This is a genomic window from Microbispora sp. GKU 823 (assembly GCF_002027145.1).
GTDB classification, from domain to species: domain Bacteria; phylum Actinomycetota; class Actinomycetes; order Streptosporangiales; family Streptosporangiaceae; genus Microbispora; species Microbispora siamensis.
The window spans coordinates 1-81,310 of the sequence record NZ_MWJN01000037.1 but is presented as its reverse complement, the minus strand read 5'-3'; the positions used below and the strand labels follow the sequence as shown (position 1 = coordinate 81,310).

75 protein-coding genes and 8 pseudogenes are annotated in these 81,310 nt (G+C 72.2%); 54 read left to right on the top strand and 29 right to left on the bottom strand.

All coding sequences use genetic code 11. The features are described 5' to 3' along the window. A partial coding sequence (locus tag B1L11_RS20760) for an RNA-guided endonuclease TnpB family protein (RefSeq protein ID WP_143737424.1) occupies positions 1 to 939 on the bottom strand: 939 nt, incomplete at its 3' end. A gap of 3 nt (positions 940 to 942) precedes the next feature. On the opposite strand from B1L11_RS20760, the pseudogene B1L11_RS55020 reads away from it, so the two are divergent. Both B1L11_RS55020 and B1L11_RS51510 read left to right on the top strand, forming a co-directional pair. After that, positions 943 to 1,059 (top strand): annotated as a pseudogene (locus B1L11_RS55020) (hypothetical protein); the annotation flags it as partial. A gap of 80 nt (positions 1,060 to 1,139) precedes the next feature. Then, complete coding sequence (locus B1L11_RS51510; protein WP_256862749.1) at positions 1,140 to 1,637, top strand: CdaR family transcriptional regulator; 498 nt, start codon at positions 1,140 to 1,142, stop codon at positions 1,635 to 1,637. Position 1,638: 1 nt separating this feature from the next. Here the strand turns inward: B1L11_RS51510 and B1L11_RS20745 are convergent, their stop codons facing one another. Continuing rightward, positions 1,639 to 2,043, bottom strand: a complete 405-nt coding sequence (locus tag B1L11_RS20745) for a hypothetical protein (RefSeq protein ID WP_143737420.1) — start codon at positions 2,041 to 2,043, stop codon at positions 1,639 to 1,641. A gap of 167 nt (positions 2,044 to 2,210) precedes the next feature. Between B1L11_RS20745 and purN the strand changes: the two genes are divergently transcribed. The 4 genes from purN to B1L11_RS20730 all read left to right on the top strand — a co-directional run bounded on the left by purN (position 2,211) and on the right by B1L11_RS20730 (position 5,582). Further along, positions 2,211 to 2,867, top strand: coding sequence for a phosphoribosylglycinamide formyltransferase (gene purN / locus B1L11_RS20740; protein ID WP_079316007.1), 657 nt, complete (start codon positions 2,211 to 2,213; stop codon positions 2,865 to 2,867). Continuing rightward, positions 2,864 to 4,405: a bifunctional phosphoribosylaminoimidazolecarboxamide formyltransferase/IMP cyclohydrolase gene (gene purH / locus B1L11_RS20735; RefSeq protein ID WP_079316006.1), complete on the top strand. Its 1,542-nt coding sequence runs from the start codon at positions 2,864 to 2,866 to the stop codon at positions 4,403 to 4,405. The genes purN and purH overlap by 4 nt, the downstream gene beginning before the upstream one ends. A 125-nt stretch (positions 4,406 to 4,530) precedes the next feature. After that, the gene (locus B1L11_RS46995) at positions 4,531 to 4,698 is read left to right on the top strand and encodes a hypothetical protein (RefSeq protein WP_179155248.1); all 168 of its coding nucleotides are present in this window, start codon (positions 4,531 to 4,533) and stop codon (positions 4,696 to 4,698) included. Positions 4,699 to 4,736: 38 nt separating this feature from the next. After that, positions 4,737 to 5,582 carry a bifunctional methylenetetrahydrofolate dehydrogenase/methenyltetrahydrofolate cyclohydrolase gene (locus B1L11_RS20730; RefSeq protein WP_079316005.1) on the top strand — a complete coding sequence of 282 codons (846 nt, stop codon included), beginning with the start codon at positions 4,737 to 4,739 and terminating at the stop codon, positions 5,580 to 5,582. 66 nt (positions 5,583 to 5,648) lie between these two features. On the opposite strand, the gene B1L11_RS20725 is transcribed toward B1L11_RS20730, so the two are convergent. Continuing rightward, the gene (locus B1L11_RS20725; protein WP_218671225.1) at positions 5,649 to 6,905 is read right to left on the bottom strand and encodes an alpha/beta hydrolase family protein; all 1,257 of its coding nucleotides are present in this window, start codon (positions 6,903 to 6,905) and stop codon (positions 5,649 to 5,651) included. 45 nt (positions 6,906 to 6,950) lie between these two features. Here B1L11_RS20725 and B1L11_RS20720 point away from each other — a divergent pair. Further along, positions 6,951 to 8,684 (top strand): annotated as a pseudogene (locus tag B1L11_RS20720) (phosphatidylglycerol lysyltransferase domain-containing protein); the annotation flags it as partial. Positions 8,685 to 8,786: 102 nt separating this feature from the next. Here the strand turns inward: B1L11_RS20720 and B1L11_RS51505 are convergent. From B1L11_RS51505 to B1L11_RS48460, 3 genes are read right to left on the bottom strand one after another with little or no spacing between them, the layout of a single operon-like run. Next, positions 8,787 to 9,461 carry a response regulator gene (locus B1L11_RS51505; protein WP_079316019.1) on the bottom strand — a complete coding sequence of 225 codons (675 nt, stop codon included), beginning with the start codon at positions 9,459 to 9,461 and terminating at the stop codon, positions 8,787 to 8,789. Further along, positions 9,458 to 10,840, bottom strand: a complete 1,383-nt coding sequence (locus B1L11_RS20710) for a sensor histidine kinase (RefSeq protein WP_218671223.1) — start codon at positions 10,838 to 10,840, stop codon at positions 9,458 to 9,460. Before B1L11_RS20710 ends, B1L11_RS51505 begins: the two co-directional genes overlap by 4 nt. Beyond that, positions 10,762 to 11,115, bottom strand: coding sequence for a hypothetical protein (locus B1L11_RS48460; RefSeq protein WP_218671222.1), 354 nt, complete (start codon positions 11,113 to 11,115; stop codon positions 10,762 to 10,764). The genes B1L11_RS20710 and B1L11_RS48460 overlap by 79 nt, the downstream gene beginning before the upstream one ends. Positions 11,116 to 11,318: 203 nt before the next feature. On the opposite strand from B1L11_RS48460, the gene B1L11_RS20705 reads away from it, so the two are divergent. The 3 genes from B1L11_RS20705 to B1L11_RS20695 are packed head-to-tail and all read left to right on the top strand — an operon-like array spanning position 11,319 to position 14,011. After that, positions 11,319 to 12,095: an ABC transporter ATP-binding protein gene (locus tag B1L11_RS20705; RefSeq protein WP_218671221.1), complete on the top strand. Its 777-nt coding sequence runs from the start codon at positions 11,319 to 11,321 to the stop codon at positions 12,093 to 12,095. Beyond that, complete coding sequence (locus tag B1L11_RS20700; RefSeq protein WP_079316002.1) at positions 12,085 to 12,957, top strand: ABC transporter permease; 873 nt, start codon at positions 12,085 to 12,087, stop codon at positions 12,955 to 12,957. Before B1L11_RS20705 ends, B1L11_RS20700 begins: the two co-directional genes overlap by 11 nt. 13 nt (positions 12,958 to 12,970) lie before the next feature. Then, positions 12,971 to 14,011, top strand: coding sequence for an ABC transporter substrate-binding protein (locus B1L11_RS20695; RefSeq protein ID WP_079316001.1), 1,041 nt, complete (start codon positions 12,971 to 12,973; stop codon positions 14,009 to 14,011). A 26-nt stretch (positions 14,012 to 14,037) separates the two neighbouring features. On the opposite strand, the gene B1L11_RS20690 is transcribed toward B1L11_RS20695, so the two are convergent. Next, the gene (locus B1L11_RS20690; RefSeq protein WP_079316000.1) at positions 14,038 to 14,649 is read right to left on the bottom strand and encodes a hypothetical protein; all 612 of its coding nucleotides are present in this window, start codon (positions 14,647 to 14,649) and stop codon (positions 14,038 to 14,040) included. A gap of 205 nt (positions 14,650 to 14,854) precedes the next feature. Continuing rightward, positions 14,855 to 15,517, bottom strand: coding sequence for an FHA domain-containing protein (locus B1L11_RS20685; RefSeq protein WP_079315999.1), 663 nt, complete (start codon positions 15,515 to 15,517; stop codon positions 14,855 to 14,857). 181 nt (positions 15,518 to 15,698) lie between these two features. Between B1L11_RS20685 and B1L11_RS20680 the strand changes: the two genes are divergently transcribed. From B1L11_RS20680 to B1L11_RS20665, 4 genes are all read left to right on the top strand, one after another. Continuing rightward, entirely contained in the window at positions 15,699 to 16,820 is a 1,122-nt protein-coding gene (locus tag B1L11_RS20680) for a citrate/2-methylcitrate synthase (RefSeq protein ID WP_079315998.1), read from the top strand. Positions 16,821 to 16,866: 46 nt separating this feature from the next. Next, positions 16,867 to 17,151 carry a DUF3017 domain-containing protein gene (locus B1L11_RS20675; protein ID WP_079315997.1) on the top strand — a complete coding sequence of 95 codons (285 nt, stop codon included), beginning with the start codon at positions 16,867 to 16,869 and terminating at the stop codon, positions 17,149 to 17,151. Positions 17,152 to 17,258: 107 nt separating this feature from the next. Beyond that, positions 17,259 to 18,476, top strand: coding sequence for an NADP-dependent isocitrate dehydrogenase (locus B1L11_RS20670; protein ID WP_030508449.1), 1,218 nt, complete (start codon positions 17,259 to 17,261; stop codon positions 18,474 to 18,476). 178 nt (positions 18,477 to 18,654) lie between these two features. Beyond that, entirely contained in the window at positions 18,655 to 20,865 is a 2,211-nt protein-coding gene (locus tag B1L11_RS20665; RefSeq protein WP_143737419.1) for a serine/threonine-protein kinase, read from the top strand. Between the two features lie 27 nt (positions 20,866 to 20,892). On the opposite strand, the gene B1L11_RS20660 is transcribed toward B1L11_RS20665, so the two are convergent. Next, positions 20,893 to 21,429 carry a PadR family transcriptional regulator gene (locus tag B1L11_RS20660; protein ID WP_079315995.1) on the bottom strand — a complete coding sequence of 179 codons (537 nt, stop codon included), beginning with the start codon at positions 21,427 to 21,429 and terminating at the stop codon, positions 20,893 to 20,895. Between the two features lie 56 nt (positions 21,430 to 21,485). Between B1L11_RS20660 and B1L11_RS51500 the strand changes: the two genes are divergently transcribed. The 4 genes from B1L11_RS51500 to B1L11_RS20645 all read left to right on the top strand — a co-directional run bounded on the left by B1L11_RS51500 (position 21,486) and on the right by B1L11_RS20645 (position 23,906). Continuing rightward, positions 21,486 to 21,626: a hypothetical protein gene (locus tag B1L11_RS51500; protein WP_256862748.1), complete on the top strand. Its 141-nt coding sequence runs from the start codon at positions 21,486 to 21,488 to the stop codon at positions 21,624 to 21,626. Next, the gene (locus tag B1L11_RS20655; protein ID WP_256862747.1) at positions 21,623 to 22,117 is read left to right on the top strand and encodes an MFS transporter; all 495 of its coding nucleotides are present in this window, start codon (positions 21,623 to 21,625) and stop codon (positions 22,115 to 22,117) included. The genes B1L11_RS51500 and B1L11_RS20655 overlap by 4 nt, the downstream gene beginning before the upstream one ends. 68 nt (positions 22,118 to 22,185) lie before the next feature. Further along, positions 22,186 to 22,923 carry an MFS transporter gene (locus B1L11_RS20650; protein WP_256862746.1) on the top strand — a complete coding sequence of 246 codons (738 nt, stop codon included), beginning with the start codon at positions 22,186 to 22,188 and terminating at the stop codon, positions 22,921 to 22,923. 218 nt (positions 22,924 to 23,141) lie between these two features. Continuing rightward, on the top strand, positions 23,142 to 23,906 hold the full coding sequence (locus B1L11_RS20645; RefSeq protein WP_179155247.1) for a CARDB domain-containing protein: 765 nt from the start codon (positions 23,142 to 23,144) through the stop codon (positions 23,904 to 23,906). Positions 23,907 to 23,955: 49 nt separating this feature from the next. Here B1L11_RS20645 and galE read toward each other — a convergent pair whose 3' ends face one another. Then, positions 23,956 to 24,909, bottom strand: coding sequence for a UDP-glucose 4-epimerase GalE (gene galE, locus B1L11_RS20640; RefSeq protein WP_079315991.1), 954 nt, complete (start codon positions 24,907 to 24,909; stop codon positions 23,956 to 23,958). A gap of 163 nt (positions 24,910 to 25,072) precedes the next feature. On the opposite strand from galE, the gene B1L11_RS20635 reads away from it, so the two are divergent. The 6 genes from B1L11_RS20635 (at position 25,073) to soxR (ending at position 30,748) form a co-directional block, all read left to right on the top strand. After that, complete coding sequence (locus B1L11_RS20635; RefSeq protein WP_143737418.1) at positions 25,073 to 26,395, top strand: hemolysin family protein; 1,323 nt, start codon at positions 25,073 to 25,075, stop codon at positions 26,393 to 26,395. A gap of 135 nt (positions 26,396 to 26,530) precedes the next feature. Continuing rightward, positions 26,531 to 27,544, top strand: a complete 1,014-nt coding sequence (gene trpS, locus B1L11_RS20630; protein WP_079315989.1) for a tryptophan--tRNA ligase — start codon at positions 26,531 to 26,533, stop codon at positions 27,542 to 27,544. Between the two features lie 81 nt (positions 27,545 to 27,625). Next, a complete protein-coding gene (locus B1L11_RS20625) occupies positions 27,626 to 28,588 on the top strand; it encodes a YihY/virulence factor BrkB family protein (protein WP_256862745.1) in 963 nt (320 codons plus the stop codon). Positions 28,589 to 28,728: 140 nt separating this feature from the next. Then, positions 28,729 to 29,382 carry an MFS transporter gene (locus B1L11_RS20620; protein ID WP_079315988.1) on the top strand — a complete coding sequence of 218 codons (654 nt, stop codon included), beginning with the start codon at positions 28,729 to 28,731 and terminating at the stop codon, positions 29,380 to 29,382. Next, positions 29,379 to 30,227: an MFS transporter gene (locus B1L11_RS20615; RefSeq protein ID WP_079315987.1), complete on the top strand. Its 849-nt coding sequence runs from the start codon at positions 29,379 to 29,381 to the stop codon at positions 30,225 to 30,227. The genes B1L11_RS20620 and B1L11_RS20615 overlap by 4 nt, the downstream gene beginning before the upstream one ends. A 29-nt stretch (positions 30,228 to 30,256) precedes the next feature. Continuing rightward, a complete protein-coding gene (gene soxR / locus B1L11_RS20610) occupies positions 30,257 to 30,748 on the top strand; it encodes a redox-sensitive transcriptional activator SoxR (protein WP_079315986.1) in 492 nt (163 codons plus the stop codon). Between the two features lie 5 nt (positions 30,749 to 30,753). On the opposite strand, the gene B1L11_RS45425 is transcribed toward soxR, so the two are convergent. Both B1L11_RS45425 and B1L11_RS51495 read right to left on the bottom strand, forming a co-directional pair. Continuing rightward, positions 30,754 to 30,852 (bottom strand): MYXO-CTERM sorting domain-containing protein, encoded by a 99-nt coding sequence (locus B1L11_RS45425; RefSeq protein WP_143737417.1) that lies wholly within the window; start codon positions 30,850 to 30,852, stop codon positions 30,754 to 30,756. 277 nt (positions 30,853 to 31,129) lie between these two features. Beyond that, positions 31,130 to 31,744, bottom strand: a pseudogene (locus tag B1L11_RS51495) (D-alanyl-D-alanine carboxypeptidase family protein); the annotation flags it as partial. Here B1L11_RS51495 and B1L11_RS51490 point away from each other — a divergent pair. From B1L11_RS51490 to B1L11_RS20550, 13 genes and pseudogenes are all read left to right on the top strand, one after another. Next, entirely contained in the window at positions 31,731 to 32,036 is a 306-nt protein-coding gene (locus B1L11_RS51490; RefSeq protein WP_256862744.1) for a hypothetical protein, read from the top strand. The pseudogene B1L11_RS51495 and the gene B1L11_RS51490 sit on opposite strands and share 14 nt — an antisense overlap. A gap of 77 nt (positions 32,037 to 32,113) precedes the next feature. Beyond that, positions 32,114 to 32,314 carry an SCO4848 family membrane protein gene (locus B1L11_RS20600; protein WP_079316017.1) on the top strand — a complete coding sequence of 67 codons (201 nt, stop codon included), beginning with the start codon at positions 32,114 to 32,116 and terminating at the stop codon, positions 32,312 to 32,314. 66 nt (positions 32,315 to 32,380) lie between these two features. Further along, positions 32,381 to 33,553 (top strand): glutamate--cysteine ligase, encoded by a 1,173-nt coding sequence (locus B1L11_RS20595; protein WP_079315985.1) that lies wholly within the window; start codon positions 32,381 to 32,383, stop codon positions 33,551 to 33,553. A gap of 239 nt (positions 33,554 to 33,792) precedes the next feature. Continuing rightward, positions 33,793 to 35,034, top strand: coding sequence for an amidohydrolase (locus B1L11_RS20590; protein WP_179155246.1), 1,242 nt, complete (start codon positions 33,793 to 33,795; stop codon positions 35,032 to 35,034). 41 nt (positions 35,035 to 35,075) lie between these two features. Beyond that, positions 35,076 to 36,527 carry a serine/threonine-protein kinase gene (locus B1L11_RS20585; protein WP_079315984.1) on the top strand — a complete coding sequence of 484 codons (1,452 nt, stop codon included), beginning with the start codon at positions 35,076 to 35,078 and terminating at the stop codon, positions 36,525 to 36,527. Between the two features lie 87 nt (positions 36,528 to 36,614). Beyond that, positions 36,615 to 37,643, top strand: a complete 1,029-nt coding sequence (locus B1L11_RS20580; RefSeq protein ID WP_218671220.1) for a BMP family protein — start codon at positions 36,615 to 36,617, stop codon at positions 37,641 to 37,643. 168 nt (positions 37,644 to 37,811) lie between these two features. Continuing rightward, a complete protein-coding gene (locus tag B1L11_RS20575; protein WP_218671219.1) occupies positions 37,812 to 38,879 on the top strand; it encodes a BMP family protein in 1,068 nt (355 codons plus the stop codon). 101 nt (positions 38,880 to 38,980) lie between these two features. Then, a complete protein-coding gene (locus tag B1L11_RS20570; RefSeq protein WP_079315983.1) occupies positions 38,981 to 40,519 on the top strand; it encodes an ABC transporter ATP-binding protein in 1,539 nt (512 codons plus the stop codon). Continuing rightward, positions 40,516 to 41,535, top strand: a complete 1,020-nt coding sequence (locus B1L11_RS20565; RefSeq protein ID WP_256862743.1) for an ABC transporter permease — start codon at positions 40,516 to 40,518, stop codon at positions 41,533 to 41,535. Before B1L11_RS20570 ends, B1L11_RS20565 begins: the two co-directional genes overlap by 4 nt. Continuing rightward, positions 41,508 to 41,645 (top strand): hypothetical protein, encoded by a 138-nt coding sequence (locus B1L11_RS51485; protein WP_256862742.1) that lies wholly within the window; start codon positions 41,508 to 41,510, stop codon positions 41,643 to 41,645. The genes B1L11_RS20565 and B1L11_RS51485 overlap by 28 nt, the downstream gene beginning before the upstream one ends. A 28-nt stretch (positions 41,646 to 41,673) precedes the next feature. Further along, positions 41,674 to 42,945 (top strand): ABC transporter permease, encoded by a 1,272-nt coding sequence (locus B1L11_RS20560; RefSeq protein WP_079315982.1) that lies wholly within the window; start codon positions 41,674 to 41,676, stop codon positions 42,943 to 42,945. Further along, positions 42,942 to 43,329, top strand: a pseudogene (locus B1L11_RS20555) (cytidine deaminase). Before B1L11_RS20560 ends, B1L11_RS20555 begins: the two are co-directional and overlap by 4 nt. 9 nt (positions 43,330 to 43,338) lie before the next feature. Next, positions 43,339 to 44,624 (top strand): annotated as a pseudogene (locus B1L11_RS20550) (thymidine phosphorylase). A 62-nt stretch (positions 44,625 to 44,686) separates the two neighbouring features. Here B1L11_RS20550 and B1L11_RS20545 read toward each other — a convergent pair. The 4 genes and pseudogenes from B1L11_RS20545 to B1L11_RS20535 all read right to left on the bottom strand — a co-directional run bounded on the left by B1L11_RS20545 (position 44,687) and on the right by B1L11_RS20535 (position 46,927). After that, a complete protein-coding gene (locus B1L11_RS20545) occupies positions 44,687 to 45,319 on the bottom strand; it encodes a LysE family transporter (RefSeq protein WP_079315981.1) in 633 nt (210 codons plus the stop codon). A 51-nt stretch (positions 45,320 to 45,370) separates the two neighbouring features. Then, the gene (locus tag B1L11_RS51480; RefSeq protein ID WP_256862752.1) at positions 45,371 to 45,643 is read right to left on the bottom strand and encodes a cupin domain-containing protein; all 273 of its coding nucleotides are present in this window, start codon (positions 45,641 to 45,643) and stop codon (positions 45,371 to 45,373) included. 68 nt (positions 45,644 to 45,711) lie between these two features. Next, positions 45,712 to 45,915, bottom strand: a pseudogene (locus B1L11_RS51475) (helix-turn-helix domain-containing protein); the annotation flags it as partial. A gap of 187 nt (positions 45,916 to 46,102) precedes the next feature. Then, complete coding sequence (locus B1L11_RS20535; protein ID WP_218671217.1) at positions 46,103 to 46,927, bottom strand: transcriptional regulator; 825 nt, start codon at positions 46,925 to 46,927, stop codon at positions 46,103 to 46,105. Positions 46,928 to 46,985: 58 nt separating this feature from the next. On the opposite strand from B1L11_RS20535, the gene B1L11_RS20530 reads away from it, so the two are divergent. Together B1L11_RS20530 and B1L11_RS20525 are read left to right on the top strand one after the other, a co-directional pair. Then, positions 46,986 to 48,188, top strand: a complete 1,203-nt coding sequence (locus B1L11_RS20530) for a hypothetical protein (protein ID WP_079316013.1) — start codon at positions 46,986 to 46,988, stop codon at positions 48,186 to 48,188. A 73-nt stretch (positions 48,189 to 48,261) separates the two neighbouring features. Then, a complete protein-coding gene (locus B1L11_RS20525) occupies positions 48,262 to 49,080 on the top strand; it encodes a VOC family protein (RefSeq protein ID WP_079315980.1) in 819 nt (272 codons plus the stop codon). A gap of 10 nt (positions 49,081 to 49,090) precedes the next feature. Here the strand turns inward: B1L11_RS20525 and B1L11_RS20520 are convergent, their stop codons facing one another. Both B1L11_RS20520 and B1L11_RS20515 read right to left on the bottom strand, forming a co-directional pair. Then, positions 49,091 to 50,290 (bottom strand): sensor histidine kinase, encoded by a 1,200-nt coding sequence (locus tag B1L11_RS20520; protein ID WP_256862741.1) that lies wholly within the window; start codon positions 50,288 to 50,290, stop codon positions 49,091 to 49,093. 225 nt (positions 50,291 to 50,515) lie between these two features. After that, entirely contained in the window at positions 50,516 to 50,974 is a 459-nt protein-coding gene (locus B1L11_RS20515; protein WP_079315978.1) for a MarR family winged helix-turn-helix transcriptional regulator, read from the bottom strand. Between the two features lie 102 nt (positions 50,975 to 51,076). Between B1L11_RS20515 and B1L11_RS51470 the strand changes: the two genes are divergently transcribed. After that, positions 51,077 to 51,331, top strand: a complete 255-nt coding sequence (locus tag B1L11_RS51470; protein WP_256862740.1) for an MFS transporter — start codon at positions 51,077 to 51,079, stop codon at positions 51,329 to 51,331. Continuing rightward, entirely contained in the window at positions 51,238 to 52,494 is a 1,257-nt protein-coding gene (locus tag B1L11_RS20510) for an MFS transporter (protein ID WP_256862739.1), read from the top strand. The genes B1L11_RS51470 and B1L11_RS20510 overlap by 94 nt, the downstream gene beginning before the upstream one ends. Positions 52,495 to 52,597: 103 nt before the next feature. Here B1L11_RS20510 and B1L11_RS20505 read toward each other — a convergent pair whose 3' ends face one another. Both B1L11_RS20505 and B1L11_RS20500 read right to left on the bottom strand, forming a co-directional pair. After that, positions 52,598 to 53,434, bottom strand: coding sequence for a hypothetical protein (locus tag B1L11_RS20505; protein WP_079315977.1), 837 nt, complete (start codon positions 53,432 to 53,434; stop codon positions 52,598 to 52,600). A 46-nt stretch (positions 53,435 to 53,480) separates the two neighbouring features. Next, a complete protein-coding gene (locus B1L11_RS20500; protein WP_079315976.1) occupies positions 53,481 to 54,830 on the bottom strand; it encodes a hypothetical protein in 1,350 nt (449 codons plus the stop codon). Between the two features lie 157 nt (positions 54,831 to 54,987). Here B1L11_RS20500 and B1L11_RS20495 point away from each other — a divergent pair, with 157 nt between their 5' ends. From B1L11_RS20495 to B1L11_RS20480, 5 genes are all read left to right on the top strand, one after another. After that, complete coding sequence (locus B1L11_RS20495; RefSeq protein ID WP_079315975.1) at positions 54,988 to 55,341, top strand: AraC family ligand binding domain-containing protein; 354 nt, start codon at positions 54,988 to 54,990, stop codon at positions 55,339 to 55,341. 51 nt (positions 55,342 to 55,392) lie between these two features. Further along, the gene (locus tag B1L11_RS20490) at positions 55,393 to 56,481 is read left to right on the top strand and encodes an adenosine deaminase (protein ID WP_079315974.1); all 1,089 of its coding nucleotides are present in this window, start codon (positions 55,393 to 55,395) and stop codon (positions 56,479 to 56,481) included. Beyond that, positions 56,478 to 56,942 (top strand): PH domain-containing protein, encoded by a 465-nt coding sequence (locus tag B1L11_RS20485; protein WP_079315973.1) that lies wholly within the window; start codon positions 56,478 to 56,480, stop codon positions 56,940 to 56,942. The genes B1L11_RS20490 and B1L11_RS20485 overlap by 4 nt, the downstream gene beginning before the upstream one ends. After that, entirely contained in the window at positions 56,918 to 57,058 is a 141-nt protein-coding gene (locus B1L11_RS46990; RefSeq protein ID WP_179155245.1) for a hypothetical protein, read from the top strand. The genes B1L11_RS20485 and B1L11_RS46990 overlap by 25 nt, the downstream gene beginning before the upstream one ends. A gap of 66 nt (positions 57,059 to 57,124) precedes the next feature. Further along, complete coding sequence (locus tag B1L11_RS20480) at positions 57,125 to 59,302, top strand: histidine kinase (RefSeq protein ID WP_218671216.1); 2,178 nt, start codon at positions 57,125 to 57,127, stop codon at positions 59,300 to 59,302. 12 nt (positions 59,303 to 59,314) lie between these two features. On the opposite strand, the gene B1L11_RS20475 is transcribed toward B1L11_RS20480, so the two are convergent. After that, on the bottom strand, positions 59,315 to 59,923 hold the full coding sequence (locus B1L11_RS20475) for a DNA-binding response regulator (RefSeq protein ID WP_204051687.1): 609 nt from the start codon (positions 59,921 to 59,923) through the stop codon (positions 59,315 to 59,317). Between the two features lie 98 nt (positions 59,924 to 60,021). Here B1L11_RS20475 and B1L11_RS20470 point away from each other — a divergent pair, with 98 nt between their 5' ends. From B1L11_RS20470 to B1L11_RS20460, 4 genes are read left to right on the top strand one after another with little or no spacing between them, the layout of a single operon-like run. Further along, positions 60,022 to 60,756, top strand: coding sequence for an ABC transporter ATP-binding protein (locus B1L11_RS20470; RefSeq protein ID WP_079315971.1), 735 nt, complete (start codon positions 60,022 to 60,024; stop codon positions 60,754 to 60,756). Then, positions 60,753 to 61,946, top strand: coding sequence for an ABC transporter permease (locus B1L11_RS51465; RefSeq protein WP_256862738.1), 1,194 nt, complete (start codon positions 60,753 to 60,755; stop codon positions 61,944 to 61,946). Before B1L11_RS20470 ends, B1L11_RS51465 begins: the two co-directional genes overlap by 4 nt. After that, positions 61,877 to 63,139, top strand: a complete 1,263-nt coding sequence (locus tag B1L11_RS54085) for an FtsX-like permease family protein (RefSeq protein ID WP_306291684.1) — start codon at positions 61,877 to 61,879, stop codon at positions 63,137 to 63,139. Before B1L11_RS51465 ends, B1L11_RS54085 begins: the two co-directional genes overlap by 70 nt. A 42-nt stretch (positions 63,140 to 63,181) precedes the next feature. Continuing rightward, a complete protein-coding gene (locus B1L11_RS20460; protein ID WP_079315970.1) occupies positions 63,182 to 64,636 on the top strand; it encodes an alpha/beta hydrolase in 1,455 nt (484 codons plus the stop codon). Between the two features lie 5 nt (positions 64,637 to 64,641). Here B1L11_RS20460 and B1L11_RS20455 read toward each other — a convergent pair whose 3' ends face one another. From B1L11_RS20455 to B1L11_RS20445, 3 genes and pseudogenes are all read right to left on the bottom strand, one after another. After that, positions 64,642 to 66,276: a phospho-sugar mutase gene (locus tag B1L11_RS20455; RefSeq protein ID WP_079315969.1), complete on the bottom strand. Its 1,635-nt coding sequence runs from the start codon at positions 66,274 to 66,276 to the stop codon at positions 64,642 to 64,644. Positions 66,277 to 66,284: 8 nt separating this feature from the next. Further along, positions 66,285 to 67,105 (bottom strand): annotated as a pseudogene (locus tag B1L11_RS20450) (purine-nucleoside phosphorylase). A 29-nt stretch (positions 67,106 to 67,134) separates the two neighbouring features. Continuing rightward, on the bottom strand, positions 67,135 to 67,587 hold the full coding sequence (locus tag B1L11_RS20445) for a gamma-glutamylcyclotransferase (RefSeq protein WP_079315968.1): 453 nt from the start codon (positions 67,585 to 67,587) through the stop codon (positions 67,135 to 67,137). A gap of 140 nt (positions 67,588 to 67,727) precedes the next feature. On the opposite strand from B1L11_RS20445, the gene B1L11_RS20440 reads away from it, so the two are divergent. Continuing rightward, on the top strand, positions 67,728 to 69,119 hold the full coding sequence (locus B1L11_RS20440) for an NAD(P)H-quinone dehydrogenase (protein ID WP_079316011.1): 1,392 nt from the start codon (positions 67,728 to 67,730) through the stop codon (positions 69,117 to 69,119). Between the two features lie 10 nt (positions 69,120 to 69,129). On the opposite strand, the gene B1L11_RS20435 is transcribed toward B1L11_RS20440, so the two are convergent. Further along, a complete protein-coding gene (locus B1L11_RS20435; protein ID WP_079315967.1) occupies positions 69,130 to 70,290 on the bottom strand; it encodes an MFS transporter in 1,161 nt (386 codons plus the stop codon). Positions 70,291 to 70,335: 45 nt separating this feature from the next. Between B1L11_RS20435 and B1L11_RS20430 the strand changes: the two genes are divergently transcribed. Then, on the top strand, positions 70,336 to 71,364 hold the full coding sequence (locus B1L11_RS20430; RefSeq protein WP_079315966.1) for an ROK family transcriptional regulator: 1,029 nt from the start codon (positions 70,336 to 70,338) through the stop codon (positions 71,362 to 71,364). An 11-nt stretch (positions 71,365 to 71,375) separates the two neighbouring features. Here the strand turns inward: B1L11_RS20430 and B1L11_RS20425 are convergent, their stop codons facing one another. The 4 genes and pseudogenes from B1L11_RS20425 to B1L11_RS20400 all read right to left on the bottom strand — a co-directional run bounded on the left by B1L11_RS20425 (position 71,376) and on the right by B1L11_RS20400 (position 78,153). Beyond that, on the bottom strand, positions 71,376 to 72,638 hold the full coding sequence (locus B1L11_RS20425) for a pentapeptide repeat-containing protein (RefSeq protein WP_079315965.1): 1,263 nt from the start codon (positions 72,636 to 72,638) through the stop codon (positions 71,376 to 71,378). 163 nt (positions 72,639 to 72,801) lie between these two features. Further along, a complete protein-coding gene (locus B1L11_RS51455; protein ID WP_256862750.1) occupies positions 72,802 to 74,199 on the bottom strand; it encodes a hypothetical protein in 1,398 nt (465 codons plus the stop codon). 1,504 nt (positions 74,200 to 75,703) lie between these two features. After that, positions 75,704 to 76,030 carry a hypothetical protein gene (locus B1L11_RS48450; RefSeq protein ID WP_143737414.1) on the bottom strand — a complete coding sequence of 109 codons (327 nt, stop codon included), beginning with the start codon at positions 76,028 to 76,030 and terminating at the stop codon, positions 75,704 to 75,706. A gap of 342 nt (positions 76,031 to 76,372) precedes the next feature. After that, positions 76,373 to 78,153: pseudogene (locus B1L11_RS20400) on the bottom strand (biotin carboxylase N-terminal domain-containing protein). A gap of 199 nt (positions 78,154 to 78,352) precedes the next feature. Between B1L11_RS20400 and mycP the strand changes: the two are divergent. Together mycP and B1L11_RS54080 are read left to right on the top strand one after the other, a co-directional pair. Next, positions 78,353 to 79,507, top strand: coding sequence for a type VII secretion-associated serine protease mycosin (gene mycP, locus B1L11_RS20395; protein ID WP_079315960.1), 1,155 nt, complete (start codon positions 78,353 to 78,355; stop codon positions 79,505 to 79,507). Positions 79,508 to 79,623: 116 nt separating this feature from the next. Further along, on the top strand, positions 79,624 to 81,310 hold a 1,687-nt coding region (locus B1L11_RS54080), incomplete at its 3' end, for a serine/threonine-protein kinase (RefSeq protein ID WP_079315959.1).

Below are 81,310 nucleotides of genomic sequence, written 5' to 3'. Positions count from 1 at the left end.
CCGCCCGTGCATGCGGGCCTTGTATTCCAGCATGGTCAGGAACTGCGACCAGCCCGCGTCGTGCACGCTCTTGGCCAGCCGGGTGCGTGCCAGTCCCGCCACGGCCAGGTCTTCCACGTAGATCGCTTGGTTGTCGCGAATCAGTTTCGTGGATTGCTGGTGGTGGAACTCGCGGCGCGCGTCGGCGACCTTCGCGTGCCGGCGGGCAACCTGCTGCCGGGCTTTGGCCCGATTGTTCGACCCCGTGGCTTTGCGGGACAGCGCCCGCTGGAGCCGCTTGAGCTTCTTTTCGGCCCGGCGCAGGAAACGCGGGGAGTCGATCTTCCGCCCGTTCGACAGGACCGCGAACGCCGACAGCCCAAGATCGATCCCGGCCTCGGGCTCGACCTGCGGAAGAGGCTGCTCGGCGACCTCGACCACGAACGAGGCGAAGTATCGGCCGGCCGCGTCCTTGACCACCGTCACGCTGGACGGCTCGGCGGGCAGGGCGCGCGACCAGCGAACCGGCACCTCGCCGATCTTCGGTAACCGGAGTTTCCCGCCGGTGGTGATGGCAAACCGGGCGTTGCGGGTGAAGCGGATTGCCTGCCGGTTGTCCCTCTTGGACCGGAACCGGGGCGGGGCCACCTTCGGCCCCTTCCGCTTGCCACTGATCGAGTCGAAGAAGTTGCGGTACGCGGTGTTCAGGTCCGCCAGCGCCTGCTGCAACACCACAGCCGACACCTCGCCCAGCCAGGCCCGCTCCGGGGTCTTCTTCGCCTCGGTGATGACCCGCGTGGACAACTCGCCGTCCGAAACGTACGGCAGGCCGTTTCCGCGGGCTTCCTGCCTGATGCGCAGCGCGTCGTTGAACACCACCCGCGCGCACCCGAACGCCCGAGCCAGCGCGATCTGCTGGCCCGGCGTCGGGGACAGGCGGTAGTTGTACCGGAGCTGCACGCCATGATCCTCGCATTGGTCTATGGCCGAATATGGGACATCAGAACCGGCAGGCATTGCGTTTTCGTCCTGCACGCCCACTTGGTTTTCCTGACCAAGTTCCGGCATCCGGTGTTCACTGGGGCACACCTGGAGCGCATGGAGCAGATCATGCGGGACGTCTGCACCGACTGGTCAGCTCGGAGTCGTCGCTGGTCACCGTGCTGCTGCCGGAGGACGAGCTGGGCCGGCGGACCGCGCGGGTGTCCGACGCGGTCGAACGGGAGGGCGTTCCGGCGCGGTGTGGCATCGGCAGCCCGCAGCCGCCGGTCTCCGGCCTGCTCAGCCGGCGGCAGGCCGAGCAGGCGCTCGCGGTCGCCGTGGCCGACGCCCGTCCCGTGGTCGAGTTCGCCGGGCTGCCGACCCAGCGACTGATCCTTCAGCACCTCGACCCGGCCGCGCGCGCGGCGCTCACCTCGCCGCTCCTGCCGCTGCTGGACAACGATGCCACCCTGGTCCTGCTCCGCTCGCTGCGGGTCTTCCTGAGCGAGAACAGCAGCTGGGAGGCGGCGTCCTCGCAGCTCGGCATCCACCGCCACACGCTGCGCCAGCGCATGGCGCGGGTGGAGGAGCTGACCGGCCTGTCCGTCTCCGTCACCGAGGACCGCGTCATCGCCTGGCTCGCGCTCCAGGCGCTCCAGCTCGGCGACGCTCAGTAGGTCAGGCGGGGGCCGGGACGCCGGTCGGCCAGGCCACGCCCATCTTGCGCTCGAACGCCCGCATCAGCTGGTCGGAGCACTCCTGCTGGGCCGCCACCGTGCCCGCGCCCTTGCGGCACTCGTTGTACGCGTTGAGCTCGTCCGAGAAGTAGAGCTGGAATCCCGTGGTCACGATCCCCAGGACGAACGCGAGCGACGAGAGCACGACGGCCCCGGTCGCCATCCCGATCCCGCGCCGTTCGCGGTTGAGCAGGCGCAGGTCGCGGATCGCGATGACGATCGCGAAAATCGACAGCGCCAGCCCGGCGGCCGGGAACAACAGCGTGAAGACCAGCGCCATGATGGCGAGCACGAGAGCCCTGCGCCCTCCGGTGGCAGGGGTCGGCGTCTGTAGGGGTGTTGTCACGGTCTCCTCGCCTCGCGTTCCGCATAGCCCGTCGTCAGTCGTGATGGCCGGCGCCCGATACGCTTTAGCTGCGTCGAGGGACGGCCCTCCACGCTCGACCACTCTCTAAGGAACCATCTCCCGGCAATCACCTGCAAAACGAAGGCAGCTCACGAAGGAGTTCCGCCCTGTCCTTCCGGCTCGTCGTCCTCGTCTCGGGATCGGGGACCAACCTGCAAGCACTGCTGGACGCGGCGGCAGACGACGCGTTCGGCGCGACCGTCGCCGCCGTCGGGGCCGACCGCACCGGCATCGAGGGCCTGGCCCGGGCCGAGCGCGCCGGCGTCCCCACGTTCGTCGAGAGGGTGGGCGACCACCCCACCCGGGAGGAGTGGGACGAGAGGCTGGCCGGGCGCATCGCCGAGCACAAGCCCGACCTGGTGGTCTCCGCCGGGTTCATGAAGATCCTCGGCCCCCGGGTGCTGGGCGCGTTTCCCGTCGTCAACACCCATCCGGCGCTGCTGCCCGCCTTCCCCGGCGCGCACGCCGTGCGCGACGCCCTCGCCTACGGCGTCCGCGTCACCGGCTGCACGGTCCACCTCGTGGACGCCGGCGTGGACACGGGCCCGGTGATCGCCCAGGAGGCGGTGCCCGTACGGGAGGGGGACGACGAGGAGTCGCTGCACGAGCGCATCAAGACCGTCGAGCGACGCCTCCTCGTCGAGACGGTGGGCCGCATGGCCCGCGAGGGCTGGACCCTGACCGGGCGGACCGTGCGCCTGGGGACGGGACGAGTCGCAGGACAGGCCGCAGAAGGCCCGACACCAGGAAGGAACACGAAGTGACCCGCATCGCCATCCGCCGTGCGCTGATCACCGTTTACGACAAGACGGGTCTCGAAGACCTGGCGCGGGGGCTCGAGGCCGCGGGCGTGGAGATCGTGTCGACCGGTGGCACCGCCGCCGCGATCGCCTCCTACGGCGTGCCGGTCACCAAGGTGGAGTCGCTCACCGGATTCCCCGAGTGCCTGGACGGACGGGTCAAGACCCTCCACCCGCGGGTCCACGCCGGGCTGCTCGCCGACGGCGCCAACCCCTCCCATGTCAAGCAGCTGGAGGAGCTGGAGATCGAGCCGTTCCAGCTCGCGGTGGTGAACCTGTATCCGTTCGCCGCCACGGTTGCCTCCGGCGCCTCCGACGCCGAGTGCGTCGAGCAGATCGACATCGGCGGCCCCGCGATGATCCGCGCCGCCGCCAAGAACCACGGCACGGTGGCCGTGGTCGTCGACCCCGCGGCGTACGGCGAGGTGCTCGCCGCGGTCGCCGAGGGCGGCTTCACGCTGACCGAGCGCAGGAGGCTGGCCGCCACGGCGTACGCGCACACCGCCGCCTACGACGTCGCGGTCGCGTCCTGGTTCGCCAACGTGTACGCCCCCGAGGGCGACTGGCCGTCCTTCATGGGCGCGGCGTGGAAGCGCAAGGCCGCCCTGCGGTACGGCGAGAACCCGCACCAGGGAGCCGCTCTCTACACCGGAAGCAAGGACGGCCTGGCCAACGCCGAGCAGCTCCACGGCAAGGAGATGTCCTACAACAACTACGTGGACGCCGACGCCGCCTGGCGGGCCGCCTGGGACTTCGCCGAGCCGTGCGTGGCGATCATTAAGCACGCCAACCCCTGCGGCATCGCCGTCGGCGCCGACGTGGTCGAGGCGCACCGCAAGGCGCACGAGTGCGACCCGGTGTCCGCGTACGGCGGAGTGATCGCGGTCAACCGCGAGGTGACCCGCGAGCTGGCCGAGCAGATCGCGCCGATCTTCACGGAGGTCGTGGTCGCCCCGTCGTTCGCGGCGGACGCGCTCGAGGTGCTCAGGGAGAAGAAGAACATCCGCCTGCTCGCCTGCCCGCAGGGGCCGTCGAACGCCGCGGAGTTCCGCCGCATCGACGGCGGCCTGCTCGTGCAGACGGTGGACCGCGTGGACGCGCCCGGCGACGACCCGTCCACCTGGGAGCTCAAGGCCGGCGAGGCGGCCTCGCCCGAGGTGCTGGCCGACCTGGCCTTCGCGTGGCGGGCCTGCCGTTCGGTGAAGTCGAACGCGATCCTGCTCGCCTCCGGCGGCGCGACAGTCGGCGTCGGCATGGGCCAGGTCAACCGGGTCGACTCGGCCCGGCTGGCGGTCTCCCGGGCCGGCGAGCGCGCGGCCGGATCGGTCGGCGCCTCCGACGCGTACTTCCCGTTCCCCGACGGCCTGCAGGTGCTGGCGGAGGCCGGGGTGAAGGCGATCGTCGAGCCGGGCGGCTCGATCCGCGACGAGCTGGTCATCGAGGCCGCCAAGGAGGCGGGCATCACGCTCTACTTCACCGGCACCCGGCACTTCTTCCACTGATCGAGAAGGCCGACGTACCGGCACGGAGGGGCGCCTGTTGGGATGGATGGGGGGAAAACGGCACGATCACCCCTGTGGGGCGGTTAGCCTGAAGCGCCCACCCCATCCTCCCCCGGAGTCCCTCCATGCCCCTTGATACGATCATGAGCTCCTTCGCGACGATGAACGGCGTGTGGAACAGCCCCATCGCGTTGCTGCCCATCGCCGCGCTGGCCGCCTACTTCGGCTGGCGGATCGTGGAGTTCATCCCCTTCACCCGGCGGATCATCGAGCGTCGCGAGGGGGGACAGTAGAGCATCCGGCAGGACCACCCGGAAGGACAGGAAGAGCCATGACCGCGCGGCTTCTGGACGGCAAGGCGACCGCCGCCAAGATCAAGAGTGAGCTGGCGGAGCGGGTGAAGGCCCTGGCGGCCCGGGGCATCACCCCCGGCCTGGGCACGATCCTCGTCGGCGACGACCCGGGCAGCCAGATCTACGTCTCGGGCAAGCACCGCGACTGCGCGGAGGTCGGCATCACCTCCATCCGCAAGGACCTTCCGGAAAGCGCCACCCAGGCGGACGTGGAGGCCGCGGTCGACGAACTCAACGCCGACCCGGCCTGCACGGGCTACATCGTCCAGTTGCCGCTGCCGCGCCACCTGGACACCCAGGCGCTCATCGAGCGCATGGACCCGGCCAAGGACGCCGACGGCCTCCACCCGGTCAACCTGGGCAGGCTCGTCCACATGGTCGACGCCCCGCTCCCGTGCACCCCGCGCGGCATCGTGGTCCTCCTCCAGGAGTACGGCGTGCCGCTCAAGGGCGCCGAGGTCGTCGTGGTCGGCCGGGGCATCACCGTGGGCCGTCCGCTGGGCCTGCTGCTCACCCGCCGCGCGGAGAACGCCACCGTCACGCTCTGCCACACCGGCACCCAGGACCTGGCGTCCCACGTGCGCCGGGCGGACGTCGTGGTCGCCGCGGCCGGGGTGCCCCACCTCGTGACCGCCGACATGGTCAAGCCCGGCGCGGCCGTGCTCGACGTGGGCGTCTCCCGCGTCGACGGGAAGCTCACCGGCGACGTGGCCCCCGACGTACGCGAGGTCGCGGGCTTCGTCGCCCCCAACCCCGGTGGAGTGGGGCCGATGACCCGGGCCATGCTGCTGGCCAACGTCGTCGAGGCCGCCGAGCGGCGCTGACCCACCGTTCTCACTCGGCCGCCGGCCGGGAACAGGCGGGGCGCCGTCACGTCCGTCCCCGCCGGCCTACTTCTTCTTCTTCTTCTTCGCGACATTGTGCGTGGGAGCGTGATGGCCGGGGTGAGGCCGCCGGGCGGGGTGCAGGGGCGCTTCGCGGGCGAGGCGGCCGGGACCCTGGGCGCTCGCGGGCGGGGACGGTGGCTGCGCGGGCGCGTGCAGTTGCTGGGCGAGCCAGGGCAGGGCCTGCGGAAGCTCCCTGTTCCAGGTGGCGAAGTTGTGGCCCCCGCTCGGCAGGATCAGCGAGGACGCCCGCATGGGCGGCTTCACGGCCGCCAGGAACTGCTCGGTCGCCTGGTAGTTCGACTCGCCCTGACGGCTGCTGGTCACCAGCACCGACACCGGAGGGGCCGGCAGGTTGGCCAGCCGCCACATCAGGTCGTTCTCGTCCTGGAGCCGCCGGTTTCCGCCGAACAGGTCGCCCGTCGTCATGTCCATGAGGGCGTGGAAGTACCCGGACAGGGACACCGCGGCCGAGAACGCCTCGGGGTGCCGCATGGTCAGCTTGAGCGCGCAGTAGCCCCCGGTCGATCCGCCGAGAATGCCCCAGTTCGCGGCTTCGGTGCCGACCCGGAACGCCGCGGCCATCGCGTGCGGGACGTCCGAGGTGAAGTACGTCTCGACCTGCGGGCCGCCCGGCACGTCCACGCACTCGGTGTCCCTGGGCGGTGCGACGGTGGGGCGCATGAGGACCAGGACGGTCGGGCCGATCTCGCGGGCGAGGATCGATGTCGCCGTGAGCGTGGGCAGGTCGAGCCGGGTGACCAGGTTCTCCGCGTCGCCCGGATAGCCGGTCAGCCCGAGGATCACGGGGAAGCGCCGCCCGGCGTACTTCTTGTCGAAATACTGCGGCGGCAGGTACACGTACGCCGGTGAGCTCAGCCCGGTCCTGGCCCCGGTGATCGTCACCTGCTCCAGACGCCCCGCGGGCACGCCGGCCTTCGGCTTGGTGACCTCGACCGGCCTGCTGCCGAGCACCCGGACGAGGCCCGCTCCGCCGGCCGCCGTGCCCGCCATACCGGCCGTACCCGCCGTGATCGGCGGCGCGGCGGCCGCGTTCGTGCCCAGCAGGTCTCCCCACGAGCCGAAGAACCCGAAGTACGCGTTGATCACGACGGCCACCGCGAGCAGCAGCAGGGTCTGGTCCGCGACCAGCACGCCCACCCGTGCGGCGATCGAGCGCCAGGACGGCCCGCTCAGCCGGGGCCACAGCCAGACCGTCGCGACCAGTCCGCCGAGGGCGAGCACGACGAACAGGACCTGCACTTTTGTCGCTGTCAGTTCCAACCCCGGCCTCTTCCTGCGTCCCCCGTGGCGTCGGCCCATGTAAAAGTACTCGACAGACGTAAGGCCGGGGTTAAGGATGGGAATCTTGGCCCCCGAAGTGGATTTCACCATTTAAGGTCTGCTTCCGTGAGCCGTCGGACAGACACCTCCCGGAGGGGAATAGCGCGTCCATGGATACCGGCAGCGGCAGCGTATTCCGCCCTGTTGATCGGAATTCTGGACATCGTCAAAGGCGTGTTCCCGCGTTTCCGGGAAAGCCGGATCAGCGAGATCGCGAGCGTCCTGCCGGGTAGCGTCACCTCGCTCGCCCTGTCGGCGTCGCTGGTGGTGGGAATCCTGCTGATCATGCTGGCCCACGCTCTCAGGAGGCGCAAGGTCCGGGCCTGGCGTGCGGTCGTGGTGCTGCTGCCGGTGGGCACCGCGCTGGAGGGGCTGCGCTGGCGGCACCCGATCGCCGCGTCGGTGTCGCTGCTCCTGTTCGTGGTGCTGCTGGTCAACAAGCGGGAGTTCTACGCCCTGTCCGACCCGCGCTCGCGCTGGCGGGCGCTGTGGAACCTGCTGGCGCTCGGCGCGTTCGACGTGGTGCTCGGCTGGATCATCGTCGACTCGCACCCGAGGACCGTCGTCGGCGACCCGGGCTTCGGCGACCGGATGCAGCACGTCCTGCTCGGCCTGGTCGGCCTGGACGGCCCGGTGGAGTACACCTCCGACCGCGTCGCCGACCTGGTGTCCTTCTCGCTCGCCGGGCTCGGCGTGCTCACCGCCGTGACCACGATCTACCTCGCCCTGCGGCCGGAACGACCGGCCGCCGCGCTCACCGAGGACGACGAGGAGCGCCTGCGCGGGTTGCTCGACCGGTACGGCCGGCAGGACTCGCTCGGATACTTCGCGCTCCGGCGGGACAAGAGCGTGATCTTCTCGCCCAGCGGCAAGGCCGCCGTGGCCTACCGTGTCGTGGCCGGGGTGATGCTGGCCAGCGGGGACCCGATCGGCGACCCCGAGGCGTGGCCCGGCGCGATCAGGCGCTTCCTGGAGGAGGCCAGGCGGCACGCGTGGGTCCCGGCCGTCATCGGGTGCAGCGAGACCGCCGGCGAGGTGTGGACCAGGGAGGGCGACCTGGACGCCCTGGAGATCGGCGACGAGGCCGTCGTCGAGGTGGCCGGGTTCACGCTGGAGGGCCGGGCCATGCGCAACGTGCGCCAGATGGTCAAGCGGGTGGAGCGGCTCGGCTACTCCTGCCAGGTGCGGCGGGCCGGTGACCTCAGCGAGGCGGAGCGCGAGCGCATCCGCACCGCGGCCGATCACTGGCGCGGCACCGAGACCGAGCGCGGTTTCTCCATGGCGCTCGGCCGGTTCGGGGACCCCGCCGACGCCGACTGCCTCGTGGTGACGGCGCACCGGGCGGCGGCGCCGCAGGGTGACGACCAGTCGGGCGGGGACATCCGGGCCGTCCTGCACTTCGTGCCCTGGGGGCGCGACGGCATCTCGCTCGACCTCATGCGCCGGGACCGGGAGGCCGATCCGGGGCTGAACGAACTGCTGATCGTCCGGGCGCTGCAGGCCGCGCCGGACTTCGGCGTGACCAGGGTGTCGCTGAACTTCGCGATGTTCCGCTCCGCGCTGGCGCGGGGGGAGCGGCTGGGCGCGGGGCCCGTGCTGCGGGCCTGGCGCGGCATCCTCGTCTTCCTGTCCCGCTGGTTCCAGATCGAGTCCTTGTACCGCTTCAACGCCAAGTTCAGGCCGTTGTGGGAGCCGCGGTTCCTGGTCTACCCGAACACCCGCGACCTGCCGCGCATCGGCGTCTCCGCGCTCCAGGCGGAGGCGTTCCTCACGCTGCCGAGCCCGTCGGACTGGGGCAGGCTACTGCGCCGGCGGCTCAGGAAGCCGGTAAAGGTGTTCGGGCCGGCCGGTGGTTCCGTACCTGAGCCCGACGGTCAGCCGTCCGTCGGCGGCGAGGTCGGACAGGTAACGCTGGGCGGTGGCCCGGGACAGCCCGAGCCGGGCGGCGAGGTCCGCTGAGGTCACCGGTCCTCCGGCGGCGCGCAGGGCGTCGATGACGAGCTGCGCGGTGTGGCTCGACCGGCCCTTCCTGACCGCGGCGTCGACCCGGTCGCCCTCGTGCAGCATCCGGACCGCGCGGTCGATCTCGGCCTGGCTCAGCGACGCTGCGCCGCCCAGCCGCCGGTGGAACCGCTCGTACGCGCGGAGCCGCTCGGCGAGGTCGCCCTCGGTGAAGGGCTTCACCAGGTAGTTGACCACCCCACGGCCCAGCGCCTCGCGGACGACCCCCGCCTCGGCGGCGGCGGTCAGCATGATCACGTGCCCGCCGAGGTCCGGGACGATCGAGGTGCCGGGCGCGTCCGGAAGGTACTGGTCGAGCAGCACGAGGTGGGGTCGCAGCCGCCCGGCGAGCGCGACGGCCTCGGCGGCGGTGTGGGCGATGCCCGCCACCTCGAACCCCGGCACCCGCCCGACATAGCGCGCGTGGAGGTTGGCGACGCGGAAGTCGTCGTCGACGACGAGAACCCGGATCACGGCGCCCCCACGCACCCGGTGGACGGGGCTCCGGACAGGTGACGCGCGGGCTCGACCGCGCCGGGGATCCGCGCGACGAAGACCGCCCCGCAGTCGGCGCCGGAAGGCCTGGTCAGGGCGAGGTCGCCGCCGTGCCTGCGGGCGACGCGCCGGGCGAGCGCGAGTCCGACGCCGTGCGGGCGGGCGTCGTCGGCGCTGGTGGTGAAGTCCTGGTCGAACAGCCGGTCGCAGGCCTGTGGCGGGACGCCGTCCCCGCTGTCGACGACGACGAGGTGCAGGATGCCGGCTTCGGCCAGCAGCGACACCTCGACCCAGGCGGGCCTGCGGGCGCCGGAGCGCGCCGCGCTGATCGCGTTGTCCACCAGGTTGCCCAGGACCGTGACCATGTCGAGCGGGCAGGTGAGCGGACCGGGCAGGAACGAGTCCTGGCTGAGCCGCAAGTCGACCGCGCACTCGGAGGCCACCGCCGTCTTCGCGGCCAGCAGCCCGCGGACGTACGGGTCGCGCAGCCGCCCGCCGTCGCCGTACTCCGTCGCGAGGGGATCGTCGGCGAGCTCGCGGAGGTAGGCCGCGGCCTCGTCGCGGTGCCCCAGGCTGAGCAGGCCGGACAACGTGTGCAGCCGGTTGGTGTACTCGTGGGCCTGCGCGCGCAGCGCGTCCGACAGCGCGCGCACCACGTCGAGCTCGCGGGTCATCTCGTCCAGGTCGGTGCGGTCCCGCAGCGTGACCACGTGGCCGAGGTCGTGCTGCCCGCGCCGCACCGGCCCGGCCGTGGCGACCAGCATCCTGTCCTCGGTGGCGAGGAGCACCCCGCGGACGGTGCGGCGCTCGGCCAGGAGCGTGCGTACGCCGGCCGGCAGGCCCGCGTCGCCGACCGCGGTGCCCGGATCCGGCATGCCGCCGAGGAGCCGCGCGGCGGCGTCGTTGCAGATCGTGATCCGCCCGGCCGCGTCCACCGCCAGCACGCCCTCGTCGATGCCGTGCAGTACGGCTTCGCGCTCCCGCAGCAGGTCGGCGAGATCGGAGGGCTCCAGCCCCAGCGTCTGCCGCTTGAGGCGGCGCGCGAGGCCGGCGGAGGCGGCCAGGCCGAGCAGCAGCGCGAGACCGGTGAACCCGGCCGCGCCCCGCAGCAGGTCGCCGACCCTCCTGGACACCTCGCCGGCCGCGATCCCCACGCTGACCTGGCCGGCCACCCGTCCGGCGCCGTCCAGCACGGGCACCTTGCCGCGCGCCGACAGGCCGAGCGTGCCGCGCTCGAAGGTGACGACGTCCCGGCCGGCGAGCGCCTCCGGCTCGGTGCTCACCCGGTGCCCGATCCTCGCGGGGTCCGGGTGGGAGTACCTGATGCCCTGGTCGTCGGCCACCACCACGAACAGCACTCCGGTGCGGCGGCGTACCTCCTCGCCCGCCGCTGCACCTGCGGGCCGGGGGAGTGGGCGGCCACCGCGCGTATCACGACGTCGTCGGCGGCGACGGCGCGCGCCACGGCGAGCGCGCGCTGCTCGTACTGGCGCTCGAGCTCCGCGTGCAGCAGGTACGCCACCAGCGCGAAGCCGAGACCGATGATCAGCAGGAGGACCGCGACCTGCACGAGCAGCGCTTGGGTCGCGAAACGGGGGTGCGGACGCGGCCTAGGAGGGTCGGCCCAGGGCATGCCCAGCACGATACCCGCCGGGTCTCGTCACACAAGGGTGAGCAGAAAGCGCAGAACGCGAAGTATGCGCATTACCCGAACAAGTGGCACAAGCCTGGTCGGCCTCTTCACCCCGGCCTACGGTCCCGGAGAGCTTTCGCATAACGGTTTCCTGAAGGGGTGAACTCGTGGCCGAATCACCACCCGCGATCGAGTTGCGGGGCGTGACGAAACGTTTCCGTTCTCGCGACGGCGCGGCCCACACCGCGACCCGCGACATGTCCTTCACCGTACGCCAAGGGGAGTTCGTCAGCGTGGTCGGGCCGACGGGATGCGGCAAGTCCACCAGCCTGTCGATGATCTCCGGGCTGGCCCAGGCCGGCGAGGGCGAGGTCCTGGTCCACGGCCGCCCGGTGACCGGGATACCCGACCGGCTCGGGTACATGTTCCAGCAGGACGCCGTGCTCCCGTGGCGTACGGTCCTCGACAACGTCGCCGCGGGCCCGCGGTACCGGGGCGCGCCCAAGCGGGCCGCGCGTGAGCAGGCCGCGGACTGGGTCGCGCGGGTCGGGCTCGCGGGCTTCGAGCGGTACTACCCGCACCAGCTCTCCGGGGGCATGCGCAAGCGGGTCGCGCTCGCCCAGACGCTGATCAACGAGCCGTCGATCCTGCTGATGGACGAGCCGTTCGGCGCGCTCGACGTGCAGACCCGGGAGCACATGCAGGACCTGCTGCTCGAACTGTGGTCCGGCACCGGCGCGGCGGTCGTCTTCGTCACCCACGACCTGACCGAGGCCATCGCCCTCGCCGACACCGTGGTCGTCATGACGGCGGCGCCCGCGACGGTCAAGGACGTCGTCCGCGTCGACCTCGCCCGGCCGCGCCGGGTGGAGGAGATCCGGCTGGAGGACGCCTTCCTCGACGTCTACCGGCGGGTCTGGGACTCGCTGCGCGAAGAGGTCGAGATCACCCGGGCGAGAGGAGCCCGCCGTGCCGCCTGAGACCGTGGCCGCCGCCCCGCCCCCGGTCGAGGACGCGCAGGCGTCCGCCCCCGCCCGCCGCCGCCGGTTCCCGGCGCCGAAGATCACGGTCACCCGGGTCCTGCTCGTGGTGCTGTGGCTGGGCAGCTGGGAGGCCGCCACGGCCGGCTGGCTCGACCCGTTCTACTACTCCCGGCCCAGCGCGATCTGGGGCCGGCTCGTCGACTGGTTCACCAAGGGAACGGCGTTCGGTTCGATCTGGGAGCAGATCGGGGTCACGCTGGAGGAGGCCGTCCTCGGATTCGCGGCCGGATCGCTCGCCGGGATCGTGCTGGGCGTCCTCCTCGGCCGGGGCCGGTTCATCGCCGAGGTGTGCGCCCCGTTCATCAAGGCCGCGAACGCGATCCCGCGCATCGTCCTCGCCTCGCTGTTCGTGATCTGGTTCGGCCTGGGCATGTCGTCCAAGGTCGCCACGGCCGTCGTGCTGGTGTTCTTCGCGGTGTTCTTCAACGCCTTCCAGGGCGCCCGCGAAGTGGACAGGACGCTGGTCGACAACGCCCGCATCCTCGGCGCGAAGCCCCGGCAGATCCTCACCTCGATCGTGCTGCCGAGCGCCACGTCGTGGATCCTCGCGAGCCTGCACGTCGCCTTCGGCTTCGCGCTGATCGGAGCGATCGTCGGCGAGTACACCGGCGCGGACAAGGGCCTCGGCCTGCTGATCAACCACGCCCAGGGCACGTTCGACGCCGCGGGCATCTACGCCGGGATGATCATCATCACGGTCGTCGCCCTGCTTGCCGAGTGGCTGCTCACCCTCCTCGAACGCCGGCTGCTCGCCTGGCGCCCCCCGTCGTCCTCCGCCGCCGCCGACGCGCAGATCTGATCGGAGCCCCCCCATGAACGCGTTGCCCCGCCTCGTCACCGTCACCGCCACCGGCCTCGCACTGGCGCTCTGTCTCACCGGCTGCCGCGACTCGCGCGCCGGCGCGGGGCAGCCGGGCGGAACGCCGACCGTGAAGATCATGGTCGGCGGCATCGACAAGGTCATCTATCTGCCCGCCAAGCTCACCGAGCAGCTCGGATACTTCAAGGCCGAGGGACTCGACGTCCAACTGCTGTCGGAACCGTCCGGCGCCCAGGCCGAGAACGTCCTCGTGGCGGGCGACGTGCAGGGCGTCGTCGGGTTCTACGACCACACGATCGACCTGCAGACCAAGGGCAAGTGCATCCAGAGCGTGGTCCAGTTCGCCGATGTGCCCGGCGAGGTCGAACTGGTGGCCGCGGGCAAGGCCGGTGAGATCACCTCGCCCGCCGACTTCAAGGGCAGGCGCCTGGGCATCACCAGCCCGGGCTCCTCGACGGACTTCCTGACCCAGGCCCTGGCCGTACGGAACGGGGTGCGGGTCGAGGACTTCACCCGGGTGAAGGCCGGAGCCGGCCCCACCTTCATCTCCGCCCTGGACAACGGCGGCATAGACGGCGGCATGACCACCGACCCCACGGCGGCCCGGCTGACCACCACGGGCAAGGCCAAGGTGATCGTCGACATGCGGACGGAGGAGGGGACGAAGGCCGCCCTGGGCGGCCTCTACCCGGCCAGCTCGCTCTACATGGACTGCGCCTGGGTCAAGGCGAACAAGCCCGTCGTACGGAAGCTGGCCGGCGCCTTCGTCAAGACGCTGCGATTCATCAACGAGCACTCGGCCGAGGAGATCGCGGCGAAGATGCCCGCCGAGTACGCCGGGGACGACCCGAAGCTGTACGTCAAGGCCATCGGCGACACCAAGACCATCTTCACGAAGGACGGGGTCATGCCCGCCGACGGCGCCAGGAACGTGCTGGAGGTGCTCGGCTCCTTCTCGCCCAACGTCAAGGGCAGGAAGGACACGATCGACCTCGGCGCCACCTACACCACGGAGTTCGTCAGCGGCGGGTGAACGCCGGCTTCCCCGGCCTCCCCGGCCTATGCGCAGACGCCGGGGAGGTCGCAGAGCTTGGCGGCCATCGTCCGGGCGTCCTTGATCAGCGGGCGGAACTGGGAGACCGGAAGGCTCTTGGTCACCAGGCCGGTCCTGACGTAGACCGCCACCGCGCTCCCCTTGCGGACGATGACGGAGCGGGAGCTGTTCTCGAAGAAGAAGCCGCCGATCCGGAGGGCCTCGTCACCGGCATCGGCGCTCTTCCACCTGTACACGTGACGGTTCGGGCCCCGGCCTCCCGTGCCGCACTCGGCCAGGTCGGCGCGTACGGACTTCATCGCCGCCTTCGCCGCCTGCTCCGACGGGTAGAGCACGACCTGCTCGCTCCGGTAGACGGTCTCGGCCACGTAGGTGAACGTACGGCTCGCGCTGCGGCCGTCGCGGGCGGTCCTGCGGTCGCACGGGTTCACCTCAAGGGGCTTGCGCAGGCTGTCGGTGAGCTTCATGTGCTCCCACGGCCTGTGCGGGCCGTCCACCTTGGCCTCGTCCAGCAGGAAGCCCTTGGGGAGCGTGGCCGGAGCCGCCGCCATGGCCTGACCCGCCCCGACGACCGTCACCGCCGCGGCCGCCGCCAGAGAAACCAGAACCTTACGCATCGGTGCCCCCCTATGGAGATCGGTTGTCATCTCTTTCGACGGGGCCTTCGCGGATTTTGTTCGGCACCGAAAGGACGAGGGCCCACACAGCCGGGCGCACGAGGGCGGGCCCGCGGCCGTACGCCGGCCATGGGCCGTTCGGAACGCTCCACTGGCCGCCGGGGGTGGGACGGCTTCCGCCCCCGGCGGCGGGTGTGCCGCTGGGTCAGGACGCCCGGCGGCCCGCGCTGGTGCGTGGCTGCGGCTGCGGTTCGGGCTCGGCCGGTCCGGTCGCCCGCTGCGGCGGCACGACCGGCGTGGGCCGCACCAGGCCGAGGGCGACGACCTCGTTGGCGAGCCGGGTGCGCCGGTTGGTGCCCTCCGGGATGCGGAATTTCTGGTAAAGCCGCAGCAGATGCTGCTTGACCGCCGCCTCGGTCACCACGAGGTCGTCGGCGATCTCCCGGGCCGTCGCGGGCGCCACGAACGCCTCGTCGGACAACGCGGGACGGCACAGCGAGGTGAGGACGTCGACCTCCCGCCTGGTGAGCTCCGGCGCGGCGGCGCGGCGCAACTCGACCTCGGGGGCGAGGTCCTCCCGCGGGATCCCGCCGACCCGGGCCCGGGCGGCCCCGAAGGAGACGACGTCGCCGTCGTCCAGCACCCTCCTGGCGATCGGCCTGCCGTTCACCCGTGTGCCGTTGCGGGACAGGCCCAGGTCCACGACGTACAGGTAGGGCCCGCGACGGACGAATTCGGCGTGCAGCCGTGACACGCTCGGATCCGTCAGCCGGACGTCCACGCCTCGGCCTCGGCCGATCGTGGTGACGTCGGGGCGCAGCGGCACCACCTCGCCGCTGTCCTCGATCCGTATGAACGGCCCCTCCACGGCAGTTCCTCCCCAGGTAGCCCGCCGTTACTTTCCCTATAGCTGCGGCTTACCCACCCGTGGCGAGGGGGAATCGCCTTTGCCAGGAGCAGAATCAATCCTGGAATTGGTCTGGACCTTTGAGGGGCGGTTTACCTGCTCACGGGTAGACTTCGGGCGGAGATAAGCGGAGGAAACCCTTATGGCGGACAAGCCCACCAAAGGCCTCGCCGATGTCGTCGCCGCGTCCACAGCGCTGAGCGACATCGACGGGAAGGCCGGCCGTCTCTTCTATCGGGGATACGACATCCACGACCTGGCCGGCCACGCCACCTTCGAAGAGGTGGCCCACCTGCTCCAGCGCGGCACGCTGCCGACCCGCCGACAGCTCGCGGACTACGGCGCGGAACTGGCCGAGGGCCGCACCCTGGGCGCGCTCGTCGAGAGCAACGTCTCCGAGATCGCCGGAAAGCAGGCGCCCATGGAGGCGCTGCGCACGCTGGTCTCGCTGGCGGGGGCCGACGACCCGGACAAGGATTCCAACGCCGCCGACGCCAACCGCCGCAAGGCCGCCAGGCTCACGGCCCAGCAGCCCATCCTCGTCGCCCGCTACCACGCGGCCAGGACGGGCGCGGACATCCCGGAGCCCGATCCCGAGCTGAGCACCGCCGCGAACTTCCTGCTGCAGATCACCGGCCGCCGCCCCGAGCCGCGCGAGGTCGAGATCTTCGACACCTGCCTGGTGCTGCACGCCGACCACACGATGAACGCCTCCACCTTCGCCGCCCGCGTGTGCGCCGCGACGCTGTCCGACATGCACTCGGCGATCGTCGCCGCCATCGGCACGCTCAAGGGCCCCCTCCACGGTGGGGCGAACGAGCAGGTCATGCGTACGCTGGAAGCGCTGGACCCGCGCGGCGTCGCGCAGGCCGTACGGGACAAGCTGGCGGCGGGCGAGAAGATCATGGGATTCGGGCACCGCGTCTACAAGACCGAGGACCCCCGGGCGACCCACCTGCGGCGGATGTCGCAGGAGCTGGCCGAGGCCTCGGGCGACGACACCTACTACCGGATGTCGCGGGAGATGGAGGAGGTCGTCTTCGCGGACAAGCACCTGTACCCGAACGTGGACTTCTACGCGGCGACCGTCTACCACTACCTCGGCATCCCCACGGACCTGTTCACGCCCGTGTTCTCGGTCAGCCGGATGTCCGGATGGACCGCCCACGTGATCGAGCAGCACGCCGACAACCGGCTGATCCGGCCGGACAGCGAGTACATCGGCGAGCGCGACCAGAAGTGGGTGCCGATCGACGAGCGGTGACAGTGAGGAACGCGCCGAGAACCGCAGTGGCAGGCATGGGAGAAAAGTGAGAACGAGCGAGAGCACGGGCTTGGGGGCCGTACCTGCTGGTGGCGGCGGGTGCGGCGCCGGGCTGTGCGCGATCGGCCTGGGTGTGCCGGTGCCCGCGGGCGGTGCGATCATGGGGTGCGGCTTCCTCGCCGGATCCCTGGCCCGGATGACGGTCTCGGAACGGCGGGCGGGCGCGCTCGCGGTGCGCAGCAGACGGATGGACGCGCTCACGCTGGCGGCGTTCGGTGCGGCGCTCGTCATCGGCTCGTTGCTCATGCTGCTGCGGCTGCACGACTCGTAGGGACACGACCTCGTCGCGGACTTACCACACCCGTCCGATAGCCTCAACGGCCAGTGAGCCTCAAAAAGGACGTGCTGGCCAGTTAGTTCAGAAGGGGAACCCCACGCATGCCCAAGATCAAGGTAGCGGGCCCGGTCGTCGAGCTCGACGGCGACGAGATGACCCGGATCATCTGGCAGTTCATCAAGGACCAGCTGATCCTTCCCTACCTCGACGTCGACCTGAAGTACTACGACCTCGGCATTGAGCACCGCGACGCCACCGACGACCAGGTCACGATCGACGCCGCCAACGCCATCAAGCAGTACGGCGTGGGCGTGAAGTGCGCGACGATCACGCCGGACGAGGCCCGCGTCGAGGAGTTCGGCCTGAAGAAGATGTGGAAGTCCCCCAACGGGACGATCCGCAACATCCTCGGCGGTGTCATCTTCCGCGAGCCGATCATCATGTCGAACATCCCGCGGCTCGTGCCCGGCTGGACCAAGCCGATCGTCGTCGGCCGTCACGCCTTCGGCGACCAGTACCGCGCCACCGACCTGAAGATTCCCGGCGAGGGCACGCTGACGCTGACGTTCACGCCCAAGGACGGCAGCGAGCCGATCGAGCTCAACGTCTTCGACTTCCCCGGCTCCGGCGTCGCCCTGGCGATGTACAACCTGGACGAGTCGATCCGCGACTTCGCCCGCGCCTCCATGCGGTACGGCCTCAACCGCGGCTACCCGGTCTACCTGTCGACCAAGAACACGATCCTCAAGGCGTACGACGGCCGGTTCAAGGACATCTTCGCCGAGGTCTACGAGACCGAGTTCAAGGCCGACTTCGAGGCCGCCGGGATCACCTACGAGCACCGCCTGATCGACGACATGGTGGCCGCCTCCCTGAAGTGGGAGGGCGGGTACGTGTGGGCCTGCAAGAACTACGACGGCGACGTCCAGTCGGACACGGTGGCGCAGGGCTTCGGCTCGCTCGGCCTCATGACCAGTGTGCTCATGACCCCCGACGGCCGCACCGTCGAGGCCGAGGCGGCGCACGGCACGGTGACCCGGCACTACCGCCAGCACCAGCAGGGCAAGCCGACCTCCACCAACCCGATCGCCTCGATCTTCGCGTGGACCCGCGGCCTGCAGCACCGCGGCAAGCTCGACAACCAGCCCGAGGTCATCGACTTCGCCGAGAAGCTGGAGCAGGTCTGCGTCGAGACCGTCGAGGGCGGCCAGATGACCAAGGACCTCGCGCTCCTGGTCGGCGGCGACGCCGAGTGGCTGACCACGCAGGACTTCCTCGCGGCGCTCGACGAGAACCTCAAGAAGAAGATGGCGCTGTAACGCCGCTTCACCGGCAGGGGGCCGCCCGGAGAATTCCGGGCGGCCCCTTTCCCGTTACCCGCGGATACGAACCGCTCGCCGCTTTGTCACGGTTTCCTGACGTCACGGCGCGGTATCGGGCCGCGGAACCGTCGCGCCGGGGCCGTAAAGTTCTTGCTGGCCGGTACTTTGCCGAATCGTGGGGAACGGGATGCCGCAGATCGCGCCGTTGCAACCGGGGGATCCGACCAGGCTCGGTCCCTTCGTGCTGTCCGGCCGTCTCGGCGAGGGCGGGCAGGGCGTGGTCTACTTCGGCCAGGACCAGGCCGGCGAGCGGGCCGCGGTCAAGCTGCTGCACGTCAAGTTCTCCGGCGACGCGACCGCCAGGTCCCGCTTCGCGCGGGAGTTGCGCGCCGCCCAGCGCGTGGCGAGCTTCTGCACCGCGCGGGTCCTCGCGGCCGACCTGCAGGGCGACACGCCGTACATCGCGAGCGAGTTCATCGACGGCCGGTCGCTGCGCGACGCCGTCGAGGCGGACGGGCCGCTGACCGGCTCGGGCCTGGAGCGGCTCGCGGTCGGCACCGCCACCGCGCTCACCGCGATTCACCAGGCGGGCATCGTCCACCGCGACTTCAAGCCCGACAACGTGCTGCTGGCCGTGGACGGCCCCCGGGTGGTGGACTTCGGCATCGCCCGCATCCTCGACTCGACCGCCACGATCACCAGCCGGGCGATCGGCACGCCCGCCTACATGGCGCCCGAGCAGATCTCCGGCGGCAAGGTCGGGCCCCCGGCCGACGTGTTCTCCTGGGCCTCCACGATCGCGTACGCCGCGACCGGTGACGTCGTGTTCGGCGGGAAGTCGATCGCGGTCGTGCTCAACCGCATCCTCAACCACGACATCGACACCGGGATGCTGCCCGAGCCGCTCGGCGGGGTGGTCCGGGCGTGCCTGCGCAAGTCGCCCGACGAGCGGCCGACGGCCGACCAGATCCTGCTGCGCCTGCTGGGCCGCGCGGTGTCGGGCGACGCGTCGGCGGTCGTGCTGTCCGAGGGGGCCGCGCACGCGGCCGACCCCGACGCCACGCGCCTCGCGCGCACGGGCCCAAGCCGCCCGATCGGTCCGGGACGCACCATGGGTCCGGCTGGCACCATGGGCCCGGCTGGCAGTCCGACTGGCGCCATGGGTCCTGGCCGCACCGCGGCGACGGGCGCGGGCTCCCCTACGACGGGCGGCGCGCGGACCGGGACGGGCGGCCACGCCTGGAACGACGTGCCGACCGGGGCGTCCCCCGCGCTCCTGCGGTCCTCCGGCCCCACCGACCCAAGGTCCGGTGGCGCGTCCGGTGGCGTCCCACGCGAGGGTGCGGACCACGGCGGTCACGGCGCCGCACGGCCCGGCCTGGCGGAGCCGGCGCCGGATGGGACGGGGCCGCATGGGATGGAGCCGGCTGGGATCGGCCCGGATGGGACCGTGTCGGCCGGGATCGGCCGGGCGCGGCGCGCCGCAGGGGGCCTCGTCGGTGGGCTCGCCGCCGTGCTGGCCCTCGCGGCCGCCGGGGGCGCGGTCATCGCCGCCAAGACCGGCTTCGCGTTCGGCGGCGCGCCCCAGGACGGCGGCACCGGCCACGCCGTGCTCTCGCCGCGGCCGAGCCCGACGTACGCCTCGGTGTACGAGAAGGCGCGGCGGACCAAGCGGCTGACGATCGGTGTGCGGTGGGACGTGCCCGGGGTCGGCCTGGAGCAGGCGAGCGGGTTCAGCGGATTCGACGTGGACGTCGCGACGTCCATCGCCAGGAGCCTCGCGGTCCCCGCGAGCGGGATCACCTTCCGCAGGGTCGGCGTCAACGACCGGGTCCGCGCGCTGACCGACCGCACGGTGGACATGGTCGTGGCGACCTACTCCTACGACGACAACCGCGACGACGCGGTCACCTTCGCCGGGCCGTACTACAGGGCCCACGCCGACCTGCTGGTGCTCGCCGGTTCGCGGATCAAGAAGCTGGAGGACCTGGCCGGACGCCGGATGTGCGCGCCCGCCGGCAGCACCACCGCCCGGCTCGTCGCGGGAAAGGCGGACGTCGAGCAGGTCCCGGTGAGCGACTACGCCGAGTGCATGAAGCTGCTGACGCGAGGCGAGGTCGACGCCGTGCCGGGGGACGACCTCATCATCGCCGGCTTCGCCAACCGGGTCGCGAGCCTGAAGCTGTCGGTGCTCGGCCTGCGGCTGACCGACCAGCGCTACGCCGTCGGCCTGCCCAGGAAGGATGTGCGCACCTGCCGGGCCGTGGAGGACGCGATCGGCCGCATGTACGGCGACGGCACGATGCGTGACCTGCTGCGCAAGCACTTCGGCAATGTCGACTTCGATCCCGAACGGGACGCGCCACCCAAGCTCGCCTGCCGGTAGGCCCTGCCGCCCGTCCCCGGGCCGGGGTCAGGCCTGGCGTTCGAGCTGGGCCATGGCGTCGTTCGCCCACTCCAGCGTGGTGCGGGTCTGCCGGATGCCGAGGTCCAGTGCGAGATTGCCGAACTTGACCCCGGACGTCCCCTCCGGGACGGGGGAGGCGTGTTTGGCCGCCCAGAGGGCCTCCAGCTCGGCCTGCTTCTGTTCCATGTACGCCTTCAGCCGCTCCAGCACGTCCAGCGCTTCGCCGGGGTCGAGCAGCGGGAGCAGGAACGCCTGCAGCGCGACCTCGCTGCGCGCCGGACCCGTGGGGTCGTGCCCGACCAGCCAGGCGCGCAGCTCCGCGCGGCCCTCCGGGGTGATCGAGTAGATCTTGCGCCCACGTGCGCCCTCCGCCTCCACCGTCACCAGCCCGTCGGCGGTCATCTTCGCCAGCTCGGGATAGATCTGGCTGTGCCCCGCCTGCCAGACGTGGGCCACCGACCTCTCGAACTTCTTGGTCAGGTCGTAGCCGCTCGCCGAGCCGTAGGCCGTCAGCAGACCGAGAAGAGCGATGCGCAGGGACATGCCCCTCACTATACCTCCGGATTGACATGTCAGCTCTTACATGTCACCTTCGACACATGCGATCCAGAAACGGACTCCTCCTGTTCGCCGTGCTCGGCGGGATGTTCCTGGCGATGCTCGACCAGACGATCGTCGCACCGCGCTGCCGAGGATCACCACCGAGCTGGGCGGCGCCGGCCTCTACACCTGGGTGGTGACCGCCTACCTCCTCACCTCGACCGTCACGGTCCCGCTGTACGGCCGGCTCTCCGACGCGTACGGGCGAAAGCCGCTCCTGCTGGTCGGGGTGGTCCTGTTCCTGCTCGGCTCGATCCTGTCCGGAGCGGCGCAGAGCATGGGGCAGCTCATCGCCTTCCGCGGCCTGCAGGGACTCGGCGCGGGCGCGCTGCTGCCGCTGTCGCTGGCGCTGGTGATCGACCTGTTCCCGCCGGAGCGCAGCGGGCGGGTGCAGGGCGCCCTCGGCGGCGTGATGGCGCTGAGCTACATCGCCGGGCCGTTCCTCGGCGGCCTGTTCACCGACCACGCGAGCTGGCGCTGGGCCTTCTACGTGAACGTCCCGATCGGCGCCGTCCTCGTGGCCATCATCGTGTGGCGGCTGCCGCACCGGCCGGGGCACGGCGGGGCGCGGCCCGACTACCTGGGCATCGCCGTTTTCAGCGCCGCGATCAGCGCCCTGCTCGTCGCCTGACCGAGAAGGGGGGTCGACGGCCACACCTGGACGAGCGGGCCGGTCGCCGCCCGATCGGCGCGGCGGCCGTGCTGCTCGTGGTGTTCGTCCTCGTCGAGCGGCGGGCCGCGGAGCCGATCGTGCCGCTCCACCTGTTCGCGAACGGCACGTACTCGCTGGTCAACGTCGCGTCGTTCTTCACGGCGTTCTGCATGTACGCCGGGGTGGTCTTCCTGCCGCGCTACTTCCAGGAGGCGCACGGCCTGAGCGCCACCTCCTCGGGCCTGCACATCTACCCGCTGATGCTGGCGATGGTCGTGGGCAGCGCGGTCACCGGCGCCCTCATCTCGCGCACGCGCCGCTACAAGCCGTGGCTGGTGATCGCGCCGGTCTTCCTCGTCGCGGGCACGGCGCTGTGCGCGAACCTCGAGGTCGGCACCTCGACCCCGCTGCTCGTCACCTGGATGGCGCTGATCGGGCTCGGGATGGGGCCCATGCTGTCCGGCCTCACCGTGGCGATCCAGACGGCCGTGCCGCCCCGGTTCATCGGCACGGCCAGCGCCAACCTGACGTTCTTCCGGCAGATCGGCGGCTCGGTCGCGCTGGCCGTCGCGGGCACGGCGTACGGGTCGGTGGTGACGCGGGAGGCGCCCCTGCACGGCCTGCCCGCGGCCCACGCCGCCGCGACCGCGACCGTCATCCCCTGGCTGGGGGTCGTGGGCGCGGTCGTCGCCCTCCTCGCGCTCGCCCTGCTGCCCGGTGTCGATCCCCAGGGCGGCGTGCGGCTCGACAGGCCGGCACCCCAGCAGGACCTCGTGGCCGCATGAGACGGGCGTGAGACTCCAGCTCAGCGGCGCTCCGAGCGGCGTGTCGGACGGTGCGCGGGGCCCGTCCGGCACGGTTGAATTGATCTCAAGCGTTCGGGGGAGCGGCAGTGGGTCGTAGGGTCGTCACGGGTTTGGTCTGTGTGTTCGTCGCCGGAGCGCCGCAACCGGCGCTCGCCTTCTCGGGGGAGGCGCCCCGGCCGGCGCCGGTGAAAGAGCCGTTGAAGAATCAATGGGGCACGGCCGACCTCGCGGTCGGCATCACCGCCTCGCCGAAGGTGGCGCAGCCGGGGCAGCCGCTGACCTACCACGTCACGGTGCACAACAAGGGCCCGGGGGACGCCGTGCTGCCGACGCTGCGGGTCGCGCTGCCCAAGGACTTCCAGATCGTCAACGTGGGCGTGGCGGAGTGCGAGCCCGGCCAGGCCCGCAACCGGGTCGTCTGCCATTCGTCCGACGACGTCCTGCCCGGCGGCTCGGGCGACATGACGATCACCGGCGTGATCGCGCCGGGCGCGCACGGCCCGCTGCGGGCCCGGGCCGACCTGACCTCCGAGGTGGTCGACCAGGACGAGACCGACAACACGGCCGAGGCGGTGACCAGGGTCGACGAGGGGGCCGACCTGGCGATGCGGTTCCGCTCCTCGACCAGGTTCATCCGCCCGGGCCACTGGTTCTCGGTACGGGCGGAGGTGCGCAACCGGGGGCCGCGCGTCGTGCGGGACGCCTACGTGTTCTTCCAGCCGCGCGAGGCCCGGCTGCTGTCCGCCAGGGGCGGGCGCTGCCGGGGGAACCGCCAGTTCGTGGGGTGCTCGCTGCCGCCGATCAGGTCGGGGTCGCGCGGGCTGCTCGAACTCGTGTTCCGGGTGCCGTCCCGGGCCTCGCACGCCGTGGCGACGATGGCCACCGTCTACTCGCGCCGCTACGGCGACCGCCGCCCGGCCAACAACAAGGCCAGCGTACGGGTGGCCCTGCGCCGCGCCTGACCGGCAGTGCGCCGTCGGCCGGGCCGGCGGTTCACACGGGCATCGGGGTTCAGGCCGGCTTCGTGGAGGCGGTCCAGGCGTCGGCGACCATGTCCCGCAGCGTCGCGTGGGCCGGCTTCCAGCCCAGCTCGCGCTGGATCTTCTCCGACGACGCCACCAGCACGGCCGGATCGCCGGAACGGCGCGGCGCGACGGTGATCGGGATGGGGTGCCCGGTCACCTCGCGGCAGACGTCCACGACCTCCTTGACCGAGAAGCCCGTGCCGCTGCCGAGGTTGTAGATCCGGTGCTCGCCGGGCGTGCAGGCGCCCAGGGCGAGCAGGTGCGCGCGGGCGAGGTCGGCGACGTGGACGTAGTCGCGGATGCACGTGCCGTCAGGAGTGGGGTAGTCGGCGCCGAAGACGCTGACCGACTCGCGCTCGCCGAGGGCGACCTTCAGGATGTTGGGGATCAGATGGGTCTCGACCGTGTGCCGCTCGCGGAACTCGCCGTACGCCCCGGCCACGTTGAAGTAGCGCAGGCTGACCGCGCCGAGGCCGTACAGCCCGGCGAAGGCGGTGAGCGCGGTGTCCACGGCCAGCTTGGACGCGCCGTAGGGGTTGGTGGGGCGGGTCGGGTCGGTCTCCAGGATGGGCGTGCGCTCCGGCTCGCCGTAGGTGGCGGCGGTGGAGGAGAACACGATCCGGTTCACCCCGGCCTGCCGCATGGCGTCGAGCAGCGCGAGTGTGCCGCCGAGATTGTGCGACCAGTACAGCCCCGGCTTCTCCACGGACTCGCCCACCAGCGACTTGGCCGCGAAGTGGAGCACGGCGTCGAACCCTTCGGACAGCACGCCGCCCGCCTCGGTGATCGACGCCTGCACGAACGCGGCTCCGGGCGGCACGGCGTCGGCGTGCCCGGTCGACAGGTCGTCGAGCACCGTGACCTCGTGCCCCTCCTCCAGGAGTTGCGCCGCCACGACGCTGCCGATGTACCCGGCTCCACCAGTAACCAGCAGCTTCACTGTTCGCTCCTGTTCAAAAGTGTTGGATTATGTACGTCCAGGGCCTAGCTTACGCGCTTCCCATGAGGAGCGGGTTAAATGCCACCAGTACCGCAATCTCAGCGGGTTACAGGAGATTGCGACGACCGGCCTGGCCCGCCTGACACCCGAACGGACTGATGACGTGAGCAACGTCGCGGTGACCATCACCCTGGTCCTGATATTCATCCTGATCGGCGGTTTCTTCGCCGCGGCCGAGATGGCGATGGTCTCGCTGCGGGAGAGCCAGATCCGCCGCCTGAGCCGCGACGAGGGACGCCGCGGCGCGCGGGTGCAGAAGCTCGCCCGCGACCCCAACCGCTTCCTGTCGGCCATCCAGGTCGGGGTGACCGTGGCGACCGTGCTGTCGGCCGCGCTCGGCGCCGACGCGCTGGGCCCACGGTTCGCCCCGGTCCTGGTGCAGTGGGGCCTGCGGCCGAGCGTGGCCGCGCCCGTCGCGTTCGTGGCCGTCACACTGGCCATCTCGTACGTGACCCTGGTGCTCGGCGAGCTGGCGCCCAAGCGGCTCGGCCGGCAGCGGGCGGAGAGCCTGTCGCTCATGACCGCCCCGCTGCTCGACCGGATCGCGACGCTGTCGAGGCCGGTGATCTGGCTGCTGTCCAGGTCGACCAACGGCGTCGTACGGCTGCTCGGCGGCAACCCGTCCGCCGACAGGGCGGCCATGACCACCGAGGAACTGCGCGACATGGTGGTGGGCCACAGTGAGCTCACCCAGGACGAGCGCGACGTGATCGCCGAGGTCTTCGCGGCGGGCAAGCGGCAGCTCAGGGAGGTCATGCTGCCCCGCACGGAGGTCGAGTTCATGGCGGCCGACACCCCGCTCGCCGAGGCCGCCGTCCTCGCGGCGGCCATGCCGCACTCCCGGTTCCCCGTCTACCGCGACACCTACGACGACGTCATCGGGTTCGTCCACGTGCGGGACCTGCTCGACCCCGTACGCACCGGGCGGCTGGAGCCGATCAGCGAGGTCGTGCCGATCCGCCCGGTCAAGCTCGTGCCGGCGAGCAAGCGGGTCCTCGCCACGCTCGCGGAGATGCGCGACGAGGGCCACCACCTGGCCATCGTGGTGGACGAGTACGGCGGCACCGACGGCATCGTGACGCTGGAGGACCTGGTCGAGGAGCTCGTCGGCGACATCCGCGACGAGTACGACGAGAGCGGCGACGCCGTACGCGTGATCGCCGGAGACGTGGAGGTCGAGGGACTGGTCAACCTGGACGAGTTCCACGCGCAGACGGGCGTGCGGCTGCCCAGCGGGCCGTACGAGACCCTGGGCGGATACGTCATGGCCTTCCTCGGCCACCTGCCCCAGCGCGGCGAGGTCGCCGAGGCGCCGGGCGTCACGCTGACCGTGACGGAGATGGACGGCCGCCGCGTCTCCCGTGTCCGCGTCACCCGCAATCCCCCCGAAGACGCGGCGCCGGCGGCGCCCGCGGCGGCCGGCTGAGCGGCGGGCGTGCGCGGGGACGACTCCGGGGGCCTCACGCCGCACCCGGAGAAAGGCGCCCGCCGGCGGGGACGAGCCCGCGCCCCCGGGCCGCGTCTGTCGCGGGCAGCCCGCGACTCCTGACAGAATTGCCGTATGGCTCTTGCTCGCGTCCTGTCCGGTATCCAGCCCACCGCCGACTCGTTCCACCTGGGCAACTATCTCGGTGCGATCCGCCAGTACGTCGCGCTGCAGGACACGCATGAGGCCTTCTTCTTCATCGCCGACCTGCACGCGCTGACCGTCGCGCCCAAGCCCGAGGAGCTGCGCCGGCGCACCAGGATCGCCGCCGCCCAGCTGTTCGGCGCGGGGCTCGACCCGGAGCGCGCCGCGGTCTTCGCGCAGAGCCATGTGCGCGAGCACAGCGAGCTCGCCTGGTATCTGATCTGCCAGACCGGCATGGGCGAGGCCGGGCGGATGACGCAGTTCAAGGACAAGTCCGCGCGGTACGGCGAGAGCTCGGCCAGCGTGGGCCTGTTCACCTACCCGATCCTCCAGGCGGCCGACATCCTGATCTACCAGGCCGACCAGGTGCCGGTCGGGGTGGACCAGAAGCAGCATTTGGAGCTCAGCCGCGACCTCGCGCAGCGTTTCAACAGCCGCTACGGCCAGACGTTCAAGGTGCCGAGCCCGTACATCCTCAAGGAGGTCGAGAAGATCACCGACCTCCAGGACCCGATCGCCAAGATGTCCAAGTCGTCGTCGAGCCCGCAGGGCATCCTCGACGTGCTGGAGGAGCCGAACGTCCTGCGCAAGAAGATCATGCGCGCGGTGACCGACACCGGCAGCGACGTCGTCGCCGACGAGGAGAAAAAGCCGGGCGTCACCAACCTGCTGCGGATCCTGTCCGCGCTGACCGGCACCCCGATTCCCGAGCTGGAGACGCGGTTCGCCGGGCAGGGATACGGCACCTTCAAGAAGGAGGTCGCCGAGGCCGTCATCGAGACGTTCTCCCCGATCCGGGAGCGTACGGAGAAGCTGCTGGCCGACGAGGCCGAGCTCGACCGGATGCTGGTCGCGGGCGCCGCCCGGGCCCGCAAGGTGGCCCGCGAGACGATGGAGCAGGTCCGCGAGCGCCTCGGCCTGCTCCCCACGTCGCACTTCGAGTGAACCCCCGACTGAGGCCGCGGCCCCGCTCCGGGCCGCGGTCGCCGCGCGCATCGAGACGCCTTCTCCGGGTACACCATGCCGATGGGGATGGCGATGGTCGACCAGGTCACGCGGCGCGTCGACGAAGTCAGGGCATGGGGCCGGATGTGGATCGAGCGTGACCGGATCCGCTTCCCCTGGCTCGACCACCTCATCCGCACCGTGCAGCGCTACCAGGTGCAGGCGGGGGACCGGCTGGCGGGCGCCATCACCTACTTCGCCTTCCTGTCGTTCTTCCCGCTGATCGCGCTGGCGTTCGCCCTGTTCGGGTATGTCGTGACGATCCGGCCGGACGCGCTCGCCACGCTCACCGAGGCGATCAACAGCCAGCTTCCCGGCCTCGCCGGGCAGCTCCACATCGACCAGCTCGCCGGGGCCCGGGGCCGGGCCGGGCTGATCGGTCTGCTCGGCCTGCTGTACGCCGGGCTGGGCGCGATGGACGCCCTGCGCGGGGCCCTGCGCACCGTCTGGATGACCTGCGAGCCGCCGCTCAACTACTTCGTCGGCAAGCTCCGCGACCTCGTCGCGCTCGTGCTCATGGGCCTGGCCATGCTGGCCTCGGTGATCGCGAGCGGATTCGCCACCGGGGCCACGAGCACGGTCGCCGGATGGCTCGGCCTGGGCTCCTCGCCGCTGGCCGGTCTCGGGGTCTGGCTCGCCGGCATCGCCGCGAGCCTCGTCGCCGACCTGCTGCTCTTCCTGGTCATCCTCGGCTGGCTGGCCAAGCCGTCGCAGCCGTTCCTCGTCGTGCTCAAGGGCGCGCTGCTGGGCGCGGTCGGCTTCGGGGTGCTGAAGCAGCTCGCGGCGCTGATCCTGTCCGGCACTCTGCGCAACCCGGTGTACGGCACGTTCGCGGTGGTCGTGGGGCTGCTGCTGTGGATCAACCTGTCGGCCCGGGTGATCCTCTACGCCGCCGCGTGGACGGCGACGGCCACGCTCGGCCCGCCGCCGGAGCCCACCCCGCTTCCGTCGCCCGCGACCACGCCCACGACCGGCCCCGCCTGACCGTGCCGGTGGTGCCGCGCCTGCGCTGCGGGGCTGCCGGTGGCGGCGGCGGTCGCCGGGCCGGCGGGCGCTTGACCTGAACTCAGGTTCAGGTGGTGGGCTGTGGATCTAGCCTCCTCAGTTCCTCGGAAGCGAGCCGCATGGATATCACGGTCCCTCCCGCACCTGCCCGGGCGGCCTCGACCGGCCGTCCCTCCGCCTTCACCCTTCCCGTCGTGCTCGTCGGAGTCGTGCTCGTCGCGATGTCGATCTCGGGCACCGCTGTCGCGCTGCCGAGCATCGGGGCCGATCTGAACGCGTCCGGGTCATCGCTGAACTGGGTCGTGGCCGGTTACAACCTCGCGTTCGCCGCCATGACACTCGTCGCCGGCTCTACCGCCGACCGGATCGGGCGACGCCGCGTGTTCATCGCCGCCGTGCTCGTCTTCGCCGCCGGGTTCGCGGCCACGGCCTTCAGCCCGTCGATCGTGCTGACCGACGTCGCGCGCGTCGTCTCCGGCGCCGGAGGCGCCGGGATCATGGCGGCAGGTGGCGCGATTCTCGCCGCCGGTTATGACGGCGCCGCCCGTAACCGTGCGTTCGCGCTGATGGGCACCATGGCCGGGATCGGCATCGCCGTCGGTCCCACCCTGTCCGGGCTGTTGATCGCGGCCACCGGGTGGCGCGGAGGTTTCGCCGTCTACACCATGGTCGGCCTGCTCATCGCTCTCGGCGCCACACGGACCCGCGAATCCCGCGCGCCGAGACCGGCGGGATCGACTGGGCCGGCAGTGTTCTGTTCGTCGCCGCCTTGACCCTGCTCATGTTCGTGATCCTCGAAAGCCCGGCGCTCGGCTGGACACATCCCGTCACCCTGGTCACCGCCGCTGCCGGGCTGGTCGCGCTGGTGGTCTTCGGCGCGGTGCAGCGTCGCAGCGCGTCTCCGGTGCTGGCGCCGTCCCTCGTCGCCAACCGCGGTTTCATGGGCTGGAGCCTGGCGACTCTGACCACCTCCATCGGGTTCCTCGGCGCCCTGGTCTTCCTGCCCACCTACCTTCAGTCCGTGGGCGGGCTTTCCCCGGCCGCCGCCGGGCTGGCGATGCTGCTGCTCACCGCACCCGTTCTCGTGATGCCGATGGTCGCCGTCACGTTGGTCAACCGCGGCGTCTCCGCACGCGTACTCATCCTGATCGCCCTTGCCCTCGTCACGGGTGGGAACTTCTGGCTCATGGCACTGACCGCCGATCAGGTCGTCGCCGTGGTGGCGGCGCCACTGCTCATGATCGGGACAGGCATGGGCGCGTCGTTCGGCATCACCGACGGACAGGCCATGAGCCTCGTCCCCGCCGAGGCCGTCGGCATGGCGGCCGGATTCCTCAACACGCTTCGTGGCGCGGCCGAAGCGCTCGTGATCGCGGCGTTCAGCGCGTCTCTCATCGGGCTCCTCACCGCCCGGCTCGGCGATCCGGGACGTGCGGACGCGGTCAGCTCCGGTCGCCTTCCGATCAATGGCTCATCTGAGGAGCCGGAGGCGTTCACCTGGTCCTGGCACATGACCGAGCTCGGCGTCGCGGTGCTCTGCCTTGTCCTTTCCCTCGGGGTCGCCGCCTTGGTCTTCAGCGGCCGCGTGCGCCGTATCCGTGGCGGAACGGCGTCATGACGGGCACGCCGTCGGACGGTGGAGACAGCATGGACGCCAGTCCTGACGACCGCCTCACGCTCAGCGAAGTGGTGCGTCGCACTGGCGTGCCCGCCTCCGCGCTGTACTTCTACGAACGCAAGGGGCTCATCGTCACGGAACGGAACGCGAGCAACCAGCGGCTGTACCCGCGCCACATGATCCGACGAGTCTCTCTGATCATCGTCGCCAAGCGCCTGAGCATTCCCCTGACGGATGTCGCCGCCGTGTTCGCGACGCTTCCCACGGATCACCCACCGAGCCACGAAGACTGGCAACGAGTGTCCCGCAAATGGAAGAAGCAGCTGGAGGAACGCCGTCGCGCGATCGAGGACCTCGAGCGCGAGCTCACCGGATGCATCGGCTGCGGGTGCCTGTCCATGAAGGCGTGCCTGCTGCTGAATCCCGACGACGCCCTGCGGAATCAGGGCCCTGGGCCCGTGCGCCTGCAACAGGCCCATCCACCCGGCGTCCGGCCATCCGCAGGGCTGCCACATCCCTGAGCCGGCTAGTGAGGGGCGTCGCCGGGCGTCTTCCGGCGCCGGCGCAGGCCGTACGCGCCGAGGGCGAGGACCACGAGGGCGCCGCCGCCGATCAGCAGGGGCATGGCCGCGCCCGAACCCTTCGACGCGGAGTCCTCCCCGCGGCCCTGGCCGCGCCCGCGTCGGCCGTGCCCGGTGTCGGAGAGGGCCGTACGGCCAGGGGGGAGGAGGAGGGCTTGGGGTCGGGCGCGGGCGCGACCAACTGGCCCACGGGGGCCGCCTTGCCCGCGCGGAGAAGCCCCAGTCGAGCAGCTTGGCGACCTCCTCCCAGAAACCGCCGGGGTGATGCATGATCACGACGAGGATCGTGTGGCCGTCACGCCGGGCCGCGCCCACGAAGCTGCCCAGGGCCTTGGTCGTCCAGCCGTTCTTGACGCCGAGCATGCCCTTGTAGCTACCGAGGAGCCGGTTGTGGTTGGCCATCTCGTAGTAGGCGGGCGGGGGAGACTCGCTGGCCTCCGAGTCGTCGCGGCGCTTCTTCTTTTTCTTCTTGAGGTAGTCCTTGGGCGCGGGGAACTTGGCGACCTTCGTGCTGATGTACTCGCGGAAGTCCGGGATCGCCAGCCCGGCCCGCGCGATCAGGGCGAGGTCGTAGGCCGAGCTGCGCTGGCCCGGGGCGTCCAGGCCGTTCGGCGTCTTGGCCACCGTGTCGTACGCCTGGAGCTTGCGCGCCTCGGTGTTCATGTCGGCGAGGGTCTTCTTCAGGCCGCCGTTCGCCTCGGCGAGCGCCACCGCGGCGTCGTTGGCGGAGACCATGAGGAGCGCCCGCATGAGGTCGTCGATCTTGTAGATCGGCTCGGGGACGATGCCGACTGCGCTGCCCTCCACGTTGCACGCCTCGTCGCTCGGCTTGATCTTGCGGTTCTTGTCGAGCTTGGGGATCAGCGTCACGGCCGTCAGCGTCTTGAGCGTGCTCGCGGGCAGGTAGTGCCCGTGCGGGTCCTTGGCGGCGAGCACCGCGCCGGTGTCGGCGTCGGCCACGACGTACGCGCTGGCCTCGGTCTTCGGCGGGGGCTTGATCCCGGCGGGCGCGATGATCCCGTGGCCGGCGAGCAGGTCGCCGCCCACGGTCCCGTTCCCCGTGCCGTTCTCCGGCACCGCCGCGCCGGTCTTCCGCGGCGCCAGGTCCGGCACGGCCCGCGCGCCCGTGGCGGGAGGGGCGCAGAGCAGCGCCGTCGTCAGCACCCCCGCCGTCGTCACGGTCGCGGCGAGAGCCCGCAGGTTCGTCCCCATAGGTCGCTCAGCCTAGCCTCGACTGCCTTCGCATGAAGCGACATATGCCCCATATGCCACAGGGCCACGCAGGTGGCCGCCGATACTGAGAGCATGACGAGACGTGTATCGATCTTTCTTGTGGCGCTCGCCGCTTTCATGATCTTCGAGTGGATCAACCTCGGCTTCAACCTCGCCGACGGGCACGAGACGTCCTTCTACGTCGTCCACGGCGTACTCATCGCGGTGAACATCCTCCTGGCACTGGCGCTCGGGGCGGTCGGCGTGCGGGGATGGATGAAGGGTAGGGCCTGAGCCTGGAACGACCTTGTCCGCTGTGACCTGAGTGTCCACAGGGACCGAACGTGATGGAGGCAAGCTTTGGCGATCGACTTCAATCCCTCGCGTGGCGCGACGCTCGGCGTGGAGTGGGAGCTTCAGCTCGTCGACCGGCATACGCGTCATCTCCGCCAGGACGCCAAGGAGGTGCTCGCCGCCGTTCCCGACCTCAGTGAGGGGCAGCGGCCCAAGGCCATGCACGAGCTCATGCAGTCGCAGGTCGAGATCATCACCGACGTCTGCCACACGGTGGCCGAGGCGGTGCAGGACCTGAAGAAGAGCATCGGCCGGCTGACCGAGGCCGTCGAGCCGCGCGGCATCGCGCTCGCCTGCACGGGGACCCACGCGATCAGCGACTGGCGCGACGCGGTCTACGCGCCCAGCCAGCGCTACGTGGAGCTGGTCGAGGAGATGCAGTGGCTCGCCTGGCGGATCCAGACGTTCGGCGTGCACGTCCACGTGGGCGTCAAGGAGCGGGACAAGGTCATTCCGATCGTCAACGCCCTCGCGGCGTACCTGCCGCACTTCCTCGCGCTCACCTCCTCCAGCCCCTACTGGGGCGGGCAGGACACCGGGCTGGCGTCGAGCCGGGCCATCGTCTTCGGCTCGCTGCCCACGGCCGGGCCGCCGCACCTGCTGGCCGACTGGGCCGAGTTCGAGGAGTACATGGACACGCTGCTGCGGGCGGGCACGATCCGCAGCATCAAGGAGGTGTGGTGGGACATCCGGCCGCATCCCGACTTCGGCACGATCGAGATCCGGATGTTCGACGGGATACCGACGCCGCGCGAGGTGGGCATGGTGGCCGCGCTGTCCCAGTGCCTCGTGCAGCAGTTCGACCAGCAGCTCGACCGGGGGTACAAGCTGCCGCATCCGGCGGCGTGGGTGGTGCGCGACAACAAGTGGCGCGCCACGCGCTACGGCCTCGACGCGGATGTCATCACCGACGACCATGGCTCCACGGCGCCGATGCGCGACGTATTGTATGAACTTCAGCGTGAACTCGAACCCGTCGCCGAGCGGCTCGGCTGTGCCGACGAACTGGCGGTCGTGACCGAGGTGCTGGAGCAGGGGAGCTCATCCGAGCGCCAGCGGGCGATCCTCGCCGACGGAGGGACCCTCCAGGACGTGGTCGACGCCACGGTCGTCGAGCTCGCCGAGGACAGGTTCGTCACCTCGAACCCTAACCGCGAGATCGGACAATCAGCCACCTGACGGGGTAGGCCTGATATGTCCGGCAACAGTGCCTCAGTTCTGACAACGTGCGGAGGCCGGTGTAAATACTGGGCAATCCGCCGTATCGAAGGGTCGCGGCATGGAAGGATTGTGAATGAAGGGTCGGTGGAGGCGAGACACGCCCGCTCGACCCTTTTGGGCTTTTTCGTGACTTTTCGTGATCATATGGACGATCCGGCGATGCGTGGCGGGACGGCTCGCCGGAGAAGGGAAGACCCGTGGCCACCTCATCGAAGCTCGCAACGCCGGACGCGGCCGTGCCGGGAAGCAACGGCCTGGCCGGGCAACTGGCGGAATTCCTTCGCGAGCACAACGATGAGCTGATCGAGTTCCGGCGCGACGTACACGCACACCCGGAGATCGCCTTCAGCGAGCATCGCACCACCGAGAAGATCGCTGAGCGGCTGACGGACGCCGGGCTCACCCCGCACCCGCTGTCGCGCGGCACCGGCCTGTGGGTGGACCTCGGCCGCGACGAGGGCCCCACGGTCGCCCTGCGCGCCGACATCGACGCGCTGCCGATGGAGGACGAGAAGGACGTCCCCTACCGCTCCACGAACCCGAACGCGTGCCACGCCTGTGGCCACGACGTGCACACAGCGATCGTCATCGGCGCCGGGCTGTTCCTGGCGTCGCAGGCCGACGCGGGAGCGCTCCCCGGCCGGGTACGGCTGATCTTCCAGCCCGCCGAGGAGGTCGCGGGCGGCGCGCTGGAGGTCATGCGCGACGGCGGCCTCACCGAGGTCGACCGCATCTTCGCGGTCCACTGCGACCCGCGTCTCGACGTCGGGCACGTCGGCCTGCGGACCGGCCCGATCACCGGGTCCTGCGACAGCCTGCGCATCCGCGTCGCGGGCCCTGGCGGGCACACCGCCCGGCCACACCTGACCGTGGACCTCGTCTACGCGCTCAGCAAGATCGTCACCGAGTTGCCGGCCGCGCTGTCGCGCCGCGTGGACCCCCGATCCAGCCTCAGCCTCGTGTGGGGCCAGATCTCCGCCGGGTCCGTGGCCAACGCGATCCCGGACGTCGGCCTCGCCCAGGGCACGGTCAGGTCGCTCGACGAGGATGCCTGGCACCAGGCCCCCGACCTGGTCAAGACCCTGCTCGACTCGGTCGCGGGCGCGTACGGCGTGGACGCCGAGATCGACTACCGGCGCGGCACGCCGCCCACGGTGAACGAGGCCACCAGCATCCAGATGCTGCACGACGCGGTCACCCAGATCATCGGCGAGGGGGCGGCCGTGCCCACGCCGCAGAGCCTCGGCGGCGAGGACTTCTCCTGGTATCTCGAGTCGGTGCCCGGCGCGCTCGCCCGGCTGGGCACCCGGCCGCCGGGGGTCGTCGACGAGGTCGACATCCACCGGCCGCAGTTCGACGTGGACGAGCGGGCGATCGGGATCGGCGTCAAGGTTCTCGCCGCCACCGCGCTGACCGCGCTGTGGGGCGGCGCCCGCTGAACCGACCACGCCGCTGAACAGCCCCTGAGCCGTACGCCGCCGTGCCCGACGTCTCCCCCCTGCGTCCCGAGGATCCCCCGCGCCTCGGGGACTACCGCCTCGAGGGCCGCCTTGGCGTGGGCGGCCAGGGGATCGTCTTCCTCGGCGCCGGCGCGTCGGGCGGGCCGGTGGCCGTGAAGCTCCTGCACGCCCGGGTCGACGACACCTCCGCCCGGCGCGCCTTCGCCCGTGAGATCGAGGCGGTGCGCCGGGTCGCGCCCTTCTGCACCGCCCAGGTCCTCGACGCCGACCTCGACGGCGACCGGCCGTACATCGTGAGCGAGTACGTCGACGGCCCGTCGCTGCGCGAGCACGTGACGGCGGCGGGCCCGCGGACGGGTGGCGACCTCGACCGGGTCGCCGTGGGGACGGCCACCGCGCTGGCCGCGATCCACCGTGCGGGGGTCGTCCACCGCGACTTCAAGCCGGGCAACGTGCTCCTCGGCTCGGACGGGCTGCGGGTCGTCGACTTCGGCATCTCCCGGCTCGCCGACGCCACCGCGACAACCGGGAATCCGGTCGGCACACCGGCCTACATCGCGCCGGAGCAGCTCGAAGGGCGGCCGGCCGGGCCCGCGGCGGACGTGTTCTGCTGGGCGCTCACGCTCGTCTACGCGGCGAGCGGACGGCACGCCTACACCGGTGACACGTACGCGGCCGTCATGGCCCGCATCCTGTACGGCACGCCGGACCTCGGGCCGCTCACCGGTCTGCTGAAGGACCTCGTCACGGCGTGCCTGGCCGCGGAGCCCGCCGACCGGCCGGACGCCGGACAGGTGCTGAGCGCCCTGCTCGACCGGCCCACGGGGCGGCCGAGCCCGGTGGGGCCCGCTTCCGCCGCGCCTGGTGCCATCGCTTCCGGACCCGTCACGCGGCCATGGCGCGAGCAGGAGAACACGACGCGGCCCGGGGCAGGGCCCGATGCCGAGCCGACCAGACCAGAGCCGGCCGAACATGAGCGAAGCGGCGACGGACCGGCGGAGCACGGCGGAATCAGTGGGACACGTGGGACCGGTGGGCGCCGTCGCGGGCGAGCGCGCGCGGTCGCGCTGGCCGCCTCACTCGCCGTCCTCGTCGCGGTCGGCGTCGCGGCGGGCGTCGCGTGGGTGCTGACGACCCGCGACGGCGGGCACCCCGACGGTACGTGGACGGGCGTCGCACACTATCCCTCGGCCGACCGGGTCTTCCCGGTCGAAATCCGGCTGACCGGCCCGGCGCGGATGAGATGGGGGCGCCGATCTGCACTGTTCCGGCCGTCTCACCCCCGCGAGCGGGTCGGGCGAGGTGCTCGTGCTGACCCTCGACCAGGTGAAGGGCGACGCCTGTTATCCCGGACGCGTCTCGATCACCTGGCGGGGCGAGAGCGCGGCCGACTTCGAGGTGACGCGCGAAGGGGAACAGGCCGCCCGATACTCGGGATCTCTTACCCGTACGAATTAACTCAAATGGGATAAATCTGTCAGAGCCTTTGTGTGACGCGTTCTCCCGCGCGCCCAGGGGGTATCGCCGACGGTGGGACCCATTCCGGTTTGGAGATCCGATTGCGGGCGTTCCGGGCGGTGATGGCGGGCGTCGTCGCCGTCGCCGTGACCGCCGTCGCGGGATGCGGCGGCGGGGTGGAGACCGTGTCGCCGCCCCCCGGCCCGCTGCGGGTCGGGCTCGTGTACGACATCGGCGGACGGGGCGACAAGTCGTACAACGACGCCGCGGCCGCCGGACTCGACGAGGCCAAGCGCACTCTGAGCCGCATGCGGGTGCGGGAGGTCGCGGCCGCGCCGGGCGAGCCCGCCGCCCGGAAGGTGGAGCGGGTGCGGGCGCTCGCCGAGGCCGGCTACGACCCGATCATCGCCGTCGGCTACTCGTACGCGCCGGCGCTGGCGAGCATCGGCCCGAAGTTTCCCAGGACACGGTTCGCGATCGTGGACGAGCCGACGGTCTCCGGTCCCAACATCACGAACCTGCTGTTCGCCTCGGAGCAGGGCTCCTTCCTGATGGGCGCGGTGGCGGCGATGAAGTCGCGCACCGGCGACGTCGGCTTCGTCGGGGGCAACCGGTCGCCGCTGGTCAGGAAGTTCGAGGTCGGCTACGTCCAGGGCGTGAAGCACGTGAACCCGCGGGCGCGGATCAGGATCGCCTACCTCACGGGCCCGCACGACCTGAGCGGCTTCGAGCGGCCGGACAAGGCGCGGCAGGCCGCCCGGCGCATGTACCGGGCGGGCGCCGACGTGGTCTACCAGGTGGCCGGGGCCTCGGGGGCCGGGGTGTTCCGCGCCGCCAAGAAGGCCGGAGCGTGGGCCATCGGCGTCGACTACGACCAGGCCAAGAGCGCCGACCCGGACGTGCGCGACGTGATCCTCACCTCGATGATCAAAAGGATCGACGTCGCGGTCTACGACTACCTCGCCGGCGTCGCCGACCACACCGTCACCAGCGGCCGGGTCGTGTACGACCTGAAGCTCGGCGGCGTCGACTACACCCTCACCGGCGGCCACATCACCGACATCCAGCCGCGCCTGGAGCAGCTCAAGCAGGAGATCATCCACGGCAGGGTCAAGGTTTACCCAGGCTGACACCCTGGTCACGGTGCGGACTGGGCTCAATAACGGACATGTTGCGGACTGGTGTGCGGGTTTGGTCTATGCAGGTCAAACAACTATCTTCCGTGCAGGGTTGCCGTGCGTTCCTGCGTGCGTGCGACGAGAGTCAGACGGACGGGGAACGGAAGGGGAGTCACGACCTTGCTCCGCAATCGAATCAGCAGACTGGCCGCCGCCACTGCGGGCGGCGCCTTGCTCATGGCCGCCGCCGCATGTGGGGGTGGCGACGGCACCACCACGACCGAGGCCTCGGCCGGCGCGTCCTCCGCGCCCGCCGCCTCGCAGATCAAGGTCGGCCTGGCGTACGACATCGGTGGCCGCGGCGACGGTTCCTTCAACGACGCGGCCGCGGCCGGCCTGGACAAGGCCGAGTCGGAGCTCAAGGTCCAGAAGAAGGAACTGGAGGCGACCGCGGGCGAGACCGACGCCCAGAAGGAGGAGCGGCTGCGCCTGCTCGCCTCCGGGGGCTACAACCCGGTCATCGCGGTGGGCTTCGCCTACTCCGGCTCCGTGGCGAAGGTCGCCAAGGAGTTCCCCGACGTCAAGTTCGCCATCGTGGACGACGACGCCGCGAAGGGCGACAACATCACGAACCTGATGTTCGCCGAGGAGCAGGGGTCGTTCCTCGTCGGCGTCGCGGCGGCGCTCAAGTCCGAGAAGGGCAACGTCGGTTTCGTGGGCGGCGTCGACGTGCCGCTGATCCACAAGTTCGAGGCGGGCTTCAAGGCCGGCGCGAAGGCCGTCAAGCCCGACATCAAGATCCAGAGCAAGTACCTCACCCAGCCCCCGGACTTCGGCGGCTTCGGTGACCCGGCCAAGGGCAAGACGGCCGCGCAGGGCATGTACGACGCCGGCGCGGACGTGGTCTACCAGGCGGCCGGCGGTTCGGGCGCGGGCGTCTTCGAGGCGGCCAAGGCCGCCAAGGCGATGGCGATCGGCGTCGACTCCGACCAGGCCGCGCTCCCGGCGTACGCCGACTTCAAGGACGTGATCATCACCTCGATGATCAAGAAGGTCGACGTGGCGGTCTTCGACTTCCTGAAGAACTACACCACCGGCGCGGTCAAGTCGGGCCCGTCGGTCTACGACCTCAAGGCGGGCGGCGTGGACTACTCCACGACCGGCGGCAAGATCGACGACATCAAGTCGAAGATCGACGAGTACAAGCAGAAGATCATCAACGGCGAGATCACGGTCCCGACGTCCTGACCTGCGTAATCGAGGGGCCCGGAGGCACCCGCTCCGGGCCCTTTGCTCTACCCTCACTATCACTTGACCGTCACCGGGCACTCCGCGAGGAGGAGGCCGACATTACCGCCGCGACCGTTACGGAACCCGCAGTAGAACTCACCGGGATCACCAAGAGGTTCCCGGGAGTCGTCGCCAACAGCGACATCCACCTCCGCGTCGCCAAAGGGCACATCCACGCCATCGTCGGCGAGAACGGCGCGGGGAAGTCCACGCTGATGAAGATCCTGTACGGGATGCAGCGCCCCGACGAGGGCGAGATCCGCGTCAACGGGTCGCCCGTGGGCTTCCACACCCCCGCAGACGCCATCGACGCCGGCATCGGCATGGTCCACCAGCACTTCATGCTGGCCGACAACCTCACCGTGCTGGAGAACGTGGTTCTGGGCAGCGAGCCGCGCCGCGGCGGCGTCGCCCTCGACTTCGCCGCCGCGCGGAAGAAGATCAAGGAGATCTCCGACGCGTACGGCCTGGGCGTACGGCCGGACGTGCCGGTGGAGGACCTGGGGGTCGGCGACCGCCAGCGGGTGGAGATCCTGAAGGTGCTCTACCGGGGCGCCCGCATCCTGATCCTGGACGAGCCGACCGCCGTGCTCGTCCCCCACGAGGTGGACGAGCTGTTCGACAACCTGCGCGGCCTGGTCCGCGAGGGGCTGACGATCCTGTTCATCTCCCACAAGCTGGACGAGGTCCTGCGGGTGGCCGACGAGATCACCGTGATCCGGCGCGGCACCACCGTGGCGACCGTGAACCCCAAGGACGTGACCTCCCGCAAGCTCGCCGAGCTCATGGTCGGCAGCGAGCTGCCCAGCCCCGAGACCCGCGAGTCGACCGTCACCGACGTCGTCGCCCTGTCCGTACGCGACCTGACCGTGCGCACCGGCGACGGGCGGCCGGTGGTCGAGAACGTGAGCTTCGACATCCACAAGGGCGAGGTGCTCGGCATCGCGGGCGTCGAGGGCAACGGCCAGGCGGAGCTCGTCGAGGCGATCATGGGCATGCGCCCCTGCGAGGCGGGCGCGCTCACGCTCGCCGGCGCCGACATCTCCCATTGGTCGACGCTCAGGCGGCGCGCGGGCGGCATCGGCTACATCCCCGAGGACCGCCACCGGCACGGCCTGCTGCTGGAGTCGCCGCTCTGGGAGAACCGCATCCTCGGCCACCAGACCCGCCGGCCCAACGTCAAGGGCCCGTGGATCGACCGCGCGGGCGCGCGGGCCGACACGCGGCGCATCGTCGAGGAGTACGACGTGCGCACCCCCGGCATCGACGTGGACGCGGCCACACTGTCCGGCGGCAACCAGCAGAAGCTGATCGTCGGGCGGGAGATGAGCGGCGACCCCGTGCTGCTCATCGCCAGCCACCCCACCCGCGGCGTGGACATCGGCGCGCAGGCGGCGATCTGGGACCATCTGCGCACGGCGCGCGCCGCCGGGCTGGCCGTGCTGCTGATCTCCGCGGACCTCGACGAGCTCATCGGGCTGTCCGACACGCTCAAGGTGATCCTGCGCGGCAGGATCGTCGCCGACGTCGATCCCGCGAACGTGACCCCCGAGCAACTGGGCTCGGCGATGACCGGCGCCGGGGAGGAGACGGTATGAACGGGTTCCTCGACCGGGTGCTCGGCCGGGTTCGGCTGGGCGGCTGGCTCGCCGTCGCCGCGCCGGTGATCGCGGTCGTCTTCGCGGTGCTGATCACCTCGGTGGTCCTGCTCGTCGCGGGCAAGGCGCCCGTGGAGGCGTTCACGACCCTCGCGGACTACGGCACCCAGCCGCGGTCGATGGCCATGATCCTCAACACCGGGGTCATGTACTACATCTCCGCGCTGGCGGTCGCCGTCGGCTTCCGGATGAACCTCTTCAACATCGGCGTGGACGGCCAGTACCGGCTCGCGGCCGTGGTCGCCGCCGGGCTCGGCGGCGCCGCCGTGGTGCCCGGTGTGCTCAACATCGTCCTCGTGATCGTCGTCGCGGTGGTCGTCGGCGCCCTGTGGGCCGCGATCGCCGGTCTGCTCCGGGTGTACCGGGGCGTGAGCGAGGTCATCTCGACCATCATGCTCAACGCGATCGCCACCGGCCTCGGGTCGTGGCTGGTCAGCGAGCACTTCGGGGTGCTGACCGGCAACGACCTCGGCACCAGGCCGATCCCCGACGACGCGCACATGCCGGGCATCCCGCTCATCGCCGGCACGCCGGTGCTGGTCAACGGGTTCATCGTGGTCGCGGTCCTGCTCGGCGTCGCGTACTGGGTCGTGCTCAACCGCACCCGGTTCGGCTTCGAGTTGCGGGCGACCGGCAAGTCCGAGTCTGCGGCGGTTGCCAGCGGCGTCAGCGTGAAGAAGATGATCGTCGTCACGATGGTCATGTCGGGGGCGGTCGCCGGTCTGATCGGCATGCCGGAACTGCTCGGCGCCTCCTACAAGTACAGCAACAACTTCCCGGCCGCCTCGGTTTCACGGGCATCGCGATCGCCCTGCTCGGCCGCAACAACCCGGTCGGAATGGCGGTCGGCGCGCTGCTGTGGAGTTTCCTGGACAACTCGTCCAACCAGCTCCAGCTGCTCGACATCTCCAAGGAGATCGTCCAGATCATGCAGGGCGTCGTCGTGCTCTCCGTGATCATCGCGTACGAGCTCGTCCACCGCTATCGGATCGTCGCCGAGCAGCGCAGGGTCAGCCGCGAGCTCGCCGCGCCGCAGGAGGCGCCGAAGGCGGAGGCGGCGGCATGACAGGGCCGGACGGAATCGAGGAGACGGCATGACGGCGACGGACCTCCCGGTCGAACGCCCGGTCGAGACGCCCCCGGCGCGGCGCTTCCGGCTGTCGGCGCCGGTGCTCCTGCTCGGCCTGGCCGGGCTGGTGGTGCTGCTGTCGATCGCGCGGCTGGTGACCGGCGCGAACGACATCACCTCGGCGGGCACGGTCAGCGCCGCGCTCGGCCTCGCCGTGCCGATCGGGCTCGCCGGCCTCGGCGGCCTGTGGTCGGAGCGGGCCGGCGTGGTCAACATCGGCCTCGAAGGCATGATGGTGCTCGGCACCTGGTTCGGGGCCTGGGGCGCCCTCCAGTTCCACAGCCCCTGGGCGGGCGTGGTCGCCGGCGCCGTCGGCGGGGCGCTGGGCGCGGTGATCCACGCCGTCGCGACCGTGACCTTCGGCGTCGACCACATCATCTCCGGCGTGGCGATCAACATCGTCGGTGTCGGCTTCACCCAGTACCTGTCCCAGCTCGTCTTCAACGGCATGCCGGGCGGCGGGACGAAGAACTCGCCGCCGCTGCCGAAGATGGGCACGGTGAGCCTGAGCTTCCTCGACGACCCGCTGCGGACCGTCGAGGCCAAGCACTGGTTCGTGCTGTCGGACTTCGCGGGCGTGCTGCGGGGCATCACCCAGGGCGTGTCCTGGTTCACGATCCTGGCGATCCTGCTGGTCCCGCTGTCGTTCTACATCCTGTGGCGCACGCCGTTCGGCCTGCGGCTGCGGGCGTGCGGCGAGCGTCCGGTCGCTGCGGAGTCGCTGGGCGTCAACGTCTACCTGTACAAGTGGGCCGCCGTGATCATCTCCGGCGTGCTCGCCGGGCTCGGCGGCGCGTTCCTGTCGCTGGTGGCCGCGGGGATCTACCGTGACGGGCAGACGGGCGGGCGCGGCTACATCGGCCTCGCCGCCATGATCTTCGGCAACTGGCGTCCCGGCGGGCTCGCCGGTGGCGCGGCGCTGTTCGGCTACACCGACGCGCTGCAGCTCCGCCAGGGCGGCATCTCGGTGCACGCGTTGCTGCTCGTCGTCGCGTTGCTGCTCGTCGCGGTGGCGGTCTACCAGCTCGTACGGCAGCGGCGCGGGGTCGCGGCCCTGATCACCGGGGTCGTGGCGATCGCGGTGTTCGTGGTGTTCGCCGTGACGGACACCGTGCCGGAGCAGTTCACCTCGTTCACCCCCCATCTGACCACGCTGCTGGTGCTGTCGCTGGCCTCACAGCGGCTGCGCATGCCTGCGGCGGACGGCGTCCCGTATCGAAGGGGGCAGGCGAAATGAGCATCGACTGGGAGGCGCTGCGGGTCGCGGCCCGCGAGGCCATGACCCACGCGTACGCGCCGTATTCGAAGTTTCCGGTGGGGGCGGCGGCGCTCGTCGACGACGGCCGGGTCGTGACCGGCTGCAACGTGGAGAACGCCTCGTACGGCGTGGGGTTGTGCGCCGAGTGCGGGCTCGTCTCGGCGCTGCACGCGAGCGGCGGCGGCAGGCTGGTGGCCTTCACCTGCGTGGACGGCCACGGCGAGCTGCTGATGCCGTGCGGCCGCTGCCGCCAGCTGCTGTTCGAGCACGGCGGGCGGGACCTGCTGGTGGAGACGCCCGACGCCGATGCGGATGGCGGACTTCCTGCCGTTCGCCTTCGGCCCGGATGATTTGTCGCGATAAGGGGGAAGTGTGGGGTTCGACGCGATCGAGGTCATCATCGCCAAGCGCGACTGCGGTGAGCTGTCGACCGCCCAGATCGACTGGGTGATCGACGCGTACACGCGGGGCGAGGTGGCCGACGAGCAGATGTCGGCGCTGCTGATGGCGATCCTGCTCAACGGCATGAACCGCAGGGAGATCGCGGACTGGACCCAGGCCATGATCAGGTCGGGGGAGCGGATGGACTGGTCCTCCCTCGACCGGCCCACGGCCGACAAGCACTCCACCGGCGGGGTCGGTGACAAGATCACCCTGCCGCTGGCCCCGCTGGTCGCCGCCTGCGGCGCGTACGTGCCGCAGCTGTCCGGGCGGGGCCTCGGGCACACCGGCGGCACGCTGGACAAGCTGGAGTCGATCCCCGGCTGGCGGGCGTCGCTGTCGAATGACGAGATGCTCGCCGTGATCCGCTCGGCCGGGGCGGTCGTGTGCGCGGCGGGCGCGGGCCTCGCGCCGGCCGACAAGAAGCTCTACGCGCTGCGCGACGTCACCGGCACGGTCGAGTCGATCCCGCTGATCGCCTCCTCGATCATGTCCAAGAAGATCGCCGAGGGCACGGGGTCGCTCGTGCTCGACGTGAAGGCCGGTTCGGGCGCGTTCATGAAGAACGTGGACGCGCCCGGGAGCTGGCGCGGACGATGGTCGAGCTCGGCACCGACGCCGGGGTGCGCACGGTCGCCCTGCTGACCGCGATGGACCGGCCGCTCGGCCTGAAGGTGGGCAACGCGCTCGAGGTCGAGGAGGCCGTCGAGGTGCTCGCCGGCGGCGGCCCCGCCGACGTGGTCGAACTCACCGTAAGGCTGGCCAGGGAGATGCTGGAGGCCGCCGCCGTCCCGGGCGCCAGGGACCCGGAGGAGGCGCTGAAGGACGGCTCGGCGATGGACGCCTGGCGGTGCATGATCGTCGCCCAGGGCGGCGATCCGGACGCGCCGCTGCCGACGGCCGCCGAGTCGGCCGTGGTCACCGCCCCCGCCTCGGGCACGCTGCGCACGCTCGACGCGCTCAAGGTCGGCCTGGCGGCCTGGCGGCTGGGCGCCGGACGGGCCCGCAAGGAGGACCCGGTGTCGGCGGGCGCGGGCATCGTCCTGCACGCCAAGCCCGGCGAGACGGTGCGCGCCGGAGCCCCGCTGATGACCCTGTACGCCGACGAGGCCGGCCGGTTCGACCGGGCCCTCCAGGCACTCGAGGGGGCGTACGAGATCGGCGACCAGGACGGCGCCGACCTGCTCCCGCTGGTGATCGACCGCCTCACCGCCTGAGGGCCTGCCGCTGCCTACATTCGACGGCTGAGGCGATTTGAGGACCTGACGGCGACCGGCGGTCAGCGGGGGATGAGCAGCGCGCCCATGCCGACGAACAGGCCGCCGGTGAGCATGTCGAGCCGCTTCTTGAGCCGCCGGTAGCCCCTGGTGATCCACGGGCTGCCGGCCAGGAAGGCGACGGCGGAGAACCACGCGAAGGCGATGGCCAGCATCGCGCCGAGCGTGGCCGCCCGCATGACGAGGTCCGTACGATGCGGGAGCAGGCTGGCGAACAGGGCGCCGAAGAAGACGAGGGCCTTGGGGTTGGCGAGGTTGGTCAGCAGCCCGGCCCGCCACTCGCGGAGCATGCCACGCCGCTCCCCGGCGACCGCCGGAGCCGTGTCGTCGTCGGCAGGCGGTGTCCGCCGGCGGGCGGCGCGGATGGTCGCCACCCCGTACGCGACGAGGAACAGGGCCCCGGCGACCCGGGCGCCGGTGTAGAGCCACTCGAACCGCTGCACGAGCACGGTGACGCCGAACAGCCCGGCGACCGCCCAGATGCCGATGCCGGTGACGACGCCTGAGGCCGCGCGCACGCCGCTGCGCCGCGATCCGCCGGCCGAGTATCTGAGCACGATGAGGAAGTCGGGGCCGGGGCTCATCACCACCAGGATCCAGACGCCGAGCAGGGGGAGTATCGGCAACCACGACATGACGGGTCCTTCCTGGCCGGGCTCGGCCGGCCGGGGACGGGGTTGACCGGCTCAGCCGGCCACGGGCGAGGCGATCACGACCGTGACGTCCGCCGGGCCGTCGCCGGTGCGGTAGCGGTGCGGGCGGTCGCCCGCGAAGGCAAGCAGGTCGCCCGGCCCGAGGAGACGCGGGTCGTCCTCCGGGCCGGCCGTGACCTCGCCCGCGGCGACCAGCAGGTGTTCGACGGTGCCGGGCGCGTGTGGGACGCCGTCGAGGTCGGTGTGCGGGGGCATGCGCAGCCGCCATAGCTCCAGGCTGTGCCCGCTGCCGATCCGGCGGAGCATCTCCGCGTCGGGCCGTCCGCCGCCGCGGGTGTCGAGTGCAGGTGGACCGGGCCGGCGTCGGTGTCCCTCGTCAGCAGGTCGGTCAGCGGGATGTGCAGGGCCAGCGCGACGGCTTCCAGCGTCTCGATGGTCGGGTTGCCGGTGCCCGCCTCCAGGCTGGACAGCGTGGCCTTGCCGAGACCGGCACGGCGGGCGAGCTCGGCCGCGCTCATCCCGCGCTGCCGCCGCCGCAGCCGGATCTGCGCGCCGATCGCCGCCGCCGCTCCGCTCATGAAGGCATCTTCAACAGAACCATACGTTCACTATACCGAACGAGAGTCGGCATCGTTCGCCGCGACGGCGTCGCCGAGGGGCGTGGCGGTAGTACAGGACCGATCGCCCGGCCCCGGCGGCGCCGTACGAGACCGGCGTCGAGGAGCACCCTGAGGTGGCGGCCCACCGACCCCAGCCCCTGGCCGGTCAGCGCCACGAGGTGGGTCGTGCTCTTCGGCGCGCGAGCAGCACGAGCACCCGCGCCCGCGCCGGGCCGAGCAGCCTGCCGAGCGCCTCGGGCACCGGCGCCCGCCCGGGCTCGGCCAGCGTGCCCGAGCAGGGGTAGACCAGGGCGTAGTGCTGGCCCGCCGTCCAGGCGGTCCACGCCTGGCGGGGGGTGACCGGGACGAACATCAGCCTTGCCCCGCCGATCTGCCTCGGCGGGTAGTCGTAGGTGTTGATCTGCAGCCGGTTGCCGCCGAGCCAGCGCATGCCCTTGCGCATGTCGTTGAGCGCGGCGGCCCACCCGCCCTGGCTCACATGGCCCACGCGGGCGACGATGTCGGCCTCCATGATCCGCCGGCGGCGCGGCCAGTCGGGCAGCACGGTTCGGGTCCACACCCACTCCAGCAGGCCGGCCGCCCGCTCGGGCAGGTCGGTACGGCGCAGCGGCTCCGGCAGCGGGCCGCGCAGCGCCACCTCGATGTCGGCGTACGCGGTCTCGGGCGGGGTCGCGCGGACGCGGGCCACTTCCTCCTCGAAGGAGGCCTCGCCCTCGCCGGTCGGAGCGGGCGTGAGGAAGTCGGCGATCCAGTTGCGTCCCCGCGCGGCCTTCAACAGCAGCGCCGTGATCGGGTCCCCGGCCAGGCGGGACCGGTAGGCGGGCAGGTGCGTGTCGAGCCATTCCCGTTCGCCCGGATGCGCCGCCGACGCCCTCTCCAGCGTGAACAGGCAGGCCGTGGCCTCGGCCAGCGGGGAGATCACGAATCGGCTCTCCGCGAGGGTGTCGGCGTTGACCAGCCACCAGCCCATGTTTCGCCTCCCCGCGAAACAATAACGGCGCAGGGCGGCGGTGATCGAGGCTCCCGTCATGCGCACATATCGGGAACTGTTCCGCACCCCCGAATTCACGCCCTTGTTCGCCGTCGCGTCCGCCCAGGTGGCGGCGTCGACCGTGAGCGGCCTGGCGCTCGGCACGCTGGTGTACGGGGCGACGCGGTCGCCGCTGCTGTCGGCCCTGAGCATGTTCGGCGCGTCCTTCGCGCAGGTGCTCGGGGCGACGGTGCTGCTGTCGGCCGCCGACCGGCTGCCTCCGCGTGCCGCGATGACGGCGCTCGCGTTGGTCCACTGCGCCGGCACGGCCGCGCTCGCCGTGCCCGGGCTGCCGCTGTGGGCCGTGTTCGCCGTGGTCCTCGGCATGGGGCTCGCCGCCTCCCTCGGCGGCGGAGTCCGGTTCGGGCTGCTCAACGAGATCCTGCCCAGGGACGGTTATCTGCTCGGCCGCTCGGTGCTCAGCATGTCGGTCGGCGTGCAGCAGATCATCGGCTTCGTCACCGGAGGCGTGCTCGTGAGCGTGTTGTCCCCGCGCGGCACCCTGCTCGCCGGGGCGGGGCTGTACCTCGCCGCCGCGGCCGTCGCCCGGTGGGGGCTCACCGCCCGCCCGCCCCGCGCGCAGGGACGGCCCTCGCCCGCGGAGACCTGGCGGATCAACCGCGCGCTCTGGTCGTCAGGGGCGCGCCGCCGCCTCTATCTGGCTCTGTGGGTGCCGAACGGCCTGATCGTCGGCTGCGAGTCGCTGTACGTCGCCTACGACTCCCGGCACGCCGGGCTGCTGTTCGCCTGCGCCGCCGCCGGGATGCTCACCGGGGACACGCTGATGGGACGGTTCGTCCCCAGGTGGTGGCGTGAGCGGCTGAGCGCTCCGCTGCGGCTGCTGCTCGCCGTGCCGTACCTGGTCTTCCTCCTCCACCCGTCACTGCCGGTCGCGGTCGCCGCCGTCGTGCTCGCCTCGGCCGGATATTCGGCCAGCCTGCTGCTCCAGGAACGCCTCATGGCCGTCACCCCGGAGGAGATGAGCGGGCAGGCGCTCGGGCTGCAGTCGTCCGGCGTGCTCACCATGCAGGGGGTCGGCGCGGCGATCGCGGGGGCGGTGGCCCAGTTCACCTCGGCCGCTGCCGCCATGGGCGTGATGGCGGTGGCCTCCGTCGCGGTCACCCTCGCGCTGGCGTCCGGCCTCCGGGCCGACGCGGCCACGGAGGTCGGCTCCTCCACGCCTGCCGGGAGAGCGGCGTGATCAGCCGTACGAGGGCGGTGTGCCAGGGTGGTCCTGCCGAGCCGGACCGGCCGGACGCGCAGAGGGGAGAGTCATGTCCGATCAGCGGGGCATCCGGCATGTCGAGATCGGCGTCGCCGACCTGGCCCGCTCGCTCGACTTCTACCGCGATCTGCTGGATCTCACCCCCGCCGAGGGGCCGGCGGAAAGCGCGGGCGTCGCATGGCTATCGGCGGGGTCCGTGTTGCTCAAGCTGGTCGAGACGGGCGATGGCGATCTCGGCGGCTGGGTGAACGACGACCTCCAGCGCGGCATCCGGCACATCGGCTTCAAGGTCGGCGACGTCGATCTGCGGGCCGAGCGCGTCCGCGACGCGGGGGTGCCCTTCACGCTGCCGCCGCTCGACGCGGTCGGCGGCGTGCGCATCGCGTTCTTCCAGGACCCGGACGGCACCCACCTGGAGATCACCGACAACCACCTCCGGTATCACCGGGTCGCCTCGCCTGAACTGGCCGAGCGGGAACGGCTGGCCGCCCTGAGCAGGCCGCGTACGGCGCCGCCGGTCTTCGACCACGTGGCGGTCACGTCCGCCGGCCTCGACGCCGCGCTGGCCTTCTACCGGGACACGCTCGGCTACGAGGTCATCGGCCAGATAGCGCAGGACCAGGACGCGCGAGGCTTTCTGATCACGTACCTGCTGGCCGGGGACGCGGTCCTGGAGGTGTTCACGTTCACCGCCCCGACGACCGCGAGCCCGTGGACCCCCGACCCGTGCCGGCGGGGTTTCCGGCACATCGCCATCGCCGTCCAGGACCCGGAGGAGGCGGCCTCGCGGCTCACGGAGGCGGGCGCGAGGGTGGCCCAGAACGGCGTGCTGGTGGACGCGGACGGCGTGCCTCTCGTGACCGTCTGACCCACGATGATCAGACGGGGCGCCGGGCGCCGACCGGCAGCGGGATCAGGGCCTCGACCACGGTTCCGCCGCCGGGCCTGGAGGTGAGCGCGCAGGTGCCGCCGAGTTCGGCCGCACGCTCGCGCATGGAGGCCGTCCCGACTCCGGCACGTGCCGCCGGGGGCAGCCCGGCGCCGTCGTCGCTGATCCGGACCCGCAACGTGCCGGTCCGCGTCACCTCGACCTCCGCCGCGCCGGCGCGGGCGTGCCTGCGGACGTTGGTGAGCGCCTCCTGCACGATGCGGTAGACGGCCGTCTCCACGGCGGGCGGCAGACCGGCCAGGTCGCCCGACACCGTGACCCGGATCGCGGGTGGTCCCTCCCCGGCGAGTCCCCGGATCGCCCCCTCCAGGCCGAGGTCGTCCAGTGCCGGGGGACACAGGCCGTACACGAGCCTGCGGATGTCTCCCGCGACGGCGTCCATCCCCGTGCGCAGGTCGGCGAGCAGGGTGTCGGCGGCCGGTGCCGAGTCCTTCAGCATGACCCTGGCCATGTTGATCGTCATGGCCATGGTGCTCAGCGTCTGGCCGAGGCCGTCGTGCAGGTCGCGGCGGATCCGCCGGCGTTCCTCCTCCCGCGCGGCGAGTACGCGCTCCCGCGAGCGCCGCAGGTCGGCGGACACCCGCACCGCGTGCGCCGCGTCGGCGGCGTAGGGCGCGAGCGCGGCCAGCACGCGGTCGTGCGCGAGAGAGAACCGGCGCGGTCCCCGCGAACCGATGAGGAGGCTGCCCACCAGCTCGCCGTGCCAGACGAGAGGGATCCGCCGGGGATCGGCGCCGACGTCGCCGCACTCCAGAGGGCCGGGCAGCCCGTCGGTGACCTCCACGGCCACGCCGGTGACGCCCAGGCCGTCATGGAGGGCGGCGACCACGGACGCCAGCGCCTCGACCGGCCCCGCCTGGCGCAGCCGGTCAACGAGCTCTTCGGCGAGGAGCCGGGGATCGCCCGCGCCGCCGTACGGCATCCTCTGTGTCCGGTGCCGGAGCACGCGCCACACGCGGGGGAGAAGACTGCCGGACAGCCCGGCGGCCAGGACGCCCACGAGCCCGGCGGCGCCGACGCCGGCCAGGTCGAGACCGGTGACCGGCGACGCGGCCGTGGCGGAGACGAGCACGCTGGCAGGTGCGATCGCGGCTGGCGCCGCCAGGGCGATCACGGCTGAGGCCCACATGGCCTGTACGGGGTGGGGGACGAGCTCACGACGGGCACTCCTCGGTGGCCGGCGGACCATCCGCCGCCTACCGAGAACGATGACCGAGCTCGGTCCCGGTTCGCATGAGCCCGCCGTCCCCTTCCGGCATGCGATTGTCCCGTCCGGATGGGACACGGGCAACGGGACACGGGCAGCGCAGAGAGCGCGTCGTGCCTGCTCACCTGTGGTGGCAGGCACTCCCGATCAGACGGGGCGGGACGCCTCGTCCGATACGGGCGGCGCGTAGCCGGCGTTCACGAGGTGGGGGAACAGGTGCGCGGACAGGACGGCCCGATGGGTGGGGGTCGCCTCCGCGTGCCGTCGCCGGCCCTCCTCGGTGACGTGCACGAACACCCCGCGCCGGTCCGCCTCGCACAGCGCGCGGGCGACCAGTCCCTCACGTTCCAGCCGGGCGATGAGGCGCGACAGCGCGCTCTGGCTCAGGTGGACCTGGCCGGCGAGCTCCTGCACGCGGAACTTGACCGTATCCGGCTCCGTGCAGAGGGACTGGCCCTCCACGAGGCGCTCCAGCACCTCGAACTCGCTCACGCCGAGCCCGTGCTTGTCGCTCAGCTCCCGCTCCAGCGCGCACGACACCTCCGCGTGTCGGGCGAGCAGTTCGCGCCAGGCCATGACCACGAAGCCGGTGTCGGTGTCGTTCATGCGAGCCGCCTTTCTGGGCGCGACCATACCATGCGCACGCATTAGATGCAAACGCATTAATTGCTTGTGCATTGAATGCATGTGCATGTAAGTTCCCGTGACATGACTTCCTCCACTCAGGACGAGCGCTGGGGGGCCCGCCTGTGGGGTGCCCTCACCGTCCTCTGCGCCGTCGTGTTCCTCGACGCCCTTGACGTGTCGATGGTCGGGGTGGCGCTCCCGTCCATCCAGGCCGATCTCGGGATGTCCACCTCCTCGCTGCAGTGGGTGGTGAGCGGCTACGTGCTGGGGTACGGCGGTCTGCTGCTGCTCGGGGGCCGGACCGCGACCTGCTCGGCCGCCGCCGGGTCTTCCTGACCGCCCTGGCCGTCTTCGCGGTCGCCTCGCTGCTCGGCGGGCTGATGAACGACGGGACGCTGCTGATCGCGGCCCGTTTCGTGAAGGGCGTCAGCGCCGCGTTCACCGCGCCCGCCGCCTTGTCCATCATCACCACGACCTTCGCCGAGGGCCCCGCCCGCAACCGGGCCCTGAGCATCTTCACCGCCTGCGGCGCCAGCGGGTTCTCGCTCGGACTGGTCCTGTCCGGCGTGCTCACCGAGATCGGATGGCGCTGGACGTTCCTCATGCCGGTGCCCGTCGCGATCACCGCTCTGGTGGCCGGGACGCGGCTGCTCCAGCGGGGCGAGGAGCGCGGCGAGGGCGGTCAGGACCTTCTCGGCGCCGCGACCATCACCGCGGCCATGCTGCTCCTGGTCTTCGCCGTGGTGGAGGCGCCCAAGGTGAGCGTGGCGCGCACCGTGGTGTCGCTCGCCGGGGCCGCCGCCCTGATCGGCCTGTTCGTCTGGCTGGAGCGCCGGGTGCGGCACCCGCTGGTCCGGCTCGGCATCCTGCGCTCCGCGCCGCTCGCCCGGGCCAACTTCGGCCTGGTCATCCTGTTCGGCTCGTACGTCGGCTTCCAGTTCGTGGCGATGCAGTACTTCCAGAACCTGCTGGGCTGGAGCGCCCTGGAGACCGCCCTCGCGTTCCTGCCGTGCGGGCTGCTGGTCGCGATCAGTTCGACCAAGATGGGCGGGTTCGCCGACCGCTTCGGCACCGCGCGGCTGATCGTGGTGGGCTCGGTGGCGCTGCTCGCGGGGTACGCGGTGTTCCTGCGGGTGGACCTCCACCCCAGCCTGCTCACGATGGTGCTGCCGGGCATGGTCCTGCTGGGCATCGCGTTCGCGCTGTCGTTCCCCTCGCTCAACATCCAGGCGACCGCCGGGGTCGATGACGAGGAGCAGGGACTCGCCTCGGGCCTGCTGAACACCTCCGGCCAGGTCGGCGGAGCCGTGGTGCTGGCGATCGTCACCGCCGTCCTGACCTCGGGGGCGGACGGCGGCGACCCGATCGCCCGCTTCCGCGCCGCGATCGTGGTCTCGGCCGGGTTCGCCCTTGTCGGCCTGGCCGTCGCCCTCACCGGGCTCCGGTTCAGGCGACAGCCGGCCGAGGCACGGGAGGAGCCGGTGCTGGAGGCGGTCTGACCCGTCCGCCGGTTCCCTGCCGTCGTCGGCAGAGGGGGCGTCCCGGTCGCCGGGGCGCCCTTTCCGCCGTCCGGGTCGGCAGGTCGGGGCCAGCAGGTCCGGGTCAGCGCAGCGTGCCGGGGACCCAGAGGGCGGGCACCCCGCCCGCCTCGTCCAGAGAGATCGGCCGGGCCGCCCCGGTGCGCACGTCGACCGCGTGGACCGAGTATTCCTCGTCGTCATCGTCGCGGATCCGCTCCGCCTCCACGATCACCTCGTGCTCGCTCGCCCAGCCGCGTACGGCGATGAGGTGCGCGTCCTCGGGGAGGGCCGCCTCGCGGCGGGTGAGCACCCGGCCGGTGGCGGAGTCGAGCGTGACCAGCAGGCCGTGGTCGTCCTCGGCCGGGTGGGCGCGCTCGGCCGCCACGGCGACGGCGCGTCCGTCCGGGGAGACCGCGGCGCCGGCCTCGAACAGCGCCGAGTCGATCGGCGTACGGCTCAGCGTGCGCCCGTCCGGCCGCACGCGCAGCAGAACGGTGGTGGTGAGCCGGCCGGGAACCGCGTCGCTGTCCCACGTGGCCGTGCCTGTCACCGTGCCGTCGTCCGAGACGGCGAGGACCCGCATCCGCCGCGGCAGCGCCCTGACCCGATAGCTGGTGAGGTTCTGCACCCGCGGATGGAGTGCTTCGGCGGCCGGGCCGAAGTCGGCGGCCATCCACCGTCCGCTGGGGGAGATGACGAGGTGGGTGTCCTCCGGTGACACCTCCTCGCCGAGCGGGACCATGTCGGTCCTCCTCGTGGTGGTGTCGCGCCGGTCGATGAGGACGAAGTCGGACGACGCCGCGCTGAGGTAGACCAAGCGGTTGCCGTCCAGGCTGATCGCGAGGAGAGGATGCCAGCCGTCGCTGAGGGCGGGGGACACGTCCGCCACGCGCCACTGCTCGCCCGTGGTCGCCACCACCCGCCACTGGGCGCAGCCGTTGTCGGCGAACTCCTCGGCGAACTCGTCATAGTCGTCGGCCGTGCAGAACCCTCGGTAGGCGAAGCGTACGGGGGCGGCAGGGCGGGCGGGAGCGTGGGCGCCGCGGCGCTCTCGTCGAGCACGCCGGGGGAGGCGCCGTCCGCGCTCTGCCCGGAGCGCCCGAGCAGGCCCGCCGCGCCGAAGGCGAGGGGTACGACGACCAGGGCGGTGGAGCGTGACGCTCATGGTGGTGACCAGGGCGCGGCGTCGCGTGCCGTGCCGCCGGCCGGCCCGCGCGGCCTCGGCGGCGAGCGGGACGGGGGTCGAGCGCGGGCATCCCCGCGGACAGGACGGCCAGCTCCCTGCGCAGCGCCGCCTCCCACGGGCCGTCGCCCCGGTGGTCCGGACCGCTGCTCCCCGGCGGAGAGGCGGGAGCGGCGGGCGGGGCGAACGGTGCCGCAAGAGGCCTGGTTTCTGGGAACGCGGCCTCCGCGGGCCCGGTCTCCGGAAGCGCCGACTCCGTGAGTGCGGTCTCCGTGAGTGCGGTCTCCGGGAGCGCGGTCTCCGGGAGCGCGGCGTAGGACACGGGCACCGCGGCGTGGCCCGGCTGCCATGGCGAGGTCCAGGGGGTGGACGAGGGGCCGGACGCCTGGGACGGCGACGCCCATGAGGTCGGCGAGGGACCGGAGGCATGGGACGGCGACGCCCATGAGGTGACCGAGGGGGCGGGCGGCGCGCCGCGCGTGGCGCCACCCGTATCCGCGTCATCGTCGTCAGGCGCCGCGCGTCGCCGGGCCGTCTCCGGAGGCATCCCCTCCGGTACGGACCCCTCCGAGGCCGGGGAACTCCCGTCCGCGCCGGATCCGGAGGAGGTCTCGTCCGGGACCGTTCCCGCCGTGGACTCCGACGACGCCCCCGCCGGAGACTCCGGCGATGTCGCCGCGACGAACGAGGCGGGCAGGCGGTTGCGCAGTTCGGCGACGGCGAGCACGGTCTCGGTGTTGGCCGTCCGCGCGTCCATGCGGCACAGGCCGGCCGCCTGCCAGGTGGTGTGCCCGTCGTGGAAGCAGGCCACGAGCAGGGCGCGGCGCCGCGGCGTCAGCCCGGTCAGCGCCTCCGCGAGGGCCGCCGCGTCCGTACCGGGAGTGAGGTGGCCGTCCCCGCGCGCGGCTCCGCGGGCGCGCGGGCGCTTCAGGTAGGCCGCGTACAGCGCCTCACGGGCGGCGTGGGCGGGAAACGACCAGCGTACGGTGCTCCAGCGGGCCGCCACGGTCGTGAGAGCGGTCGTCACGAGCGCGCGGGCGGCCTTCGGGTCGCCCGTCAGCGCCAGGGCCGTACGGGCGAGCGGCTGGGCCTGGTCGGCGGTGAAGGCGTCGAATCCCGGCAGGTCTCTCACCGTGGCTCCTCGTCCCTACGGCGACGTGGCCCGTGTCGTGTCTGGTTCACGTCGCGCTCCCGGCCCGGCGGTCTTCTGCCGCCTCTGCAGCCGCTCAAGCGTAGTGCGGGATGTGCACATATGACGTGATTCCGGATCAACTGACACACTGGGCGGCATGGTCAGGAGGATCGAGGGCCCCACCCGCATCCCGGTGCCGGGCGGCAAGGTCATTGAGGAATACGTAGGTCGCGTCAACAGCGGCGACGAGCAGGTCTCCATCGCGCACATGGTGGCCCCGCCCGGCTGGGAGGAGCCCGCGCAGACCCCGGACTTCGCCGAGTACACGCTCGTGCTCAAGGGGTCGGTCGTCGTGGAGCACGCGGGCGGCACGACCGTGGTCGAGGCGGGCCAGGCGTTCGTCAGCGAGCCCGGCGAGAAGATCCGCTACAGCTCCGGGCCGTCGGGCGCGGAGTACGTGGCCGTGTGCCTGCCCGCGTTCTCCCCGGACACCGCCAACCGCGAGGAGTAGGGCCGCCAGGCTTAGGATTGCCGGAAGGACGACGGCGGTCGAGGAGGGTGCATGACCAGGCTGCCCACGCTGGAGGAGATTCGCAGGGCGCCCAAGGTGCTCCTGCACGACCATCTCGACGGCGGGCTGCGGACCGGCACGATCGTCGACCTCGCCCGCGAATGCGGCCACACGCTGCCGACGTATGATCCGGGTGAGCTGGCGATCTGGTTCAGGGAGGCCGCGGACTCCGGTTCGCTGGAGCGCTACCTGGAGACGTTCTCGCACACCGTCGGGGTGATGCAGACCCGCGAGGCGCTGGTCAGGGTGGCCGCGGAGTGCGCCGAGGACCTGGCGGACGACGGCGTGATGTACGCCGAGGTCCGGTACGCCCCGGAGCAGCACACCTCCCGGGGACTGTCGCTCGACGAGGTCGTGGAGGCCGTGCTCGAAGGCTTCCGGCTCGGCTCGGCCGGGCCGGACGGCAGGCCGCGGATCCGGGTGGGCACCCTGCTGACGGCCATGCGCCACCAGGCCCGCTCGATGGAGATCGCCGAGCTCGCCGTACGCTACCGGGACCTCGGCGTGGTCGGGTTCGACATCGCCGGGGCCGAGGCCGGCTATCCGCCCACCCGGCACCTGGACGCGTTCGAGTACCTCCAGCGGGAGAACGCCCACTTCACGATCCACGCGGGGGAGGGCTTCGGGCTGCCGTCGATCTGGCAGGCCATCCAGTGGTGCGGCGCCGACCGGCTCGGCCACGGGGTGCGGATCATCGACGACATCACGGTGTCGGACGACGGCGAGGCCAAGCTCGGCAGGCTGGCGGCGTACGTCCGCGACAAGCGGATCCCGCTGGAGATGTGCCCGACCTCGAACCTGCAGACCGGTGCCGCCCCGTCGATCGCCGAGCATCCGATCGGCCTGCTGCGCCGCCTGTACTTCCGGGTGACGGTCAACACCGACAACCGGCTGATGAGCGGGACGAGCGTGTCGCAGGAGTTCGCGAAGCTGGTGGACGCCTTCGGCTATGACTGGGACGACCTGCAGTGGTTCACGGTCAACGCGATGAAGTCGGCCTTCATCCCGTTCGACGAACGGCTCGCGCTGATCAACGGCGTGATCAAGCCCGGCTACGCGCAGATGAAGTGGCGCGCATGAAGCCGCAGGTCTTCCGGTCGAAGGCGGCCTGGCTGTTCGGCTGGTTCTGGATGCTGTTCGCCGCCTGGAACGTGTGGGACCTGACGGCCCACGGTCGGATGCCCAGCGCGCTTATCGCGGGCGCGGTGCTCGGCGTCATCACGGCGCTGGTCTTCGTGATGGCGTTGCGGCCCGCCGTCGTCGTCGAGGAGGGCGGCGTCCGCGTGCGTAACGTGCTGAGGAACGCCTACGTCCCCTGGAACGGCGTGGACGACGTGTCCGTGACCAACGCCATCGTGATCGAGTCCGGGGACACCACCGTGCGCTGCTGGACGCCCCAGGCAACGGCCCGCGAGCGGGTCAGGGCCGCCGGGCGGCCGCCAAGGCGGCCAAGTCGGCGAACAAGGCCGAGCGGGCGGCGGCCGAGGCCGTCGGCGCCCGTACCCACGCCGACTGGGTGGCCGACCAGCTCACCGAGATGAGCCGGTCGCGCCGGGAGAACTCCTCCGGCGAGACCAGCGTCACCTGGTCGCCGTCCGCCCTGGCGGCCGTCGCCGCCGCGGTCGCCCTGGTCGTGGCCGCCTTCGTCGCCTCCTGATCATGTAGAGCGGCCGGGAGCAGGCGCCGCACGCGACGCTGGTAATCGTTATCCGAAGGGGTCTGGGTGCGTCTGGCGCGAGTGATCGTCGTCGTTGTGCTCGCCGCGCTCGCGAGCGTCTACGTGGTCGCGGGTGCGCCGATCGCACTGGCGGTGTTCGGCGTGCAGGTCCTCTACCTGTTGAAGCTCAGGAAGTGGTGGCTGCTCGCCGCGCAGGCCGTCCTCGTCTACACGGCGAGCGTCGCCGGCGGCGTCTCCACCGGGATCCTGGGCTTCCTGGCCGGTTCGCTGCTGCTGACTCGGGCGCGTGTGCTCGCGCCGCTCGTGGTGGTGAGCGCGGCGCTGATCGACGCCGCCCGCGGCGGGGCGACGGCCGACGCGACGATCACCGTGGTGCTGGTCTCGCTGGTCGTCTTCGGCCTCACCCGGCTCGTGGAGCGCGCGGGCGAGATGCACGGCGCCCGGCTCTCGCTGGCCGCCGCGGCCGTGGCCGCCGAGCGGCTGCGCCTGGCGGCCGAGCTGAACGACGGCCTCGGGCGGAGCCTGGAGGTGATCGTCGAGGGTGGCCGCCGCGCGCTCGCGGAGCCGGACGGCGCGGCCGAGGTGCTGGCCTCGGTGACCGCGACCGCGCGTGCGGCGCTGACCGACGCCCGCGCCGCCTCCGCGAACTACCGCGCCACCTCCCTTGCGCCGGAGCTGGTCACGGCGCGGGCGATGCTCGACGCCGCAGGGATCGCCGTCGAGGTGCGCGGCGGTCACACCGAGCCGCTCGGCCCCGGCGGGGCGCTGCTGGCGAGCGTGCTGCGCGAGGCCGTCACCGACGTCGTACGGCGGGGCACCGCCCGGCTGTGCGTCATCGAAACGAGCGAGCAGGGAGACGAGCGGGGAAGCACCGAGACGAGCGAGCAGCGAGACAAGCGGGGAAGTACGGTGCGGCTGCGGGTCGTCGACGACGGCCACCGCACGGCCGAGGCCCCGGACTTCGACGGCCTCCGGCTGGAGGAGGCGGGCGGCACCCTCACCACCGGTCTGTCGCCCACCGGACGCTTCGTGGTGGAGGCGACGCTGCCCCGCGGCCCTTCCACCGAGACGGGGCACTTCACCCGGCCCGGAGAGACGGGCACCGGCGACGCCCGCGCTCCGCGATCCCCGGCGGACCGAAGGCGGCGATGGCCTCTGCCGAAGCTCGCCCACGAGGCGTCGTACGCGGTGTCCGTCACGGTGCTCGCGGCCGTCCTCGTGGGCTTCAGCGTCAAGGCGCTGCTCCAGCTCCCCGGCGCTCTCGTGGCCCCGGCCGCGGCGTGCCTCGCCGTGATCGTCGTCATGCAGCTCCGCTCCGTCAACGGGCGTCACATGGCGGCGCTGGGGGTGATGGCGGTGCTCACGTACGCGCCCGTCCCGGTCTTCGGACCCGTCTGGCTCGGAGTGGCGGGCTTCCTCGCCGGGCCGGTCCTGCTCGCGTTCCCGTGGCGGGCCGCGTGGCCGATGGTGGTGGCGATCCTGGCGACCGTCGCCGGGGCCGGGATGCTTTTCGGCCTGCCCGCTCCCGTCCTCGCGAACAGCACGATCAGCGCGCTCGTCACCGGGCTGGTGGTCTACGCCCTGCTGCGCCTGGCCCAGATCGTGAAGGAACTCCAGGCCGCGCGGGAGAGCCTGGCCCGCTCCGCGATCGTCGAGGAGCGCCTGCGTGCCGCCCGCGACCTGCACGACCTGCTCGGGCACTCCCTGGCCGCGATCCTTCTCACCTGTGAGCTGGCCCGCCGCCTGAAGTGCCCACGGGAGCGGATCGAGGAGATCGTGGCCATGGCGGAGGGCGCGCGGGCGGACCTGCGCTCGGTGTCGGGCGAGCAGCGGGAGCTGTCCCTGACGGCCGAGGTGGAGTCGGCGCGCACGGTGCTGTCGGCCGCGGGGATCCGGGTGACCGTGGAGCCGATCGAGCTGAACCTGCCCGCCGAGGTCGAGACCGTGCTGGGCACCGTGCTCAGGGAGGCCGTGACGAACGTGCTCAGGCACAGCGAGGCCCGCCACTGCGCGATCACGATGCGCGCCGACGAGAGCGGGTTGCGGCTGCGGGTGCGCAACGACGGGGTGAGTGCGGGAAAGACGCGGCGGGGGTCGTCCGGCATCGGCAACCTGACCACCCGCCTCGCCGCCCTGGACGGCCGGCTGACCTCACACGTCGACGGCGACCTGTTCACGCTGGACGCCTGCGTGCCGCACCCCGCGCCGGTGCCCGCGCGTTAGATCCAGCCGGCCCTAGATCCAGCCGGCCTCGGTGGCGATGCGTACGGCGTCGGTCCGGTTACGGGCGTTGAGCTTGGTGACGATCCCGGTGAGGTAGTTGCGCACGGTGCCCGCGGCCAGGTGGAGCCGCGCGGCGATGTCCGCGGCGTCCGCGCCGGAGGCGGCCAGGCGGAGCACGTCCGCCTCACGGGGGGTGAGCGGGTTGTCCGCCAGGTCCCACGCGGTGACCGCGAGCGAGGGGTCGAGCACGCGCTCGCCTGCCGCGACCTTGCGGATGGCGGCCACCAGTTCGTCCGGCGGCGCCGTCTTGAGCACGAATCCGGCGACACCCGAGCCGAGGGCACGGCGCAGGTGCCCCGGCTTGCCGTACGCGGTCAGCATGAGGGCGCGGCAGGCGGGCAGGCGGGTGCGGAGCTCGGCCGCGGCGGCCAGGCCGTCCAGCCTGCCGGGCATGTCGATGTCGAGGACGGCGACGTCGGGGCGGTGCACCAGGGCGGCGGACAGGGCGGCCTCCCCGGACTCCACGGTCGCGACGACTTCCAGGTCCTCCTCCAGCCCGAGCAGGGCGGCGAGGGCGCTCCTGATGACGTGCTGGTCCTCGGCAAGGAGTACGCGAATCACGTGCATATGTCTACCAGTGTCCGGATCATGAGGATGTCATGGCCAGGAGGTGAGGCCGTCTCTGGGCCGCGTGACCGCTGATCGACAGGCTTGAGCACATGACAGAGGTGCTTCGCCTTGACGCGGTGAGCAAGGTTTATGGAAAGGGACAGGGCGCGGTGGCCGCCCTGCGTGAGGTCTCGGTGAACATCCCCGGCGGGAGCTTCACCGCCGTGATGGGACCCTCGGGTTCGGGCAAGAGCACGTTCCTGCACTGCGCGGCGGGGCTGGACACGCCCTCCTCCGGCTCGGTGCGGCTGGGCGGCACGGAGTTGTCCGGCATGGACGAGACCCGGTTGACGGAACTGCGCAGGCAGCGGATCGGCTTCGTGTTCCAGGCGTTCAACCTGGTCTCGTACCTGACCGTGCTGGAGAACATCACGCTGCCGATGCGGCTGGCCGGAGCGCGGGTGGACCGGGCGTGGCTTGAGGAGATCGTCGGGCGGGTGGGGCTGGCGGGCCGCACTGGGCACCGCCCCGCCCAGCTGTCCGGCGGGCAGCAGCAGCGGGTGGCCATCGCCAGGGCGCTGGTGACCCGGCCGCAGGTGGTCTTCGGCGACGAGCCGACCGGCGCGCTCGACACGATGACCGCCCGTGACGTGCTCCGGCTGCTGCGTGAGGTGGTGGACGGCCTCGGCCAGACGGTGGTGATGGTCACCCACGACCCGGTGGCCGCCTCCTACGCCGACACCGTCCTGTTCCTCGCCGACGGCCGCATCGTGGACGCGATGGCCACGCCGAGCTCCGAGAAGGTCGCCGAGCGCATGACCAGGATGGGGGCGTACGCGGCATGATCACCGGACTCGCACTGAAGACCCTGCGGCACCGCAGGGCGGCGTTCGCGGGGGCGTTCGTGGCGCTGGTGTGCGCCGCCGCGCTGGTCTGCGCGTGCCTGATGCTGCTGGAGACCGGCCTGCGGGGCGGGGTCGCGCCGGAGCGCTACGCAGGGGCGCCGCTGATCGTCGCCGGCGACCAGAACGTCCACGAGACCGTGACCAAGTCCTCCGGAAAGGTCAAGACGAAGGCCAAGCCGCTGTCCGAGCGGGTCTGGATCCCCGAGGCGACCGCCGCCGGACTGCGCGGCCTGCCCGGCGTCTCGAAGGTGATCACCGAGGTGACGTTCCCCGTGAACGGACACGCTCTCGGGCACGGGTGGGAGTCGGCGGGGCTCACGCCGTTCACCATCGCCCAGGGGCGCCCGCCGCGTGAGAACGGCGAGGTGGTCGTGGACGCCCGCGCCGGCCTGTCCGTGGGCTCGGTCCTGCGCGTGCGGGGAGAGGCGTACCGGGTCGTGGGGGTCACCGCGCAGGCTCTGCCGAGCCAGGACACGGTGTTCTTCTCGACGGCCGAGGCCCGCAGGCTGGCCGGACGTCCCGGGCTGGTGACCGCGATCGGCGTGTTCCCTCACGTGGATGTCTCGCCGGTGCTGAATGATCACCTCGTCGCCTACACCGGGGACGAGCGCGGCACGGTGGAGTTCCTCGGCGCGGAGCGGGCGCGGGTGCGGCTGATCAGCCTGGGCGGCGCCCTGGGCGGCACGTCCCTGCTGGTGGCGATCCTCGTCGTGACCGGCACCTCCGCTCTCGCGGTCCAGCGGCGACGGCGCGAGATCGCCCTCCTGCGGGCCGTCGCCGCCACCCCCGGGCAGGTGCGCAAACTCCTGGGCGGCGAGGCGCTGCTGGTCGCCTCGCGGCCGGCGTCATCGGATCGGCGGCCGGCATCGGCCTCGGGTTCTGGCTGCGCGGCCGGTTCGTCGACCTGGGCGCCATGCCGGAGAACCTGCGCCTGGTGGTCAGCCCGTTCCCGGCGGCGGCCGCCCTGCTGGCCGCCGTGGCCGCGGCCTGGGCCGCGACCCGGCTCTCGGTCCGCCGCACCGCGCGGATCCGCCCGGTCGAGGCGCTGGGCGAGGCCGCCATGGGCGGGGGCCTGCCCCTCGGGCGGTCGATCGCGGGCGTCCTCTGCGTCGCCGGCGGGATCGTGCTGACGCTGGTGCTGTCGGGACTCGAGACCGAGGCGGCGTCGAGCCCCGTGACGATGCTGACCGCGCTCGTCTGGACGGTGGCCGTCACCCTGCTCGGCCCGGTGCTCGCCCGCGCCGCGACCGCCCCCCTCGGCATCGCGCTGCGCGCGTCCCGCGCCGGATACCTGGCGGCGCGCAACCTGCGGACGGGCCCGGGACGGATGGCCTCCGTGATGGCGCCGCTGACCCTTCTGGTGGCCATGACCTGCACCATTCTGTTCACCCAGACCACGATGGGGCACGCGTCGGCCGCGCAGGCCGCCGCCGGCACCCACGCCGACTACGTGGTGAGCGGCGCGACGGCGGATGCGGTGCGCCGCGTGCCGGGCGTGCGGGCCGTGACCTCGGTGGTGCGCACCTCCGTGCGGATCGGGCTGGACAAGTACGGCGCGCAGGGCGTCGACGGCGGCGAGCGGCCGATCGGGCAGGCCCTGGACCTCGGGGTCGTGTCCGGCTCGCTCGACGGATTCGGCGCCCGGTCGGTCGCGCTGAGCGAGTCGGCGGCCTCCAGGCTCGGCCTGTCGGTCGGCGACACGGTCAGGATCACCCTGGGCGACGGGACCCCGGCGGAGCCGAAGGTCGTGGCGATCTACTCGCGCGGCCTCGGGTTCGGCGACCTGACCCTGCCGTACGCCCTGGTGGCCGACCATGTCGACGATCCATCGGGCACCCTGCTGGTCGAGGCCCCCTCGGTCTCCCGTGCGGCCCTGGCCGCCGTGGCGCCGGTGGTGTCGCCGACCGGAGGGGCCGCGGCGGAGACCCCGAACGCCGAGGTCAACTACGTGGCCATGGGCCTGATCATCGCGTTCAGCGCGATCGCCGTGGTCAACACGCTGGCCATGTCCACCACGGACCGATCGCGGGAACTGGCCCTGCTCCGCCTGGTCGGCGCGACGCGGCGGCAGGTGCTGCGCATGCTCCGCCTGGAGACCCTGACCGCGCTGGTCGTCTCCGTGCTCGCCGGGACCGGCATCGCGCTGATCACGCTGTCGGCCTTCAGCAGGGGGATGACCGGGTCGGCCCTGCCGTACGTCCCCCCGGTCGGCTACGCACTGGTGATCGCCGCCGTGGCCGCGCTCGCCCTGGTCGCCACGAGCCTTCCCGCGCGTCTCGCGCTGCGCGCCCGTCCGGCCGAGACCATCGGCGCCCGCCAGTAGCCGGGCCGCCGCCAACCCCCTTACGACTCGAAAGCCGAAATCATGAACCGCATCGCCTCCATCGGCGCAGCCGCCCTGATCTCCCTGTCCGCCACCTCGGTCCCGGCTCACGCCGCCCCGGCCTGGACCTCCTGCGGCACCGCCGCCGGGCTCGACCCCCGCCAGGAGTGCACGACGCTCCAGGTCCCCCTCACGTACGGCAAGCCGGGCGGCGGCACGATCTCCCTGGCCGTCTCCCGGATCCGTACGGCACGGCCGGGACTGCGCAGGGGCGTGCTGCTGCTCATCCCCGGAGGACCGGGCAGCCCGGGCCTGGGCAGGCCGAGCACGATGGTGAAGCGCCTGCCGAGCGCCGTGCTCGACCGTTACGACCTGATCGGCTTCGACCCGCGGGGAGTCGGCCAGAGCTCGCCCGTCTCCTGCGGGCTCGCCCACGAGGACCTGGCGCCCTCCCGGCTCAAGCCCTACCCCTCGGCCGGCGGTGACATCGGCGAGAACGTCGCGTACGCCCGCAGGTTCAGCGAGGCCTGCGCCCGCAACGGCGGCCCCGTGCTGCCTACCATCAGCACGCGCAACGAGGCCAGGGACATCGACGCCATCCGCCGGGCCCTCGGGGAGGAGCGCCTGTCCTACTGGGGGGTCTCCTACGGCACGTACGCCGGGGCCGTCTACGCCACGATGTTCCCCGGCCGCACCGACAGGGTCATCCTGGACAGCAACGACGATCCCGACCCGCACAAGGTCGCCCGCGCCTGGCTGGCCAACTACTCGGTGGGCGTCGAGGACCGGTTCCCCGACTTCGCCGCCTGGGCGGCCGAGCGTGACGGCGAGTACGGCCTGGGAGCGGACGGCGCGGCGGTGCGCCGCACCTTCCTGGACCTCGCCGAGCGCCTGGACCACGCCCCGATCCCTTGGCCCGGCGCCAATCCGCCGCGGCTCGACGGCGCAGCCCTGCGCGAGACCATGCTGAACGCGCTGTACTCCGACACCGGGTTCCCCGGCCTGGCCGGGCTCATGCGGGCGGCGCTCGGCTCGGGTCCCCTCCCCGAGCCCTCCGCCGCGCCGGACGCGGCGCTGCAGAACGGCGCGGCCTCGGTGGCCGCGACCATCTGCAACGACGTCGAGTGGCCGAGCTCGGTCGATCTGCACCGGCGGCTGGTGGCCCGCGACCGGGCGGCCCACCCGCTCACCGGAGGCATGCCGGTCAACATCGGTCCCTGCGCCTACTGGCCCTACCGGCCGGCGGAGGCGCCGGTGCGGGTCACGCCGCAGGGGCCGCCCAACGTGCTGCTCGTGCAGAACCTGCGCGACCCGGCGACGCCGTACAGCGGCGCCCTGCGCATGCGCGAGGCCCTTGGGAGCAGGGCGCGCATGGTCGCCGTCGACTCCGGCGGGCACGGGTCCTACCTGGTCAACGGCAACGCCTGTGGTGACGGCGTCGTCACCACGTTCCTGGTCACCGGTGAGCGGCCGGCCAGGGACACGATCTGCCGGTAGGCGGCTCAGAGCCCGAGGGCGACGGCCAGATCCTTCTTCAGGTCCTCCAGGTCCTGCGCGGCGCGGGCGCGGGCGGGTGCGACGTCGTCGCCCTCGACCGGCACGACGACCTCCAGGTAGCACTTGAGCTTGGGCTCGGTGCCGCTGGGCCGTACGACGACCCGGGCGTCGCCGGACAGGCGGTAGCGCAGGCCCTCGGTCGGCGGCAGCCCCGCCACCCCCTGGGACAGGTCCTCGGCCGACTCCACCGCCCGGCCGGCCAGCTGCACCGGCGGGTGCGTACGCAGGCGTTCGATGGCCTTCGCGATCAGCGACAGGTCCTCGACCCGGACGGAGAGCTGAGTGGTCGCGTGGAGGCCGTAGCGGCGGGCCTGGTCGTCCAGCAGGTCGAGCAGCGACCTGCCGTCCCGCTTGGCCGCGGCGGCCATCCCGGCCACGGTGAGGGCGGCCCCCACGCCGTCCTTGTCGTGGACCGGCAGGCCGGCGTCCGACCCCACGCTGTAGCCCAGCGCCTCCTCGTAGCCGAAGACCAGCCCCGGGCCCGTCTTCATGATCCACTTGAAGCCGGTCAGGGTCTCGGCGTGCCGCACGCCGTGGTCGGCGGCGATCTTGGCGAGCAGCGACGACGACACGATCGAGGTGGCGACCAGCCGGTCGGCGCCCGAGGTGTGCCGCAGCACGTGCTCGGCCAGCAGGCCGCCCACCTCGTCGCCGGTCAGCATGCGGTAGCCGCCGCCCGGCAGCGGAGCGCCCACCGCGCACCGGTCCGCGTCCGGGTCGTTGGCGATCACCAGGTCGGCGCGGGTCGCGGCGGCGAGTTCGAGCGCGAGGTCCATGGCGCCCGGTTCCTCCGGGTTGGGGAACGCCACGGTGGGGAAGTCCGGGTCGGGCATCGCCTGCCGGCTCACCATGACCGGCACCTCGAAGCCCGCCACGCGGAACGCCTCGGACACGGTCGCGCCGCCGACGCCGTGCAGCGGCGTGTACGCGACCGCGATCTCGCGGGCGTCGCCGATCGGGAGCGCGGTCAGGGACCGCAGGTACGGCACGAGGATGTCGTCGTGGCCGAGGGTCTGCCAGTCCTCGCCGAGCGGCAGCGCGTCCACCCGCCCGACCGCGTCGATGGCGGCCGAGATCTCCTGGTCGATCGGCGGCACGATCTGCGCGCCGTCGCCCCAGTAGACCTTGTAGCCGTTGTCCTGGGGAGGGTTGTGCGAGGCGGTGACCATGACGCCCGCGTCCGCGCCCAGGTGGCGCACGGCGAACGCCAGGACAGGGGTCGGCCACTTGGCGGCCATGACCGAGGCGCGCAGGCCCGCCCCGGTCAGCACGCGGGCCGTGTCGGCGGCGAACACGTCGGACTTGTGCCGCGCGTCGTAGCCGATCACCACATGGCGTCCCGGCCCGAGGACGCGGGCCAGCCCGGCGGCCGCCCGCATCACCGTGACCCGGTTCATCCGGTTGGGCCCGGCTCCGAGCGCGCCGCGCAGGCCGGCCGTGCCGAACTCCAGCTTCGCGCCGAAGCGGTCCTCCAGCGCGGCAAGGTCCTCCCGCTGCAGGAGCGCGTCGAGCTCCGCCCGCGTCTCGGGGTCGGGGTCCTGGTCACGCCATTCCCGGGCGAGCCGTACGAAGTCGGTCATGATGCTCCCTACAGCTTGTCGACGACCTGGGCGAGCAGGACGCCCATGCGGGCGGCCGTGGCCCGGCCGACCTCCAGGACCTCCTCGTGGTTGAGCGGCTCGCCCACCAGGCCCGCGCCGGGGTTGGTGACCAGGGAGATCCCGAGCACCTCGGCCCCGGCCTCCCGGGCGGCGATCGCCTCCAGCACGGTGGACATGCCCACCAGGTCGCCGCCGAGCGTGCGCAGCATGCGGATCTCCGCGGGCGTCTCGTACGTCGGGCCGCGGAAGGCGACGTACACGCCCTCGGCCAGCGTGGGGTCCACCGCGCGGGCGAGGTCGCGCAGGCGCTTGGAATACACCTCGGTGAGGTCGATGAACGTCGCGCCCGTGAGCGGGTTGTCGCCGGTGAGGTTGATGTGGTCGCTGATCAGGACGGGGTCGCCGACCTTCTGGGTCTCCGGGCGCAGCCGCCCGCCGCGTTGGTCAGCACCACCGTGCGCACCCCGGCCGCGACGGCCGTGCGCACCCCGTGGACCACCGGCTCCACCCCGCGGCCCTCGTACAGGTGCGTACGGCCGAGGAAGATCAGGGCGTTGAGCCCGGCGGAGGTGCGCACCGCGCGCACCGTGCCCGCGTGACCGGCGACCGCGGGAGGGGAGAACCCCGGCAGTTTCGTCACCGCGAGTTCGGCGACCGTCTCGCCGATCGCGTCCGCGGCCGGGACCCAGCCCGAGCCCATGACGAGGGCGACGTCGAAGGAAGGGATGCCGGTGAGGTTCCTCAGCGTGGTCGCGGCCTCGGCCGCCAGGTCATATGGGGTCACTTTGCTGAGGGTACAGAAGAGCATGAACCCGGCCGATAAGTGCCGGGTCCGTGTCAGTCGCCGAGCTTCTTACACGGGCGGGTGCGCAGCCACGCGACGTAGTCGTCGGGGGCGCCCGCCTTCTCCGCGGCGTCGGCCAGGATGCCGATGTATCGCGCCGAGGGCAGCCCGCCCTCGTAGGAGTTCAGCACGTACGACCAGGCGAGCACGTCCCCCTCCAGCGTCGCGACGCGGAGCCGGAGCTTGCGGTAGAGGCCGAGGTCGGTGGCCATCCAGCGGTCGAGGGACGCCTCGTCCCACTCCGGCACGTCGTACAGGACGACGAATACCTGCTCGTCGGCGTCCTCGACTATCGTGGCGAGAGCGCCCTCCCAGCTGACGTCCTCGCCGCCGAAGGTGAGCCGCCAGCCCGGGAGCCAGCCCGTTCCTCGCATGGGCGAGTGGGGCGCCCACTCCGCCATCTGCTTGGGGTCCATGTTGCTGCCGTAGGCCGCGTAAACAGGCACGGCACACAAGCCTAAACCAAGATCCCGAAAGTTGGACGGGTAGCGCGCGCACGGAGGTGTGGCGAAAGAAATCCGCGTAGTCAGCCCGTTACGCGCACCTCGCCGGGAATACGAAGCCAGGATGCGGGACAATGGAGCATGTGACAAGGATCGTGATCATCGGTGGTGGCCCCGGCGGATACGAGGCGGCCCTGGTCGCCGCGCAACTAGGCGCTCAAGTCACCGTCGTGGAGGAGGAAGGACCCGGCGGGGCGTGCGTGCTCACCGACTGCGTGCCGTCCAAGACCCTGATCGCCTCCTCCGTCCGCAAGCAGGCGCTTCTCGACGCGTCGTCCCTGGGGGTCCGCTTCGACGGCGGCCCTGACCACGACGCCGGCGGCGTCGCCGTGGACATGATCGACGTGAACAAACGCGTCAAGGAACTCGCGCTGGCGCAGTCGAACGACATCGCCGCCCGGCTGGCCGCCGAGGGCGTCGAGGTCATCCGCGCCCGGGGCCGCCTGGTCGACCCCCAGGTGGTGCGCGCGGGGGACCGTACGATCCGGGCCGACGTGGTCATCGTGGCGACCGGCGCCCACCCCCGCGTGCTGCCGGGGGCGGAGCCCGACGGCGAGCGCATCCTCAGCTGGCGAGAGCTGTACGACCTGGAGGAGCTGCCCGAGCACCTGATCGTGGTCGGCTCCGGCGTCACCGGCGCCGAGTTCGCCGGCGCCTACCGGTCGCTCGGGTCGGAGGTCACGCTGGTCTCCTCGCGCGACCGGATGATGCCCAACGAGGACGCCGACGCGGCCGAGGTGCTCGAGGAGGTCTACCGGCGCCGCGGCATGAACGTCATGGGCCGCTCGCGTGCCGCCTCGGTCAAGCGCACCGAGCACGGCGTCGTCGTGACCCTGGAGGACGGCCGCACCGCCGAGGGCAGCCACTGCCTCATGACCGTCGGCATGGTCCCCAACACCTCGGGGCTCGGGCTCGAGGACAACGGCGTGCGGCTCGACCGCAACGGCTTCATCGAGGTCGACAAGGTGTCGAGGACCTCCGCGCCGGGCGTGTACGCCGCGGGAGACTGCACCGGCGTCCTGATGCTCGCCTCGGTCGCCGCCATGCAGGGCAGGATCGCGGTCTGGCACGCGCTCGGCGAGGCCGTGCAGCCGATCCGGCTGGCCACCGTCGCCGCCAACATCTTCACCGACCCGGAGATCGCCGCCGTGGGCGTGTCGCAGCGGCAGATCGAGGCGGGCGAGATCGAGGCGAATGTCGTCAAGCTGCCTCTCGCGACCAACGCCCGGGCCAAGATGCAGGGTTTCAACGACGGTTTCGTGAAGCTGTTCTGCCGTCCGAACACCGGCATCGTGCTCGGCGGCGTAGTGGTCGCCCCGCGCGCGTCGGAGCTGATCCTGGCCGTGTCGGTGGCCGTGCAGCACCGCCTGACCGTGGACCAGCTCGCCCACACCTTCGCCGTCTACCCGTCGCTGTCGGGCTCGATCACCGAGGCCGCCCGCCGCCTCATGTCCCCGCTGACCGCCGGCATCTGACGGCCGGACCTCAGTCCGCCGCGGCGACCGGTACGCGGGCGGCGGCGCGTGGGCGCAGCGCGCGCGCCGGCCGGATCATCGCCGCGACCATACACGTCACCAGGGCGAACGCGAACGGGAAGGCGAACGTGCCGGCCAGCCAGCCGATGACGGAAGGCGCCACCAGCCCCGACATCCAGGTGATCGTCGCGACCCCCGCGACGCCCTCGGCAGGCGTACGGGCGGCCTGGCCCGCCGCCGCGAACACCAGCGGCACGACGACGGCGACACCGGCGCCGAACAACGCGAACCCGGCGATCACCGGCGCGGGAGTCCGGAACGCGACCACCATCACGCCGCCGAGCACGGCCGTGACGGCCCCCGCGCGCACCGTCGCGACCGGCCCGAGCCTGCGCACCACGAAGTCTCCGGCCAGCCGCACCGTGACCATGCACGCGGTGAACACGGTGAAGCCCGCCGCGGCGAGGCCCGCGCCCGCCCCGGTCACGTCCCTGAGGTAGATCGCGGCCCACTGGCCGCTGGCCCGCTCCGCGAAGGTGGCGAAGAAGCCGATCAGGCCGATCAGCAGGACGGCCCTCGGCGGCACCGTGAAGCGGGACGGCGGCTTCTCGTCCGGCGCGGGCACGTCGTCCAGGAGCGCACGACTTCCCACGGCGCCCACGGCGATCAGCGCCGCCGCCATGAGGGTGAGATGCGCACGCGCGTCCAGGCCCGCCTGCGCCGCCGCGGCCCCGAGACCCGCGCCGCACAGGTTGCCGACGCTCCACATGCCGTGCAGGCCGGACATGACCGAACGGCCCAGGCGCCGTTCCACGAGCACGCCCTGGGCGTTCATCGCCAGGTCGCACATCCCGGCCGCGGCGCCGTACAGGAGGAACGCGGGCACCAGCCACAGCGGGCCGGGCGCGAGCACGGGCAGGGCCAGCGCCGCGCACCACAGGGCCAGCAGGGTCCGGGTCGTCGCCTTGGTTCCGAAGCGGTAGGCCAGCCGCGCCGTCATCGGCATCGCGAGGAACGAGCCGATCGGCGGGCAGAGCAGGACGAGCCCGAGCGCGGCCGTGCCGAGGCCGAAGTGGTCCTGGAACCAGGGCATCCGGGTGGCGAGGGTGCCGGCCACCGCGCCGTGCACGGCGAAGACGACGGCGGTGGCCCGTTGATGTCTGTCTCGCATGCGGCTAAATTAACAGGCAGGGTTCCTGATAAAAAGTGGGTTTTCATGAAGACCGCGACACCCCAGCTCGCACGGGCCATCAACGACCGGCTCGCGCTCGACCTGCTCCTGGAGCGGGGCCCGCTGACCGCACCCCAGTTGCGCGCGCTCACCGGCCTGTCCCGCCCGACCGTGTCGGACCTGATCGAACGCCTCCAGGTGAACGGCCTGATCGGGATCACGGGGGAGAGCGGAGGCGACCGGCGCGGCCCCAACGCCAGGCTCTACGGCATCGTCGCCGACCGGGCGTTCGTGGGCGGGGTGGACGTGCGGCGTGACGTGGTCAACGTGACGGTCGCCGACATCGCCGGCGGCATCGTGGGCGAGGCGAGGCGGCCTATCGGGGAGAACCTTCCCGCGCTGGTCGCGGAGGCGCTCACCGAGGCGGCCGGCTCACGTCCCCTGCACGCCGTCGTGATCGGCGCGCCCGGGATGGTCGACCCGCAGACCGGAGACCTCGCGGCCGGGAACGCCGAGCCCGCCTGGCGCCCCGGACTGCTCCCGGCCCTGCGCACCCTGGTCGACGCGCCGGTCGTCATGGAGAACGAGGTCAACCTGGCCGCCGTCGCCGAGCAGGCCACCGGGGCGGCCGCCGGGCGGGACGATTTCGTCCTGCTCTGGCTGGACGACGGCGTCGGCGCGGCCGTCGTGCTGGACGGCAGACTCCGCCGGGGCGCCTCCGGCGGCGCCGGCGAGATCGGCTTCCTCGGCCGGCTCGACATCAAGGTGTGCGACCTGCTGGGCGCGCAGGCCGTACGCGGGCTGGACCTCCCGGCCCTGGCGGACAGGGTCGCGACGGCCGCCTTCACGCTCGTCGCCGTGCTCGACCCCGGTCTCGTCGTCCTCGGCGGCGCCACCAGCCTGGCGGGCGGCGACCCGCTGGCGGCCCTGGTCGCCGAGCGACTGGCGGAGGTCTCGCCCGTCCCCGTGCACGTACGCGTGAGCGGCATCCCGGACAACCCCGTCCTGAGGGGCGCGGCCTCCACCGCGCTCTCGATCGCCCGTGACGCCGTCTTCGGGCAGGGCCGCCGGTGAACTCGCCGAGGTCAGTGGTGGCCGCCCGTGGCGGACAGCCGTGACCTGACCTCGTGCAGGGCCTGCCGTCCCCGTGCGACCGCCGCGGCGGCCGCCCGCAGGTCGTACGGCGTCTGGGCGACGTTCAGCGCCTGCTTGGCCGCCTCGTACGCGTCGAGTGCCGCGCGCCATTCGAACGCCGGGCCGCTGACCTGGTTGATCTTCATCTCGAAGTCGAGGGCGTCGATCTCCTCGCCGAAGCGGGTCACGTCCTCCTCGGCCGCGTGCCTGGCCACCGCCATCTCGGCCACGAACCGCTCCTTGCGCCGGTGCGCGACGCCCCAAAGGATCAGCGTCAGGCTCAGGCCGAGCCCGGACACGATGACGAGGATGAGCGCGGGCGACGGGCCCTTCGGGCGTAAGGCGTTGCCGGACACGTCCTGCTCCGAGGTGGTCGTCCTGTCTCCGGCCGGGTCGTCCCCGCCGGCGGTGCCGGGCGCGACGGCGTCGTCGGGGAGGTTGACCGCCGTGCCCCGGGCCCCGGTGAGGTCCACGTCGTCGGCCTGGGTGAAAGAGGCCTTGTCGACGTTCGCCCCGTGGAAGTCCGCGCCGTCGAGTTCGGCCTGGGTGAACTCCGCCTCGGACAGATCGGCGTCCTTCAGTACGGCGTGCTCCAGGTGGGCCTGGCCGAACTTGGCCTCGCCGAGCTTGGCCCGGGTGAAGTCGGCCTTACGGCCCTTGATCTGCCCGAGCGCGGCGTCCTTCAGGTCGGCGTCCACCAGTTGGGCGTCGGTGAGGTCGGCCTGGCTGAGCACGGCCCGGGTGAGGACCGCGCCGGTCAGGTCGGAGTGCGGGAACTCGGCCTGCACGGCCTCCGCGTCGACGAGGACCGCCCCGCGCAGGTTCGCCCGCTTGGCCCGCATCTGGCCCATGTCGGCCTCGGTGAGGTCGGCGCCGCGCAGGTCGGCGTAGTCGAGATGCGCCTGGCCGAGGTCGGCCTCCTTCAGCGAGGCCTTGCGCAGGACGGCTCCGGTGAGGTCCTTGCCCGTGAGGTCCACCCCGTCGAGCTTCGCGCCGGTGAGGTCGGCGCACCGCAGGTCTGGAGGCAGGGCGGCGCTGGTGAGGTCCTTGCCGCGCAGCTTGACGCCGCTGCCCGGTTTGCAGGGCGCGGCGGCGCCTGAGCGGCGGTCGCAGGGAGTGACAGGAACGCGAGCGACAGGAGCAGGGCGGTGACGGACAGGGGGGCGAAGCGACGCACGGGGAGCCTCCTGAGGGGAACGTCCCGAGTTTCCCATGCGATCTTTAACCGCACTTGCAATCCGCTGACCGGCCCCGGCGACGGCGCCCCCGCGGTGGCGAACGGGGGCCGCGGCCGTGGTCGCGGTCCCCGGACATGACGAAGGGGCGGACCCCGCCGGGTCCGCCCCTCGTCGATGCCGTGCAGGAAGCGTTCAGGCGTTACCAGTCGCCTCCGCCGAAGTCCCCTCCGCCGAAGTCGCCGCCGCCCCAGTCGCCGCCACCGCCGCCGAAGTCTCCTCCGCCGCCGAAGTCGCCGCCACCGCCCCAGTCGCCGCCGCCGGCCTCCACGCCCGCGGCGTAGCCGGAGTCGTATCCGGCGCCGTATCCGCCGTGGCCCCAGCCGCCGAATGCGTTGCCGAGCATGGTGCCGACGAGCATGCCGGTCAGCAGGTCGCCGCCGCCGAAGCCGCCGTAGTAGCCGTACGCGTAGGGCTGGTAGGCGGGACCGGCGTCCCAGTAGGGCCTGCGGTGGCCGTCCACCATGACCTCGCGCATCTGCGGGTCGAAGCCGCGCTCCACCGCCTCGGCGTCCGCCGCGCAGGCCGGGACGTCGCGCACCGCGCCGCCGGGGGGCGCCCAGCGCACGTTGCGGACCGACGGGCCGTGCTGCGGGTTGAAGAAGCACGGGGGCAGCCGCTCGGGCAGCGGCTGGTTGTTCACGCGCGCCTTGACGCAGGCCAGCGCGTAGCGGCCGTCCTCCAGCGTGGAGGTCACCGTGCGCAGGTCCTCCGGGCGCTTGATCGCGGCGAGTTCGGTCTTGGCCCGCTCGTAGGAGTCGAGGGCGCGCTGCCAGTCGCCCGTCGTCTCGGCCTGCGGGAGCATCTTGACGTCCACGTCGAGCGCGGTGATCTCCTCACCGAACTTCGTGACGTCCTCCTCGACCGTCTGCTTGACGGCGGCGAGCTCGGCGGCCTCGCGCTCCTCGCGCTTGCGCTTGTTACGGCGTCCGATGATCCACAAACCGGCACCTCCCACAACCGCGATGCCCAGAATGCCGACGAGCACACCCGAACCGCCACCGCCGCCGACCGTGCTGCCCTTGGCGCGGGCGCCGTTGACGTCGCCCTCGCGCACCAGGTTCACCCGGTTGATGAAGTCCTTCATGCCGGTGACCACGTCGCTGTTGGAGTTGGTGGACAGCCGGGCCAGCACGCCCGGCGCGTTCCTGGGCAGCTCGGTCGACCCGGCGAACAGGCTCGTGCCGTCGAGAAGCGCCACGGTCGCGCTCGACTTGCCGGCCTTGTCGAGCTCGGACAGCAGCTGCGGGATGTAGGTGCTCACCTGGCTCGTGCTCACGGTGCCGTCGGGCATGGCGACCACGTAGATCTTGGACTTCGAGTCCTTCAGCGCCTGGCGGATCTCGTTCTGCTGGCTCGACGAGAGCGGAGACCCACTCTGGACGAACAGCGGGTCTTTGGCGTTCTTCCAGGACGACAGGACCGTGGTGGGGTCCGGGGGAGCCGCCGCCATTGCGGACGGCGCGAGCGCGAGCAGGGTGATGAGCCCGGCGAGCAGCGCCGCCAGGGCGGCCCCCACCCGGCCGAGCGGTGTCTTCATGGTCACGGCTTCAAGCCTCCTTCGCCCTACTGGACGAACGGCAGGGCGCGATGGTTCCTCCACAAAAACCTATCGTTCCGCACCCGGAACCCGGCATGCGTCCTCCTGCCGGTGAATGACCGTGGCGCCGGTCGCCGAACCGTCCGCCGCGATCCCGCATCGAACCCCTCAACGATCGACAAAGTGAGGTGGCAGTTGCGCGTTTACTTGGGCATCGCGGCCAAACGGGTCGGTGCGCCGTTGCCTCCCGTGGGGTTCGCCGCGGCCCTGGCCGCGATCGACCGTGCCTTCCCCGTGCCCGCCGAGACCGCCACCGCGGAGGAGTGGCGGTCCGGCGCGGGCGACGTGGCGCTGCTGTCGTGGTCGAACGAGCCGGGGGGACGGCGTCCTGCCTCTCCTGGTCGGAGACGACAGGATCAGGGGCGACCGGGTCACGGGCGGCAACCAGGTCGCCGGCATCACCGGTCACCTCGCCGACCCCGCCGACGCCGCACGCCTGCTGGCCGCCCGCCGCCTGGGAGAGGCCGTGTGCCGTACGGGCGGCTGTTTCTCGGTGTTCCGCGCGGGGGAGGGCGAGCTGACGGCCGCGACCGGGATGACGGCGGCCTGCCCGGTGTTCCACGCCGAGACTCCGGACGTCCACGTCGTCGGCAACCGGGCGCTGCTCGTTCACCTGGTCGCCCGCGCCGTGGTGACGGGCACGGCCCGGCCCGCCGTCGCCTGGAACCTCCCGGCGCTGCAGTCCATGGTCAGGATGGGCTACTTCCTGTCCGACGAGACCCCTTTCGACGGGGTGCGCGCGCTGCCGCCGGCCACCGAGATCGGCATCGTCCGGGGGCTGGCCGCGACCGGCGAGACCGCGCCGCCCGAGGCGCGTCCCCGGCCCGGCACTGCCCGTGGCATGCGGGCCCAGGCCGACGAGCTTGCCGCGGCGTTGCTTGCCTCCGTGCGACCGCTGGCGGCCGCCACGGAGCCCGTACGGCTGTCGCTCACCGGCGGCAGGGACAGCAGGCTCCTGGCCGCGCTGCTCCATCACGCGGGCATCCCGTTCACCACGGCCACCTCGGGGCGCGAGGGCACCCCCCGACGTCGTGCTGGCGCGGCGCGTCGCGGCGACCCTCGGCGTGGAGCACCGGGCGGTCGAGCCGAAGCGGTCGGCGGACGCCGCGCACCTGGTCGTCGCCCACCCCAGAGTCCGCGCGCACAACGTCGTGCGCGTCTGCGAGGGCATGCTGTCGGCGTACGAGAACGTGCCGGAGGCGGCGGGCTTCGATCCGCGACCGCGGATGTCCGGGCACGGCGGGGAGGTGCTGCGGGCGGGGTTCCTCCACAACCAGGAGGACCTCGGCGTCGCCGCCATGCGGCGCAGGATCGAGGGGTTGTTCACCAGGAACGCCGACCTGCTGAGCCGGGAGGCCAAGGACCACGCCCGCGAGCTGGCGGAGCCGTGGCGGCGGCGCGGGCAGGACGACCCGGCGGGGACGCTCGACCGGCTCTATCTCACCTACCGCGTCGGCCGCTGGCACGCCGCCTCCCGGGCCGCGCTGCTGCGCGGTGGGACGCCTGTCCCGCCGTTCCTCGACAACCTGGTCGTACGGACCGCGCTGAGCATCGACCCGATGTGGCGGCGGTCCGAGGAGGTGGTCCACCGGTGCATCCTGGCCTTCGCGCCCGAGCTGAGAGACGTCCCGATCGAGGGCAGGCCGTGGCGGTTCGCCGCCGAGCCTGCGGGCGGGATGTTGCTGGACCGCGTACGGCGTCGCCTGCGGGACGTCCCGTCGCCGATCGCCGGTGGAGGCGGCCCCAAGGCCTGGAACTGGCGCGTCGACATCCCGGAGGCCCTGGCCGCCGAGCTCCGGGCCGGCGTCCTCGCGTGGGACGGGACGGCCGTCACGGACGAGCTGGCGCGGATCGTGGACGAGGCGGCGGTGGCGGGTCTGTTCTCCGACCTTTCCGCCATGGCCGGAGGGAGGCCGAAGGCGCGGCGACCCCATGTGGCGTGGCACCTCTACACGGTGGCCGCCATGCTGGCCGACGGCTTCTCCGGCTCCGCGCCCCCGGCGGACGCGCCGCTGCGGATCGCCGATCCGGTCGACGACCGCGGGACCAGGCAGGCGCCCGCGCGCCTTCGGGCACACGGGCGTGACCCGGCCCCCACGGCCGCCGCGCAGGCTCAGGCGTCCTTGATCTCGCACAGGACGGCCCCGGCGGTGACCGTCTGGCCGACGGCGGCCGCGAGGCCGGTGATCGTGCCGCCCTTGTGGGCGGTCAGCGGCTGCTCCATCTTCATCGCCTCGAGAACGACGATCGTGTCGCCGGGTTCGACGGTGTCGCCGTCGGCGACGACGACCTTCACGATCGTGCCCTGCATCGGGCTCACGAGGGAGTCGCCGCTCGCCGCGGCCTTCTTCGCCGCGCCCCCGCCGGACCGCCGGGGCGCCGCCTTCCTGGCCGGGCCGGAGCCGCCGGTCGCGCCCGGACCGGACGAGCCCAGACCCGAGGAGCCCAGGCCGGCGGGCAGGACGACCTCCAGGCGCTTGCCGCCGACCTCGACCGTGATCCGCTCGCGCTCGGCGGACTCGGCCGCCTCCACGGCCCCCTCGTACGGGGGGATCTCGTTGACGAACTCGGTCTCGATCCAGCGGGTGTGCACGGAGAACGGCTCGCCGGTGAAGGCGGGGTCGTCCACCACGGCCCGGTGGAACGGCAGCACGGTCGGCATGCCGCCGATCTCGTACTCCGCCAGGGCCCGGCGCGACCGCTCCAGCGCCTGCTCCCGGGTCGCGCGGTGACGATCAGCTTGGCCACGAGCGAGTCGAACGCCTGCGGCACGCTCATCCCCGTCTCGTAACCGCCGTCCAGCCGCACGCCGGGGCCGGACGGGACGCGCATCGAGGTGATCGTCCCCGGCGCGGGCAGGAAGTTGCGGCCCGCGTCCTCGGCGTTGATGCGGAACTCGATGGAGTGGCCGCGCAGCACCGGGTCGTCGTAGCCCAGCGGCTCGCCGTCGGCGATGCGGAACATCTCGCGCACCAGGTCGATGCCGGCGACCTCCTCGCTGACCGGGTGCTCGACCTGCAGCCGGGTGTTGACCTCGAGGAAGGAGATCGTGCCGTCCTGGCCGACGAGGAACTCACACGTGCCCGCGCCGACGTACCCGGCCTCGCGCAGGATCGCCTTGGAGGAGGAGTAGAGGAGTTCGAGCTGCTCGTCGGTCAGGAACGGCGCGGGAGCCTCCTCCACCAGCTTCTGGTGGCGGCGCTGCAGCGAGCAGTCGCGGGTGGACACGACCACGACGTTGCCGTGGGTGTCGGCCAGGCACTGGGTCTCCACGTGACGCGGCCGGTCGAGGTAGCGCTCGACGAAGCACTCCCCGCGCCCGAAGGCGGTGACGGCCTCGCGCACGGCGGACTCGTACAGGTCGGGGATCTCCTCCAGGGTGCGGGCCACCTTGAGCCCGCGCCCGCCGCCGCCGAATGCCGCCTTGATCGCGATCGGCAGTCCGTGCTGCTGCGCGAAGGCGACGACCTCGTCCACCCCGGAGACGGGGTCGGGGGTTCCGGCCACGAGCGGGGCGCCCACGCGCTGCGCGATGTGCCGCGCCTGGACCTTGTCGCCCAGCGCGGTGATCGCCGAAGGCGGCGGGCCGATCCAGATCAGGCCGGCGTCGAGCACGGCCTGGGCGAAGCCGGCGTTCTCGGCGAGGAAGCCGTAGCCGGGGTGGACGGCGTCCGCGCCCGTCTTCCTCGCCACCGACAGGATCTTGTCGATGTCGAGGTAGGTCTCGGCCGGGCTCTGCCCGCCGAGTGCGTGCGCCTCGTCGGCCACCCGCACGTGCAGCGCGTCCAGGTCCTGGTCGGCGTACACCGCGACACTGGACATCCCGGCGTCTCTGCAGGCCCGGGCGATCCGTACGGCAATCTCACCGCGATTGGCGATCAGGACCTTGTGCACCGCGTCCATCCTTCCCTCGGGCCCCTGGGTTACGAGCCTTGGTGGATTTTATGCACCTGTCGACGCTGGACGGCGTCCGCCCCCTTGCTGAGTGGGACTGCTGTCGCGCCTCGTTTCCGCCGCTTCCGAGCCCCATCACCGGTATGCCGGTTTTGAACCGGCAGCATCGGCCGAGCTCGACCGGTTAGGCTGATCGCTCATGCGGGGACCCGGCCTTCTGGCGACCGTGCTGGCTCTGCTTCTCATGGCACCACCCGCGCCGCCCGCACAGGCGCGCGCCGCGCCGGTGCGTTGCGCGCCGCGCAAGGGCAGCATGCAGGTGGCCGAGCCGTGGGCGCAGCGCAGGCTCGACCCGAAGCGGGTGTGGCCGCTCACCACGGGCGAGGGGGTCACCGTCGCGATTATCGACAGCGGGGTGGACCTGACGCACCCGCAGCTCCGCGTGGCCAAGGAAGTCGACTACACCGGCACGGGACACCGCGACTGCGTCGGCCACGGCACCGCCGTCGCCGGGATCATCGCCGCCCAGTACGTGAAGGGCGTCCCCTTCGTCGGCGTCGCGCCGGGCGTGCGGCTGATCTCGCTCAAGCAGACGAACGAGGAGAACGGAGACCCGGACACGCTGGCCAGGGCCATCGTGGACGCGGCCGACGCGGGCGCCGACGTGATCAACGTGTCGATCGACGCCCACGACGACCCGAAGCTCAGGCAGGCCGTGGCGTACGCGCTGGGCAAGGACGCGGTGATCGTGGCCGCGGCCGGCAACAGGACCGCGGAGGACGGCACGCCTGAGGCCTCCTATCCCGCCGCCTACCCCGGTGTGCTGGCGGTGGGTTCCGCCACGCCCGACGGCAGGCGCGCCGACTTCTCCAACACGGCGACACCCGTCGGGGTGCTCGGCCCGGGCCAGGCCATCACCTCCACCTGGCCGGGACGGGCGTACATGAGCGGGCTGGAGGGCACCAGCTTCGCCGCGCCGTACGTCGCGGGGGTGGCGGCGCTGGTGCGTGCCCGCCACCCGGAACTGAGCCAGGAGCGGGTGCGGTGGCGCATCACCGCCACGGCGGACGGCGGCGTGGGGACGGGCACGGGTGCCGGGATGGTCAACCCGCTGCTCGCCGTCACCGCGATCCTGCCGCTGGAAGCCGTCGACGCCCCCGTCATCGCGCCGCCGGCGCCGGCCCCGCTGCCGCAGAACGCGGTGAGCAGGGCGGCTCCGGTGGACCAGGAGGCGATCGACCTGGCGCTCACGATCGCGGCGGCGGCGCTGTGCGCGGTGGGTCTGATCGTGGCCGTGCGGGTGTTCGCGCCGATGGGCAGGCGCAGAAGGTGGCGCCCCGGCCGCGAGGGTTGACATGTCTGCTTTGAGTAATTGACGGTTAAATGTTTTGGCCTGCCGGAAACCGCTGCTTTGTGCCGCGTCCTCTTGGTTGAATGATCCTGATCAGGTCACTTCCAGAAAGGACTGAGATGCACCCTTTACGGCCGGGTGATCCCGAGCAGATAGGCGAGTACGCCATCCTGGGACGGCTGGACGAGGGGCCCCGCGGCGACGTCTATGTCGGCAAGGAGACCGGCGACGACGCCCCTGTGCGGGTGATCAGGCTCTTGGCCGCCGAGCCGGGTTCGGGGCAGGCCGTCCTCGACCGGCTCACTGTGGCCACGCGTGTGTCCAGCTCATATGTGGCCCGCACGATCACGGCGGGCCTGCTCGGTGATCGGCCCTACGTCGTCAGGGAACACGTCGAGGGGCGCAGCCTGGCCGCCGCCGTGGCGGCCGAGGGCCCGCTCTCCGGGGAGGCGCTCGAACGGGTCGCGGTGGGCGTGCTCACCGCGCTGACCGCCGTGCACCTCGCCGACCTCGCGCACGGCGCGCTCACCCCGCACAACGTCATCGTCGCCGACGACGGGGTCAAGCTGACCGACGTCGCCGTCGGACCGCCGGTGGGCGAGCCGGCGTACCGGGCTCCCGAGCAGATCAGGGGCGAGCGGTACGACGCGTACGCGGACATGTTCGCCTGGGCCGCCACGGTGGTCTTCGCCGCGACCGGGCGTCCGCCGTTCCCGCAGGAGCCGCAGGCGGTGCTGAACGCGCAGCCCGACCTCGGCGGCCTGGAGGAGCGGCTGCGCCAGGTCGTGCTGCCCGCGCTGGCCAAGGAGCCGGGGCAGCGGCCCACCGCCTACGCCGCCATGCTGCAACTGCTCGGCGGCGGTGCCGCCGGGGCGCAACCGGCGGCGGGCCCCGGCGCGACGGCGGTGCTGCCCGCGCAGCCGCCGCAGCCGCCGGTCGGGGGAGTCCCCGTTCCGCCGGCCCCGCAGCAGACGTGGGGTCCGCCGCCCGTCCCCCAGCAGCCCCAGCAGGTGCCCGCCGTCGCCTGGCAGCCGGCCGCCATGCCGCAGGAGCAGCCCCCGCAGCAGACGTGGGGTCCGCCGACCACCCAGGGCCAGGTCGAGACGGCCAGGCGCAAGCCGTTCCCCGTGGGCCTCGCGGCCGCGGTCGGCGCCGTGGTCCTGCTCTCCGGCGTGGGGCTGTGGGGCGCCGGTCACTACGCGGAGGTCCAGCTGTCGCCGGCCGCCGCGGAGCGCGCCGCGGGCCAGCACGGTTCCGGTGGGCGCGTGATCGCGGACGGCGGGAACGTGGGTGGCGGGACCACGGGAGGCGCGACCGGAGGCGGCGGGCAGGCCCCGACGGCGGCGCCGCAGGTGACGGTGCCGTGGGCACTGTCGTCCGACGACCCGGACTCGCCCGTGCAGCCGCTGGTGCTGCCGAGCGAGTGGCCGACCGACGCTCCGGTGACGCCGGAGCTCACCTCGGTCCCGACCCCCGGCCCGATCGTGCCGCTGCCGACCCAGCCGGTGGTCCCGCCGCCGGCGCAGCCCACCGGCCGGACGCAGCCGACGGCGCATGTGACGACCACCGCCACGGTCACCGCGACGCCCAGTCCGGTGCCGACGGAGCCGACTCCCGAGCCTCCGCCCTCACCGTCGCCGAGCCCGGCGGCCACGGAGACGCAGGAGACGGTGCCGAGCCCGGAGCCCACCGTGCCCGCCCGGCCGCCGCCCGTCCGACCACGCCGGTGCCGACCACCCAGCGCCGCGCGACGCACCTCCGCACCGAGGCCGCACCACCCAGCGCCCAGGCCGAGCTACTCCGGCC

Bases quoted from the DNA above. Each gene is read 5' to 3' on its own strand.
- B1L11_RS46995 (WP_179155248.1), top strand. From the start codon at position 4,531: ATGCCCCTTGATACGATCATGAGCTCCTTCGCGACGATGAACGGCGTG.
- B1L11_RS20730 (WP_079316005.1), top strand. From the start codon at position 4,737: ATGACCGCGCGGCTTCTGGACGGCAAGGCGACCGCCGCCAAGATCAAG.
- B1L11_RS48460 (WP_218671222.1), bottom strand. From the start codon at position 11,115: ATGCCCTGGGCCGACCCTCCTAGGCCGCGTCCGCACCCCCGTTTCGCG.
- B1L11_RS20695 (WP_079316001.1), top strand. From the start codon at position 12,971: ATGAACGCGTTGCCCCGCCTCGTCACCGTCACCGCCACCGGCCTCGCA.
- B1L11_RS20690 (WP_079316000.1), bottom strand. From the start codon at position 14,649: ATGCGTAAGGTTCTGGTTTCTCTGGCGGCGGCCGCGGCGGTGACGGTC.
- B1L11_RS20680 (WP_079315998.1), top strand. From the start codon at position 15,699: ATGGCGGACAAGCCCACCAAAGGCCTCGCCGATGTCGTCGCCGCGTCC.
- B1L11_RS20670 (WP_030508449.1), top strand. From the start codon at position 17,259: ATGCCCAAGATCAAGGTAGCGGGCCCGGTCGTCGAGCTCGACGGCGAC.
- B1L11_RS20660 (WP_079315995.1), bottom strand. From the start codon at position 21,429: ATGTCCCTGCGCATCGCTCTTCTCGGTCTGCTGACGGCCTACGGCTCG.
- B1L11_RS51500 (WP_256862748.1), top strand. From the start codon at position 21,486: ATGCGATCCAGAAACGGACTCCTCCTGTTCGCCGTGCTCGGCGGGATG.
- trpS (WP_079315989.1), top strand. From the start codon at position 26,531: ATGGCTCTTGCTCGCGTCCTGTCCGGTATCCAGCCCACCGCCGACTCG.
- B1L11_RS20625 (WP_256862745.1), top strand. From the start codon at position 27,626: ATGGGGATGGCGATGGTCGACCAGGTCACGCGGCGCGTCGACGAAGTC.
- B1L11_RS20620 (WP_079315988.1), top strand. From the start codon at position 28,729: ATGGATATCACGGTCCCTCCCGCACCTGCCCGGGCGGCCTCGACCGGC.
- soxR (WP_079315986.1), top strand. From the start codon at position 30,257: ATGGACGCCAGTCCTGACGACCGCCTCACGCTCAGCGAAGTGGTGCGT.
- B1L11_RS45425 (WP_143737417.1), bottom strand. From the start codon at position 30,852: ATGCCCCTGCTGATCGGCGGCGGCGCCCTCGTGGTCCTCGCCCTCGGC.
- B1L11_RS20600 (WP_079316017.1), top strand. From the start codon at position 32,114: ATGACGAGACGTGTATCGATCTTTCTTGTGGCGCTCGCCGCTTTCATG.
- B1L11_RS20565 (WP_256862743.1), top strand. From the start codon at position 40,516: ATGAACGGGTTCCTCGACCGGGTGCTCGGCCGGGTTCGGCTGGGCGGC.
- B1L11_RS51485 (WP_256862742.1), top strand. From the start codon at position 41,508: ATGCAGGGCGTCGTCGTGCTCTCCGTGATCATCGCGTACGAGCTCGTC.
- B1L11_RS20560 (WP_079315982.1), top strand. From the start codon at position 41,674: ATGACGGCGACGGACCTCCCGGTCGAACGCCCGGTCGAGACGCCCCCG.
- B1L11_RS20545 (WP_079315981.1), bottom strand. From the start codon at position 45,319: ATGTCGTGGTTGCCGATACTCCCCCTGCTCGGCGTCTGGATCCTGGTG.
- B1L11_RS51480 (WP_256862752.1), bottom strand. From the start codon at position 45,643: ATGCTCCGCCGGATCGGCAGCGGGCACAGCCTGGAGCTATGGCGGCTG.
- B1L11_RS20535 (WP_218671217.1), bottom strand. From the start codon at position 46,927: ATGGGCTGGTGGCTGGTCAACGCCGACACCCTCGCGGAGAGCCGATTC.
- B1L11_RS20530 (WP_079316013.1), top strand. From the start codon at position 46,986: ATGCGCACATATCGGGAACTGTTCCGCACCCCCGAATTCACGCCCTTG.
- B1L11_RS20525 (WP_079315980.1), top strand. From the start codon at position 48,262: ATGTCCGATCAGCGGGGCATCCGGCATGTCGAGATCGGCGTCGCCGAC.
- B1L11_RS20520 (WP_256862741.1), bottom strand. From the start codon at position 50,290: ATGTGGGCCTCAGCCGTGATCGCCCTGGCGGCGCCAGCCGCGATCGCA.
- B1L11_RS20515 (WP_079315978.1), bottom strand. From the start codon at position 50,974: ATGAACGACACCGACACCGGCTTCGTGGTCATGGCCTGGCGCGAACTG.
- B1L11_RS51470 (WP_256862740.1), top strand. From the start codon at position 51,077: ATGACTTCCTCCACTCAGGACGAGCGCTGGGGGGCCCGCCTGTGGGGT.
- B1L11_RS20495 (WP_079315975.1), top strand. From the start codon at position 54,988: ATGGTCAGGAGGATCGAGGGCCCCACCCGCATCCCGGTGCCGGGCGGC.
- B1L11_RS20490 (WP_079315974.1), top strand. From the start codon at position 55,393: ATGACCAGGCTGCCCACGCTGGAGGAGATTCGCAGGGCGCCCAAGGTG.
- B1L11_RS20485 (WP_079315973.1), top strand. From the start codon at position 56,478: ATGAAGCCGCAGGTCTTCCGGTCGAAGGCGGCCTGGCTGTTCGGCTGG.
- B1L11_RS20470 (WP_079315971.1), top strand. From the start codon at position 60,022: ATGACAGAGGTGCTTCGCCTTGACGCGGTGAGCAAGGTTTATGGAAAG.
- B1L11_RS51465 (WP_256862738.1), top strand. From the start codon at position 60,753: ATGATCACCGGACTCGCACTGAAGACCCTGCGGCACCGCAGGGCGGCG.
- B1L11_RS54085 (WP_306291684.1), top strand. From the start codon at position 61,877: ATGGGCGGGGGCCTGCCCCTCGGGCGGTCGATCGCGGGCGTCCTCTGC.
- B1L11_RS20460 (WP_079315970.1), top strand. From the start codon at position 63,182: ATGAACCGCATCGCCTCCATCGGCGCAGCCGCCCTGATCTCCCTGTCC.
- B1L11_RS20455 (WP_079315969.1), bottom strand. From the start codon at position 66,276: ATGACCGACTTCGTACGGCTCGCCCGGGAATGGCGTGACCAGGACCCC.
- B1L11_RS20435 (WP_079315967.1), bottom strand. From the start codon at position 70,290: ATGCGAGACAGACATCAACGGGCCACCGCCGTCGTCTTCGCCGTGCAC.
- B1L11_RS20430 (WP_079315966.1), top strand. From the start codon at position 70,336: ATGAAGACCGCGACACCCCAGCTCGCACGGGCCATCAACGACCGGCTC.
- B1L11_RS20425 (WP_079315965.1), bottom strand. From the start codon at position 72,638: ATGGGAAACTCGGGACGTTCCCCTCAGGAGGCTCCCCGTGCGTCGCTT.
- B1L11_RS51455 (WP_256862750.1), bottom strand. From the start codon at position 74,199: ATGAAGACACCGCTCGGCCGGGTGGGGGCCGCCCTGGCGGCGCTGCTC.
- B1L11_RS48450 (WP_143737414.1), bottom strand. From the start codon at position 76,030: ATGTCGACGCGCCAGTTCCAGGCCTTGGGGCCGCCTCCACCGGCGATC.
- mycP (WP_079315960.1), top strand. From the start codon at position 78,353: ATGCGGGGACCCGGCCTTCTGGCGACCGTGCTGGCTCTGCTTCTCATG.